Here is a 106644-nt window from a genome sequence, read left to right on the forward strand (position 1 = left end):
GCCGAGCACCGGCACCGGGATCTCGCCGAGCCGCTCCCACGAACCCGTCACGTGGGAGGGCGGCACCACCCCGGGACGGACATGGGTGGCCACGAAGTCCTGCTCCATCTGCTGCACCAGGCTGACGAAGGCCGGATCGACGTCCTCCAGCGGCCGGTCGGGGCCGATGTTGGCCCGGAGCGAGGCGGCGAGCCAGGCCGGAGCGTCCATCTCCCGCTCCGCCCGGTCCCGCTCCGCCAACAGCGCTCCTATCTCCGGGCTGTCCCAGACCGGCTCGTTGGTCCCGGCGCCGCTGATCACCAACGCCCTCACCACGTCGGGGTGCTCGAGCGCCGTATCGAGCGCGGCACTGGCACCCATGCTCACCCCGATCAGCACCGCCGGGCCGGCGCCCAGCTCCCGCACGAGCGCAGCAACGTCGTCGCACTGGCGGAACGGCGTGAAGGGCGTCGACGACTCGCCGTGCGCCCGCGCCTCGGGCACCACGGTCCGGGTCCGCCGCGACAGGTGCGCGAGCTCGCGCGTCCACATCCTGCGGTCCACGTAGCCGGCGTGCAGCAGCACGATCGGCGGTGCACCCGCGCCCGCCTCGACATACGCGATGTGGCCGCCCGGCACGTCCAGGCGCCCGGTCGTGGTCCCGGTCGGGGTCGTCGTGCTCCGGCGCGTCATGATCCATCCTTCTCTGGCTCGGTGACGCCCGCGGCCAGCCCGCGGACGAGGTGGTCGAGGACCCGGACACAAGCCTCGACGTCATCGGGATCGAGGTCGGTGGCCAGGCGGTCCAGCCGCACCAGCTCCGCGGCGTGCACGGACTCGTATGCCGTGTGGCCGGCCTCGGTGAGCACGATCAGGTGGGAGCGGCGATGGCTGGGGTTGGGCCGGGTCTCGACGTATCCGAGCCGCTTGGCCTCGTCGACCAGCGCCTGCACCCCCTGCCGCGTCACACAGAGCGACCGGGCGATCGCCGGCACCGGCTGGGGACCGTCGTCGTGCAGCCGTTCCAGGACGGCACGCATCGGGACGGTGAGGTCGGTGTCAGCGAGCCCGTCGCTCACCGCCCGGGCGGACAGTTCGTGGACGGGCCGGATCCGCCGCAGCACGTCATACAGTCGAACCCCTCGAGACATGACAAGCAGACTGTCATAACGACAAGTTGCTTGTCAAAAGACTTTCGGTGACCTACGCCAGCGCCTTGGCCTTGAGCGTGCTGAACTCCTCGTCGGTGATCGCACCCGAGTCGAGCAACGACTTGGCGGCCGCGATCTCCTGGGCGGGACCGGTGCCGACGACCCCTCGCAGGTAGGCCTCCTGTTGCTCGACGGCACGGGTGACCGCGGCATGCTGGCGCGTGGCCATGCCGTCGCCGCGCACGATCAGGTAGGCCAGTGCAGTGACAAAGGGGACGAACAGCAGGCCCAGCACCCACAGCGCCTTCTTCACCCCCGACAGCTCCCGGTCGCGGCTGATGTCGCCAATGATGTGGAACAGCACGACGATGTAGGCGAAGAAGAGAAAGAGCTCGATGATGAGCCAGAAGAAGTTCCAGACGTTCACGGGTCGTCCTTTGTCCTGGGCGGAAGAGTGGCTCAGATCCGCACTATTCCGACGGTAGACCTCCCCGCCCCTGCTGACCAGAGACCAAAGTCCCGCACCCGCCCTAGTCGGACGCCGAGGCCCGCCACGCACGATGCGTCAGCGGCATCGTCTCGGCGAAGATGCGCTCCATCTCGGCCGCGACCTGCCGGATCTCGTGCAGGGCGTCGGGGGCGCTGCGCAGACCCAGGAAGTGCATCAGGTTGCGCGGGTTGGTGGTGGCCCAGAAGGTCGTCATGGTGCTGACCGGGAGGACGTCGCGCGCCACCTCGCGGGCGACGTCCGCGTCCAGCAGCGTGGCGTATGCCGTGTGCGCGGCCCGCGTCGAGTCCCGCACCGTCTGCTCGACGAGGGCCACCTGCTCGGGCGTGCCCGGGCCGAAGGTGTAGGAGCCGAACTTGCCCGACTGGACGAGCGGCCGATCGGCCGGCGGCAGGTAGTAGCGGTGCGGCAGGACGGTGTAGCGGCCACTGATCTCGTTGTAGGAAAAGGTGCGGTGCCGCATGAACTCCCGGGCCACGAAGATGGGCGTCTCGACCACGAAGGTGAACTGGCCGTGCTCGAACGGCGAGGTGTGCCGGTTGCGCCACAGGAAGTTGATCAGCCCCTCGACCCGCCCCTCCTCGCGCTCCTTCTCGTGGGCGTCGGCGTCCTGGGAGACCCACGCGGCGCGGGCCACGTCGAGGTCGGACGCCGTCGCCCGGTAGAGGGTCACGGTGGACTCGCGGACGAACTCGATCTCCGGGGTTTCCGTCTCCTGGGCCACGACGGTCACTGTAGCCGCGGGTGCGATGAGTTCCTCTGGCGCGGCGGGTCTGTCCCTTCGGGCACGCCCGGCCCCCACACGGCATACCTGAGGAGCACCGATGCACCTGCCGACCGAACCCGTCAACGCCACCGCCTTCCCACCCGTCGTCGACCGCGCGACCTGGGAGCAGGCCCGAGCCGGCTTGCTCGACCGGGAGAAGGCGCACACCCGGGAGGGTGACGCGATCGCCGCCGCCCGGCGCGCCCTGCCGATGACCGAGGTGCCGGCCGGTGCCACCGTCGTCGGTCCGGCTGGCGAGGTCCCGTTCGTGGACGTCTTCGAGGGACGGCGGATGTTGATCGCCTACTTCCACATGTGGCACGACGGCGAGCCGTGGGAGAGGCAGTGCCCGGGCTGCACCTTCAACGCCTCGCAGATCCAGGCCCCGGAGTACCTGCACGCCCGCGACGTGACCCTGGCCGTCCTCGCGGAGGGGACCTACGGGGAGAGCGCCCCGTATGCCGAGTTCCTGGGTTATCGACTGCCCTGGTACTCCGCGCGGGACGCCGACGACCTGGTCATGGGCCGCGGGTTCGGGTTCCTCGCCTGCTACGTGCGGGACGGTGACCGTGCCTACGAGACCTACTGGTGCACCGACCGGGGTGTCGAGCCGACGATGTGGAGCTACCTGCTGCTGGACCTGACGGTGTTCGGCCGGCAGGAGGCCTGGGAGGACTCACCCTCGGGGTGGCCGCGGGTCCCGGCAGGCGTGATGCCGTGGCGCAGCGCAGGCAGGCCGAACGCCCAATGGGCGGTCACCGACGAACGGGTAGAAGGCTGACCTAGCCTGGAGCGATGACGACCTCCGTGCGCCTGCTCGACGTGCCCGGCCTCAGCGACGTCGCGGAGTACGCCTACGCCGCGACGACGACCGGCCGCACCCGGCTGGTCTTCCTGGCCGGCTCCTGCCCGCTCGACGCGGCGGGGCGCACGGTCGCGCCCGGGGACTACGCGGCCCAGACTGCGCAGTGCCTAGACAACATGGAGGTCGCGCTCGCAGCCGCCGGTGCCGGGCTCACCGACGTGATCTCGACCCGGGTCCTGGTGGCCAGCACTGCTCAGGCAGATCTGGTGACCGCCTGGCAGGTGCACCGCGACCGCTTCGGCGACCACGCCGTCCCGAGCACGCTGCTCGGCGTGACGGTGCTCGGCTACCCCGAGCAACTCGTCGAGATCGAGGCCGTCGCCGCGGTCGCCGACGTGGACTGACCGACGCCACGGGTGTCAGTCCGTGCGGTCCTCCCACACGAGGGCCGCGGCGCGAGCCGCGCGGTCGCGGGCACGCGCACTGGAGGCCATGCCGAGCGCGGCCAGGGCACCGAGGGCCACCCCGGTCGCCCCGACGGCGGTCGGCACCCAGCGGTAGGGGTCGGGGTCTGCGTCGCGCAGCGCCTCGGCGACTGCCTTCCGGTATGCGGTCGCCCCGCCCGGCGGCGGTCCGACGAGGACGTCGAGGTCACGTTCGCGCACGACCACCTCGTGCACGAGCGACCCGACGAGGGGCTTGGCGATCCCGGCGTCCAACGGGGTGACGAGACCCACCCAGTGGCTCGCGAGCACGGGTGTGAGGACGGGGACGGTCACCACGAGCCGGCGGTGCAGCCCGGCCACCTGCGCGAACTGCTGCATCATCTCTGCGTAGGTCAACACGTCGGGGCCGCCGACGTCGAACGTGCGGTTGACGCCGGGCTCCAGGTCGGCCGCGGCCGCCAGGTAGTGCAGGACGTCGCCGACCGCGATCGGCTGCACCCGGTTGCGCAACCAGACCGGAGCCACCATCGCCGGCAGCCTGGCGGTGAGGTGGCGCAGCATGTCGAACGAGGCAGAGCCGTCGCCGATCACCACGGCCGCCTGCAGCACCGCCGTGTCGACCCCGGACCCCATCAGGATCCGACCCACCTCGACCCGCGAGGCCAGGTGCGGCGAGAGCTCACCCTCGGGATGCAGGCCGGAGAGATAGACGATGCGCGCCACCCCCGAGGTCCGGGCCGCCTCGGCGAAGCCCTGCGCCATCCGGGCGTCACGGTCACGGAAGTCACCGGCGCCATCCATCGAGTGCAGCAGGTAGTACGCCACGTCCACCCCGTCCAGCGCCCGCCGCAGGCTTGCCCGATCCGTAGCGTCCCCCTCCACGACCTCGACCGCCCCACCCCAGGCCTGCGCTGCCACCGCGTCCGGGTGTCGGCTCAGCACACGCACCCGGTATCCGCGCCCCAGCAGCACCGGCACCAACAGGCCACCGATGTAGCCGGTGGCTCCGGTGACGAGGACGGTGTGGTGGCGGTATGCCGTGGGTTGTGTCATCGGAGGGCCTCCAGGACCGGGGGGAGCAGGAAGAGGATGCCGGTCGACCAGGTCAGGTGGGTGACGACCGGCTCGAGGACTCCTCCGGTGGCGCGGCGTTGCAGACCCGTGACGACTCCGAGGACCGCCGCAGCCAGGCCGAGCAGCAGCAGACCGGTCCCGAGGGTGGTCAGGGTGTACAGGACCGCGGTGCCGGACACGGCATACCGGGAAGGCAGGGTGGCGAACAGGGCACCCCGGAAGAACGCCTCCTCGCAGACTCCGGTGATCACCGTGACCACCCACACCACGGCCAGCGGACCCGACGTCGTGTGCTCCAGCAGGCGTTCGACCGGCACCGCCAGCGCCGGGACGCGGGCGACCAGCACCGCTCCCGCCAGGAACAGCACCACCAGCCCGACGCCCACCAGGAAGGCGGGGACAACCCGACCCCGACCTCGCGGCACGGGTGCGCCCACCAGGGTCGCGCCGGCGATCCAGACCACCGCGACGGCTCCGGTCCAGAGGAAGAACACCGGGTCCCCCGGGTCACTCCGCACCGCGAGCGCCAGGAAGACCGTGCCCACGACCAGACTCACCGCGGCAGCCGCGACGGTGCGTCCACTGGGCTCGACCTGCGCCCCCTGCCCTGTGGTGCTCACAGGGACAGTCTCGTCGGTCGGCGCCCTGCGCGCGTGGTGAAGGGGGACCCTCCGGCGTTCCCGACACCTCGCCGGGCCTGGGAGCTACGGTGGGGTGATGCGGTCAGTGCCCCGCGGACCGGTGTGCCACGAGTGCGGCGCAGCCCTGCCGGACGACGGCCACTGCGGGAGCCGGGTCCACGAATTGCTGGCGATCGAGGCGGGGCTGCTGGCCTCCGTCGAGCCGGAGATCGGCAGGCGCACGCACTTCTTCGCGGTCGCCACCTATCAGCTGCAGCACCCATCGCGGTCGACCGTCGAGGCCCTGGACTGGCTCCGCGGGGCGGTCGCGCGGATGGTGCACGACCGGGTCTCCACCGACGTCCTGCTCCGGGACAACAGGCGTGCCCTGCTGGGCGCCGCGATCTCACCATCGGGCGCTCCGGGTGACCGCCGGCACGTCGACCCGCGGTGGCCGCAGGAATGGTCGGTGACCGCGGTCGAGGTCATCGCAGGTGGCGAGGAGACGTATGTCGAGGGCGTGGCCCGGTGGGCCGGCGCCACGGTGCAGGAGCTCGAGCAGGCAGTCGGGAGCCCCCAGGGCTGACCGCCCACGGCTCAGGACCTCGCGTCCCACTCCTCAGGACTCGGCGTCCAGTTCCTTCACCAGCGTCGCTGGCGCCGTGAGCCGGTAGGAGGTCTCGACCAACTCGGCCACCTCGGTCCAGTCGACGGCCGCGACGCTGCCGGCGGGCCGGAAGTTCAGGCCCAGCCAGCCGTAGGGCCCGTAGTAGGCGGGCAGGAAGAACCGCGGGTCCTCCACAAGCGCAGGCCGCTCCGCCTCCTCGGGCAGGAAGAGCACCGACCGGCCGTACGGCTCGGGGTCGTGATCGCCCTTGACCACCCCGCCGTAGACGGCGAACACCTTCCGCGTGAAGAAGTTCGGGCGGCCGTGCGACACCTTCTCGTCGGCCCCAGGCAGAGCCAGGCACACCTCCCGCAACCGCTGCAGGTAGGGGTCGTCACTGTCGAACATCTCCGGGTGAGCCACGTTCACTCCTCCTGTGCGTCGGTCAGGAACGCATCCATCAACGGGCCGGCCGTGGCCGACCCCCGGTAGCCCTCCTCGACGAACACCGCGACCGCGAGGTCGCCCTGGATCGCCACCATCCACACGTGGGTCTGCGGCGGATCGTCCTGACCGAACTCGGCGGTCCCCGTCTTCGCCAGCACCGGCTCGCCCGGGTTGTCCTCCAGCATGTCTGCGCCGCCCTCGGTCACCACGGCGCGCATCATCTCCTGCAGTGCCTCGGACTCCTCGGCGCTCAGACCTCCCCCTGTCTCACCGTCCCCTTCGGACGGCTCCTGGTCGGCCAGGATCCGGGGCACGACCACCTGCCCCTGGGCAAGGCTGGCCACCACCCCCGCCATCGCGGCCGGGGAGGCCAGGACGTTGCCCTGCCCGATCAACGAGGCGGCGTGCTCGGTCTCCGACCCCGCGCTGTCCGGCACGGACCCGCTGAAGGCGGTGACCGGCATACCCCAGGTCCCACCCAGCCCGAGGTCCGCGGCCGCCACGGCAAACTCGTCCATCGGCACCGCGCCGCGCTGGGCGACGAAGGCGGTGTTGCAGGAGTGCGCGACGGCGCTGACCAGGGGGATCTCCCCGAGCTGGTCGGCGGGGTAGGTGTCGACGTTGGTGAACTCGTAGCCGTCGACCACCAGCGAGTCCGTGCACTCCACCGTGCTGTCCGGGGTCGTCCCCTCGCGGAGCAGTGCGAGGGAGGTGACCAGCTTGAAGGTGGATCCTGGAGCGTACTGCCCCGCGAGGGCGGTGTCGGCCCCCTCGGAGCCCGGGCCGTTGGCGACCACCAGCAGGTCGCCCGTGGTGTGGTCGAGGGCGACGATGGCGCTCGGGGGCTCCACATCGGCCAGGACCTCCTCGGCAAGCCCCTGCAGGCGCGTGTCCAGCGTCAGCCGCACCGCCTCCGCATCGGCCGGGTCCTGCTCCAGCAGCGTCTCGGTAGTCTCGCCGTCCGCGGACTCGCTGACCACCCGGGTGCCCGGCGTGCCGGCCAGCTCGTCCTCGAGGGCTGCGGCCAGGCCCGACGACCCGACGACGTCGCCGGCCGCGTAGCGCTCCGGGTCGGCCTCCATGATCTCCTGCGTCACCGGCCCGACCCGGCCGAGCAGGGGCTGGGCGAAGGTCCGGCTCGGGCCGAGCACCTGCTCCTCCTCGAGGGCGCGGGCACCCGTGATGTCCTCCGCAGCGGCCGCCAGCGCGGCTCCGTCGGGGTCCTCCTCGCGGTAGGTGATGAGGTCGACGAAGGCCTCGGGTCCGGCCGACTCCACTGCCGCCGCGTAGTCGCCGGGCGAAATGCCGGCCGCCTCGGCCAGGGCCTCTGCCGACGCGGCAGCCTCCTCCGACTCGACGAGCGTCTTGTCGATGCCGAATCTGCGGACGGGCCGCTCGGTGAGCAGCGGCTCGCCGTCCCGGTCGACGATGTCGGCCCGCTCCGCAGCCACCGTCTCGAGGCGCAACCGCTGGCCCTCCGGTATGCCGAGCAGGTCCGGCTGCCAGGTCGCGCTCCACGCCCCCTCGACGACGCTCATCGAAAGCGGTGCCTCGAGCACGAGATCCTCCTCCCCGACGTCCCAGGTGAGGGTGAGGTCGGCGGTGGCCGTCTCGTCGACAACCTCGACGTCGCCGACCTGCACCGAGAGTGTCGTCTCGCCCATCCCCTCGTAGGCCACCTCGCGCTGCGCCTGCGCCTCCTCACTCCCGCTGAGGGGCACCCCGGCGAAGTCACCGGACTCCAGCGCCGCGGCCACCTGGTCCGCGAGCTCCTCGGGTGTCCCGTCGGGGTCGTCGGTGCACGAGCTCAGGGCCAGGGCGGCAACGAGTGCGGCAGCGGCTGTCAGGCGGATCCGCATGGTCTGCTCCCCTCCGTCCTTCCTGGTGCCGCCACCCTCGCATACGCCCCTGACAACCTCACTCCAGCGGCACCTCGCGCAGCGGGTCTCCCCCGTCGACGAGCAGCTGCCCGCCGGGCACGAGCGCCGCTGCGATCCGTCGGCGTGCGACCACCCCGGCCTCCGGGTGCCGTCCGTCGAGGGCGCCGACCCGCACGGCGAACGCGAGGTCGAACGGCACCTCGTCCGGTCCGAGCTCGAAGTCCTCCGCGGCCACCTGCCGGGCGCTGAGCACCCCCGCCGCGATCTCTGCCCTGGCGTTGCGCTCGATGAGTGCCACGCCCTTGGCGGAGCGGTCGATGACCAGGACGTGCCCGTCGCCGATCCGGGCCGCCACCTCCTTCGCCGCGGCCCCGGGCGCCCCGCCGACCTCCAGCACCCGCATCCCGGACTCCAGCGGGAGGGCGTCGACGATCGCGGCCAGGCGCGGAGACAGCGTGTTCACGTGTGGTCCTCCTGGTCGTCCTGGCTCGATGTTCGGACGCTCACCGACCGGTCGCTGAGGGCCCGGAAGGGTCCGCTCAGGCGCCGGAACCGGTCACGATCGTGGCGCGCCACCTCCGCGAGGAACTCCCGCGTCAGCACCACCCGGCTGTTCTCCAGCGCCTCGAGCGTCACGTGCTGCGGCCGGGTCTCCAGCAGGATCGCACGGTCCTGCCGTGGAAGACGGTCCACCTCGCGGCCGTGCCAGGGGTTCAGTCCCTCGCGCAGGCACATCAGGGTGATCAGGCTGCCACGCAGGTCATCGAGCATCATGGCCGCCTGCCATAGCCTGCCCCGACCCACCGCGGACCGGGCGTGCACGGCATACAGCCATCCCCGCCCTATCGTCTCCCCGGTGTCCGGCACCCTGGGCTCCGTCGGCGGGTTCGGCGACCCGAACAGGACGCGGAAGGACGGCTCGGTCGCGCGGAACTCGTCGTGCGGCCAGAACGAGACGTCGATCTGCAGGGAGGACCGCAGGAAGTACACCCGGTATCGGACGCTGCCAGCGAAGACGTCCAACGTGTCCGCGACCCCGCCCACCTCATCGACGGTCCGCGTCCAGTCCTCGACGAGGCCCGGCTCGTCCACGCCCTCGTCCAGCTGCAGGACCAGGTCGATGTCGGACCACTCGTCCTCGGCGTCCCGAGCGGCCGAGCCCACCAGGGCAGCACCCGCGATCCGCGGATCCGCCTCTGCCCTGGCCACGAGTGCAGCCCGGATCTCCGACCTCTCCCGTGGCGAGAACAGGACTCTCACCCTCCTCGGCTCGACGACCCGCGGCATACCCTCGGTCCATGGTGCACCAACTCTCCCGCCGGGACGCCCGACGGGTTGCGGTCAGGGCGCAGGCGCTGACGGCGGACCGGCTCCCCGACCTGATGGCGGTGGCCCGACAGCTCACCGTGCTGCAGCTCGACCCGGCCCGCCCCGTCGGGGCACCCAGCGCACAACTGGTGGCGTGGAGCCGGCTCGGCTCGGCATACGACCCGGCGGAGCTGGACGACGCACTCGACCGGCTCGAGCTCATCGACCTGACTGGTTTCGCACGGCCTGCGGAAGATATGGCGCTGTTCTATGCCGAGATGGCGGCATGGCCCGGCGTCGACGCACCCGCCTGGCGGATCGCGCAGGAGGGGTGGATCGCGGCCAACACCGAGTGCCACGCCGACATCCTCGAGCGGCTGCGACAGGACGGCCCCCTGCCCGCCAGCGAGCTGCCCGACTCCTGCGTGGTCCCCTGGCGGTCCTCGGGGTGGAACAACAACCGCAACGTCCGGATGCTCCTGGACCTCATGGTCGAGCGCGGTGAGATCGCCACTGCCGGTCAGGACGGGCGGGAACGGCTGTGGGACCTGGCGTCGCGCATCTACCCGGACCTGCCGGCCGTCCCGCTCGAGGAGGCTCTCCGGGTCCGTCGGGAACGCCGCCTCCGGGCCCTGGGCATCGCCCGCGCGCGCACCACGCAGGCGCCCACCGAGCCCAACGATGTCGGCGAGGTCGGCGAGGAGGCCGTGGTCGACGGCCTGCGCGGCAGGTGGCGGATCGACCCCGAGCTGCTCGACCAACCCTTCGTCGGGCGGGCCGCGATCCTCTCCCCGCTGGACCGATTGCTGATCGACCGCAAGCGGATGGTCGAGCTCTTCGAGTTCGACTACCAGCTCGAGATGTTCAAGCCGGCGGCAAAGCGACGGTGGGGCTACTGGGCCATGCCCGTGCTGTATGCCGATCGCCTGGTGGGCAAGGTCGACGCCACCGCAGACGTGGGCTCGGGGGTGCTTCGGGTGGACGCCGTGCACCGGGACGAGCCGTTCGACGGGGCCATGGCGGAGGCGATCCAGGAGGAGATCGAGGACCTGGCACGGTGGATGGAGCTGGACCTGATGATGTCGGACAAAGTTCGGAAAAATGCTTGACTTCGGACGTTTGTGCGAGTAACGTGTGGTCAAGAGGTCGAGGCGAGGGGTCTTGGCCGGAAGTCTCACCGGGGGGTGGGGTGGATGCGACTGATCGAAGGGTCCGAGAGTGCGGACCGATCGCCGTCCGCGCCGGCACCCCTCCCGGCAGCCCGTGACTCGTTGACCGGCCAGTTGGCCGCGGTCCGTTCCCAATTGCAGCAGACCGCCGCCGACGCGGTGCCCGATCACGAGGTGCTGGACGCGCTGCGCGGGCTGGAGGACCTGACCCGCGCGGCGGCCGCGGTGACTGCCCGTCTCTCCGCCCGCTTCCACGCCGAGCAGGTGGCCGAGCAGGCGCGACGCGGCGTGCCGTCGCGACGCCGGGGGAAGGCCGTCGCCGACGACCTGGCGCTGACCCGCAAGACCTCGCCCTACGTGGCCAGCAGGGAGCTGACGGCCGCGCGGGCGCTGGTCGGAGAGATGCCCCGCATGTTGCAGGCGGTGAGCGATGGCGACATCGATGCGGCGACGGCCCGGATGGTCACCGAGGAGACGGTGTGCCTGGAGCCGCACCACCGGGCCCGGATCGACGAGCTGATCGCGCCCCGGGTGGCCGGGATGTCGTCCACGCAGGTGCGGGCCGAGGTGCGTGCCCTGGCCCAGGAGCTCGACCCGCAGGCCCTCGTGCGGCGTGCCCGCAAGGCCGTCTCCGAGCGCGGCGTGTGGGTGCGGCCCGTGCCCGATGTAATGGCGCTGCTCTCGGCCCGGCTGCCCGCAGCGGCGGCGATCGCGTGCCACAAGGCGCTGGCCGACCATGCGACGGCGCTCAAGGCCTCCGGCGACGAGCGCTCCCGGGGTCAGATCATGGCCGACGAATTGTTTGCCCGGCTCACCGGCCGCAGCGCCGCCGAGGGTGTCGACGTCGAGGTCCAGCTCGTGATGACCGATGCCTCGCTGTTCTCCGGCGACCCGGCTGCGGCGATCCTCAACGGCTACGGCCCGGTCCCCGCGCAGTCCGCCCGCGACCTGCTCTATCCCGACGAGACACCGGACTCGCAGGCCCGAACTCCCGAGGACGGGGAAGCCACATCCCCCAGCGCGTCGCCAAGCGGGGACTCCACGTCCACCGACGAGGCACGAGGCGAGGACGCCCGGGCAAGCACTCGGCATACCGGGGAGGACTCTGCCGCAGCGCACCCCACCAACCCGGAGGCCGCGCTGTGCCCAGACGGGCCACGGTGCATGAAGTTCTCCTGCACCCTGCTGCACGGGACACCCCTGCCCCACCAGCCTCCCGCGCCGACCTCCGACACGCGCCAGGCACCTGACCCGCCGCCACCATCCAGTGGCCCACCACCCAGTGCTCCACCACCCAGTGCTCCTCCACCCAGCGACCCCTACCGCGCCGCGACGGTCTACCTGCGCCGGCTCTACACCGACCCGCAGACCGGCCAGCTCACGTCCCGGGACTCCCGGCGACGGCGCCTCCCCGCGAACCTGCGGGCCACCCTGATCAGCCGCGACCAGTACTGCAGGACCCCGTGGTGCGGGGCACCGATCCGCCACGCCGACCACCCCATCCGGTGGTCCGAGGGCGGGCCGACCGATCTCGAGAGCAACCAGGGCCTCTGCGAGCGCTGCAACCTCGCCCGCGAGCGAGACCGTGCCTGCCACCTGGCCCCCACTGACTACCTGCCGCCCCCACCCATCCTGCCGACGCTCATCCAGCAGCCGCGCGCTGGATGAGCCTTGTTTGACTGGGCATCATGACGGACGTCGACGACCTCTCCACCTGGGCTACCGGCCGGGACCACCGCGCGGTGCAAGCGCAGCTCATCACCAGCGGGTGGAACGTCTGCGGAGTGGGCGACTGGGCCGTCGCCCTGCGTTCCCCCGACGCCCGCCTCGCGGCGCGAGTAGCGCCATTCGACCCTGCCTATCCCGTCTTCGTCGAGCTCTGCCGGCGCCGGAGCGGGTCGCCGTACCTGCCCCATATCGAGGCCGACGTCCGACTCGCGGGCGGCGGTCAGCTCACCATCATGGACTTCCTCCTCGAGGCCCCGACGGGGCTCGGGTCACGTGTCCGGGCATCCTGGGAGGCGGGGGACGATCCGGCGCTCGCCGAGGTCCGGCAGGCTGCGGAGGACTTGGCCACAGAGGCCGCGCGGAGCATCCCCTACTTCGACGGGATCGACCTCAATCCGGGCAACGTCCGGGTCGGTGCGGACGGCCGCCCCCGGCTGCTCGACCTCTTCTGCATCGACGGCGCCGCGATGTATGCGGCACTGACCGAGTCGCCCGGGGAGTTGGCGCGACGCATTCCCGCTGACGAGCGACGCCACATGGCCGAGATCCCCTATATCGCCCGGAGCCAGTCAGCGACGGACGTCACGATGCTCCGCCAGGCCGCGCGCCCAGGCTGACCAGGCCGGCCGCTGCTCGTCACGCGCGGTGGCGCCCCCGTCGCCGTACAGATACCACTGGAGCACCACGGAGGTGACGCCGCCGTACTCCATCGTGACGAACCCTGCGACCCCGGGCGCCGGCGCTTGGGTGCGCACGTAGACCTGGTCCTCATCCACGTACTCCACGACCCCGGCGAGGGGCGGCACCGGCGTTGCGGTGGCGACCTCCCCGCCCACAGCCCCCGTGCGCAGACCCGCGAGTCCGGCGAGGTCCCAGGGTGCGCCGCCCGGGCCCGGTCCGGGCCCGACCTCCTGCTGCACGAGCAGGGTGGTCACGGACTGTCCGGCGAAGTACGTCAGATACAGGTGCAGGATCCGCAGCGCGCCCGTCCAGCCCTCGAGGGTGTGGTCGACGTCGTCGTGCCATTCGTCGCCCCCGGCAAGGAACCCGGAGGACAGCCGGACCACGCAACTGCCGCCGGAGACCGTCTCTACGAGGAGCTCGGTGTTCCAGACGGGGACCGCCACGTCCGGGCCCTGCCAGTCCGCCTCGTCGTAGGCGATCCGTCGCGGTGGCTCGTATGCCGTGACGACCCCCTCCGAGTCGCCGTACGCCCCGTGGTGGGTCACGATTCGGCCCCCTTCCCGGGGCTCGAGGTCCGCCGGCACGAACCACGCCTCGATGCCTGGCCCGGTGGCGATCGCCTCCCACACTTGCTCCGGCGTGCCGGGGACGGTGACCTCCAGCACGGCGCGGTAGCGGCCGTCCTCATCGTCGATGGACGTGCGGATCTCAACCATGGGTCTGCTCCTCGGGTACTGGGTAGGCGCCGACGAGCAGCCGGTGCCGCCGACCGCCTGCCGCGTGCTCGTCGTGGTGCCGCGCGATGACCGCGGTCACCGCCTCGGTCAGGTCGCGGGCGAACGCCGCCCGGGCGTCGGGAGTCGCGAAGGTGACCTCCGCGTCGAGCGCCAGGGTCTGGACCGGGCTGCCCGTCCGGCGCGACCTGCGCAGCAGCGTGCCCACCTCGTGCAACACCCTCCCGGCAAGTGCCGCGAGGTAGGTGCCGGAGAGTCGGTCGGGACGGTCGTCCGGGTCGGGACCGTCGTCGGGGTCGGGATGGTGGCCGGAGTCGGGTCGCGCCGCGGCGGCCCCCAGGACCTCGGGCGAGATCAGGTAGGACCGGGCGGTGGCCACCAGCAGCCGCTCGGTGATGCCGCCCCAGCGCCGTTCGCCCGCACCGGCCACCAGCCCGCGGGCCTCGAGCTGGCGCACGTGGTAGTTGACCCGTTGCCGCGGCAGGTCCAGAGCCCGGGCGAGCTCGGTGGACGAGCGGGGTTCACCCAACTCTGCGAGCAGCCGCGAGCGCACCGGGTCCAGCGCCGCGATGGCCGCCGCGGGGGCATCGATCACATCCACCGAACGGTCGGGCATGTGCCCCATCGTGCTCTTGACAAATATTCTTGTCAAGAGGGGGAGGCGTCGCGGAGGACGGCCAGGAGGCGCCCTACCGTTGCCGCGACACCACCGTCCGCATCGACCGCGACCGCAGCGGGTCGCATGTCTCGGAGCTCGGCCATCGAGGCGACGTAGTCCTCCGCATGGTCGGGCGCCGAGAGCGGTCCGTTGACGAGGTGCTCCGGGCGCTGCGGGTCGGCCCGGCGTGCTGCGAGCCGCTGCCGCAACCGCTCGGCCGAGACGTCGAGGACGACCTCGCACCACCGGGCGCCGACCTCGCCAGCAAGCTCCTCCAACTCCTCGATGTATGGGGTACGGGCGAGGTACTGCCCGACCAGCACGTCGTGTCCATCTGTGAGGTGGGCGCGGGCCAGGGTCAGCGCGAGGCGCCGGGCCGCGAGACCGGACTCCGGCTGGTGCTCGTCCCAGCGGCCTAGGGAGTGCTTCAGCAGGTCCACGTCGAGCGCCAGCGCCATCGGCAGGGAGTCCACTGCCCGCGCCACAACCGTGGACTTGCCGGAGCCGGGGGGCCGTTGACCAGGGTGAGCATCGGCATACTCCAGGTTAGGCACGGGTGCGGGGACGGTCACCCCGTCCGATAACCCGTTGCGCCGCAGGGTCGCGATTGCCTTGGATCGACCCGATGGGCACCCTGCATCCGGACGAAGTCGACATCGACGAGCCGACGCTCCGACGGGTCGTCGACGACCAGTTCCCGCAGTGGCGCGACCTGCCGCTGCGGCCCGCGGGCCACGGGTCGGACAACCGGATGGTGCGCCTCGGCGACGAGTTCGTGTTGCGGTTGCCGAGGACTGCGCGAACCGCCGAGGACGTAGCCAAGGAAGCCCGGTGGTTGCCCCGCCTCGCGCTGCACCTGCCGGTGGAAGTCCCCACTCCGATCGCAGTGGGGTCCCCGGGGCCCGAGTACCCGTTCGCGTGGGCGGTCTACCGGTGGATCGAGGGGGAGCCCGTGGACGCCGACAGGATCCAGGATGCCGACCGGCTCGGCGCCGATCTCGCGCGGTTCGTCCGCGCGCTGCACGGGACCGACCTGATGGGCACCCGCCGCGAGGGCCCGCTCAGCTACTACCGCGGCGGTCGGCTGGGCGATCTCGATGCCTCGGTCCGGGCAGACTTTGCGGCCTGCCGAGGACTACCCGGCCTCGACCTGGATCTCTCGCGGCTGGAGGCGATCTGGACGGATGCGCTGTCTCGGCCGCCGTCCGGGCAGCCGCACACCTGGATGCACGCCGACCTCAGGCCCGCCAACCTGATCGCCCGGGACGGCCGCCTGGTGGGCGTCATCGACTTCGGTGCCCTGTCGGTCGGTGACCCCACGTGCGAGCACGCCGCCGTCTGGGATCTGCCTGCGGCGGCACGACACTCGTATGCCGAGGAGCTGGCGATCCCACACGACACCCGACTGCTGGCCCGGGCCTGGGCGCTGGCTATCTCGCTCGCGGGCGTCCCGTACTACTGGACGACGTGGCCGGAGTTCGTGCAGGAGTGCCTGCGGCGGCTGCGGTTCATCCTGGACGACCCGGACGACGTGTAGCCGCGGTGAGGGGGCTACCCGACCACTCGTCTGTTCAGACCACCTCGAAGGTGGCCATCATCATCATGTCCTCGTGCTCCAGGTTGTGGCAGTGGAAGACGTAGCGCCCCCGGTAGCCGTCGAACCGCAGCAGGATCTCGGCGCGGCCCCCGTTGTCCAGGTTGACGGTGTCCTTCCACCCGGCGTTGAAAGGCCCCGGTTCGTCGTCCCCGTTCGCGGAGAGGACCTGGAACGGCGCCAGGTGGATGTGGAACGGGTGCTCGACGTTGAGACCGCGGATGGTCCACTTCTCCACCGTGCCGAGCCGGGGGCGCGCGACGATCGTGTCGGGGCCGAAGGCCTCGCCGTTGACGGTCCACAGCGTCATCCCGTGGGCCTCCTCGCCGCCGCGCTGCAGGACGAACTCCCGCTCGGCGACGGCGTCCGCCTCGGTCAGCGTCTCCAGGTCGGCAAGCCGGTCCGGCACCGTGCTGTCGTCGGCCTCCTCCCGCGTGACGACGAAGCGCATCACCTCCGCGGTGGAGCCGCGACCGCGGTCGTTGACGAGGGTGATCTCTTCGCCCACGCGGTGCCCGGAGAAGTCCACGACGACGTCGAACCGCTCCGCCTGCGCGATGTCGATCTCCTCGTGCTCGATCGGTGCCGCGAGCAGCCCCAGGTCGCTGCCGATCTGGATGAAGGAGGGGCCGCCGTCCAACCGGAGCCGGTAGCGACGGGCGTTTGAGGCGTTCAGGATCCGGAACCGGTAGCGGACCGCCGCCACCTTGAGCACCGGCCAGGGCGCCCCGTTGACCAGGATGCAGTCGCCGAGCACCCCGCTCATGAAGTCCGAGGTGACCCCCGGCATACCGGTCAGCGAGTCGTCGACCGAGGGGTAGGCGAACGACCCGTCGGCCGCAAAGGCCCGGTCGCAGACCAGCAGCGGGATGTCCCGCTCTCCCGACGGCAGCGCGAGCGACTCCTCGTGCTCGTCGTGGACCAGGTGCAGGCCGGCCAGGCCCCGGTAGACCTGCGGGCCGGTGAAGTCCATCCGGTGGTCGTGGTACCAAAGCGTCGCGGCCGGCTGATCCATCTCGTAGACGTACTCGCGCTCACTGCCCGGCAGCACGAGGTCCGTCGGGAAGCCGTCGTGCTCCGGCGCGGTGACCCCGCCGTGCAGGTGGACGACGGTCGGCACCGGCAGGTCGTTGCGGTGCCGCACGACGGTCCGGCGACCACGGCGAGACACCAGGGTCGGGCCCGGGAAGGTGCCCTCGTAGCCCCAGACCTCGGTCGTCCGGCCAGGCAGGATCTCGGCGGCGCCGACCCGCTGGGTGATCTCGTAGTAGTCGGTCGTGTCGTCGGTGCGCACCGGCGTCAGGACCTCGGGCACCGGCAACGGGGTGCGGAACGGCTCCGGCAGGTCGATCTCGCTCTCCAGCAGGCCCCCGGCGCTGCCCTCGGTGCTGTTGTTGCCGCCACCGCTGGGGAAGATGCCGCTGCAGCCCGTCAGCGCCGGGGCGGCCAGCCCGCCCAGGGCCAGCGCGCCGAGCCGGACCACGGTGCGGCGGGTGGGACCGGTGGCGCAGGGGTGATCCATCACCGCTGGTCACCGCGCACCCGCTGGAGCAGCAGCGCCAGACCCCCGGCGATCACGCCCCAGAGGGCGTTGGTGATCAGCAGTGGGATGATCCCGAACGGGGTGGTCAAGGGTCCCTTCAGTTCACCGCTGAGGATCGGCGACAGGATCGCGCTGACGAGGACGGCCAGCACGGCATACACGATCCCGGCGGCCACCAGGGTGGCGACAGGTCGGTGCACCCGGCTGAGCCCGACGGCCAACACCCAGACGGCGGTGATGACGGCGGACAGGGTGAGGGACGTCCCGGGCTGGCCGAGGACGTCGGTGAGGCCGACGATCGAGAAGAGCGGGCGGATCAGGGCGAAGGCGCCCAGGCCGACGGCAAGGGGCCAGTGGATGCCTTGTGGCGTGGTCGTGGTGTTCATGATTCGACGCTAGGTCCGGCCGCAGACTCGGCCTGTCGGTCCGAAATCGTCACTTCGCGGAACGCGTCTGCGCCTGCCGCAGACACCCGGTGTCGCTTTTCGACGTACCCGGGACACCCCGGTCGGTGCCACGATGGGGGCACTGTGTCCAGCACCGAGACCCGACGGAGCCCCGCCTCCGGGGACCCCGCCGCCCTGTCCGCACGGGAGACCCCGGCGGGGGATGTGCCCGCGTGGATGCTCCACGCCCCTCGGGGCGGCCGTGCAGGCCATCGCGGTGGCCCTCATCATCGCCGTGGGGTCGGCCGACGGACCGACGCCCGGCGTGGGCCCCTACCTGTTCGCCCTGGGCTTCGGCGCGATCCTGCTGCTGCGTTCGGTCGGCGCCGGTGGCGGTGCTGGTGGCGGCGGTGCTGGGCACCTTCGCCTACTACGCGGCCGGGTACCCGCCGATCGGCATGGCCGTCCCGGTGTTCGGAGCGTTCTACAACGCCGCGGACCGGGGACGCGTGGCCATCGCGACGGTGACCGGCTCGGTGCTGCTCGGGGTCTCGCTGTACTTCCGGATCCAGGACGGGGAGTCCAGCGCGGTCCTGGCCTATGACGTCATCACCAACGCCGCGCTCATCGGGTGCGCGGTGGCGCTCGCCCTGATGGTGCGTGGTCGGCGGCGCCTGCGGGAGGAGCAGGCGCGAGCACTGCTGACTGGAGCGGGCGGCCCAGCAGGAACGGGCAGCCCGCCAGCTGGAGGCCCAGCGACTCCAAGCTGGCCCGGGACGTGCACGACTCGATCGGGCACGCGCTGTCGCTGGTCTCCGTGCAGGCCCGGGTCGCGCAGCAGGCACTGGGGCGCGACGAAGCGGGTGTGGCCCGAGCGCTGGACAACATGGTGCAGGCCTCCTCGACATCGCTCGCCGACCTGCGACGCACCCTGACCACGCTGCGCTCGGACCGGGATGACACCGGCCACGCCCCGGTGACCCTCGACGGGATCGCGCGCACGGCGCAGGCGGCCCGCGACGCCGGCCTCGACGTGGACCTGGACGTGGAGACTCGGGGACACGCAGGTGCCGGGGCCGGTCGCGGGCGCCGCGTTCCGGATCGTGCAGGAGTCGGTGACCAACGTGCTGCGGCACGCCCGTGCCGAGCACGTGCACATCGGGGTCCGCGTCGCGGACGGGCAACTGCGCTTGGAGGTCGCCGACGACGGGCGGGGCGCAATCGCCGCGGGACCGGACCGGGGCCGCACCGGGCAGGGGATCACGGGGATGCGCGACCGGGCCGCCCTGCTGGGCGGCACGCTGGAGGTCACGTCCGGGGACGAGGGTCTGCGGGTGCTCGCCGCCCTACCCCTCGACCCAGATGAGGCCGCGAGCGGCACCGAGGTCGACCGATGAGTCGACCGATGATCCGGGTCGTCATCGCCGAGGACGAGCCCCTGCTGCGCAGTGGGTTGACCGCGCTGGCCGAGCACGACGGCGACATCGAGGTCATGGCCGAGGCCGACCAGGGCGGAGCGGCACTGGCCCGGGTGCGGGAGAGTCGGCCCGACGTGGTGCTCATGGACATCCGGATGCCGGGGCTGGACGGCATCGCCGCGACGCAGCTGATCACCGAGGACCCCGACCTGGCGGACGTATCGGTGCTCGTGCTCACCACCTTCGCCGAGGACGAGACGGTCGTCGAGGCGCTGCGGGCCGGCGCCGCGGGCTACCTTCTCAAGGACGTCGCGCCCGAGGACCTGCGGGAGGCGATCCGGGCGGTGGCGGCCGGTCGGCCGGTGCTGTCGCCGGAGGTGACCGCCACCGTGATGCGCGCGGCCGCGAGCTCCCGGACCGGCACCGACCACGACCTGGTCGCCCACCTGGCACCCCGCGAGATCGAGGTCCTCACCGGGGTCGGGGAGGGGCTGAACAACGCCGAGATCGCGGCCCGCCTGTTCATCAGCCCGGCCACGGCACGCACCTACGTGAGTCGTTTGCTAGGCAAACTGGACGCCCGGGACCGGGCGCAGCTCGTAGTGATCGCGCACCGTAGCGGGCTGGTCGACCCACGCGGGTGAGCACACACCGGGGCCCAGGCCGGGTTGGTCAGGGGTCGGGGTTGGGATACCCGGCCTCCCGGGCCCGCACGATCAGGTGGGCCCGGTCGCGGACGTGCAGCTTGGCCAACACGGTCGCGGTGTAGTTGCGCACCGTCTTCTGACTCAACCCGAGGTCGCGGGCGATCTGTCCGGTGGACCGGCCACGCACGATCTCGGCGAGCAGGTCGTGCTCCCGGTCGGTGAGTTCCGGGAACGGACGGGGACCCTGGCGCGGGGCGGCGAGCTGGCGCTGCACCCACGCGGCCGCCTGCGGGGCGAGCACGGACTGGCCGCGGTGGACCGCCTGCACGGCGCGCACCAGGTCGTCCACCCCGGCGTCCTTGAGCAGGTAGCCACGGGCACCGGCCCCTAGAGCGGGGACCACGGTGTCGTCCTCCAGCATGGTGAGCACCAGGACCGCGGCACGCCCGGCGATCTCCCGGGTGGCGGCCAGCCCACCCATACCGGCCATCCGCAGGTCCATCAGGACGACGTCGGGGGACAGCGCATCGGCCTGCTCGATGGCCTCCTCGCCCGACCCCGCCTCGCCGACGACCTCGACCTCCGCGGACCGGGCTGCCAGCAGCGTCTTGATCCCCTCGCGGTAGAAGACGTGGTCGTCGACGACGAGCACCCTGATCGGCTCACCCACGAGGCGCCTCCCGCTCCAATCGGACGCCCGACTGACGAGCGTTCCCGCTCTCGGGCCATGGCAGCAGCGCGGTGAGCCGGGTCCCGCCCCCGGCCTCGCGGTGCACGTCCAGGGTGCCGCCGAGCTCCTCGGCACGTTCCCGCATGGACCGTAGGCCCGTCCCGGGGGTGACCCGCTCCGGCAGGCCGATTCCGTCGTCCTGGACCACGAGACTGAGCCCGTGCGGGCCACCCTCCAACCGCAGCCGGGCGCTGTCCGCGCCGGCATGGCGGGACACGTTGGTCAGTGCCTCCGTCGCTATCCGGTAGGCCGCGATCTCCGCGACCGGGTCCATCCTCGGGAAGTCCGCGATCTCCACCGATACCTGCACGCCGTCGATGCGACCGGCGGCAGCCCGGAGCGACCCGGCCAGGCCCAGTTCGTCCAGCTCAGGAGGCCGCAGGGCCCGCACCAGGGTGCGGATCTCCCCGATCACGGCGCGCGTGCTGATGCCCACGTCTTCCAAGAGCTCCTCGGCCGCGGCCGGATCCCGCCGCACCAGCCCTCGGGCGGCGTCGACCCGCTGGTAGAGGCTGGCCAGGGTCGGGCCGAGCCCGTCGTGCAGGTCGCGCTGGAGCCGGGCCCGCTCGTCCTCGCGGGCCCGCAAGATCCGTTCGCGGGACTCTCGCAGGTCAGCGAGCAGGGCGTGTGGGTCCAGGCTGTGGCCGTAGACGAACCGGTCAACGAGGCGTTGCACCCGCAGCCGGACCGGGTGCAGCAGCACCGCCAGCAGGCAGGTGGCCACCAGCGCCGCGGCCCATCCATTGCCCCGCCAGACGAGCCCCCCGACGGCGACGGCCACGGCATACACCAGGGCGACGAGGGCTGTCAGAGTGCCGTAGACGAGCGCCCTGTTGACCCAGACGTCCACCTCGTAGAGCCGGTGCCGGAGCACCGCGAGCGCGACCGAGGCGCACAGCAGCACGACCGCGGCAAAACTCAGGAGCTGGTAGGCGGCCTGCCCGACGAGGCTGGCGGCGGTGGTCTGGTCCAGCACCCCTGCCAGTGGCAGCCGGACCAGCACGACCCCGAGCCAGAGCACGAGGGCGGCCATCACGCCACGCACCTGCCGGCGCTGGTCCGGGTCCTGCGAGGTCCGGTAGCGGTGGACCGCGGCGTAGGCGCCGGTCCCGGCGATGACCAAGAGGGGCAGCACCGCCGCCAGGCTGTCGACGCCATTGGCGAGGCCGGTGGTCTCCAGGAGCAGCACCCAGGGCAGGTAGAGGGCCAGGGCGAGCACGCACCAGCGGCCCCACCGGGGGACGAAGCGACCGTCCGGGAAGAGGTAGGCCAGGGCGAACGCGCCGCACCACCCGAGCCCGAGGAGCATCTCGGCCAGCAGCGCGGGCGGCCCACCGACGCCGGCGTCGTAGACCGCGACGAGCGCCCCGCCCGTGGTCGTCCACACCGCGAGGATGGAGCCCAGGTACAGCCGGAACCACGAGCGTGCCCCGCGGAGCACCAGCAGCGCGGCCGTGACCCCGGCGACCGCCCAGGTCAGGTCGAGGACCATGAAGTAGGTGGCCAGCACCGGCATCGTCAGGGCCGAGTCGCCGACGACGTCCTCGAGCACGGAGGGGGACCAGGTGTCGGGCAGCAGCCACAACACCGCGGCCTGCTGCGTGGCCGGGCTCCGGGCCCACGCGACCAGACCGACGACAAACAGGAGGACGCAGACCGACACCACGGCATACGCGCCGACCCGGCCGACCCGCCACCGGAGCGGGTCGGCTGCCACGACGGGCACCACGGTCACCCCAGGTCACCCCGGGGCGACCGAGGGCACACACCCCGCGATGGAGTGGTCACTCTGCGGACGGTACGCCGGTGCGCAGCAGCGCACCACCCACCAGGGCCCAGAAGAAGCCGAGCAGGAACGGCGGCAACCCTGCGTCGGCCCCTGTCAGGTCGCCGGGGCCGAGCAGGAGGGGCAGGTAGATCAGCAGTTCCACGGCCACGTACAGGGCGTAGATCACCCCGACGACGATCGCCGTGCGCCGGGCGACCCGGGCCCGGATCAGGGCACCGAGCACCACCAGCGAGGCGGGGTGGACGCCGACCCAGCCGATCAGGAGGCTGAGCACGAAGCCGGCCGCGAACAGCGGACTCTCCCCCCACGTCGGACTCCCGACGCCAAAGCCGAGCAGGTGCACGGCCACGTAGGCCACGGCGAGCACCACCACGAGCCCAGCCAGGTAGGGAACGGCCCGGGTGAGCCGGGTCCTCGGGAGGTGGCGGGCTACCCCGGCCAACCCGCCCGCGGCCAGGACGGGCGGCAGCACCCACAGCACGGCGATCGCGACCCAGCCGGCGCCGAGGTCATCGATCTGGGCGGGCGAGAGCTCGGCGGAGCTCAACTCCACGCGAGGGCGCAGCAAGGTCGCCGACACGACGAGGAAGGCGATGTAGACGGGCAGCGTGGCGACCAGCAGCCAGGCCGGTCGGGTCAGTCGGGTGGACGGTCGGGTCCGGGTGAGCACCATGGCGGGCTCCTCTGTGCGGGACGGGTGGACAGGTCCACGGTCGGCCGCCCGGTGTCCCGGGCACCAGGGTCACCCGTCCCGGCGCACCGGGCGACCTTCCCGGGGGCAGAAAAGACTCGACACCGCATGGTCGGCACGGCACGGTGGAGATCGGGACCGTATGCCGATCCAGCCGACCCCCGCCGAACGGAGCCGTCATGGCGCACCGCCCTGGATACCTCAACCCGTTCGTCCTCGACGTTCCGGAGGTGGCGCGCGAGGCGCTGTCCGACCGCGCCGACCTCTACCTTCCCGAGGGCCCGGGACCGTTCCCGGTCGTGGTCCTCGTGCCGGGGATGCTCCGGGAGCCGCCGGAGGTCGGCCCGCGGGGGTGGCCGGTGTTCCGGGGGTACGCCTCGGCGCTGGCGGAGCGGGGCGTGGCGAGCGTGGTGGTCGAGCACGAGCTGACCCACGGCCCCCACTACGACGAGGCGCTCACTACCGTCCTCGAGTCGTTGGATCAGGCGGCGGCACGGCCCGAGGTCGATGGTGCACGGACAGCGTTCTGGGTCTTCTCGGCCGGCGGCCCGTTGGCCCTGGCGCTGCTCGCGCGCCACGCCGACCGGTTCGGCGTCATGGCGCTGACCTACCCCCTCCTGGAGTCGGCGCACCTGCCCGGCTGGCCCTCGCCGGACGAGGCCGTGGCAGGACTCGCCGGTCACCGACTGGCGCTCACGACCGTGGAGCGGGAGATCGAGGACTTCGTGCCGGGGCAGCAGGCGTTCCTGTCGGCGGCGCGCGCCGCGGACGCCGACATCGAGCACATCGAGGTGCCCGGCGCTTGGCACGGGTTCGACTCCCAGGAGCCGACCGCGGCCGGCCGTCAGGCAGTCGACCGGGCGGTGGGGTCGATGGCGCGCCTACTGGGATCCGCCGGATGACAGGATCGAGCACGCCGTCAGGGCTGCAGCCGCAGTAGCCCCGCGCGGGTCGGCACCAGGCCGCACGAGCGCTCGTAGAACGCCGCGGCTCCTTCCTCGTAGTCGGCGTGCAGCCAGTGGCACCCGAGCCGCTGCCCCTCCCGCGCCGCCGACCGCACCAGGGATCGCCCGACGCCCCGGCCCTGCAGGTCGGGGTGCACCATCGTGTCCAGCAGGATCGCGTGCGCACCCCCGTCACCGACCACGTTGACGAACCCGACGAGGGTCCCGTCGCCCGGGACGCGGGCCGTCACCCAGGTCAGGCTGTGGCCACCGAGCCGGTCGTTCCACGGCACGGAGGTCGGCTCGTGCCCGAAGGCCGCCGCGTGCAGGCCGTTGAGCTCCTCGTCGGTGACCCGCCCGCGCACGGCGAGGTCCGCCGCCGGTCGCCGGTAGGTGTGCCAGGTCTCGGTGATCCGGTAGCCGACCGCACGGTTCATGGCCAGGCTCGCCAGGTTGCTGTCCGCGCCGCCGGTGCCGAACAGGGCCCGGCCCTGCTCGGCATAGGCCAGGACCGAGGTCGCCTTCACCGCCGTGGCCAGCCCCCGCCCACGGTGGTCGGGGTGCACCGCCGTGAAGTCCGTCTCCACCAGGTCCCCCACGACGAAGGCGACGGTGAGCGCGACCAGCTCCTCGGCATACCAGACCCCCCAGGCACGGCCGCGCTCGAGCAGGGCATGGGCAGCCTCGGCGTCGAGCGGCTCGTGGTGCGTCGCCACTCCCCCGGGGTAGTCGGCGGCGGTCCGCGCGTCCAGGCCCAACATCTGCGGTATGTCGTCACGCACCGCCTCGCGCACCAGGTAGCTCTGGTCGGTGGCGGGCGTGGCCAGCCGGCCCAACCGCGCCAGAGCCTCCGGGTCCGCGGGGTCCAGCTCCAGCCGGGCGCCCCAGGACGTGGCGACGACCTCCCACCCGTCCGCCTCGACCTGGCGGCACCGCGGGTCGTCGGACCGGAGCACCAGCTCCGCTTCGGGGGCGGACACGGCTCCAGGGTAGGCGTGCCTGCCGATACGCTGTGCGCACCCGACCGACCGGACCGGACGGCATACCCTCCGCACCCCCTGGAGCACCACATGTCCCGCACCCGACTCTCCGTCCTCGCCAGCTTCGCGGCCGCCGCCGTCCTGCTCTCCGCGTGCGGGGGTGAGGAGGACCCGACGGGCGACGACACCGCTGCCGAGGCGGATGGCGCCGGCGACGACGCGGCCACCGATGACGAGGCCGGAGACGGCGCAGGAGGCGACGAGGAGTCCGGCGACGACGCGGCCGGGGCGTGCACGCCCGACGCCCTGGAGACCGTGACCGCCGGGACGTTGACGCTGAGCACCTCGGAGCCGGCCTTCGAGCCGTGGATGGTCGACGACGACCCCGCCAACGGTGAGGGCTTTGAGTCCGCGGTCGCGTACGCGCTGGCCGAGCAGCTCGGCTACGACGCGGCCGACGTCACCTGGGTGCGCAACCCGTTCGAGGCGACGATCGCGCCCGGCCCGAAGAACTTCGACCTGGCGATCAACCAGTTCTCGATCACCGACGAGCGCCGGCAGGCGGTGGACTTCACCACCGCGCTACTACGACGTGCGCCAGGCCGTCGTCTCCAAGGAGGGGTCGCCCGCCGCCGACGCGACGAGCCTGGCCGACCTGCAGGACAGTCCTGCTCGGGGCCCAGGTGGGCACCACGAGCCTGGCCTCCATCGAGGAGTTCGTCGCCCCGAGCAGCGAGCCGCACGATCTACAACAGCAACGAGGAGGCCAAGCTCGCCCTCGACAACGACCAGGTCGACGCGATCGTGGTCGACCTGCCGACCGCCTTCTACCTGACCGCCGTCGAGATCGAGGGTGGCGTCATCGTCGGACAGCTGCCGCTGACCGGCGACGTCGAGCAGCTCGGCTTCGTGCTCGATCTCGACAGCCCGGTCACCGACTGCGCGACGCAGGCGGTGGACGCGCTGCGGGAGGACGGGACCCTGGAGGACCTGGCGGCCGAGTGGCTCGCCGACGTCGCAGGGGCCCCCGAGCTGCAGTGAGCCTGCCGCAGACCGACCCCGCTGGAGCTGTCCCGCCGCCGGCTGCGGGCCGGTCGCTCCCGCCGGTCGACGCTGACCGCGCTGGTCAGCACCCTGGTCTTCGCGGTCGGTGCTCTACCTCGCCGTCACCAACGCCCCGGGCTGGCCGCGGACCCAGCAGACCTTCCTCAACCCCGAGGTCGCCTGGGAGTCCCTGCCCAAGATCCTCGAGGGGCTCTGGCTGAACGTCCGGGTGCTCGTGGTCGCGGCCATTTCTACCCTGGTGCTGGCCCTGCTCATCGCGGTGCTGCGCACCCTGCGGGGGCCGGTCTTCCTGCCGCTGCGGCTGCTGGCGACCGGCTACGTCGACCTGTTCCGCGGGATGCCGCTGATCGTGCTGCTCTACCTCATCGGCTTCGGGGTGCCGGCGCTGCGGTTCACCGACGCGCGGATCGACCCGGTCGATCCTGGGCACCGTCGCACTGGTGCTGACCTACTCGGCCTACGTCTCCGAGGTGTTCCGCGCGGGGATCGACAGCGTCCACCCCAGCCAGCGGCTCGGCGCCCGGTCCCTCGGCCTGAGCTACGGCCAGTCGATGCGGCTCGTCGTGCTGCCGCAGGCGGTGCGCCGGGTCACCCCGCCGCTGCTCAACGACTTCGTGGCGATGCAGAAGGACGTGGGCCTGATCTCGCTGCTCGGGCCGCTCGATGCGGTGCGCGCCGCGCAGATCGCCTCGCAGAGCAGCTTCAACTTCACGCCGTATGTCGTGGCCGCCCTCCTCTTCGTGTTGCTGTCGGTGCCCACCGCCCGGCTGGCCGACTGGGCGACGGCACGGGCCGCGCGCCGCGAGCAGAGCGGGGCCGCGCTGTGATCGGTGGCGCAGGTCGCCGGCGAGGGCGTATGCCGTGGGCCCTGCCGCGGGACACCTCCTCGACCTGCCGCCGGGTCCACGACGCCGCGAGGAGGTGGTGCTGGACGTCCGGGGCCTGGTCAAGGCCTACGACGACACCGTGGTGCTCGGCGGCATCGACCTGACCGTGGCCGAGCACGAGGTGGTGACCCTGATCGGGTCGTCCGGCTCCGGCAAGTCGACGCTGCTGCGCTGCGCCGGAGTGCTGGAGCCGATCAGCGACGGCCAGATCCTGCTGGACGGCCAGGACATCAGCGACCCGCGGGTCCACGCGGACTCGGTGCGGGCCCGGTTCGGCGTGGTGTTCCAGGCCTACAACCTGTTCCCTCACATGACGGTGCTGGACAACGTCACCCTGGCGCCCCGTGTCGTTCACGGGGTGCCCGCGAAGGAGGCCCGCCAGAAGGCCGAGGCGCTGCTGGCCAGGGTGGGTCTCGGCGGACAAGGCGAACGCCTATCCGGACCGGCTCTCCGGCGGGCAGCAGCAGCGGGCCGCGATCGCGCGGGCCATCGCCGTCGAGCCGCGGGTGCTGCTGCTCGATGAGATCACCTCGGCGCTGGACCCCGAGCTGGTCGGGGAAGTGCTCGGCCTGGTCCGCGAGCTGGCCGCGGGCGGCGCGACGATCCTGATGGCCACCCACGAGATGGGCTTCGCCAAGCAGGTCGCCGACCATGTGGTGTTCCTGGACCAGGGCGTGGTCTGTGAGGAGGGACCTCCGGCCCGGGTGCTCGGTGAGCCCACCCAGCCCCGCACCCAGGAGTTCCTCCGCAGAGTTATCGACGCCGGCCGCCTCTGACACGGGCTAGCAGCAGGTGTCTCCCCGCCAGGCGGCCAGTCCCTCCCGGACGGCGACGCCCGCGATGACCAGCGCCGCGACCGGATCGGCCCACGACCACCCCAGCGTCGAGTTCAGGACGAGCCCTACCAGCAGCACGGCGGACAGGTAGGTGCACAGCAGCGTCTGTTTGGAGTCGGCGACGGCGCTGGCCGACCCGAGCTCGCGCCCGGTGCGCCGCTCAAACCAGGACAGGAAGGGCATCACGACCACGCTCACCGCGGCCAGCACGATGCCGACGGTGGAGTGGTGCGCCTCGGCCCCGCCCAGCAACGACCGCACGGCGTCGACGGTCACGAACAGGGCCAACCCGAGGAAGGAGACGGCGATGAGCCGCATCGCCGCGCGCTCCCGACGGTGCGGCTCCGGGGCGGCGAACTGCCAGGCGACGGCCGCGGCCGAGAGCACCTCGACCAGGGAGTCCAGACCGAAGCCGACGAGCGCCGATGACGAGGCGATCCGGCCCGCGGTGATCGCCACGGCCGCCTCCACGATGTTGTAGCTGATCGTGGCGGCCACGATCCACCGGACGCGGCGCTCCAGCACGCGGCGCCGGGCGGGGGCCGTCGGGGTCGACAGCGGCACCGAGGTCATGCGCAGGTGCACCCCTCGGGAGCACAGCACGTCGGGTCCACCGTCACCACCAGTTGCACGAGGTCCGAGAGCGCGGGTGCCAGGTGCGGATCGGTCAGCCGGTAGAGGCTGCGCCGACCCTCCGGCACCGCCTCCACCAGCCCGCAGCCACGCAGGCAGGCCAGCTGGTTGGACATCACCTGGCGGGAGACTCCCAGGGCCTCGGCGAGGTCGGAGGGGTATGCCGAGCCGTCCCGGAGCGCGAGCAGCACCCGGGCGCGGGTCTCGTCGGAGAGAGCATGGCCGAGCCGGGCGACGGCGGCCGTGTGCGTCAGGGTGACGGTCTGGTCCATGAGGTCGACGCTACAGCGTTTTGTGAATTCAGGAAAGAGTGAATGATCAGTCGATCCCTCCGGTCCTCAGCGGCCCCTCGCCCAGCCGTCCGCCACCGACCGGGATACCGACGCCGGGTCGCCGCCCGCCGACACCAGCAGCCGCTCGAGCCCCGAGACCATCACCGGCTCGACCTGCTCGAGGGACAGCACGCCGGTCACCATCAGCATGCAGCCGCCGTGGCCGAGCAGCCACACCTCGTGAGCAAGGGTCCCGGCATCCACCTCCGGGTCCAGCCCACCGTCACCGACAGCCCGGGCGACGGCCTCGACCAGGTGCTGCAGGCTGGCGTCCGCGCCGTCCGGATCGGGCAACGGCAGGCTGCCGTCGAACATCACGGCATACAGGTCCGGGGACTGCGCGGCCGTGGCGGCGTACGCGGAGCCCGCCGCAGCCACGTCGCTCACCGGGTCGGCGGTGGCCGTCACCGCGGCCAGCCGGGCGGTGAGCCGGTGGAACCCTTCCTGGCGCACCGCGCCGAGCAGGCCCGGCATGCCGTCGAAGTAGGTGTAGACCGCCATCGTCGACAGACCGGTCCCGGCGACGACGCTGCGCAGGCTGACCTGCTCGCGCCGCGCCAATTTGGCGGCCGTGCGCTCGATGAGCAGCGCACGGACCTCGGGGCGGGCGGGGCGGACCACTTGACGATTCTATAGCACTGCTATTCAATAGCACTGTTATCGAATCCCAAGGAGGCACGTCATGTCCGTCGAACTCATCAACCCACCCGACCTCCCCCAGCCCGACGTCTACGCCCAACTGTCCGTCGCACAGGGCTCCCGCATGGTCTTCGTCTCCGGCCAGGTGGCCCGCGACGCCGCCGGGCAGCCGGTCGGCCCCGGGGACCTCGCGGCGCAGACCGAGCAGGCCTACGTCAATGTCAACGCCGCCGTCACGGCGGCGGGCGGCTCGTTCGCCGACATCGCCAAGCTCACGATCTATGTCGTGGACTGGGAGCCGGCCAAGCTCGCGCAGCTCGGCGAGGGGGCCACCCGCGCCGCCCAGCGCCTCGGTCTGGACCTGGTGCGTCCGATCACCCTCCTGGGGGTGTCGGCTCTGGGCGAGCCCGACCTGCTGACCGAGGTGGAGGCCGTGGCCGTGCTGCCGTGACGGCCTGAACCCGCGTCACAGGGGTCCCAGCACCGCGGCCGGATCCGCATCGAGCGCCAACGAGTCCAGCACCGAGAGCAGCTGGCGCTCCTCGTAGCGGAAGTGGGACTCCATGATCGCCGAGATCCCCTCCAGGTGGCGCGCCAACTCGGCCGGAGTGGCCGACCGGTCGACCGCGGCCTGCAGACCCCCGAGCAGGTGGTTGATCATCGAGTGGTCCCGCTCCAGGGAGCGCAACGTGTCCCGCAGCTCCGGGTGCGCCGCCGCGATCGCGGGGAACAGGGTGCGGTCCTCGCCCTCGTGGTGCCCGGTCAGCGCGGCGCAGAAGCCGTGGCAGTACAGGAGCAGATCCCGGCTCGCGCGCTCCACGGCCGCGCCGTCGGCCACGGCGTCCATGGTGAGTTCCAGTGCTCCGCGCAGCCGTTCGTGCACGGCTCGCAACTCTCGACTCCAGGCGACCAGCCTGGTCTGCTCGCCCTCAGTCACGTGAGGGCGAAGGGGTCGACGTCATCATCGTCGTCCTCCTTCGTATCCGGCGCCTCCATGCCTGACACGGTCTGTCACCGGCACGCGACGCTGGGGACAGGCTAGTCGAGACCCTCTGCCAGGATCGACTCATGTCCCCGCGAGCACTTCTTCTCGGCGGCACCGGCACCCTGAGCCGCGCTGCCGAGCACCTCGCCGGGCAGGGCTGGCGGGTCACGGTGACCGCCCGGAATCCCGCCGCCGCTCCCCCGGGCTGGGCAGATCTCGGCATTGCTGTCGCCGCCGCGGACCGGAACGACGAGGGCGCGACCGAGTCACTCGTCGGGGGCGGGGTCGACCTGCTCGTGGACGGACAGTGCTACACCCCCGAGCACGCCCGTTCGCTGGCCCGCTGGTCCCGAGCCTGCGGCTCCACCGTGATGCTGTCCGCCAAGGCGGTGTATGTCGACAGCCGGGGACGGCATCTCAACTCACCGGAGCCGGCGGTCTGGGACGGACCGGTCCGGGAGGACCAGCCCACGATGGAGTTCCACGGCGAGCCGTACGCCTCGGCCGAGGGATACGGCGCGAACAAGGCCGAGGCCGAGCGGGTGCTGCGGGCGGACGGGCAGCGGGTCTCGATCCTGCGCCCGAGTAAGGTCCACGGCGCGTCGGTGCGGCAGTCGCGGCTGTGGGGCGTCGTCCTCCGGGTGCTGGCGGGACGCGACCGGATGCCGGTCCGGCGTGGTGACGTGGTGGAGTCGACGACCTCGACCGAGGCGATCGCACGAGCCGTGTGGGCGGCTGCGCAGCAGCCCGCGGCGCGGGCGCTCAACGTCACCGACAGCGATCCCCGCCCCGCCCGTGAGCTGGTGCAGGAGGTGGCCGCGCTGGCTGGTGGCTCACTGAACCTCGTGGACGTCGGGGGCTGCGGCTGCCCGGAGTCGGTCGGCCGCCTCCCCTGGACGGTCGACATGGTGCTCGACACCGCGGCGCAGCGTGCCCTGGGCGTGCCGGACACGACCTTCTCCGAGACCGCCGGTGCGGAGGTCGGGTGGCTGAAGTCGGTCGCGACCCGGGCCGCCGACGGCGCCTGGAGCCTGCCCGACTGGATCGCCGCCACGACTCCGGACCTCACGGCCGAGGACGCCTGTCTCACGGGGGCCTGCTCCCGGGGCTGACCCGGATCACTCCGCCGCCAGCAGGCGCCACCCCAGGTCCCGGGCCGCGCGACGGTCGAACGTCACGGTCTCGCCCACGCCGAACAGCTCCATCGAGGACGCGATCAGGGCATCGGCGAAGTCGGCGCCGGACTCCGCGGCGGTCAGCGCCTGCACGACCCCCTCACCGTCCTCGAACTCGAGGACGCTGCTGGCGACCAGGTGGGACATCGCGCTCAGACAGGTCTCCCGCGGGTACGCATAGGTCCGGGAGAGAACCCAGTAGAGCTCGACGAGGGTCACCTGCGTCACGAATCCGGGAGCCCCCTGACTCAACTGCGACATCACGCGTGTCGCAGCGGCGAACTGACGCTCGTCATCGCGCACGAGGTAGCGGACGAGCACGCTGGTGTCGAGCCCGATCACGCTCAGGCTCGGCCCGGATCCAGCCGCCCGGCGGCAGCAGCCCCCTCTGCGATGCCCTCGTCCATCTCCTCGAGCCCCCGTGCCCGCTGCCCGGGACGGTGCAGCACGCCAGCCAGGTCGGCGATCGCACCCGTCTGTGCCACGAACCGGTAGTGCCCCGCGCCCAGCCTGACGAACATCACCTGCGACCCGGCCTCCAGGCCGAGCTCGTCCCGCACGTCCTTGGGCACCGTGACCTGACCCTTGCTGGTCATCCTCGCAGTGGACATGGCATCCTCACATCGCGGGCGACATTCCTTACTAGAGCCATCTTAGTAAGGCGTTCGCGCGAACGCGAGCAGTGCCTCGGTCCGCTCGCTCAGCCCGTGCCAGGTGATCAGCGAGACGGCGGAGACCACCGCATTCACCCGACTCCAGGCGAGCAGCCGGTCCAGGTCCATGCCGACGAGCGCAGCGAGCTGACGGGCCCGTCCCACCATCTGCCGGGGACCCCCGTCGGCGACCACGAAGTCGACCATGTCGAAGCACCGATCCCCCACGCAGAGCTTGGGGTCGATGACGACGAGCCCGCGATCCCCGCGCAGCACGTTGCCGAGGTGCAGGTCCCCGTGGATCACGGCATCCTCATGGTCGTCGCGCAGCAACTCCCGGCAGTCCGCGACGGCTTGCCGCCAGAGCGCGTCGGGCACGTGGACGCGCACCCCCGGCCGGGACTGCCGCTCACCGATCCGCTCCACCATCTCCTCGCACCGGTCGGCGAGCACGTCGTCCACGCCGGACGAGGTCGTGCCGTGCAGGTCGCGCAGCAGCGCCGCCCAGGTCTCGGGAGTGGGCGGGGAGCCGCGCGTGCTGTCCAGGGTGTCGCCGGGGACGATCCGCTCGAGCAGGACCGCGCCAGCGACCGGGTCCTCCTCGAGGACGGCGGGGACACGGCCGGTCGGTGCGAGGTGACGCAGCATGCCGACCTGGCGCGCCAGGAACGCCGCGTCCGGACTCACCTTGAGGACCGCCGGCTCCCCGGCTGCGGTCTCGACAGCCAGCACGACCGACGTCGCCCCGGACTCATACAGGGTGCCCCGGCGCAGTCCCCACCGCGCTGTCAGGTCCGCGACGATCGCCGGCAGGGCCTGACCGAAGGCGGCGGCGCGCTCGGCCCCGAACCTGTCGTCCAGCGCCGCGCCCTCCCGGACCAGGTCCTCGTCAGTGATCATCCGCGGACCCTACCCAGGCCGGGCCGGCGGTGCCCCCGCTTTTCCGCACCCCGCGGGCGACTCACGCGTCGCGCAGTCGCGCGGCCTGCCGCGCGAGGTGATCCCGCTCGGCGGTGCTGGCGGCCTCGCGGGAGGCCTCGGCATACAGCTGCCGGGCGACCGGCAGATCCCCCGCCCTCTCGTGCAGGTAGGCCGCGACCGCGGTCCGCCGCGGCACGTCGCCCGGCACCGTCTCGAGCGCCCGCAACCCGACCTGCGGGCCGTCCACCTGGGCGAGCGCGACGACCCGGTTGAGAGCCACGACGGGACTGTCGGTGAGGGCGGTCAGCTCGTCATACCACTCCAGGACCTGGGGCCAGTCGGTCTCCCCGGCGGTCGGGGCGTCGGCGTGCAGGGCCGCGATCGCCGCCTGGCACTGGAACTCCCCCAGCCGGTCCCGGGCCAGGGCGCGCTGGAGGACGGCCACGCCGTCCGCGATGAGGCGGGTGTCCCACAGCGGGCGGTCCTGCTCGGCCAGTGTCACGAGGGCACCGTCGTCCGTGAAGCGCGAGGCGCGGCGGGCGTGGTGCAGCAGCATCAGCGCCAGCAGACCCCCGACCTCGGGCTCGTCGGTGCCGTCCGCCAACTGGCGGGTCAGCCGGATCGCCTCGGCGGCCAGGTCGACGTCGCCGCCGTACCCCTCGTTGAAGATCAGGTAGAGCACCCGCAGCACCCGCCCGAGATCGCCCGGCTCCGCGACGCCCTCCGCCGCGACCGTCCGCTTGGCCCGGCTGATCCGCTGGGCCATCGTGGCCTCGGGGACGAGGTAGGCCGAGGCGATCTGCCGGGTGGTCAGGCCCCCGACGGCGCGCAGCGTCAGGGCGACGGCGGACGAGGGGGTCAGCGCCGGGTGGCAGCACAGGAACAGCAGGAGCAGGGTGTCGTCCTGCTGCTCCGCGGGGCCGGGGTGGGGCTGGACGTGGTCGAGGAACTCCCGGTGCCGGCGGGCGGCCTCGGAGCGGATCACGTCGAGGTGCTTGCGCCACGCGACGGTGACCAACCAGCCGAAAGGGTCGTCCGGCTCCCCGTCCGGCCAGCGGCGAAAGGCCTCGAGGAGAGCCTCCTGGACGGCGTCCTCGGCCGCCGCGAAGTCGACTCCGCGACGGACGAGGACGCCCAGCACCCGGGGGCCCAGGTCCTTGAGCAGGTCATCCATGTCGGCACACCGCCCAGTGGCTGTTCGGGCGTCGCCTCACTCGGTGACGGTCGGCGCCTCGGTGAGGAACGGCCGCACCTCGATCCACTCGTGGATCGGCTTGCCGTCCTTGCCGGGCGCCGAGGACAGGTAGGCCGCGGCCTCGTGGGCCCGCTCGACCGAGTCGACGTCGATCACCATCCACCCGGCGATGAGGTCCTTGGTCTCGGCGAAGGGACCGTCGGTGACCGGCGGCTTGCCCTCGCCGTCGTAGCGCACGAAGGTGCCCTCCGGTGACAGCGCCTGGGCGTCGACGAACTCGCCCCGCTCGCGGAACTCGTCGGCGACCTTGTTCATGAACGCGATGTGGTCGGCGACCTCCTGCTCGGTCCACTCCGCCATCGGCGAGTCGGTGCCCGGCAGCGGCTCCGGGATGCCGCGGTAGTGCTTCAGCAACAGGTACTTGGCCATGATTCTCTCCTTGGTCCGTGACCGCCATCCTGGCCGTCATCACCCCTGGGACGGAACCACCCGGACGTTCTCGACATGGAGCGTCAGGGCAGTTCCTCGCCCCAGGCGGCCAGCGAGTCGAGCACCGGGTCGAGCTCACGCCCCAGCGGGGTCAGTCCATAGCTCGAGGCCGTGCCGGTCGGGGTGCGCTCCACGACGCCGCGGTCGGTCAGCGTCTTCAACCGCTCGGTCAGCAGGTTGCTGGAGATGCCGTCCAGCCGGGCCGCGAGGTCGGTGAACCGCAACGGCCCGTCGGTCAGGGCGTGCACGATGAGCATCGTCCAGGGACGGCCCAGCAGGGTCGCGGCGGCACGGAGGCCGTCCGTCACCGGAGCACCTGGGTGAGGTGGACGATGAAGCCGTCGGGGTCGAGGACCGCGGCGTCGCGCTCCCCCCACGGGCGGTCCGCCGGCTCCTCGACGACCTCCGTGCCGGCGTCCCGCAGCCGTGCGACGGTCGCGTCGACATCCGCCACGGTGAAGTAGACCTCCGTCCGGCCGTGGCGGGCCTGCGCCCGGTCGACCCCGTCGGTCTCGGTGGGATGCAACAGCAGCCGTATGCCGTGCACGTCCAGCTCGACCCGGCCACCGTGGTCACCGGCGACGGGCAACCCGAGGGTGCTCTCGTAGAAGGTGCGCGACCGCTCAGGGTCGTCGACGTAGAGGGCGAGTGTGCGGACTCCGGTGATCATGCCGACTCCTTGCTTCATATTTTGAAGTGTAACTTCAGATTATGAAGCATGTGTTCCCCGCGTCAAGCCCCTGGCCCGTCAGGCCTCCCGAGCTCGGCGAGCAGTCGCCGGACCCGCTGCTCGATGTCGTCCCGGACGACCCGCACGAACTCGAGGGGTTGACCGGCAGGGTCCGCCAGTTCCCAGTCCTCGTAGCGGCGCCCGGGGTAGTAGGGGCAGGCATCCCCGCAGCCCATCGTGACGACGACGTCGGAGGCCCGCACCGAATCGGGGGTGAGCACGCTCGGTCGCTCGGCCGCGATGTCGATCCCCTTCTCGCGCATCGCCTCGACGGCGACCTGATTGATCGCGTCCGCGGGCTCCGAACCCCCGGACAGGACGGTGACCCGGTCGCCCGCCAGGTGACGCACGAATCCGGCGGCCATCTGCGAGCGCCCGGCGTTGTGGACGCAGACGAAGAGCACCGTCGGACGGGCGGTCATGCCTGACCCACCGGCTTGCTGGCCCGCACGATCGCGGCATGCATGCCCGGTGCCACCTCGTGGGTGAACTCGACCTCGGCACCGATGAAGCCAGCACGATCCAACTCCGCGAGGTACTCCCCCCGCGACAGGGCGCCGGCGATGCACCCCACGTAGGAGCCGCGCTCAGCGCGGTCCTGCTCCGTCAGGTGGTCCTCGGCCACCACGTCGGAGATCCCGATCCGCCCACCCGGCGCGAGCACCCGGAACATCTCGGCGACCACGGCTGGCTTGTCGACCGAGAGGTTGATCACGCAGTTGGAGATGACCACGTCGATCGTCCCGTCAGGCAGCGGGACAGCCTCGATGGTGCCCTGGCGGAACTCCACGTTCGAGGCGCCCGCCTCGTCGGCGTTGCGTCGTGCCAGGTCGAGCATCTCGTCAGTCATGTCGACGCCGTAGACGAAGCCGTCGGGACCGACCCGCCGGGCCGACAACAGCGCGTCCAGACCACCACCCGACCCCAGGTCGAGCACCCGCTCGCCGGGAGCGAGCTCCGCCACGGCGGTGGGGTTGCCACAGCCCAGGCTCGATTCGAGGGCCTCCATCGGTAGTTCCACCGACGACCCGTACAGCGCACGGCCGAACCTGGCCCCGGCCTCGGGCTCCCCGTCGCAGCACGCGGCCGAGGTGCCGGCCGGGCCACTCTCGGCAACCAACGAGGAACGAGCGGTCACGGATGCGGCGGCCTCGGCATACCGTTGCCGCACGCGCTCGCGAAGTTCTCGGTGCTCACTCATGTCCTGCTCCGTCCACTCGGGCTGACCGGCGTCTCACATAGAGACTCGTCGATACATCGATATCTGTCAATGCGTCTGCCATACTGGCTCCATGCCAACCGAAGTCCCGTTGCTGGATGCTGTCGCTGCCTGCTGCGCCCCGGTCACGGGCGGCGCCCTCGAGCCGGAGGCCGCTGACCGGCTGGCCGCGGCCTTCAAGGCACTCGGTGACCCGACGCGGGTCCGGCTGCTCTCCCTCATTGCCGCGCAACCGGACGGGGAGGCCTGCATCTGCGACCTGACGGCACCGGTCGGGCTCTCCCAGCCGACGGTGTCGCACCACATGAAGCAGCTGGTCGCCGTCGGGCTGGTGACGAGGGAGCAGCGCGGCAAGTGGGCCTACTACGCCGTGGACCGGGCCGTGCTGTCCTCGCTCAGCGAGGCCCTGCGGCCCCGGTGATCCCCGTGCCGGTCACCCCGTGAACAGCTGGGCGACCGCCTTGGCCGAGTTGTAGAGGCCGTACGCCAGGGGGATCAGCACGACGGTCCAGCTGACGACGAGCCGGCCGGTGTAACTCTGGGCCGGGTGGCTGGTGGCTTCGGTCATGGCAGGTTCCTCTCGCACGCGGTCGGACGTGGCCGGGTCGGCATCATCGGGCGGCCTCCACCATCTCCTGGGCGGCGGACTTCTCGTGCCAGCGCTCGGAGACCGGCCGGATGAGCAGGTTGGCCACGAACCCGACCGCCAGGATCCCGACCATGATGAACAGGGCAGGCCGGTAGTCCGCCGCGACGAGCTCGCCTGGGGTCCCGCGGGAGTCCAGGATCCGGTTGATGATGAGGGGCCCGAGCACGCCGGCCGTGGACCAGGCCGTCAACAGCCGGCCGTGGATTGCCCCGACCTGGAAGGTGCCGAACAGGTCACGGAGGTAGGCGGGGACGGTGGCGAACCCTCCCCCGTAGAAGGAGATGATCACGGCACAGAGCAGCACGAAGATGGCCGTCGAGTTGCTGCCGACCACGGCCAGCAGCAGGCAGAGCCCGATGCCACCCCCCAGGTACATGACATACGTGGGCTTGCGCCCGATGACGTCCGAGGTGGAGGACCACACGAATCGTCCACCCATGTTGGCCACCGACAGCAGCCCGACGAATCCGGCAGCAGCCGCCACGGACACGCTCGACCCGCCGCCGTTGCGGAAGAAGTCCTGCGCCATCGGTCCGGCCTGCTCGAGGATGCCGATGCCAGCCGTGACGTTGCACAGCAGCACCGTCCACAACAGCCAGAACTGCGGGGTCTTGATGGCGTTGGCCGCCGAGACGTTCGCCGTGGTCACCATGGGCTTGGCCCGGATGGTGGCGGGGTCGAAGCCGTCCGGCTTCCAGTCGGGCGCCGGGACCCGCACGGTGAAGACGCCGAGCATCATGACCACGAAGTAGGCCACGCCGAGGGTGAGGAAGAGCTTCATCACGGCGTCCCCGCCGGGGTTGTCCCCGCCGTAGAGCGAGAGCAGTTCGCGGGAGAGCGGCGCCGCCACCATGGCGCCACCGCCGAATCCCATGATGGCCATGCCGGTCGCCAGGCCCGGACGGTCCGGGAACCACTTGATGAGCGTGGAGACCGGCGAGATGTACCCGAGCCCGAGACCGATCCCGCCGATGAAGCCGTAGCCGAGGTAGACGAGCCACAGCTGATTGGTCCCGATCCCGAGCGCCGCGACGAGGAAGCCGGAGGCCCAGCAGCAGGCGGCGGTGAACATGGTGCGCCGTGGACCGACCCGGTCGACCCAGGTGCCGAAGATCGCGGCGGAGACGCCGAGCATCACGATGGCGATGGAGAAGACCGCCCCGATCGCCGTCAGGCTCGTGTCGAAGTGGGCGACCAGCGCCTCCTTGTACACGCTCGTCGCGTAGGCCTGACCGATACACAGGTGGATGGCCAGGGCAGCCGGCGGGATCAACCACCGGCTGTATCCCGGGGGCGCCACCGTGTGCGCCCGGTCCAGGAACGTCAGTGCTGCCAAGGTTGGACCTCCTTGTGCTGGATCCCGGGGATCGTGGATCGGCCGGCTGGTCGGCCCCGCTCGAAACCCTTGTGCGCGAGACGCAACAGGCGAATCTACCCCTCGCAGGGCAACGAAAGTTCTACAGAAACCACCGTTCGGTTAAGAACTCCGGCTGCCCCGGTTCACGGAAGGTACCGTCGGAGGCGTCGCCAAGACGAGGACCGGAGGAGGGATCGCCATGGCCGGTGGGAACGCGCCCGGCACGGTGGCCGCGGCGATGGTCCGTTCCCCGGCGGTGCATGGCCCGGAGGCGACGGTGGACGACCTGGTCAGCTTCTTCACCGACGACCACGTCCACGCTGCCGTCGTGGTCCGCGACTCCACGCTGCTCAGCGTCGTGCTCCGCGACGACCTGGCGGGCCGGGCACCGACGGCGCCGGCCTCGGAGGCCGGGCGCCTGGCCGGACGGACTGTGGCGCCCGATGCGGCGCTCGAGCCCACCCGACGACAGATGCTCGCCAGGGGGATCCGACGCCTCGCGGTCGTGGACGGAGCGGGACACCTGCTGGGCCTGCTGTGCCTGAAACGGAGCGGCCTCGGGTTCTGCACCGATGCCGACGTCGCCGACCGGGCCCGCGAGCGGTCCGACGACCGCGCCGCCCTCGCCCTCTCCCACTTCGCCGGCCGGGCGGGCGACCACAACGACCGGGCCATGCTCGGCTCGCCGGCGCTGGCCGCCGAGTTCGCGCGTCGGCTGGGGCTGGAGCCGACCGCCCTCGGCGCCCCGGAGCCCGCGCTCGGGACCGACTGGGCCGAGGAACTCGCGGTTGCCCGCCCAGCCCTCACCGCGATGCGGGACCGGTATGCGGAGGTGCTGGCTGCCGGCGCACGACCGATCACCGCGTTGAGCCGGTGTGCGGTGGCGCTGGCCACGCTGCCGGTCGTAGCCCGGCACCATCCCGGGGCCGCGGTCGTGTGGTTCGACGCGCACGCCGACCTCAACACCCCCGACACGACCGACACGGGATACCTGGGAGGTCTGGCGCTCTCCGGCCCGCTGGGGCTCTGGGACTCCGGCCTCGGCGCCGGGCTGCGGCTGGAGGACGTCGTGCTCGTCGGGGTCCGGGACATCGACCCGCCGGAGCAGGACCTCATCGACCGCTCAGGCATCACCGTGCTGCCACCCGGACCCGACCTGGCGGGAAGGCTCGCGGATGCGCTCGGCGGGCGCACGGCATACGTGCACATCGACTGCGACGTGCTCGAGCCGGGCACCGTGCCCACCGACTACCGCGTCCCCGGTGGGCTCACGCTGGCCGAACTGCACGCCACCTCGGTGACGATCGCCGCGTCGGGGGTCCTGGGCCTGGAGGTCGGGGAGTTCGAGGCTGCGCAGACCCCGGAGCAGACCGGGCGGGCCGCCGGCGCGGTCGTCGACGGCGTCCAGCCGCTCCTGGACGCGCTCGCCGGCGCACGCTGACGGTCAGGTCCGGACGCCGCGGCGGGGGTCCAGCCGCAGATAGACCCAGGCCGCCGGCGCCTGGATCGCCGCCGCCAGCAGGAGCGCCGCCGGCACGCTGGTCCGGCTCGCCACCGCCCCGAGCGCCGGGCCGCCGGCGACCTGCCCGACCGCATCGGCCTGCCCCATCATCGACAGCGTGGTGGCGCGCGCCTGCGAGGAAACGTGCCGGTTGAGCCAGGCGCGCTGCACCGGGTGCCCGACGGAGATCGCGGCGTCCCGTCCCCACCGACCCGCCAGGGCGACCCAGACGTTCCCGGCCACCGCGAACACCGCCACGCCGAGCACCTGCACCAGGACGAGCAACGCCATCACCCGGGTGGGGTGCTCGGCCTGCAGTGCCCGGGGTGCCAGCCGGTTCGCGGCCAGGCTCGCGACCAGGGCGAGCAGCGAGCTGATCAGCGCGAAGAGGGTGAACCAAAACGCCAGCCCGTCCAGACCCGCGACGTCCGGCAGGTCCAGGTCCCGCACGATGCGGTCCACCCACAGCCGGTCGAAGACCTCGCTGGTGAGCCCGGCGAGCAGGGCGATCAGGAGGAAGGACCGGACCACGCCGGGACGCCGCGCGGCCTTCATCCCATCGCGGGCGGTGCCCGCCATGTGTCCCCAGGTGTCCCGGTCTCCGGCCGGCGTCGGGGTGAACTGTTCCTCCCGCATGGCCACCGCCATCGCCACCGCCAGGAGGACGAAGCCGACACCGCCCACGACGATCGGCACGTGCAGGCCACCGGCGGCGACCGCGAGGACTCCGGCCAGCACGATCCCGACGATGTTCATCGCCAGGCCGACCTGGTGCCCCCGGGTGAAGGAGAACTGGACGCGGTCGGCTCCTACCTCGTCTGCGACCCAGGCCTCGGCGGCCCCGGAGACGAAGGTGTAGCCGAGGCCCCAGACGACCTGGGCGAGCAGAATCGGCCAGAACGCGGGGAACAGTCCCACCACGACCACCCCTGCCCCGATCAGGACCAGCCCGATGACCACGGACCACTTGCGGGAGTGCAGGTCGGCCACGATCCCGGTCGGGATCTCCCCCAGGAAGCAAGTCGCCTCCAGCACGGTGCCGACGAGGACCAGTTCGAGCGGGCTCAGCCCGGCGACGTCGACCTGGTAGACCAGTCCGAGAGTGAAGGCCAGCGCCCACAGCAGCGCCCACGCGCCCTGGAGGGCGACATAGGTGGGGCCGGCGGGACGGGCAGCGGTGCGCCACGACATACGACAAACATCCTCACGAGCAGGGCGGCAGACGGGCCGCGGTGATCAGGCAGAGCGGGTCGCGAAAGACCCGGTGGACCCCGGTGGGTCGACCGTTCGTGACCAGTGCCTACCGCGGGCCCGCACGGCGCGGGTCGCGGCTGCTCGAGAGACACGGAGTGCTCAGGATGTGAAACGCATGGGGCACACCCTAACCCCACGACGTAGGGATACTCATGGCATGGACCAGACCCGCGACTGCCTCCAGGTCCTGTCCCGGGTGCTGGGTGACTCGGTGCTCGGCGCCTACCGCTTCGGGTCCGCCGTCGCGGGCGGACTGCGCCCGGCGAGTGACCTGGACGTGCTGGTCGTCACCCGGCAACCGCTGCGGGTGCACGAGCGGCGCGCCCTGGTCGACGGGCTGCTGGGGGTCTCGGGCCACCGGACGGGTCGCCGGCCGCTGGAGGTGACGGTGGTGGCGCGGGACGACGTCCGTCCGTGGCGCTACCCGCCCACGGCCGACCTGGTGTTCGGCGAGTGGCTATTCGAGGAGATCGAGCGCGACGGACCGCCGGCGCGGCAGCCGTGCCCGGACCTGGCGATCGCCATCACCCAGGTGCGGCAGTCCGGGGTGGCCCTGCTCGGCCCCCCGCCGGAGGACCTGCTGGACCCGGTGCCGCCCGAGGATGTCGTGCGGGCGGCGACGGACGGCATACCGGCCCTGCTGGCAGATCTCGACGGAGACGAGCGCAACGTCGCCCTCACCGTCGCCCGGATCTGGGTCACGGTCGAGACCGGCCGGATCCTGCCCAAGGACGAGGCGGCGGTCTGGGCCGCGGACCGGCTGCCGGACGGATTGCGGCCCGTCATGGAGCACGCCCGACGGCTCTACCTGGACAGTTCGTATGCCGAAGAGACCTGGCCGCAGGGGCTGCGCGAGCAGGTGGGCCCGCTGGCCGAGCACATCATCGACCGGGTCAGTCGCTCGTGCGCAGCAGCCCGTCGCCACTCGGTTGCGGGATCGGCCCCCCGTCGGGAGGCTGGGGCGATGGCGCAGCAGCTCGATGACCCGCCCGCCCTGCCGTGGGTCGCGCAGGACCGGGACCCGACCTGGACCTGTGCGCCCTCCGCCGGGGAGGCCCGCGAGTTCCACGAGACACTGCCGGACTACGCGGCGACCCCGCTCGTCCCACTGGCCGGGCTGGCCGACGAGCTCGGCGTCGGCCAGGTGTTCGCCAAGGACGAGTCGACCCGGCTGGGTCTCCCCGCGTTCAAGGCGCTGGGGGCCTCCTGGGCGGTGCGCCAGGTCTCGGCCGGGCAGCCGGGCCGTGCGCTCACGCTCACCACAGCCACCGACGGCAACCACGGCCGTGCTGTGGCCAGGTTCGCCCGCCTGCTGGGGCACGGCGCCCGCATCTTCGTCCCACCCGGGCTGCACCCCGACGCCGTCACCGCGATCGAGCAGGAAGGGGCAGAGGTGGTGCTCGTCGACGGCTCGTATGACGACGCGGTGGCCGCCGCAGCCCGGGCCGGCCGGGAGCCCGGGGTCGAGCTGGTGCAGGACACCGCGTGGGAGGGGTACGAGCAGGTGCCGCAATGGATCGTCGACGGCTACGGCACCCTCTTTGCCGAGCTGGACGAGCAGGTGGCGGCGGCGGGGTGCCTCGGGCCGGACCTCGTGGCCGTCCCCACGGGGGTCGGCTCGCTCCTGCAGGCGGCCCTGGCCCACTACCGCAGCGCCGACGCCACGCCCGGCACGGCCGTGGTGTCGGTCGAGCCCGACACTGCTGCCTGGGGGCCGGCCAGCCTGCTCGCCGGGAAGGCGGTCAGCGTCCGGACCGGGCGGACCGTGATGCACGGTCTGAACTGTGGCACGCCGTCGAGCGCCGCGTGGCCGTTCGTGGTCGCCGGCCTGGACGGTGCGGTCACGGTCACCGACGAGGCCGCGATCACGGCAGCCCGCGACCTGGCGAGACTCGGCGTCGCGGCCGGCCCGTGCGGCGCCGCTCCCGTCGCAGCCCTGCGCTCGGTCCTGGGCGGACCGGGTGACGCCGAGCGCCGACGTCACCTGTCCCTAGGGCCGGACGCCACGGTCATCGTGCTGGTCACGGAGGGGAGCGCCGCGAACCCGCTGCCCGGTGCGACCGCGTGAGGACCTGATGCTTCCCCGATTCACCCGTCCCGTGTGTCTGGAGTTCGCCGGGACCCGCGGCGCGGCGTCGGTGCTCCCGTTGCTGCAGCTGGAGTCGGCCGAGTTCGAGGCCGTCCTCGGTCAGCCGGTGGTCTTCGCCGAGCCGTCCGGCTGCGACGACCACATGTGGCGGCTCGAGGTCGACCCCGCGGTCGCGGCCCCCGAACTGCAGGCGGACCCCCACCGTCCTGCGCTCCGCAGCGTCGTGCCGTCGGAGGACCCCGAGCACCTGATCGAGTCGATCAACCTGCTGCACAGCCTGGCCCACCACCCGGGCGACTCGCTGGCCGCGACCGAGGCGGGCAGCTACCGGGAGGTTATCGAGCGGATCCGTGCCGAGGTCGCGATGGTCTACCCCTACCTCGGTCTCCGTGGGCTGGACTGGGACCGGATCTGCTCCCGTCACGAGGGGCTGGAGTCGCTGACGGGCGAGGCCTTCTGGGAGGCGGCCCAGGCGTGGGTCGCGGAGCTGGGCGACGCACACACCAGCATCGTCCGCCCGGGCCCCGGGTTCCACCCGTCCTACCGCGCCCGGATGACCGCTGACGGGGCGCTGCTCACGGAGGTCCCCGACGGGAGCGCCGCCCGGGAGGCCGGCGTCCGGCCGGGCTGGGTGATCCCGGTCGACGATCCGGAGCGGTGGTTGCGGACGACGGGGGCCTCGCCGCAGCACCACGCCGAGGTGGCCGCGCGAAGGTTGCTGCGGGTGACGGGCACGTCACGCACGTTCCGGGCCGTCGGAGGGGCGGGGCAGCAGGCGACGTGGGAGGAGACCGAGCGGCCGCTGGCACCATTGGCCGTGACCGGTGGGGTCGTCCGGATCCGCACCTTCGTGCCCGGCGTCGCGGCGCACCTGGCTGCTGCCCTGGATGCTCTGTCGGGCCGGGAGGCGGTGACTATCGACCTGCGCGGCAACGTCGGTGGCCAGTTGGCCGAGGCCGATGCAGCACGGCGCCTGCTGGTGCGGGAGCCGGCGACCTTCGGCACCGTGCAGTTCAGCACCGGGACGGGGTCCGTGGCCCCGGAGTCACCCCTGACCATCGAGCCGGCACGCAACGACTCCACCGGGCAGGTCCGGATCCTCGTCGACGCCATGACCTACTCCGCCGCCGAGGACTTCGTGCACCCGCTGGTCGGTCTGCCGCACGTCAGCATCATCGGCGGGCCCACCGGCGGCGGGTCGGGGCGGCCACACTCCCGTCCCCTGATGGAGGGCTACCGGTTGAACGTCAGCACCGCCATCACGCGCACCCGGCACGGAGATGCGATCGAGTACTTCGGCATCCGGGGCGCGACGGGCGTGGACCGGTAGGGCGGTCTCAGCCGGGCGTCACCTCCAGCAGCCCGCCCGCCCTTCCCACCCGCAACGCGTGGTCGAAGGCGTCCAGCTCGAGGCAGCGGTCCAGGTCGTCCGGGTCGACGCCGGGGTAGGCCGGGTCACTGCCCCGCACCAGGCACTCCCGGCCGGCACCGGACTGACGGACCCTGGCGAGATAGGGCACCGGATCGACCCGGGTGCCCGGACCGGCGTCCAGGAGCACGCTGAGGTAGTCGGCCAGCGCCACGTCCTCATCCCCCTCGGTCGGCACCAGGAGCAGGTCATCCACACCCGACGCAGCGATCGCCCGGGCCGTCGCCCCGGCGGTGACGAACGAGGCGCACCAGAGGATCGGGACCCGCCCCACGGCATACGCGCCCCTGGTGCCGTTGCCGGTCTTCTGGATGACGGTCCGGCCGGTGAGGTCCTCCCGGGCGATCCGCCCCGGCGCGTTCGGCAGGTCGAACCGGGAGTCGGGGGCACCGTCCTTGAGCAGGAGCGCGTCGGCATGCCGCTCCTGCCGCGCCCGGACGGCCGCCTCGAGGCTCGGCGCCAGGAACATTCGGGCCGCGCCGCGCGCGAGACACCAGGGCGCCACGGTGAAGGCCCGGATCACGTCGATCACGACGGCCGCGTCCGGTCGCCCGGGCAGGCACCCGTCGGCGCCGACGCCCGGCAGGTCGTCGACGTGGGTGGTGGTGGACCGCACCACGGCAACCTACCCCGAACCGGCGACCATGGAGAAGACGGTGAACGAGTGGATACCGACCCGCTCGGGCCCTGGCGGTCGCTGCTCGACGGCCCATCGCCCGCCGTGCTCACCACTTACCGCAAGGACGGCTCCGCGGCGACCTCGCCGGTCTGGTTCGGCCTACGGGGCGACACTCTTGAGGTCGTCGTCGCCACGGGTGACGTGAAGCTGCGGCACCTGCGCCGCCAGCCGCTACCTGGGTCCGGACGCGGGCCGTCGGTTCGCCGACCAGCGCGGCGCCGGGACCGTGCTGGTCATGCCGTTGGAGGAAGCACGGGCGTGGGACCTGTTGCCCGTCCTGCCCGGAGACCGGAGATCATCGGGGTCAGTCGATCAGGGTGAACATCCAGCCGATGAGCATGATGGTCCCGACCGTGGCGAGCACGAGGCCGAGCGGGTTGAGGAAGCGCACCCATCAGGCGTACGGGACGTCCGCTCTGGGGTCTAGCTGATTGGCTCGCCGTCGGTAGACCTTCTGGACCTGACCCGACCCGATCCACAGCGCGAAGCCCGCCCCCAAAAAGACCCACCCGATCAGCACCTTCGGCTCCTCTCCCTTTCGACAAGGGGATGCTCCCCGCCGATCCCACCGTAGGACAACTCCGTCCGGCTGGCCGGGAGGTTCAGCGCCAGACGTCGACGGCGATCTCCCGCAACTGTTCGCTGAACACTCCGTCCGGAGCAACCTCCGCCAACATCGCGCGCAGGTGCCGCTCGAAGTCCGCCAGCCGGTCCCCGAACAGGTGCGGTGCGGCATACGACAGAGAGAAGATGCTGGCCACGACCTGGTCCGCGGTGCGGGTGACCACCCGGCCCGGCACCTCCAGCCGGGTCCGGTCGACGAAATCCCGCGCCACGGTAGAGGGCGTCCTCCCGCCGACCGCGCTCCCCCTCGTCCACCATGCTCGCCCGCACGCCCTGACCCGCCCGCGTGCGCGAGCCCAGGAAACGCTCGACGAGCGCATCGATCTCCCGCCTGGGAGGCCGTGGGTGCGGCAGCGGGTCCGACCCCGCCATGCCCTGGTGGGTCGTGGCGTGGACGTGTGCCACCGCCCCACCGGGCTCCCGCAGCCCGTGGACCAGCGTGGCCACCCTCTCCTGCTCCATCCAGTGGAAGGACTGGGCGAGGGTCACCAGGCGGAACGGGCCGAGGCTGGCGGGCAGGTCCTCCGCACGGCTCCGGACCCACTGGATGTTGCCTATCCCGTCCGCGACGGCTCGCCGACGGCCCTCGGCGAGCATGTCCGGATCGGGGTCGACCCCGGTGACGCGTGCGAACCTGTCTGCCAGCAGCAGCGTCAGTGACCCCGGGCCGCACCCCAGGTCGAGGAGGTCGCCCCGGCCGTCCAGGTGCAGCTCCGCAGCCAGGGCCACGGCCAGTTCAGCGGGGTAGGGCACCCGCCCACGGGCATAGTGCGCGGCGCTGCCGGCATACAGCGTCGGGTCCCACTCCCACGTCGGAGACACCACCGGTCCAGTGTTGGGGACGGGGCCGGATCACTCAACACCGGCGCGGACTGCCCTACGATCGCTGCATGCAGGAGGGACGGGCCGAGCTCGAACGGGCGGTGACGGACGAGGATGCCCACACCGCGCGCAGCCTGCTGCGCGAAATCCCGGCGACCGACGAGGACGCCCTGCAGCAGCTTGCCCTGCAGGCCGCCGCCGGGTCCGGGCTGGCGACCGAGCTGCTGATCGAGCGGCTCGACGAGTCCGGGGTCGTGCGGCGGTTCGCCCGCGGCTCACTGTTCGATGAGACAGCCGTCGACGACGTGTGCCAGGACACGCTGATCTCGGTGGCCGGCGGCATCGGCTCGTTCCAGGGCAACGCGAAGGTCACCACCTGGGTACACACGATCGTGCGCAACCGGGTCGTCGACCACCTGCGCCGACAACGGGCGACCTCCCCGCTGCCCGAGGACGACCTCGCCCCCGCCCAGAAGATCAGCTCGATGATCGCCTCGCGCACGACCGTCCGGGACGCCCTGGCCGCGCTGCCCGACCTCTACCGGGAGCCAGTCACCCTGCGCGACATGGAGGGCCTGACCTACGCCGAGATCTCCGAGCGGCTGGACCGCAGCGTCGGCACCGTGAAGTCCCAGGTGTCCCGCGGCCGGGCCCTGGTGGCGGCGGCCCTGCGCGGCACCGGTGAGGGCGGCTTCTGATGGCAGTCCCGGAACGGCTGGGGCGCTACCGGCTCGAGGACGTCATCGGCGTCGGGTCGTTCGCCACGGTGCACCGCGCCGTCGACGACTGGCTGGAGGACACCGTGGCGCTGAAGGTGCTCGCCGAGAACCACAGCCTGAACCCGGAGGTCCGAGAGAGATTCATCGCCGAGGGTCGCAGCCTGCGCCGGATCAGCAGCCCCCACGTGGTGACCGTGCACGACATCGGGGAGAGCGAGCGGCAGCAGCCCTACCTGGTCCTGGAGCTCGCCGACCGCGGAACCCTCGCGGACCGCGTGGCGAGACTGCGCCGCGACGGGTGGACGGCGACGCCGGCCGATGTGCTGGTCCTCGCGCGCGAGGCCGCGGCGGCCATCGAGGCGGTCCACGAGGCCCACCTGGTGCACCGGGACCTGAGCCCCGGCAACCTGTTGCTCACGACCGCCCCGGGTGTCGGGGAGCCCGAGGACATCAGGGCCCGGGCCCGCGTCGTGGGCCCGGACGAGCGGCTGGTTGTGGCCGATCTGGGCATGTGCAAGGACCTGGCGCTGAACTCGGGGCTCACCGTCGCGGCGGGCACCTCTGGCTTCCGACCGCCCGAGCAGAGCGGCGGTGCCGGGATCGTGGACACCCGTGCCGATCTGTGGGCGATGTCCGCCGTGATGGACTGGCTGTGCGAGGGCGCGGACCTGCCCGACGAGCTCACCCGCGTGCTGCGCCGGGGACGGGCGGACGACCCTGACGACCGGCACCCAGACGTCGCCGGGTGGCTCGCCGACATCGAGACGGCCCTGCGACCGCCCGAGCCGGTGCCCGACCCCGCCCCGGGTCCCGCCCCGGCGACGGGTCGCCCGGTGCTGCGCCTGGTCGTCGTCGCGGCTGTGGCGGCGCTGGTCTTCGGCGCGCTCGGCGCCTATCTCGGCCACCGGTGGCAGGACGGTCTCCCGTCGCAGACCTCGTCGGCGACGGTCGCGATCGAGGGGCCGGACGAGGTCGCGGCCGGCGAGGAGGTCACCTTCACGGCGACGACGACGGGGCTGGACAGCTGGGTGTGGACCCTGCCGAGCGGCCGCCACATTCTCGACGAGGAGACGATCACGATGACAGCGCAGACCCCCGGGTGGGGTGAGGTGGTGCTGCGCGGGCGGGACGCCGCGGGCAACCACCTGGAGACCACGCACCGGCTGACCGTCACCGAATGACCGGGCCGCAGAAAGAATTCGGACCGGAGTGCAACCGATCGCGCCTTGGCTGCGACTGACGGGGGACAGCACGCACAGGCATGATGGAGGAGACACGATGCGACGCACACTGACCCTGGTGACGACCCCGGCGACGGCCCTGGTGGCCGCGCTCGTCCTGACCGGCTGCGGCCCGGGCGAGCAGGCGACCTTCCAGGAGCCGGCCCCGGCGGCCCAGCCCCCCGCGGACGATCAGGAGGGCGAGACCGGCCGCACCGACGAGGCCGACATCAGCGCCGAGCCGGCGAGCGTGTCCGGGCAGGACACGGCATACTCCGGCGGCCTGGTCCCGATCGAGTGGCCGGACGCCCCGCGTGAGCTGACCGACGTGGAGTTGGAGTTCCTCTACGAGCCCGGCCCGTTCGCCGGCGACGCCTATGACGAGGACGCGGTGATGGAGGCGGTGCTCGCCATGGATCCCGAGACCGCCGAGGAGTGGCAGGTCGCGATCCAGAGCCAGCTGCAGGGCGACTACGCCGAGGACCTCAAGGCCTTGATCACCTTCGACCCCAACATCGGCGAGGCCTCCGAGGGGCCCACCGAGGGCCAGCCCGCGCAGGAGGTCGCCGTCGGCACCAACCACTTTGCGCTCGTCCTCGATGCCAGCGGCTCGATGGACGAGTCGTCCGAGTCCGGCACGCGGATGGAGGAGGCCAAGGAGGCGCTCACCGGGTTCGTCGAGTCCCTCCCCGAGGGGTCCACGGTCTCGCTGCGGGTCTACGGCCACGAGGGCGACAACACCGACGCCGGCAAGCAGGAGTCCTGCAACGCCAGCGAGCAGGTCTTCAGCGGGACCGTCGGGGACTCCGCGTTCGGCGCGGCCCTGGACTCGGTCGAACCCACCGGCTGGACCCCGCTGGCCACGGCCATCGAGGACGCGGCGCGGGACATCCCGGAGGAGACGACCGACGGGATCGTGTATGTCGTGACGGACGGGATCGAGACGTGCGGCGGTGACCCTGTGGCGGCGGCCGAGGGCCTGGCCGGCTCTGGCATCCAGCCGATCGTCAACGTCATCGGGTTCCAGGCCGGCGACAGCGACCAGGAGGCCCTGCGGGAGATCGCCGAGGCCGGCGGCGGGGAGTACACCCAGGCGGACAGCCGTGCCGACCTGGAGGAGTACTGGGACGACGAGTACTCCCGGATGATGGCTGCCTGGAACGAGTGGAAGTCGGCCGAGTTGGACCGGATCAACGCGGAGGGCAGCGCCAAGTTGGAGACCGCCAGTGAGGTCGGCGATCGGCTGACGGACGAGGTCAACGAGGAGGGGCGTCGCGAACTCGATGTCGCCGACCGACTGCGCGAGGAGGAGCACCTCGACTACGACACCTGGATGGACGTGTGGAACTACTTCTACGGCCGCAAGCTGGACATGTGGAACTACGCCTACGACGTGAAGCTGACCAACTGGAACGCTGCGTACGGCATCAAGACGGACGCGTGGAATGACGTCTACGCCACCGGCACCAGCAAGTGGATGGAGTACTATCAGAAGAAGGTCGGCAACTGACCTCGTCCCAGCGGGTCACGGGAGGTTGCGCTCAAACCGGCGCACCACGGGATGGGGCGGGAACTCCAGCCGGTCGACGACTCCCGTGCGCAACCAGCCGCGACGCTCGTAGAACCGGATCGCTCGCAGGTTCTGCTCCAGGACCCTGAGCGACACCGAGCGATAGCCGTCCACGAGGAAGTGCGCCAGCACCTCCTCGTGGACGGCGTCCGCCAGACCTGTCCCCCACGTGGGGACAGCAGTGCCGAAGTGCAGCAGCTCCGGCCCGCGCATGGCGGCGTAGCGGGCGACCTCGTCGTCGACGACGGCGACGAGGACGTGGGTGCCCGGGTCGGCCAGCTCCTCGACCCAGCGGCCCCGGATCTGCTCGGTGGGGAAGGGGAAGCGCTCCGGGGCGAAGATGTGGGCCAGACCCGCCAGCGATCCCGCGCGCTTGAGGTCGAGCAGCCTGTCCACGTCCGCCGGTCTCGCGGGACGCAGGAGGGACATGCGAGGAGACGCTACTCCGCCCGCGAGGGAGCAGGACCGGCGGCGGGACTGTCAGGCGCCCTCCCGGTGTTGAGCGGACATGAAGCGCATCGGATTCCTCTCCTTCGGGCACTGGACGGCCCACCCGCAGTCCGCGACCCGGTCCGCCTCGGACGTGCTGCTGCAGTCGATCGACCTGGCAGTCGCCGCCGAGGAGGTCGGCGCCGACGGGGCGTACTTCCGGGTGCACCACTTCGCCCGGCAGCTCGCCTCGCCGTTCCCGCTGCTGGCGGCGGTGGGCGCCCGCACCAGCCGGATCGAGATCGGCACCGGCGTCATCGACATGCGCTACTAAGGCCTCGAGGGCATCGCCCGGACGACCGCCTGTGACCGCCGTCATTATCGGAATCGCCCCCTGATGTCCGATGGCGCGAGCCAGGGTCGTGAACGCGAGCAGCTGATCAAGATGACCCTGGTCATACACGCGATACCCAGACAGTGTGCGTCGCGAGGCAGCGATGACCCCCTGCGCCTCGTAGTTGCGCACTGTCTGCGCCGACAGCCCGGCCGCACGGGCGAGATCGACGGGCCTGAAGCCGCGACCAGCGTTTGAGGGGTTTGCGACTGACTCAGTGGGCAACTGGACCACAACCTTTCATCGGTCCTTCAAAGTTACGATGAATGAGTATGACTACCAACCCAAAACCTGTCGGCCGCGTTCAGCGCACCCCAGACTTTGGCCTGTCCATGGAGGACCTGCGCGCGGTGGCGGCGTTCAACCTGGCATGTGCGCTGCAGGTCATCGATCTCTTCGAAGCGGTGCAGCCGCATGACCCGCGCCCACGTGATGCGTTGGCCGCGGCGGAGGGCTTCGTGCGCGGTGGGCCGCGGTCTCGTGCACAGCGCATCGGTGCTCCTGCTGCCCATCGAGCCTCCAAGGAGGTCAGCGGTGCTGCCTCGCATGCAGCGATGGCAGCCGGCGACGCGGCGGCGTCGGCCTATCTTCACCCGCTCGCCGACGCCTCCCAAGTCGGCCACATCCTCCGCGGTCCATCACATTGCGTGCTGGCGCTGGAGGCGCGAGCTGTCGAACCGTTCACGCGTGCGGCCGCCGTTGCCGCAGTTCTGGAACAGTCCACGCCTGCCGTAGTCGAGGTGCTGTGCCGCTACCCGCGTGCGGCGACGAGAGATCGAGCGACCGCTGACGTGATGTCGTTTCTGGATGTCCAGCTTCGGAAGTCGGTGAGCCGATGAGGACGCCTGACGAACAGCGCACGTGCCAGCCCGACATCCCTGTGATCGCAGCTGGGCGGCGGCACTCCGTCGGGGTTCGCCACGACGGCAGAGTGCTCGCCGCCGGGAGGCTTGACGCACCGGAGTGCGCTGTGAGCGATTGGCGCAACCTAGTCGCCGTGGCGGCCGGTAACGTTCACGTCGCAAGAAACACTGGGCGCTCACACACTGTCGGCCTGCGCGCCGACGGGACGGCGGTGGCGACCGGATGGAACGGCGACGGGCAGTGCGACGTAGCCAGTTGGAACACGGTGGTGAACATCGCTGCCGGGTGGCGTCGCACCCTCGGGGTGCTGGCGGACGGGACCGTGAACGCCGTCGGGCGGCGCAGCGAAGGAGCATGCGAGGTCGGCCAGTGGCGCGACATCACCGCCGTGGCTACCGGGGACTGGCACTCCGTCGGTCTTCATGGCGACGGAACCGTGGTGGCGACGGGGAACAACCATCGTGGTCAATGCGACGTCGCGCACTGGCGACACGTTCGAGGCATCGCCGCGGGCTACCTGCACACCACCGCCGTCACTCACGACGGAGAGGTGCTCACCACCGGCGACGTCCGAGGCGGCCTCGCCGAGGCCGCCCACTGGCAGGACATCCTCGCTGTGGCTGCTGGTAGCCGACACACCCTCGGCGTCGACGCGCGCGGCAGAGTCTGGGCTGCGGGAGACAATAGCCAAGGACAGTGCGACGTGTCGTCCTGGTACGACGTAGTCGCCGTCGCCGCTGGAGCTGAACACAGCCTCCGAGAACCCGCTCTACATGGCCGAGGACGCGGGATCCGCCGACCTGATCGCGGGGGGCCGCCTGCAGTTGGGCATCAGCCGCGGGTCGCCCGAGCAGGTGGTCGAGGGCTACCGCTACTTCGACCACCACCCCGCCGACGGTGAGAGCGACGCCGACCTGGCGCGACGGCATACGGCACGGTTCCTCGAGGTGCTGTCGGGCGAGGGGTTCGCCGAGCCGAGCCCCCGGCCGATGTTCCCCAACCCGCCCGGGCTGCTGCGGGTCGAGCCGCACTCCGAGGGCCTACGCGACCGGATCTGGTGGGGCGCCGGCAGTCGCGCCACCGCTGTGTGGACTGCCGAGCAGGGGATGCACCTGATGAGCTCGACACTGCTCACCGAGGACACCGGGGTGCCGTTCCACGAGCTGCAGGCCGAGCAGATTCGGCTGTTCCGCGAGCGCTGGGCCGAGGTCGGGCACGAGCGGGAGCCGCGGGTATCGGTGAGCCGCAGCATCTTCCCGCTTGTCACGGCGCAGGACCATGCGCTCTTCGGGCTCGAGTCGCGCAGCTCCGACCAGGTCGGGGTGATCGACGGGGTCCGGGCCCGGTTCGGCAAGACGTATGCCGCGGAGCCGGACGAGCTGGTGCGCCAACTGAGTGAGGACCAGGCGATCGCCGAGGCCGACACTCTGCTGCTCACCGTGCCCAACCAGCTCGGCGTCGACTACAACGCGCACCTGCTGCGCACGCTCGTGGAGGATGTGGCGCCGGCTCTGGGCTGGAAGCCGAACGCAGCGGGTCCCAGCTGAGAGTCACGGGCCGATGCCAACCGCACCCACCACCCTTGATCTCCGGCACGCACCTGCCCTGTGGTGGTCGCTGCGCTTCTGGTGCGCCTACATGGTCACCGCCGGACTGTTGCTGGCCTTTTGGCCAAGCGGGGTCTCTGCCCTCTTCGGCCTGCCACCCACCGAGGACGCCTGGATCCGTGCCTTCGGGGCGCTGGCGCTGAACATCGGCCTCGTCTACCCGCTCATCCTTCGGACCCCGCTGGTCCCCCTCGGCCAGTGGACGATCCTGGCGCGCTACCTGTTCGCCGCTTTCGCCGTCGTGTTCGTCCTGGCCGGGTGGCTGCCGACCTACCTCCTTGCCATCGGCGCATTCGACTGCGCCAACGCGACGTGGACGTTGGTCGGCCTTCGCCGGGCGCGGTCGAGGACGTAACTCCGGATCCGCAGTGCGCTCCCGCCCAGTACCGTGATGGCATGCGACGGATCCTCGACATCCTGGCGGCGCTCCGGGCCGCAGAGGTCGACTACGTCGTCGTGGGCGGAGTGGCAGTGGTCCTCCGCGGCCACGTGCGGACCACCGTCGACCTGGACCTGGCCGTGGATCTGACCACCACCAACGTGGCCCGCGCGCTGGAGGTGCTGACTGCGCACGGGTTGACCCCTCGGCTACCCGTCCCGGCACTCCAGTTCGCCGACCCGCAGATCCGCCATCGCTGGGTGGAGGAGCGCCACCTGATCGCCTTCACCATGCACGACCCCGACGACGCCTTCACGGAGGTGGATTTGCTGGCCAGCACCCCTGTGCCGTTCGCCGAGCTCGCGGAGGGCTCGGAGTGGCTCACCGTCGGGGAGGTGCCGGTCCGGGTCGCCTCGCTGGCGCACCTCATCGCCATGAAGCGGGACGCGGCCCGACCCCAGGACCTGGCCGATATCGCCGCTTTGTCGCTGCTGGAGGACGCCCCTATCGTGGATCTCGATGACACACACGACGGATGACCAGCTGTGGCGCGGCACGTCCGACGCCCGCAGCACAGCACGGTCCCGCGACGCCAGCACCGCGACCCAGCGGTGGGCATGGCTGGAGGAGAGTATGCAGTTCGCCGCCGCTGCTGGGGCCCTGGACCGGGTGCGGTCGCGGCGTCAGCAGGAGGCCGACGATTGGTGGTCGAGGGGGCCGGGAGCCGACGATCACCCGGCGTAGAGCCGCAGTTCGCGCGCGAACCGATCGCCGATCCGCAGGGCCTCCTCCAGGTCGGGGTGGCGATAGATGATCATCCCGTCGGAGAGCAGCGTCGCCCGCCAGTCGCGCCGCGGTGCCCCGACCGGCAGCAGGTCCAACACACACACGTGGTGCCCCAGGTCGGCCATGAGCAGCTCCAGGCCCTCGACCCGGGTGATCCGGCCCGCGCCCTGGGCCCGTTTGAACATGGTGGCTGCGTTGAACTTGTGGGTCAGCGGAGGTGCGGTGCCGGTGGTGATCGCCTGTGCCCAGGTGCGGAACAGGTCGGCGTCCGTCGCGTAGTTCATGATGTCGACGGTGCGCGCCCCCGGGGGACGGGCGCCGATCTCGCCGAAGACGGCCTCCCCGTCGTCCTTGAGGTACCACTCCATGTGGGTGAACCCCTCGGTGAAGTCGAGGGCCTTGAGCACCTCGCGGCCCATCGCGAGACCGCCGGCGAGCCGCGGGTCCTCCTTGTCCTTCAGCACTAGGGTCACCGGGCTGATCCACTCGTGGCTGCGGGCCTGCAGGGGGCGGGGCAGATACCAACTGACGTTCTCGAACAGCACGTCGCCGTTGCCGCAGACGGTGTCGTAGGTGAACTCCTCGCCGTCGATGAACTCCTCGACGCTGACCAGCGGCACGTGCCGGATCATCGTCTGCACCTCGGCGAGCTCCTCCGCCGTGTCGACCCGGTAGGTGTCGGCGGACCCCGCACCGGCGATCGGCTTGACGATGAGCGGGAAGCCGATGCGCTCCGCGGCCTCCCAGACCTCCGCACCGGCGCGGGCCGACGCATGGCGGGGGGTCCGGATCCCCGCCTCGTCCAGGACCTGCTTCATCTTCTCCTTGTCCCGGAAGAGGGTGGCGTGCTCGACGCTCATCCCGGGCAGGTCCAGGTGCTCCCGGATCCGGGCGGCCAGCACGACATACGGCTCCCAGAGGCACTCCACCCGGTCGATGCGGGCATGCCGGGACAACCCCTTGAGGGCACTGAGCACGGCCCGCTCGTCCGACAGCGAGACGTGCTCGTAGTGGGCCAGGTTGTCCCGCGCCTCCGGCGGGAGCGCGTGCCGCGGCTGGTCACCCACGCCGATGACCTGGGCGCCGGTCTGAGCGAGCGCCCGGGTGAAGTAGGCCTGCTCGTACGGGAAACCCGGGGACAGCATGACGATGTTCACGATCGGCCTCCTAAACGGTCTCGATGAACTCGACGCGCACGACGGAGATGATCCGGTCGAGGGCCTCGCGGACCACGGTCGAGTCGGGATGCCGCACGGTGATGAACCCCTCGCCCTCGTAGGACGTCGCCGCCGGTTGCCCCGGCTGCGGCAGCCGGGCCCCGACGATGAGCTGGCCGAGCTCCTGCTGGACCGTGTCGAGCCCGTGGACGGTGCGGACCTGACCGCGGCCCATCCCGCGCAGGTAGGCGGTGCCGCTGGCATACACCCGGTCCGGCCGGTCGAACTCGTCCTTGAGCACCAGCCGCGCCCAGAGGGTGAAGAAGTCGACGTCGTGGCTGAACCCGATCATCGACGCCAGCTGCGCGCCCGGTGGCCGGGCGCCAACCTCGGAGATCGCCACCGACCCGTCCGGGCGGGCGAACCACTCCATGTGGGAGAACGCGGTCTGCACGCCGAGTGCCTGCAGGGCCGCGGGGCCCACCCGGTCGATCTCGGCATACTCCGGGCCGCTGATGTCCTGCGGGAGCAGCACGGTCCACTGCATCCACGGGTTGCGCAGCACCTCCAGCGGCGGCGGCACGTAGTCGGACACCGAGGACCACAGCGTCTGCCCGCCGAGGGTGACCGAGTCGAACGTGTGCTCCCGACCGGTGAGAAACTCCTCCAGCAGCCAGGCCTCCGACGGGTCACCCTGTGCGGCGCGTAGCCAGGAGTCGAAGTCCTGCGGGGTGTCCAGGCGGAACGTGGCCTTGGCGCCCGCACCATCCGGCGGCTTCGCCACGATGGGGAAGCCGACGAGGTCACGGAACCGGGTGGCCTCCTCGGTGCGGTGCACCAGCTGGTGCCGGGCGCACGGCAGGCCCGCCGCACCCAGCACCTCCTTCATCCGGGACTTCTCCCGGACGTTGCGCGCGGTCGCCTCGTCCATGCCGGGGATGCCGAGGGCGTCACGGACCTGGGCCAGCGGCACCTGGAGCTGCTCGAGGATGCCGATGAGCCGCTCCACCGGGCCGAGCTGGGCGCTGAGCCCCCGCACCGCGTCGGCGATCTGCTGCGGGTCAAGCCCGTCGGTGACCCGCCAGTGCCCCGCGACGGCCTCCCGCAACTCGGGCGACAACTGGTCGTAGGGCGTGGCGGTGATGACCCCCAGCCGGACCCCCGGCACGCGGGCGGCGGCCAGCACGAACTGGCTGGTCGCCTCGAGTAGGTACGGCGCGACGAAGGCAGCGTTGACCATGCGTGAACAGTAGCGGTGACACCGCCGTCCGCGTCAGTGGCCGTGGCGGTCTGCCGGAGGCGGCGGCACCCTGGGATGCTGGCAGGCACCGGACCGGCCGAGGACAGGAGATTGCGATGGGCGAGACGGCGACGCACACGACCCCGACGCTCGACGAGGTGCTGGCCGAGCTCGCTGCGCTGGAGGACCCCAGGGCCCGCGCGGTGAACGAGAAGCACGGAGACGACCACGGGGTGAACCTGGGCTCGCTGCGTGCGGTCGCCACCCGGCTGAAGGCGCAGCCCGAGCTCGCACGACGCCTGTGGGAGACCGACGACACCGCCGCGAAACTGCTGGCCATCCTGCTCAGCCGCCCCACGACATACGACGCGGACGAGCTGGACCGGATGCTGCGGCAGGCACGCACCCCGAAGGTGCACGACTGGCTGGTGAACTACCTGGCCAGGAAGAGCAAGCACGCCGAGGTGCTCCGGCAGGGGTGGCTCGTCGATCCCGACCCGGTGGTGGCGAGCGCCGGGTGGGCGCTCACCGCCGACCGGGTGTGCCGCAACCCCGACGGACTCGACCTGCCCGGACTCCTCGATGTCATCGAGGCGGAGATGAAGGATGCACCCGACCGCCTCCAGTGGGCGATGAACACCTGCCTGGCCCAGATCGGCATCGAGCATCCCGCGCAGCGGACCCGGGCCCTGGCCATCGGCGAACGACTCGGGGTGCTCCGGGACTACCCCACTCCCCCGAACTGCACCTCGCCGTACGCGCCGGAGTGGATCGCCGAGATGGTGCGCCGCCAGCAGCCCTCCTGACGGACTCTATCCGTCAGCGGTCGGCGCGGACTCGTCCAACTGGAGGATCGCGGCGCGCGACGGGAACCGGTGGACCTCCTGCGGCCAGTCGAGCGCGACGGCCAGCCGTCCCGCCCAGTAGCGCGCGGTCTCGTCGTCGGGCACCTCCACGACGGTGAATCCGCCGAGGTGCTCCTTGGTCTCGACGAAGGGACCGTCGGTGAACACCGGCTCCCCGTCCCGCGCCACCACACTGCATACGGTGGTCGACTCGTCGAGACCGCCGTCGCCGAAGACGAAGGCGCCGGCCGCCTGCATCTCGTCGACCACGGCCAGCGATGCCTCGGCCTTCTCGCGCAGCTGCTCCAGCGTGTGGTTCGGCACCCACTCGTCGTTGAAGGCGATCAGATACTGCGGCACTGGTGCTCCTCTCGGGCGCCGGCACGATCGCGCGCGGCGCCACTCCTGGGACGGCCCGGGTGGCCGTCCGTACATCATCTCCACGAACGGGGCCTGCCGGATACGACACCGGACGGCAAGACTCCTGTGGGTGACAGCGACCACACCGTCGTGCCGCTGACCGCAGGACGGATCAGCCCTGTCGTCACGAAATCCGGTTGCCCCCGGCTGCGCCAGGCGTGAACGATCGCGCTGATGACTGACGAGATACGGGCCAACGTGTTCGACCACCCCCTGTCCGCCGCGATCTACGACATCGCGGAGGGCTCGCGCGAAGATCTGGATCACTACGCCGCCATCGTCGAGGAGCTCCGCGCCCGCTCGGTCATCGATGTCGGCTGCGGCACCGGGGTGCTCGCCATCCTGCTGGCGGGCCGCGGGATTGCCGTCACGGGAGTGGACCCGGCCGGCCCCATGCTCGACGTGGCGCGCGCCAAGGCCGGTGCCGAGAGGGTCCGGTGGGTGCACGGGACCGCCGAGGCCCTGCCCGCACTGCTCCCAGGCCCTCACTCGCCGGGCGGCGACGGGTCCGACCGCTGGGACGCCCAGGGGTCCCACCTGCCAGCCGACCTGGCCGTGATGACCGGCAACGTGGCCCAGGTGTTCCTCACCGACGAGGAGTGGCTCGGCTCGCTGCGCGCGGTCCGCGACGTGCTCGTCCCCGGCGGGCACCTCGTCTTCGAGACCCGCATCCCCGAGCGCCGGGCCTGGGAGGAGTGGGCGGAGTGGGGCTCCTCGGTCTACGAAGTCGAGGGCGTCGGGGAGGTGCGGGACACCTTCGAGCTGGTCCGGGTGGAGGAACCCTTTGTCACCTTCCGCTCCGACAACGCGCTGCCCGACGGCACGATCGTGCCCAGCGAGTCCACGCTGATCTTCCGGTCGATGCCCGACCTGGAGCGGACCCTGACCGAGGCCGGCTTCACCATCCGCGAGGTCCGTGACGCCCCCGACCGTCCGGGCCGGGAGTGGGTCGTCATCGCCCAACGGTCGTCTTAGCCCAATGGGTTGTCACGACCGGCGGTCAGCGCCCGTAGCGATCCGGCCGTGCCCACGGCCAGTCGGTCTCGATCCACGCAGCGACGGCGTCGGCGAGCGGACCGTCGAGCTCCGCGCGGTCGGCGGTCACCCAGGACTGGACGGAGACGTCGTGCTCCTCGGTCTCGGGCGGGTAGAGATAGACGCACCCGATGACCCGGTCGTCGACCGGGTCCAGGACCGTGAAGGTGAACCCCTTGCGGGCGGCGAAGTCGGCCTCGTGGCGGGTGAGGTCTGCCAGGTTGGCCTCGGGTGTCAAGCCGTCGTGGGGCGGCCAGGTGCCGTCGGGGTATCCCGGGGTGCCACGGATGTGGTCCACGCTGGACATCCACGCGGCAAGGTCGGCCTCGTTGTGCCGAGGCCCCAGTGGTTCGAGCCGGAACCAGTCGGTGGCCAGGGAGGTCGGCGGGTCAAAGTCGGCCGGGACGAAGCTGTCGGTGGACATGGACCCGACCGTAGCGATCCCCCGGGGGCACAGCATCCGGGTTTCCCGCGGTAGCGTCGGGCCGGTGCGACTGGGTCCGGCGTTCCGTCGCCTCTGGGTGGGGAACTCCTTCGGCAACCTCGCCGACGGTCTCGCGTTCGTCACGATCCCGCTGGTGGCCGCCTCCCTGACCACCAGCCCGACGGTGATCGCCGGCTTGGCCACGGCATACGCCCTGACCCGCCTCTTGGTGGCGCTGCCGGTGGGGGTGCACGTGGACCGGCGGGACCGTCGCACCCTGTTGTGGACCGCGAACCTGCTGCGCGGGCTGGCCCTGGTCGGGCTGGCCGGGCTGCTGATCGCCGGGGCGGCCCCCATCTGGGTGCTGTATGCCGTGTATTGCCTGGTCGGGGTGCTGGAGAACGTCGCCGACAACGCCGCGGTCGCGATCCTGCCCGACCTCGTCACGGACGATCAGCTGGACAGCGCCAACGGCCGGATCGCGGCGGCCCAGCTTGTGGCGGACGAGTTCGCCGGCCCACCGCTGGGAGGTCTGCTGTTCGGCCTCGCGGCCGGTCTCGCGGTGGTCGCGACCGGCTCGCTCTACTGCCTGGCCGCGCTCGTGTTTGTCTTCCTGCCGCGCAGGACGACAGTGGCCACGACGCTGCCCACCACCGAGGCTCCGCACCGTCCGGGGGTGTGGGCCGAGGCCCGCGAGGGCCTCCGGTGGATGCTCGGTCACCGACAGATCCGGACCCTGGTGGGGGTCAGCGCGCTGGCCAACTTCGCCTACATGGTGCCGTTCTCCATCCTGGTGCTGTATGCCCTGCAGCGGCTCGGGCTGACGGCCTCGGGCTATGGCCTCCTCCTGGCGTTCAGCGCCCTCGGTGGCCTCGTCGGCACGGGCATCGCGGCCCGCGTGCGCCGGCGCATCGGCTACCGCGCGACGATGGCCGCCAGCATGTCCCTGGGGTCGGTCACCCTGGTCGCCCTGGCGTTCACGACGAACCCCTACGTCGCCGGGGTGCTCCTGGCGCTGTACATCCTGCACGCCACGGTCTACAGCGTCGCCGCCACCTCGCTGCGGCAGCGTCTGGTGCCTGCCGGGCTGCGCGGACGGGTGTATGCCGGGGCGCGGGTGTTGGCGCTCAGCGGACTGGCCCTCGGCGGGGTGGTCGGCGGTGTCCTCGCCGATGCCGTGTCCCTCACCGCCCCCCTGGTCGCGGGCGGGGCGACCTTTGCCGTCGCCGTCGTCTGGATCACGAGGCTCCGGACGGACCGATAGCGGCTACCCTCGGCGGTGCGATCTCCGCAACGGAAGGGACCCGATGACCGTCGAGATCATGCTGGTGCTCGCCGTCGTCGTGACCGCCCTGGTGCTCTTTGCCACGCAGTGGTTGCCCGTTGACATCACCGCGCTCCTGGTCCTCCTGGTCCTGATGGTCATCCCGTTCATCGGTCAGGCCACCTGGCTCCAGGATCGGGGGATCGATCTCCCGGCGGCGTTCCCCACCGTGGCAGAAGGCTTGTCCGGACTGTCGAACCCCGCGACGGTCACCGTCCTGGCGATGTTCATGTTGTCCGCAGGGGTGCAGGCCTCCGGTCTGATCCATGTCGTCGCCAACCGGCTGGCGCCCCTCATCGGATCCTCAGAGCTGCGGCTGGTCGTCGTGATCGGGGTCGTCGTCGGCGTGCTCTCCGGGTTCATCAACAACACCGCCGCGGTGGCGGTGGCGATGCCCATGGTGATCGACCTGACGCGGCGACTACGCCTGCGAGCAAGTCGGATCCTGATGCCGCTGAGCTTCTTCGCACAGCTCGGCGGCATGCTGACCCTGATCGGCACCTCCACCAGCATCCTGGCCTCGAGCCTGCTGCGCGAGGAGCCGGCCTTCGGCCGCGAGCTGCGGATGTTCGAGTTCAGTGCCCTCGGTGCGCTTGTGCTGGGTGTCGGGTTGCTCTATTTCATGACGGTCGGACGGTTCCTGCTGCCCTCCCGGGACGAGGGTGCCGGCGCCGAGGACGAGGAGCAGACCTTCCTGGTCGAGCTGATGGTGCCGCGAGACAGCGACCTGGTGGGTCAGACGCTGGCCGAGGCGGAGTTCGAGGCGCGTGCCGGCGTCGACGTGGTGCGACTGAGCAGGGACCGCGAACCCGCCCGGGGTGGTGGGCAGGCTGCGCAGCAGGACCCGGGTCGAGCGGACCGGGACCCGGACGAGGTCACGGTCGAGGCCGGTGACGTGCTGCTCGTGCGGGCCACCCCGATCCAGGTCATGGACCTGGCCGACTCGGAGACGGTGCAGGTGATCTCCGACCTCGTGAGCCGCCGACGGATCACCCCCGACGACGACAGCACCCTGGTGCGGGTGCTGCTCAAGGACCGACGGTGGTTCAACGGACTTGCCGCTCGGGACGCGGACCTCGCGGGCCGGGTCGGCGGACGGCTGGTCGGGGTCGAGATGGCCCACCCGCGTGCGGACCGTCTGGCCGAGGAGCAGTTGCACGTCGGTGAGATAGTCCTGGTCCAGGTCCCGACGCGCAGCCTGGAGCGGCTGCGGCGCCGTCCGGAGATCATCCTGCTCGACGAGTTCGACAACGACTTCGGTACCCGGCAGATGTGGATCGCCGGCTCGGTGCTCGCCGGCGTCGTCGGCGCCGCCGCCCTGACACCGTTGCCGATCGTGATCAGCGCCCTGGTCGGCGTCGTCGTGATGGTCCTCACCGGGGTGCTCCGCAAGGAGGACATGTATCCGAGCGTCTCGTGGGATGTCATCTTTCTGCTGGCCGGCATGATCCCGCTGGGCATCGCGCTGACCAAGTCCGGCGCCGCCGATCGGGCCGCCGGCCTGCTCAGCGATGCCGCATCGGGCTGGCACCCGCTGGTGGTCCTCCTCGCCCTCTACCTGGCGACGACGATCCTGACCGAGCTGGTCAGCAACAACGCCACGGTGGTCATCGCGATCCCGGTCGCGGTAGCCATGGCGGACTCCCTCGGCATCGACGTGCTGGCGGTCGCACTGGTCGTGATCTTCGCGGCATCGACCAGTTTCCTGTCGCCGATCGGCTATCAGACCAACACGATGGTCTTCGGCACCGGGCTGTACCGGTTCACCGACTTCGCCAAGGTCGGGGCTCCGTTAAACGTCCTGCTGATGGGCCTCACCTGTGTGGCCGTGTGGTGGTGGCTGCTGACCTGAGCCAGATGGTCGGTGCCACCCAGGGGAGTAGGGCAGCGGCCAAGCGCTAACCGTTAAGCAACGCAAGTTGACAAACTCCTTCCAGTCAACCAAGGTTGCTTACATGTCAGCTCAGAGCGTTGCGGTCATCGCCTCCGACACCACCGACCCGCTGCAGGGGCTGCGGGCCGTGGCCTCGTTGCGTGCCTTGACGGAGTCGCTGGAACTGCGCCAGGTGGAGGCGGCACTGCGCGCCGGGATGAGTTGGCATGAGGTCGCCGAGGGCCTGGGGGTCACCCGGCAGGCCGTGCACAAGAAGTACGCCAAGCGGATCGACCCGAGCATTCCCGTCCCGAGGAGGACTTCCCGATGAGCACCATGGCTGCGATCTTCGACAGCTCGCAACGGCTATCCCTGTCCGCCCGCGAGGAGGCCCTCCGTGCCGGACGGCCCATGATCGGCGTGGAGGACCTCTTCCTCGCGCTCTTCTCGACCGGCGGAGCCTCCAGTCGCCTCCTTGCCTCGGCGGGGGTCGACCTGGACTCCGCACGGTCGGCCATCGGCGCAGCGCGCGCGGAGCGGATCTCCGCGCTGGGGATTCACACCGATCAGTTGCACCCCCACACCCGACCACTGCGGGAGGCCGGGTCCGCGCAGGTGGAGTTCTCCGAGCCCGCCATGCGAGTGCTGGGCGACGTGAGGGAGCACGACGACGACCGGCACATCCTCCTGGCCACCATCAACTCCCCCGACGGCCTCGTGGAGGAGGCGCTGGGCCGGCTCGCGGTCGACGCGACGGCCTGGCGTGAGGACCTGGCGACGATCGACGGCTCCCCCGTCGCCTCGCAGCACACGCCCACACTGGTCTCTGACGAGGCCGGTCGTTGGCTGCGGGTCACGGTGCCGTGGCACCTGCCCGTGGCGCCCACGAGGGTGATGGCCCTCCTGTCCGACCCGGCACAGTGGGGCCGGTGGAACGATCACGAGGGCGTGCGTGCCATCGATGCCGCCGGCACAGTGACCGTGACGGACCCGGCACCCGCCCGCTGGGCAGCGGCGCTCGGAGTCCGGAGGCGACGTTCGTCGCACCGGCTCGCGGCCACCGAAGACCCGGGCAGCGTGACGTGGGAGATCACGACCGAGTCGGTCGGACAACCACTGGGCCGCCGCCGCCCGTCTCGGCAGCGCCTGGGGATCCAGGTTGCGCCCACCGCGTCAGGCACCGCCGTGACCTACGAGTGGGACTGGCTGCTGACCCGCACACCGGGTGGGATCCGCCGCCGAGCCCTCGCCTATGCCCTGAAGAGCCGCGTGATGACCTGCGCTACGGGGATTGCCCGGGAACTCGCGGAAGCCCCGGACGGGCCTGAGTGAGCAGCGGCGGCGCACGACCCGCGGGCCTGCATCATCACTGCGGGGGTGAGGATCCAACGGGGATGCCAGCGCTGGTCTCCAGCATTTCGAAGGCGCTCGCGAGTCTGGTTGCTCCGGCGGGTGAGGTTCGTCCGATTGCCTCTTCAGGAGAGAGCCAGAAAGCGCCGACAATCTCTTCTCGCTGAAGGGACAGGACAGGGTCACGATGCAGGGGGCGGCTGTCAAAGACGAACTGCACCGAACTTGGCCCACCTTCTGAAGTGACCACATGCTGAACGGCCAAGAGCGACCCGATCTCAACGGTGAGGCCCACCTCCTCCTGAACCTCGCGTCGGGCCCCCTCCGTCGGGGACTCGCCCACTTCAATCAGGCCGCCAGGCAGGATGAGGTAGTCCCGATTGTGCGTCTGGACCATCAGTAGCGTCCCGTCGACGCTCCACACGAGAACCCCGGCGGCGAGCACATGAAGCGGCCAGCCATCCTCCATGGCAATCAATCTAACGAAGAGGCCGTCGCTGCCCTGCCCCTGCAAAGCTCGATGGAGTCGACATGAAGAATGGGAGACCCAGCCGAAGCGGCCGGAACGCTTCGACGCAGCAGTGCGGGCCGACTCCTCGGCGGGGGTCATAGTCGCCTCGCACGGCATGGTCCTGACAGCCTGGTTGGTTGCACCCGGGGTAGTGGCGGCTCTCCTTCGACACCGGGTCGAGCGCGGGTCATAGTTGGTCAATGATCTCGAGGTCATGTAGGTCGACAGATCGAACGTCGTAGCCGGTGCGCAGTTGCCGCTGTCGAGCCGCGGACGCCACCACGACCTCGACGCCACCGATGACGCCCACCACTCGATCCCGGGCTGCGTGGACGAAGACGTCCTGACCGAAGCCCTGCTGGATGCCATCACCGTTGACTCTGAGTTCCATGGGATGGACATCGATACGTCCGTCCTCGCTGGCAAGCTCCACCCGGATGGGTAGCCAGTCCTCGACGATGTGATAGCCGCGGGCAGAGAGCCACTGCAGGAAGCTGGGGACCGTCGTCGAGTCGACGAAGAGATCGAGGTCACGGTGCTCTCGGGTCTCGCGGCCGACCAGGGCATCCACGCCCCATCCTCCGTTGATCTGGTAGGTCACACCGCGGGCGATCAACCACTCGACGACCCCCACGACCTCGTCGGCGGGCATGAGTCTGGCAAGAGTCATAGAGACCAATCTTGAGTCCTTTAGCCCCGACGGGTCGAGTGCGGGCCCGCCGGTCCTGGGGCAAAGTGGCGGACACTTCGGCAACCGGCCGGGCGTCGGCATACCCGCTGGGGAGTAACCGCAGTCGCGTCTTTCGTCGCGGACCTCCGTCCGTCTGACTTGTCTGACACAGGTGTAGGATCGGTGTCATGACCACAATCACCGCACGAGAGGCGTCCCGGGGGTTCTCCAGGCTGCTCGACCGCGTTGAGCATGACGGGGAGGAGTACACCGTCGAGCGTGACGGCCGGGTGGTGGCTCGTATCGTGCCGGCGACTACACGCACCGTCGCCGGCTTCCTCGCCCGCCGCGCCGGACGTCTGCCGCTCGACGACGATTTCGCTGCCGAGGCTACGAGCGCAAACCCCCTTCTCATCGTGGACACAGCAGACCCATGGCACGCCTGATCCTCGACACCAACGCCCTGATCCAACTCGGCCGCCACGGGGAGCGCGTCACCGGGATCTCGGAGTCCGACGACATCGCCATCGCTGCGGTCACACTCGCCGAACTGCGGCATGGCGCCCTGGCGGCGCACACTGCCAGGCGGCAGGCGCGTGAGCAATTCATCCAGGACGTCGAGGAGACGATCGAGGTGCTGCCGTACACGAGGTCGACCGCGGCGGAACACGCCGCGCTGCTCGACCACGTTCGTCGCTCAGGGAAACCTCGTGGCGCCCACGACCTCATCATCGCTGCGCACGCACGGCAGACCGGGCGCCAGGTCGTGACTCGCGACGGCAAGGCACGCTTCAGCGACCTGCCCGGCGTCGGCATGCCCGCTGGGCAGTAACCGCCGTCGTCGACCGATCCGGAGTGTGGTCACATCTCCAACAGCGGCACCTAGCGCAGTGCGATCAGCTCGTCGATGACCCGGTCGCCACGCTTGAGCACGCCAGGAATCCTGTCGCGGCGTCCGAGACGGATAGGCCACTCAAGTGCGTGGAAGGTACGCCACGCGCCTACGACACCGTTTGCGACTGTTGAAGACTACCCTTTGCGGACTTGATGTCATACCTTCTGCGACCCTGGTGCAGTTCTTCGCTGGGCGTTGCCCGACCACCATTGTCGAGATGCAGTGAACATTGCGCAGCCGCCCCGGCGAATCCTGCACGATCAGGGTCTCCCCCGGCACAAGCTGAGCAAAGTAGCGCGCCTCGCGGCAAGAGCGGATGTGCGGCTACGTCCCTCGGCGCGGGTGTGCCAGCCGGTCTCCTGGATCTCCGAGGTCGATCTCGTAGAAGTCGAACCCCTCCTGGCCAGACCCCTCAGGCCTGTAGCCCATGGCTTGATATGCAGCGGCGGCCTGTCCCTGGTTGGCGTACCAGAACACGTAGCGCACGGGTTGCGAGCGAGCCCACGCTTCTACGGCATGCATCAGACATCTGGCCACTCCCTGACGTCGTCGAGTGGGGGAGGTGTAGAGATCGTCCAGCTTGACCGTGCGGTGCGTGTTGCCGGACCGCAGGTGCTGTCCCAGATCGTGCAGTGCGGCATAGCCCAGGAGCGTGCCGTCTGTAGCGACGGCCACGAACATCGGATGGTCGGCAGAGACGCAGAACTTGGGAAATCGGTCGCGGAGCGCTGACTCATCATCGACGAACCCCATGTCCAGGAGCATCGGGAGGAGCTGCTTCAGGTCTGCGGGCTCGACGCGGCGGACACAGACGCACTCAGTCTGTGACACCGTCGCTGCCTCTCGACATCTGATGTCGAGATGCAGGGAGGATTGCGCGACGGTTCCAGTGAACCTTGCACGACCAGCCCTTCCCGACGGGGGTCGTGCAAAGTAGGGGCTCCGCAGCAGTTTGCGGTGCAATTCATGCCGGGAGCATCGATGCGGCACCAACTCGGCTTCCGCCGTACGATCGCCTGGACCAAACCCGCGCAGCAGGTAGCCTGGCTGACCGTGCCGCAGCAACCTCCCTCTGCAGAACCTCGCGCTGTCCGCCCGCTCGGGCCGGAGGAATTCCACCGCTGGTACGGCGGCTGGGACCCTCTTGACCCCACCACGATCGCGGCGTTCATGGACGGCTTCGACCGGCCGTGGTGGATCATCGGCGGCTGGAGTATCGAGGCCTTCACAGGCGTCTCCCGGCACCACGAGGACATGGACATCTCGATCCTGTCAAGCGATGCCGAGGCCTTCAGGCTCTTCCTCGGTGACCGCTGGACGCCTTGGAATGTCGACGACAGTTGGTTCCGGCCGTTCGACCACCGCTTCACCAATGTCCGTGCCGACAGCCAGGTGTGGGTGCGCCGCGACGCCCATTCGCCTTGGGTTCTCGACGTTCCGTTTACTCCCGATACCGACGGCCACTGGACCAACAAGCGTCACCTCGCGCACATCGAGGACCTCGAGGACGTCACCTGGGTCGCACCGGATGGATTGCGCTATGCCCGGCCCGAAGTGACGCTCATGTTCAAGGCTGCTCAGGTCCGGGACAAGGACCGTCGCGACGCCGAAGTGGCTCTCCCGCGACTCGACTCCAATGCAAGACGTTGGCTCCGGGACACCATCGCACGCATGGCTCCCGACCACGAGTGGGTGCGGACGCTCTGACGGAGGCTGAAGAGTCGTCGCGCGGGGGATGTTACGTAGGGGATGTCGCTGCGCAAGATTGGCCGCATCTCGACTGTCGAGATGCACCGAAGGTTGCACACCCAGCCTCGACCGACCTTGCATGTTCCGACTCTGCCATCGCACGCGCGCGTTAGGAGGGGCTGACCAGTAGGTACCGCTCATCCTGGATCTCCTTGCCCCAGTACACCGCGTCGAGCATGGGTCGGACGGTGACTTCGGCACGAGCCGTTCGCACAATCCGCTCGGCCTCGACCGCAGTCAGCCCGGCACCAGTACTCCATCTTCCCTCGATGAGCATCAGGAGCCCGCCGGGCTTGAGCAGGTCGACCCACGTGGTGATCGAGGCGAGCGGGTCTGGCAGCGCCCAAAGGACGTGCCGACTCAGCACAACGTCGTACGTGGCCGGCCGGAGCTTTGGACACGAAGCGTCCCTGAGATACGGGCTGTACGCGTCACTGCGCTAGGCCCGCCCCAGGATGTCGAGCATTGGCTGACCTTCGATGCTCGCGCTGGTCGAGACGTCGGTGGACTCTTTGGAGGAGAACCTCCACCCGTTGCACGGTCGCTTCACTGTCATTGAGCGTGGCACGGTCTCGGACGTGCCAGTCGCAGACGACCGAGCCAGGAGGGAACCGCTGCCACGTCAGGTCGACGTGGACCTCGCCCACGGTGGTATCGAGCAGATTCCAGAAATGCTTCTCCTCTGCGATCCCCGTCCACACACGGCCCTCAACGATCTCCAGCACGGGATACAGGAGTTGCAACACCCGGGACGTGGGGTAGCACTGACCCAGGGACGGCACACCCAGCCTGGAGGCCCCACGGAAAGCCGTTGCGGGGCTCCAAGATTCCTGCAGTGCCTCACGGACACGGATCATGCTCGGTGTCATACCGCCATCCTGTCCGGCCATCAACGCTATGCCGCATACAAGCGTCGCTTATGCGAACTTCACTGCATCTCGACATCTGATGTCGAGATACGGCGAAGACTGCATGACGGTCAGCAGCGAACCTTGCACAATCTGGGTTCTTCCGCCTGGTCGTGCAGAGATCGCGAGGGATGGGAGCATCGTTGAGTGCGACCACCCACTCACGAACCCGCCGGGTACGGCTGCCCCTTCTGTCGCCTCCAGGCTGGCATATTCAACGACCGCAACCAGCCCAGCGACGTGGTTACCGTAACCGACCGCGCTTACGCACGCATCGCACCGAAATGGTGGCCAGCCAACGCGGGTGGCGCTCTCGTCATACCCCGACGGCACGTAGAGAACCTCTACGAGATGGACAAGAAGACGGTTACGCGGTCTGGGACCTCACGCAACAGGTCGCCAAGGCCATGCGCTTCTCGTATGACTGCGAGGGGACTTCAACGCGCCAGCACAATGAACCTGCAGGTGGCCAGGATGTCTGGCACCTTCACGTCCACGTGCTCCCGCGGTTCAGTGATGACCGCCTCTACCAGCGGCACCTAGACGCCCGGTGGGTTCACGTTGATGAACGATGCTCCTTCGGGGAGAAGTTGCGGGATGCCCTGCGGTTGCCGACGACGTTCGGGTGAGAGGAGACTCGCACCATGGTCGACTTGGCCGTTCCGCATCACCGCTACCACTCCTCGTTCCTGGAGTCCCATCATGAGTGGGACGGCAAGCAGCATGACGGATCCGGCCTGCCAGCCGGATTGAAACCGAAGACGGGTTCGCGGCTTGGGTGAGGCACCTGCTGGCCTCTGAAACGCACCAGCATTCTCCGGGGCAGCCGACGTGCACCTACCGCTGGATTGTGCACGGGGGAGGAGTACCTGGGGTCGATCCTTCTGCGGCACACGCTGACTCCTGCGTTGACTCACAGGGGCGGGCACATCGGCTATGGCGTCCGTCCTTCAGCGAGGCGGCGGGGGCTTGCATCGTGGGTATTCGCCAGGCCCTTCCGATCGCCCGCAATCACGACCTCGACCGAGTCCTTGCGACCTGCTACGAGGACAACACCGCATCGTGGCGGGTCATCGAGAGCTGCGGTGGCGTGCTTGAAGACGTACGCGCGAATGACTACGGCCGTCAGTACCGTCGCTATTGGATCGAGACTTGGACGGCCGGGACTCTTGCCCCGAACGTGGAGGGCAAGGGTGGCGGTGGTGGTCAGCGTTAAGGTCGCACACATGCTGAACGTCGTTTCGACAACGGCTGCCTACCGGCTGCTTGCTGACGTTCCGGTCGGCCTGGAACGGGAGAGGGCGTGGGTCGATGATTATGAGGCGGCTCCTCCCAGCATCTTCGCCGCGTACTATTCCGGCTTTGGTGATCCAGTCGGGCGCCGGGAGGCATGCGCCGGGGTAGACGTGGTCCTGGCGGGCCTTGATGCACGTGAAGTCAGGGTGCTGCGCGAGCTGGATGCGGCCAGCGCGGACTTCGTGCGACTGGGGCTGATCCCGTATGACACCGATCTGGATGTTGTCCTCATGGTGGGTGTGGGTGACTCGGACGCATGGGTAGATGTTCTTCGTGGTAGTCCGACCCTGTTTGTCGCTCTGGAGATGCTGCGCGAGCCTCCGGCCGATGCCCGTCAGGACGTGCGCTCGGTGGGACGCCTCAGGTCCGCCCTCAGGTGAGCTGGATCGTGGTCAGGCACGTGGGGTCGTCAGTTCCGGTCGAGACCGGAACCTGCCCCGTTCCATCTTCGGCTGAGACGCGCAGTGTTCCCTGGAGGTCACGAGGTAACCACAGGCCCACGAATCCGTTGTCGAAGGTGGTCAGTTCCTCATCGACCACGACCTCGCCGGCATCGTTGGTGACGGTGACTTGGACGTCCTCGTTGCTCAGTTCTCCCAGGCAGGTGGTGAGGCTGTGGTAGTAGCACTCGTGGGTCTGGTTCACGTAGGGCGCGAACGAGAGGTAGAAGCGGTCTTCGGGAAGGTCGAGGCTTATCTCTTCTGTCCCGGCCGAGAGCTGCAGTTCATCGACGCGGACTGATGCCATCAGGTCCGCCGGACGATCCTCGACATCTAGCCGATCCAGGTGCTCGATGATCTCGGTCGCTTCCATCCCCACCAGGTCGTGGGAGCTGAGGATCTGGTTGTCGGCATCCGGGAGCCTGCGAAGAACAGCCGGCAACGACCATCAAACCAACGGCAACAACTGCGAGGACGCGCAAACGGGGCAACAAACAGCCTTTCTGGGAACGCGGGCCCCCGTCCCATGTGGGCGCGAGGGGTGGGGCCGAGACGATCGGCCTGATTCTCACCGGATACGGGCCTGTCACGGGCCCGGGCGGAACGGCCATGAACACGCTAACCCACGCCTTCGGCGTAGCCCGTCACCCGTTCCATGAAGAGTTGATGAAGGTCCGGACGTCAGTGCGGTCGGTGCCTGTCTCGGCCTGTTGACTCGGGAGTGACCCCAACTCGCCGATGAAGAAGGATCCCGTGACGTTTGCACGCCGCGTGACCACCACCGCAGTCGCTGGCCTCCTCACCCTTGGCCTCACCGCATGCGGAGAGAACGCCGAGGACGAAGCCGCATCGCCGACTCCCACCGCTACGGCCCCCACCTCTACTGCTGGGGCCACGACGACCGGACCCGATGCTGCCGTGGACCAGACACACAATCAGGCCGACACCGACTTCGCCCAGATGATGATCGTCCACCACGAAGGGGCCATCGACATGGCCGACCTCGCGGTAGAGAACGCGGACACCGATGCAGGTGCGCACCCTTGCGGAGGACATCTCCGCCGCCCAGGGACCAGAGATCGATGAGATGACCTCCTGGCTCCAGGCCTGGGGCGAGGACGCCGCCCCGGAGCACGGCGGCATGGATCACGGTGGCATGCAGATGGACGGGATGATCGCAGGAGGAGGCCATGACCGAGCTGGGGTCGCTCGTCAGGCCGCGGAGTTCGACCAGCGGTTCCTGGAGCTGATGATCGAACACCACCTGGGCGCCGTGGAGATGGCCCAGTCCGAACTGGAGAACGGCGAGAACCCGCAGGCACTCGAGCTCGCCAAGCAGATCGTCGAGGACCAGCAGGTCCGAGATCTCTGAGATGGAGCAGATGCTCCAAGGGCTCTAGATCCCGGTCAGCCCGCAGGGGCTGCCGGGTGGCACGGCGCGTAGGCTACAAGGCCGGGCTGTGCCTTCCCCACCCGCAACAGAACGGTGCGGACCACCAGTTGTTGCGTGATACCCCATACGGGTATACGGTGCTCAGATTCCACGAGGAAAGGACACCCACGATGAGCACCACTCAGACCTATGCCGTGACCGGGATGACCTGCGGGCACTGCGAGTCCGCTGTCCGCGAGGAGGTCTCCCAGATCCCTGGCATCGAGCAGATCGACGTCAGCGCCTCGACCGGGCACGCTTGCCGATTACCGCAGAGCGGCCCTGTTGACGACGCTGCGGTGATCGCAGCGGTGGACGAGGCCGGGTACCAGGCAGCGCGGAACTGACCATGCGTGCCCCAGCCAGACTCGGCCTGTACGGGCTGACCTTGGTGACCGTGTTCGCCGTGGCGTTCGCCACGGCGGGCGCGGTCGTCCCGGATGGGGTCGTGCAGTCCTGGTCGCGAGCAGACCGGCGATCACGCCGGGGACCACGCAGGAGGTAACGACGCAGGAGGTAGCGACATGGAGACCGCTCACCAAGGCAGCGCGACCACTGCCGGCCGGACTGTCTCTGGCTGCGGGCGGGTACCGGCTGACCGGCGTCACCGCACCAGCCACAGGTGGGCGGAGGAGCAGGAACTCACCCTCACGATCGAAGGTCCGAACGGTCAACCGGTGACCGACTTCGACGTGTCCCACGAGAAGGAGCTGCACCTGATCGTGGTCCGCACCGACGGTGCCGGATTCCGTCATGTGCACCCGAAACGCGATAGCCAGGGCCAGTGGTCCATCCCGTGGCAGTGGGCCGCAGGCGGGCAGTCACCGCGTGTATGCCGAGTTCGTGCCCACCGCGACCGGTGAGGACATCACCCTCTCGACCGTGGTGCAGGTCGGCGGGGACTTCACCCCTCAGTTGGCGGACGACCCGACCAGGACGGCCCGCACCGACGGATACGAGGTCGAGATTGAGGGAGACCTGGCCGCCGGTGCGTCTTCCACGCTGACGGTCCGGGTCACCCGTGACGGTGAGCCGGTGACCACGCTGGAGCCCTACCTGGGTGCCTACGGTCACCTGGTCGCGCTGCGCGAGGGGGACCTGGCGTACCTGCACGTGCACCCGCACGGCGAGGAGCCCGTAGCCCGGCCAGACCTCGGGACCGGAGGTGGCTTTCGAGGTGAGCGCCCCGACACCGGGCCGGTACCTGCTCTACCTGGACTTCCAGGTCGCCGGGGAAGTGCACACTGCCCCGTTCGTGCTGGACACGATGACACCACGGCTGGGTCCGGCGAGGAGGGGCCCACCACCGACGAAGCGCCCACCACCACTGACACGGGCGCCGGGGATGGCACGGGACACGAGGACGGAGACGACCATGACCACGACGGGTGAGCCCACCGACGTCGAGCACTATCGAGCTGCAGATCGGTGGCATGACGTGCGCCTCGTGCGCGATGCGGGTCGAGAAGAAGCTCAACAAGGTCGATGGCGTGACCGCGAGCGTCAACTACGCCACCGAGAAGGCGCGGGTCACCGCACCTGAGGGCTACGACCCCCGCGAGCTGATCGCCGTGGTGGAGAAGACCGGCTACACCGCTGCCCTGCCGGCCCCACCCAAGAACGCCTCGGGCGAGGCGATCGGGGAGGGTGGCTCGGCCGAGGATGCCGAGCTGCGCAGCCTGCGTCAGCGCCTCATCGGCGCAGCGGTCCTGGCGGTGCCGGTGATCGCGATGGCGATGATCCCTGCCCTGCAGTTCGACTACTGGGGGTTCGCCTCGCTTGTGCTCGCCGCCCCGGTGGTCGTGTGGGCCGGCTGGCCGTTCCATCAAGGCCGCCTGGGTCAACCTGCAGGCACGGCGCGGCGACGATGGACACGCTCATCTCGGTGGGCACGACCGCTGCCCTGGCATGGTCGGTCGTGGCGCTGTTCTTCGGCACCGCCGGCCAGCCCGGCGTGGTCCACCCCTTCGAGCTGACCGTCTCCCGATCCGAGGGCCTGGGCAATATCTACCTGGAGGTCGCGGCCGGTGTCATCACCTTCGTGCTGCTGGGCCGGTACTTCGAGAAGCGCTCCAAGCGCCGCGCCGGAGCGGCCCTGCGCGCCCTGCTCGAACTCGGCGCGAAGGAGGTCGCGGTCCTGCGCGACGGCCGGGAGCAGCGCATCCCGGTCGAGGAGCTGAGTGTCGGGGACCAGTTCGTGGTGCGCCCCGGTGAGAAGATCGCGACCGACGGGATCATCATCTCCGGCAGCAGCGCGATCGACGCCTCCATGCTGACCGGTGAGTCGGTGCCGGTCGAGGTCGCCGAAGGGGATGCGGTGACCGGCGCGACGGTCAACGCCGGCGGGCGCCTGGTCGTCGAAGCGACCCGGGTCGGTTCGGACACCCAACTGGCCCAGATGGCCACCCTGGTCGAGGAAGCGCAATCCGGCAAGGCCGAGATCCAACGCCTGGCCGATCGTGTGTCCGGGGTCTTCGTGCCGATCGCGATCGCGATCGCCGTTGCCACGCTCGGGGCGTGGATCGGTGCGGGCTTCCCGCTCAGTGCCGGTTTCACCGCTGCGGTGGCGGTGCTGATCATCGCCTGCCCGTGCGCACTCGGTCTCGCGACCCCGACCGCGCTGCTGGTCGGTACCGGCCGCGGCGCCCAGATGGGCGTGCTCATCAAGGGCCCTGAGGTGTTGGAGTCCACCCGGCGCATCGACACGATCGTGCTGGACAAGACCGGCACCGTCACCACCGGCAAGATGACCCTGCTCGACGCCGTCCCGGCGGCGGGGGTCGACCGGGAGCGAGCTGCTGCGCCTGGCCGGCGCGCTGGAGGATGCCTCCGAGCACCCGATCGCCCAGGCCATCGCCAAGGGCGCCACCGCCGAGGTCGGGGAACTGCCGGTCCCGGAGTCTTTCGAGAACGTCGAAGGGCTGGGCGTGCAAGGGGTCGTCGAGGGCCACGCGGTTCTGGTCGGGCGCGAGTCGCTGCTGCAGGAATGGTCCCAGCACCTCGATGGCCATCTGGCCGGGGCCAAGCGGGAGGCCGAGGCTCAGGGCAGAACCGCCGTCGCGGTCGGCTGGGACGGGGCCGCGCGCGGGGTCCTGGTCGTGGCCGATGAGGTCAAGCCCACCAGCGCAGAAGCAATCGCCCAGTTCAAGGAGCTCGGACTCACCCCGGTGCTGCTCACCGGTGACAACCAGATCGTCGCACAGCAGGTCGCCGCGGAGGTCGGGATCGAGCAGGTGATCGCCGAGGTCCTGCCCAAGGACAAGGTCGACGTCGTCGCCCGCTTGCAGGGCGAGGGCAAGAGCGTCGCGATGGTCGGCGACGGGGTCAACGACGCCCCGGCGCTGGCCCAGGCCAACCTGGGACTGGCGATGGGCACCGGCACCGACGTGGCCATCGAGGCCGCCGACATCACGTTGGTGCGCGGTGACCTGCGGGCGGCCGCCGACGCGATCCGGCTCTCCCGGCGGACGCTGCGGCACGATCAAGACGAACCTGTTCTGGGCGTTTGCCTACAACTCTGCCGCGATTCCGCTGGCCGCCTTCGGGTTGCTCAACCCGATGCTCGCCGGTGCGGCGATGGCCTTCTCCAGCGTCTTCGTCGTCTCCAACAGCCTGCGACTGCGGACCTTCACATCGAAGTCCGCCGTGCCCGCCGGAGCGATCCGCGCCGCCGAGCCCGTCCGCATCACCACATCCGCATGAGAGCGCACACCGCCGAAAGGAACCAGAGATGACCACCCACCACCATGACAACCAGGACACCAACGCAGTTTCCGGCGCAGGAACTTGCGGCGGGCACGCCCGCTCCGAGGACGACCTGGCCCAAGTCGGCCCACAGGACATCGCCGAGTGCCCGGTCATGGTCGGCACCACGGTCATCAAGGCCCAGGCCGAAGAGTCCGGCCTGTACCGCGACTACCAGGGCACCCGCTACTGGCTGTGCTGTGACTCCTGCGGTCCCCTCTTCGACGCCGACCCCGACCGTTACACGGCCGCGTAGTCATCCGCGAGCACAAACCCCCACCGCAGGAGCCCCACACGCGGCACAGACTCACTCCAAGACAGGTAGGCGATAGGAGCATGACCATGCGCGACGACCAGAACCACGGCCCTGACCCCGCCGACGATCACCACAGCGGTCCAAAGACTGATCCAGACGACGAGCATGCTCACCACGCAGAGCAGAGGGTTGATCACCCGGACCACGCGCACAGCGACCATGACGCCAAGGGTGCGCACGGGTCACATGGTGAATCAGGTCATGGCGGTCACGCGGGTCATGGTGATCACGTGGGGCAGTTCCGGCGACTGTTCTGGATCATGCTGGTCCTGGCCGTGCCGGTCGTGGGGTTCAACGACATGTTCGCCGACCTCCTGGGGTATGACCTGCCTGCTGGCGGCGTGGGTCTGGTGGGTCTCTCCCGTGCTGGGCACCGTCATGTACGCCTGGGGCGGTCAGCCGTTCCTGACCGGCGCGGTGGAAGAGATCCGCACCCGCAAGCCCGGCATGATGCTGCTGATCGGCTTGGCGATCACGGTGGCCTTCCTCGCCTCGTGGGGCGCCAGCCTGCGCGTTCTCGATCACGAGCTGAACTTCTGGTGGGAACTGGCGCTGCTGGTGGTCATCATGCTGTTGGGCCACTGGATCGAGATGCGTTCCCTGGCCCAGACCACCTCGGCCCTGGACTCCCTGGCGGCACTCCTGCCCGATGAGGCCGAGAAGGTCTCCGGGGATGAGGTGGTCAAGGTGGCCCCGGGCGATCTGGTGGTCGGTGACGTCGTGCTGGTCCGCCCCGGCGGTTCGGTGCCCGCAGACGGGCGGATCGTCGACGGTTCGGCGAGCATGGATGAGTCCATGGTGACCGGTGAGTCCAAGACCGTCCGGCGCGAGAGCGGTGAGCAGGTGGTCGCCGGGACCGTGGCCACCGACTCCGGGCTGCGGGTCGAGGTCACCGCCATCGGTGAGGACACGGCCCTGGCCGGCATCCAGAAGCTGGTCGCCGACGCCCAGGCGTCCACCTCACGCGCGCAGCGGATCGCCGACAAGGCCGCCGCGTGGCTGTTCTGGTTCGCCCTCGGCGCCGCGGTGGTCACCGCGACCATCTGGTCGCTGATCGGCCTGCCGGACTCGGCGGTCGTGCGCACCATCACCGTCCTGGTGATCGCCTGCCCGCACGCCCTCGGCCTGGCGATCCCGCTGGTCGTGTCCATCGCGACCGAACGTGCCGCCCGAGGCGGCGTCCTGATCAAGGACCGCCTCGCCCTGGAGTCGATGCGCACCGTCGACGCCGTGCTCTTCGACAAGACCGGCACGCTGACCAAGGGCGAACCCACCGTCACCGGCGTCGAACCCGTTGACCGGGCACGAGGAGGAGGAGGTGCTGGCCCTGGCCGCGGCAGCAGAATCCGACAGTGAGCACCCACTGGCCAAGGCGATCCTCGGCGCTGCCCGCGACCGGGAGTTGACGGTGTCGTCCGCCTCAGACTTCTCCTCCTCCCCAGCAGTCGGGGTGAAAGCCAGCGTCAACGGGACGGTCATCGAGGTCGGAGGCCCCTACCTGCTGGAGCAGCACGGTGCCGCCGAGCTGCCGGTCGCCGAGGCCTGGCGGGCCCAGGGCGCGATCATCCTGCACGTCCTGGCCGACGGTGAGGTGATCGGCGCGCTGCGCCTGGCCGATGAGATCCGCCCGGAGTCCCGAGACGCAGTCGACGCGCTCCACGCTGCCGGCGCTCAGGTCGTGATGATCACCGGCGACGCCCAGGCCGTGGCCGACACCGTCGCCAAAGAACTGGGCATCGACCGGGTCTTCGCCGGGGTGCGCCCGCAGGACAAGGCCGCCAAGGTCGCCGAACTCCAGGACGAGGGGCGCAAGGTCGCCATGGTCGGCGACGGGGTCAACGACGCACCCGCCCTGGCCCAGGCCGATGTCGGCATCGCCATCGGCGCCGGCACCGACGTGGCGATCGGCTCGGCCGGGGTGATCCTGGCCTCCTCGGACCCACGCTCGGTCCTGTCGGTCATTGAGCTCTCGCGTGCCAGTTACCGGAAGATGAAGCAGAACCTGTGGTGGGCCGCCGGCTACAACCTCATCTCTGTACCGCTTGGCCGCGGGCGTCCTGGCACCGATCGGGTTCGTGCTGCCGATGAGTGTCGGCGCGATCCTGATGTCCGCCTCCACGGTCGTGGTCGCCCTCAACGCCCAGCTGCTGCGCCGGCTCGACCTCACACCGGCGCACAGCGCCAAGACCTTCCTCGACCAGCACAGCCACCCGATGACCCGCCCACCCGGCCAGGTCGCGACCCCCCCGTCATCAGACAGGAGTATCCAGATGACTACCGAGGCCACACCACTCACGGAGGCCACGCACGGCTACATCAGCGACAAGGCCCGCTACCTGGCCCGTCTCAAGCGCATCGAAGGACAGGCCCGAGGCATCCACCGGATGGTCGATGAGGACACCTACTGCATCGACATCCTCACCCAGATCAGCGCGCTCACCTCGGCCTTGGAGAACGTCGCGCTCGGCCTGCTCGATGACCACCTCAAACACTGCGTCGTCGGCGCCGCGAAAGCCGGTGGACCCGAGGCAGAGCAGAAGATCAACGAGGCCTCACAAGCCATCGCCCGACTGGTCAAGTCCTAAAGCAGCCCATGACAGCCGACCTGCAACCCCCCCAGCCGGGCGCGGACCCGGCCGGGGATTTCGAGTGCTCGTAGTCGATGACGAGAAACCCCTGGCCGAGGTCGTAGCCCGGTACCTACGCAGGGACGGCTACGAAGTCACGGTGGCCCATGACGGCCCGACAGCCCTGCAGCGGTCTCGCCGGTTGGACCCCGACGTCGTCATCCTCGATCTGGGGCTACCCGGCCTAGATGGCCTGGACGTCTGCCGCGGGCTGCGCGAATTCTCGGACTGCTACATCGTCATGCTCACCGCACGAGCCGAGGAGCTGGACACGCTAGCCGGGTTGCGCGCGGGGGCCGATGACTACATGACGAAGCCGTTCAGCCCGCGCGAACTCGTGGCGCGAGTCCAGGTGATGTTGCGGCGGCCGCGACAGGTCGCCAAGGAGCCACCGACCGGCACCCAGCTGAAAGTCATCGGCCCGATGAGCATTGACGGCTCGGCCCGCGAGGTCCACCTGGATGGCGATCGTGTGGTGCTGACCCGCACCGAATTCGACATCCTGCAGGCGTTGGCCGCTCACGCGGGACAGGCCATGACCCGCCGCCAGATCATCGACGGCGTCTGGGGAGAGACCTGGGTCGGGGACGAGCAACTCGTCGACGTCCACGTTGCCCACCTGCGGCGCAAACTGGGCGACCCCGCCAGCAGCCCACGCTTCATCCACACGGTCCGGGGGGTGGGCTACCGACTGGACGTCGAACAGGCCACCTCGCCGGAGGAGGGTCGGCGGTGAGTCTTCGCGAACGTCTGCAGACAACAGGTCTGGTGACCAGGCTCCTGATAGCGCAGGGTCTGGTCGTCCTGGTCGGACTCGCGACGATCCTCCTTGTCACTGAGATCGTGGGTCTCGCCCTGTTTCGGGAGCACATGGTGTTGGCCGGCCACGAGAACCCCGACGAAGAGGCCATCCACGTCGAAGAGGCGTTCCGTTCCGCGATCACGGTCGCCCTCGTGGTGGCCCTGGCTGCTGCACTCGTGGTCGCGCTAGCCGCTAGCTACTACCTCACCCGGCGGGTGGCGCGGCTGGTGCGAGGGGTAGCAGAAGCGGCCTCAACCATCGCAGCCGGTGACTACCAGGCCAGAGTCCGAACCCCGGCACTGGGTCCAGAGTTCAAGGTCCTGGCCGATTCGTTCAACCAGATGGCAGGCCGACTCGCGGACACCGAGACCACCCGCCAGCAGATGCTGGGAGACCTCGCCCATGAGATGCGCACCCCCATCGCCACCCTGGACGCCTACCTGGAGGGCACACAGGACGGGGTGACTCACCTGGACCCGCCGACCGTAGAGATGCTGCGCGGACAAACCCAACGGCTCGCACGGTTGGCCGAAGACATCAGCACCGTCTCGCGCATCGAAGAACACCACCTGAAACTGGCTCGAGAACCGGTACACCTCGGACGCCTCCTCGAGCAGGCCATCACCGCACACGAGGCGGTCTACGCGGCCAAAGGGAGTCCGCTTCGCGAGAATCCGTTGAAGCCGGATTTGCCCGTGGTCGAGCGCGGACCCGGATCGGTTGGGCCAGGTGATGACCAACCTGCTGGACAACGCGCTACGGTACACCCCACGCGGAAGGGAAAGTGACCATATCGCTGCACAGTCCACCAGGCGAGCGGGTCGTGGTAACGCTTGCCGACACCGGCGAAGGCATCCCTGCCGAAGCTCTCGACGCATGTTCTGGAACGGTTCTACCGTGTGGACACGGCCCGCGATCGGCAGCGCGGCGGCTCCGGGGTGGGGTCTGACGATCGCCCGCGGCATCGTCAAGGCTCACGGCGGTGACCTCTCGATCACCAGCCCCGGAGCAGGTCACGGAACAACCGTCACATGGTGGGTCCCGAACCAATAGACGCTTAGACGGCCTGCGCAAGCCACGGGCTGCGTATGGCTGCGTGGCCTTTATGAAGGTTCAATGAAGATCGGCCAGGATTCGGTTCTGATGCGCATCCCCCGGGGTCACCGTGGCCGTTACCGTTTTGTTACCTGCCTGTCCCTGGGTGGGTCTCGGGCGTTCGCCGAATCTTGTCAGCGCTCCGGGTCGAATGAGACGTCCGTATGACAAGAGCGGGGGACCCACCAAGCGGAACGCAAAGCGTTCCTTCGGGGCCAAGGGCTCGACTCACGACCCCTGGGTCAGTTCGCCGGGCAACTCCAGCCCGAGCCCGACAGCTAACCCCGCAGGCGCCGGAGAGGTCATACCCCCGTGATGAAACGACGTTTGCTCCGGGCGCCACCGCGCCGCCGCTGAACCTGCCCCGCCCCCTATCCGGAACCGCCACCGCGGCAGCCTCCGGTTTGCTTGTCGCCGCGACGATCGGCGCCGCAGCTCCGGCTGCACCGGCAAGCCCGATCACTACCGTCGATGCTGTCAGCATCGACCAGTTCCCGGTGCTCCAGGGAGCTCAGGTCGCGAACCTGACCGCTGTTAGTTGGTCGAGCCTGGTTGAGGCACTGAAAGTTGCCTCCGACGACCTTGGAAGAGATCTTCCAGTCAAGGCAGTCCCGGCCCCACCCGCCGACGATGGTCAGCACACCCACTTCGGTGACCTCGGCTTCACCGGGGTCACCCCCGAGCCAGAACCGGAAACTCCGGTCGAGACCGCCACCGACGAAACCTGGGGCGCCAGTGGCGAGTCCCTGGACGGCGCCGGAGTCTCCGCTGGAAGCTCACGCGCTGACGGCCAGTCGGCCAGTCGGTCAGAGGCCAGGTCGGAGGCACCTGCTGAGTCGGTCGTCCCTGAGGCGCCACCGGCGGCAGGTCAGGGAGGCGAGGGAGCCATCGCCTGGGCGCAGGCCAACCTGGGGCTTCCCTACAGTTGGGGCTCCAAGAGCGGCGGTGCTTATGACTGCTCCGGGTTCACCACGGCAGCCTTCAGTGCTGCTGGAATCAGCATCCCGCACGGGAGCGAGGCCCAGTACCATGCCACAAACCGTGTCCCACTCTCGCAGATCCAACGTGGCGACCTGCTGTTCTACAGCGACAACGGCTCCGCATCCGGCATCTTCCACGTGGCGATCTACCTCGGGGACGGGCAGGTCATCCACTCCCTTCGCGACTGGTCCAGCTGGGACGGCTCCAAGATCAGCGGCATCAACTACGCCTCCGGGCTAATGGGCGGCCGGTCGCCCTTGACCGTTGCCCACTGACCGGCCGGGCAGCCTTCCTGTATCTCTCTGACAGTCGCTGCCCGGCCTTGCGTCGGTCAGCCAAGTAGTTGCATTACGGTCGCTAGTGGCCGTTTGGGGTGTTCACCGTCGATGGTGGCTCCGGCCTCTTCCAAGGCTGCGACGGACTCGGGCTTCAGGTGGTCGCCGGGGTGCGTGCCAGCGGACAGGACACGGACGGCGTGGCCGTGGTGGTGTCGCGCCAAGGCGGCGGCCATCTGGGACTTACCGGCGTTCTTCACGCAGACGAACAGAACAGTCGGTGGCTCCAGGGCCGACCCCTGGGCCAGGTCAGGCGCGGTCATCTGCAGGGAGAAGCTCGTGGATGAGTGTCTGGATCCGGTGTCTGATCTCGTCGCGGATGGGTCGCACGGCCTCGATGCCCTGTCCGGCGGGGTCCTCGAGCTGCCCAGTCCTCGTAGCGCTTGCCGGGGTAGATCGGGCAGGCGTCGCCGCAGCCCATGGTGATGACCACGTCGGAGGCCTGCACGGCCTCGGTGGTGAGGACCTTCGGGCTGTTGGCGGAGATGTCGATGCCCTCCTCGGCCATCGCCTCGACTGCGACCGGGTTGATCGACTCGCCCGGGGCTGACCCGGCCGAGCGGACCTCGACGCGGCCGCCGCTGAGGTGGTGCAGGTAGCCGGCCGCCATCTGGGAGCGGCCGGCGTTGTGCACGCAGACGAACAGGACGCTGGGCTGTGTTCACAGGGGAGTCTCCTCGCCGTAGAGCGGTGCTCGGGGTGGTGTGGTTAGAGGTTGAGGTCTCGGAGCAGTTCGCTGACTCGTTGTTGGACATCGTCGCGGATGTCGCGGACGACCTCCAGTGACTGGTCGGCGGGGTCGGCCACGTCCCAGTCGATGTACCGCTTGCCGGGCAGGACCGGGCAGGCGTCGCCGCAGCCCATCGTGATGATGACGTCGGCTGCGCGTACGACGTCTCCGGAAAGGGGTTTGGGGTAGGCGTCGGTGAGGGTGATGCCCCGCTCGGCGAGGACCTCGATCGACAGCGGGGTTGAGCTCCCCAGTTGGTTGCGATCCGGCCGAGCGCACGTGGACCTTCCCCGGCGCGAGGTGCGCGGCGAGGGCTGCGGCGAGCTGGGACCGGCCGGCGTTGTGGACGCAGACGAAGAGCAGTTCCGGCACGGTCTTGACGATCTGTCCCGCGGCCTGCGCTGCCGCAGTCAGGCGTTCGTGGGCGAGCCGGGCCACCAGGACGGGCAGGTAGTCCGGGATCCGGGAGACCGCGGCCAGTTCCGTGTGGGCCGTGGTGACCGCCTGGTGGATCTGCTCCGAGGCTGAACACGCCGTCGAATTTGTAGGCCAGGTCCGTCGACGGTCGGTCCGGACGTAGGCTGGGGAGACTGTCGGCGGCTTGGCTCAGCTGGTGAGCTGAGATGGCGGACACTGGGTTCCTCCTGAGGTGCGAAGCGGTGACGCAGGGCGAGGGACACGTAGACCAGACCGACGAGGACGGGCACCTCGATCAGCGGGCCGACGACGCCGGCCAGGGCCTGACTCGGAGGTGACGCCGAAGGTCGCGATCGCCACGGCGATGGCCAGTTCGAAGTTGTTGCCCGCGGCGGTGAAAGCCAGGGTGGTGGTGCGCGCGTAGGACATGCCCAGGCCCTTGCCGAGGGCGAAGCCCACGCCCCACATGAGGGCGAAGTAGGCCAGCAGCGGCACCGCGATGCGGGCGACATCCCAGCGGTCGGGAGGTGATCTGGTCACCCTGGAGGGCGAACAGCAGGACGATGGTGAACAGCAGACCCCGCAGCGCCCAGGGCCCGATGCGTGGGCAGGAAGGTCTCCTCGTACCAGTCACGGCCCCTGGCCCGCTCGCCCCAGACCCGGGAGGCCCAGCCCGCCAGGAGCGGGATGCCGAGGAAGATCAGCACGGACTTGGCGATCTGCCAGCTGCTGACGTCGAGGGTCGGCCTGGCCCAGCCCGAGCCAGCCGGGCAGGACCGAGAGGTAGAACCAGCCGAGCCCGGCGAAGGCGATGACCTGGAAGAGCGAGTTGATCGCGACCAGCACGGCCGCGGCCTCCCGGTCACCGCAGGCCAGGTCGTTCCAGATGATGACCATGGCGATGCACCGGGCCAGCCCGACGATGATCAGGCCGGTGCGGTACTCGGGTAGGTCGGGCAGGAAGGTCCAGGCCAGGGTGAACATCAATGCCGGGCCGATGACCCAGTTCAGCACCAGCGAGGAGGTCAGCAGGCGCCGGTCCGCAGTGACCGTGCCCAGCACGGTCATAGCGGACTTTGGCCAGCACGGGATACATCATCACCAGCAGACCGAGCGCGATCGGCAGTGAGACACCGTCGATCTCGACCGCGCCCAGCCAGCCGCCCAAGCCCGGAACGAGCCGGCCCAGCAGCAGCCCGACGACCATCGCGATCCCGATCCAGACGGGCAGATACGTGTCCGTCCTGGACAGTCGGGCCGGAGCACCACCGGCAGTCCGGGCAGCCTGGTCGGTCATCGGACCCCTCCGGTCGGGCCGGTCAGCGTCAGCGGCTGCGGGCCGGAGGACGTCCCGCAGCAGCCGCCCTGGCCGGAGGCCTCCTCGTCGAACAGGCCGGCCCCACCGCATACCCCGGTGTCCGGCAGTTTCAGCTCCACCGCCCGGGCCGCCTCCAGATCGCCGGCCAGGGCCGCGGCTATGGAGCGCACCTGCTCATAGCCGGTCATCGCCAGGAACGAGGGTGCCCGGCCGTAGGACTTCATGCCGGCCAGATAGAGGTCGCCCTCGGGCTGGGCGAGCACGTCGTAGCCGTGCGGTTGCACCGACCCGCAGGAGTGCAGGTTGGGGTCGATGCCCGGGGCCAGCTGCGCCGGCGCCTGCAGCCGGGGGTCCAGGTCGAGACGGACCTCGGACAGGAAGGACAGGTCGGGCCGGAACCCGGTGGCACCCACGACCTGCGTCCAACCCCTCGAGGCGGCGTCCGTCGGTGGACTGCAAGCGCCAGGACCCGCGCCCTGGTCCTGCACCTGCGGCGACACGGAAGCCGGTGACCACCTCGATCAGTCCGGCGTCCACCGCGGCCCGCACGCGGGTGCCCAGCGCGCCACGGGCGGGGAGCTCGTCGAGCTCGCCCCCGCCGAAGGCGTTCCGCCGACCGTGCCGCGGCGCACCACCCACACCACGCGGGAGTCCGGGGTGTGCAGCGGCTCCGAGGTCAGCGCGATCAGGGCCGTCAGCGCCGAGGCGCCCGGACCCGACCACCGCGGTAGCCGCAGCCACCGAACCTGGTCCCGGTGCGGCTGTCCGGATCGGGCATGCCGATAGAGGAGTCCGGTCGGCCAGGGCGGACTCACCCCTGCGGCCGGGATATCCCTCCGAGCACCAGTGGGTTGGGCGCTCCCCAGGTGCCCGGAGCAGTCCAGCACGGCGCGCGCCAGGAGCCGCTGCGCCGAGCCGTCCGCACGACTCCTGGACGTGGAGCACGAACGGCTGGGTCATCCCGCCCGGAGTCGACCAGCAGGTCCCGGTCCGCACGCGCCACCCCGCGACACCCGGACGCCCGGTGCGCACGACTCGGTCGCCCAGCAGCGCGCCGCGAGCGGGTCGAGGTAGTCGCGCACCCAGTCCGCGCCCGTGGGGTATGCCGTGCGGGTCGGGGTGGGCTCCAGCCCGGCAGGTCCTCGAGGAGGGCGACGGCGGCAGGCGAGGTCAGCTCGGACCAGGGCGAGAACAACCGCACGTGCCCCCACTGCCGGACCGCCGCCGCAACGGGCTGCCGGCCCTGCTCCACGACGATCACGTCCTGCTCACGGCGGACCAGCTCGGCGGCGGTCGCCAGGCCGATCGGGCCGGCGCCGATGACGACCACGGGCAAGGCTGCTGATGCCACGAGAGAACTCCTCTGTTTCGATGGACGTCGATGTGTCCTATCCTTGCAACCTTTTTCGATAGTTGTCAATATAGGGGCATGACCAGCTGCCGCCCCGGCCACCGACCGCGACGCTCAGCCGCCGCCTGCGCCGCAGGGCTGCGTGCCGGCCGAGGGCATGCCGACAGCCCAGGCCGAGCAGCTTGGCGACCCTGCTCAAGGCACTGGCCGACCCGGTGCGCCTCCGGCTCTACACGCGGATCGCGGCCACGCACCGGGGAGACCTGCGTGTGCGACCTGGGCGACTTCGGCGTCTCCCAGCCCACGGTCTCCCACCACCTGCGCAAACTGCGCGAGGCCGGGACTCATCGACAGCGAACGCCGCGGAACCTGGGTCTACTACAGCGTCGTTCCCGTGGCTCTTGCCCCCTGGCCTCACTCCTAGACGGCAGTCGCGGGAGAGGTCACGCGCCCAAGAGCGCCCGAGTTGCGGCACTCAGGGGTACGGGGCTGGGTCGGTAGTACGCCCGCCGGCCGCGCTGTTCGCGCGGTTCATGAGCCAACCGGCGGATCACGGTGTCTCGCGGCACGCCCTGACAACCGCACTGGTGGCACCAGTCATCCGGGTCCAGGAGCCGGCAGGTCAGCACCGCCTGGTCAGGTTCGAGGCGTTGTCCGGTGACTTCCAGACCAAGGCCACCCAGTCCAGTGAAGGTCGTCAAGTCAGGAGTAGTGAAGGTAGCGTCGTGCACGTCGAGGTCTTCCAGATGGGCGGTGTGAGAACTCCCATCATCGGAAGACCTCGACCCTCATCCCGCACCGACGCGCCGCCCAACCCCCGGCCCCGGCTCAAGCCTCGCCTACACCCTCGATTGCGATGGGCCCGTTAACCCTGCACAACGAGTGCCTGCAGCTGAGCGCTGTGCAGAGTAGTGCCGCTGCAATAGGCGACCCGGTGAAACCTCGCACGAGCGTGTCTTAACTTGGGGGTCAGTCCAAAGTTGATCGCGTGGGGCCGCGATGCTCGACCTGGCCCGTGCTCGTGCCAGGAGAGATTTCGCCCTCCTGATGGACCGGGTCCAGGTCCCCGCGGAAGGACGAGCGCTGAGGGAGCAGTTCGGGCCCGCCTGCGACGAGTACGCGCAGGACGCGCCGCGATGAATGGGCGCTCGCTCGAGGAGGGCGGGCATGCAGTCACCTCGTTGACGCAAGAAGCACAGCCCGCTTGCCGATTAGTCAGCATTCGCTGTATAGTCAGTACATGCTGACTATTGCTTCGCGGCTGGACGTGATGAACCGGCTGGGCCGGGCCATGGCCGACCCGACCCGCTCCCGCATCCTCCTGACGCTGCTGCGAGCGCCCCGGCTACCCGGCCAGTACTCGCCCGCGACCTGGACCTGACCCGCACCGAACGTGTCGAACCACCTCGCCTGCCTGCGGGACTGCGGCATCGTCGTCGCCGAGCCGGAGGGGCGTCAGCACCCGCTACGAGATCGCCGACCCCCACCTGGCGCGCGGCGCTGACCGCGCTGGTGGAGGTCACCCTGGCCGTCGATGAGAACGCCCCGTGCGTGGACGCCGCGTGCACGGTGCCCGGCTGCTGCCACGAGCGGGACCGTGGGCATGCAGCATGACCACCCACGCTGCGGTGTCGACGGAGCCTGCCGACCCGACGCGAGTCGACGAGACGAGCGACGACCCCGTGGTGGCGCTGACCGCGCCGGTCCTGATCCCCGTCGCCTCGGGGGTCGCGTTCGTCGCCGGGCCTGGCCTGTGAGTGGTCCGGCGCCCCGGAGCGGCGGCGCTGGTGCTGTTCTGGGTCGGCGCTGCTGCTCGGGGCCTCCACGTTCGTCCCCGGTGCGCTGCGCGAGCTGCGCCACCGGGCAGGCTGGGCATCGGCGCTGCTCATGACGATCAGCGCCACCGGCGCGGTCATCCTCGGTTACGTCGAGGAGGCCGCGGCCCTGGCGTTCCTCTACTCCATCGCCGAGGCCTTGGAGGACCGGGCGATGGACCGGGCGCGTGCCGGGACTGCGCGCGCTGCTCGAGCCTCGTGCCCCAGACCGCCACCGTCCTCACGCGACGGCCACAGCGCGACGCGTCCCGGCCCGTGACGCTGGCCGTCGGGGACAGGTCATGGCTGGTCCGGCCCGGTGAGCGCATCGCCACCGACGGCATCGTCCGCACCGGGCACAGCAGCCTGGACACCTCGGCGATCACCGGTGAGTCCATCCCCGTCGAGGTCGGCCCCGGTGACGAGGTGTCGGCCGGGGCCGATCAACACCGCCGGGGTCCTGCGAGGTCGAGGCGACCGCGCCCGGCACCGACAACTCCCTGACCACCGATCGTCGAGCCTGGTCGAGCAGGCCCAGGCCGAGAAGGGGCAACGCGCCCGGCTGGCCGACCGCATCGCCCGCCCGCTGGTGCCCGGGGTCCTGGTCCTGGCCGTCGCTGGTCGCGCTCATCGGCTCCCTGGCTCGGTGACCCGCAGACCGTGGATCGACCCGGGCCCTGGTGGTGCTCGTGGCCGCCTCCCCGTGTGCGCTGGCGATCGCGGTGCCGGTCACCGTGGTCTCCGGCGGTCGGCGCGGCCAGCAAGTTCGGCGTCATCATCAAGAGCGGTGCCGTCTTCGAACGCTTCGGCGGCATCGGGCACGTCGCCTTCGACAAGACCGGGACCCTGACCCGCAACCAGCCCACCGTCACCGCCGTCGTCACCGCCGCCGGCGTCACCGAGCGACGAGGTCCTGGCCTGGGCCGCCGCGCTGGAGCAGCACAGCACCCACCCGCTGGCCGCCGCCATCACCGCACGCCGCCCCCGACATCCCCGCGGCCGCGGGCACCACCGAGGAGACGCCGGCCACGGAATCACACGGCACCGTCGACGGCGCCGTAGTCGCGGGTCGGCAGCCCCCGCTGGGTCGACCCCGGCGACCTCACCGACCGGGTCCGTGACCTGGAGACCGCAGGGGATGACCGTCGTCGTCGTCCACCGCGACGGCGCGGTCGCCGGGGCGATCGGGGTGCGTGACGAGCTGCGTCCCGAGGTCCCCGAGGTCATCGACGACCCTCGCGGGCCGAGGGCATCGGCGTCACGATGCTCACCGGCGACAACGAGCGCACCGCCCGCGCCCTGGCGGCCGCAGGCCGGCATCACGCGACGTGCGCGCCGAGCTGCGGCCCGAAGGACAAGTCCGCCGCCGTCGGGCGAGCTCAGCGACCGCCGGCCCACCGCGATGATCGGCGACGGCATCAACGACGCCCCCGCCCTGGCCGCCGCCGACGTCGGGATCGCGATGGGAGCCACCGGCTCTGACGCCGCGATCGAGTCCGCCGACATCGCCTTCACCGGCCAGGACCTGCGCCTGCTGCCCCAGGCCATCGCCCACGCCCGACGCGGACGGCGCATCGTCAACCAGAACATCGTCCTGTCGCTGCTCATCATCGCCGCGCTGCCACCGCTGGCCATCACCGGCGTCCTGGGCCTGGCCGCCGTCGTGCTGATCCACGAGATCGCCGAGGTCATCGTCATCCTCAACGGCATCCGCGCCGCCCGCGCGAAAAGCACCGTAACCCTCCCGCCCATCACGAGTGACGCCGTTGCGTCCTGGACCGACCCTCTAAGAGCAGGCAGCCGATGAGCGGTGACAGCGACCTGCTACTTGCCGACCACAACTATGTGAACCACGCACGTCCAAGACTTAACACATCAGACAGTTCCTGGAATTGATCGCCTTCTTGCAGCCTCGGCTGCAGCTTTGACACCTGGTGAGCATGACCCAGCAGCACACACTCCGCAGCAGGTCACTTGCAGTGCTCTAAACACAGTGACGCGGAAATAGAAAACTCTATAAGGCGAGGTTCATGTTACATAGACCGTCGGTTGTGCGAACTTCACTGCATCTCGACATCTGATCAGAAATTGTTGGCCATGTTCGTGAATCTGCTGTAGTGCCCCTGGAACGCCACCGTGATCGTGTCGGTGGGGCCGTTGCGGTGCTTGGCCACGATCACGTCCGCCTCACCTTCGCGAGGCGACTCCCTCTCATACAGCGACTCGCGGTGAAGCAGGATCACGACGTCAGCATCCTGTTCGATCGAACCACTCTCGCGAAGGTCGCTCATCTGCGGCTTCTTGTCGGTGCGCTGCTCAGGACCGCGGTTCAACTGCGACAGCGCGATGACCGGGACCTCGAGCTCCTTGGCGAGCAGCTTCAGCGCACGGGAGAACTCGGAGACCTCCTGCTGGCGGGACTCCACCCGCTTGCCCGAACTCATCAGCTGCAGGTAGTCGATGATGACCAGCTTGAGGTTGTGCTTCTGCTTGAGCCGGCGGCACTTGGCCCGGATCTCCATCAGCGACATGTTGGGGCTGTCGTCGATGAACAGCGGCGCCCCGTGGATGCGCCCCTGGGTCTCTGCGATGCGCTGCCAGTCCGCGTCCTGCAAGGTGCCCTTGCGCATGTGCTGCAGCGGGATCTTCGCCTCGGCCGACAACAGGCGCATCGTCATCTCGGTGCGCCCCATCTCCAGGTTGAAGACGACGGTGGCCATGTTGTGCTTGATCGAGGCGGACCGGGCGATGTCCAGGGCGAAGGTCGAGTTGTGCGTGGGGATCTGCGCAGTGCCAGCGAGGTAGAGATGGTCCGGGCTGTCTACCTGGACACAACGAACGGGCACCGAGGCGGCCTCGCGGATCGCCTCGATCTTCCACTGGAAGGCACCGAGCCGGCCGTCGGGGCGGTCAACCACGACCGTCGCGCCGCCGCCGAGGAGCGACCGCGCCCGCTCGGTGGTCAGCGTCGCGGGGGCCCGCTGGTCGACCGAGACCTGCCACAGGTGCTCCGCATCGGCGACGATGACCGACCCGTCGGAGAACTCCACCTCGAAGCAGGGCCTTCCGTGCATCACCTCGGTCGCCGCGACGACCGTCGTCGGATGCCCGTCGGCACCCAGCAACTGGTCGCCCACGGCCACCTCGCCCATCGTGGTCCAGCCGGTGGGGGTCGGCAGCCGGGTGTCCAGCGCGAGCGCCTTTCCCACTGCAGGCCTCGCCGCGACGATGATCATCTGCCCGCCGTGCAGACCGTTGGTCAGCTCGTCCAGGTCGGTGAACCCGGTGGGCACTCCGGTCATCTCCCCGGAGCTGCCGGCGGCGTGCTCGATCTCGTCCATCGTCGGCTCGAGCAGCTCGGCCAGGATGGTGTAGTCCTCACCGCCCCGCTTCTCGGCGACCCCGTAGACCTCGGACTGGGCCAGGTTGACGATGTCCTCGACATCGCCGCCGCCCTGGGCGTAGCCCATCTGCACGATGCGGGTGCCCGCCTCGACCAGGCGACGCAGGATGGCCCGCTCGGCGACGATCTCGGCGTAGTAGCTGGCGTTCGCCGCCGTCGGGACGGCGGCGATGAGCTGGTGCAGGTAGGCCGTGCCCCCCACCCGACCCAGGTCGCCGCGCTTGCTCAGCTCGTCGCTGACGGTGATCGCGTCGACCGGCTCGCCCCGGGAGTACAGGTCGACGATCGCCTCGTGGATCGTCTCGTGGTTGGGCCGGTAGAAGTCGGACGGGCTTGACGACCTCGGCGCAGTCGGCGATGGCGTCCTTGGACAGCAGCATGCTGCCCAGCGCGCTCTGCTCGGCCGCCAGGTCCTGGGGCGGCACCCGCTCGTCGGGCGGACCGTCGGGCACGTCGGAGTACATCCCGTGGTCCAGCTCGCTGAGCGACATCCGGCCTCCCTCTCCGCCTGCGTCCACACACAACCATCCCCCACCGACAGAGCGCGCGTCCCGGCTGTCCACAGGCCGGTCGCTCGCACCGGTGAGGGGATTCGCACCACAGTAGGGCCTCGCCCGACAACCCCCAAGCCGTCCTGTGGACCGGCCTGTGGACGGGGTGTGGGCAACTCCGGGACCCTCAGTGCACAGGTTGTGCACATGGGTGTGGATACTCGTGCGTCACCCCGGACACCTGCCTGTTGACCTGCAGGTTTCTCGTCCACCGGGTGTGGAGGCAAGAAAGTTCCGGGCACGTCCTAGGCTCTTCCTCGTGCCCACCGACCACCGCCGCGAGATCCTGCGCCTGGCGTTCCCGGCGTTCCTGGCGCTCGTGGCAGAGCCCTTGTTCCTGCTGGCCGACTCCGCCATCGTCGGCTATCTGGGCACGTCATCGCTGGCCGGGCTGGGTGTCGCCAGCGCCGTGCTCCTCACGGCGGCCAACATCTTCGTGTTCCTCGCCTACGGCACCACCGCGGTCGTCGCCCGCCGGCTCGGCGCGGGGGACGAGCGGGGTGCGCTGGCCGCCGGGATCGACGGCATCTGGCTGGCGCTGATCCTCGGGGCGGGGGCCGCCGCGGTCATCATGCTGTGGGCCGACCCGTTGGTCGGCCTCTTCGGGGCCGGCCCGGGGGCGCGGGGGGAGGCGGTGACCTACCTGCGGATCTCGGCCCTCGGCATACCGCCCATGCTCGTGGTGCTCGCTGCCACGGGGGTGCTCCGCGGCCTGCAGGACACCCGCACCCCGCTGGTGGCCGCCGTGGTCGGCTTCACCGCCAACGCCATCCTGTCCTTCCTCCTGGTCCACCCGGTTGGGATGGGTATCGCGGGGGCCGCGTGGGGCACGGTCATCGCGCAATCCGGTATGGCGATCGGCCTGTGCGCCGTGGTCGTCGCCGGCGCCCGTCGGCTGGGTGCCCCCCTGTCGCTGCACCCGGGCGGGGTGCTGCGGTCGGCGCTGGACGGCATACCCCTGTTGGTGCGCACGCTCGCGCTGCGGGCCGCGCTCCTGGTGACCACTTGGTATGCCGCGGGGCTGGGTGAGGCGGAGCTGGCCGCCCACCAGGTGGCGATGACGGTGTGGACCGCCCTGGCCTTCGCCCTGGACGCGCTGGCCATCGCGGGGCAGGCGATCACCGGCAAGTCGCTGGGCGCCGGCGACGTGGCCGGCACCCGGGAGGCGATGGGCACGATGATCCGGTGGGGTGTCTGGTTCGGGCTCATCCTGGCCGTGCTCATCATCGCCGGGCACCGGATCATCCCCCTCGGCTTCTCGCACGACCCGCAGGTGCACGCGGCGCTGGCGGCCGCGCTGATCGTGGTGGCCCTGGGCCAGCCGGTCGCCGCCGTCGCATTCGTGCTGGACGGCGTGCTGATCGGGGCCGGCGACGCCCGCTGGCTGGCGGTCGCCCAGACCGTGTGCCTGCTCGGCTACCTGCCGATGGTCGGGGTGCTGCTGTGGCTGGACCTGGTCGGCACGACCGGGCTGGTCGGGCTGTGGATCGCGTTCAACGGGTTCATGGCGCTGCGCGCCGTGGGGCTCTGGTGGCGCTCTCGCAGCGACGTGTGGATGATCGTCGGCGCGATCCGCTAACGGCCGGCCTCCCCACGGGGAGCGGGGGGTGTGGACACGACGCCGCCGGCGACGGGGTGCTCCCCGTCACCGGCGGCGTGCCGTGTCTCCTGCTAGCGGCGCGTCACAGGTCGGCGGGGCCGGCGGCCTCCGCGGCCTCCCGTGCCTCACCGACGCGCTGCTCCCGGGCGTCGTCGACGTCGATGCGCGCCTGCTGTGCCGCGCGGTCGCTGTTGGTGCCGAAGCGGGGGGTCTGGGCGGCGGGAGCCTCGGCGAACTGGCCGAGCAGCTCGCCGCGCACCCGGTTGTCGGAGGCGACGGGAGCCGGGTCGTTGCCCTCCCCGCTGAGGTCGCCGCGGATGATGTTGTCCACCACCTGCACGTCACCGGTCGTGCCGGAGACGTCCACGTTGCCGCCCCAGACCGCAGAGCCCAGGTCGCACTCGCCGAGCGGTCCGGTCGCGCCGAGCTGGACGCCGTAGTCGTTGTCGGCGAAGGCGGCGTCGCCGTCGACCTCGCTGCCGCAGACCAGGGAGCCGTACTCGGCGCCGCTCACGCTCACTGTGCCGCCGACCACGGAGTCGAGCAGGTCGGCGTAGTAGGCGTCCGACACCTGCACGGCCCGGCTGACCGTGGAGCTCTCCAGCTGGAACGCCCCACTGGTGGCGGCGACCCGGCCGTTGAACGTGCTGCCGATGGCCGACAGGAAGGTGTCGGGGTTCGCGCCGATGCCGTTGTAGACGTTCACCGAGGAGTCGTCGAGGTAGACCCCGTAGCCCTCACGGTTGGCCACGTTGCCGGCCACCTGGGAGTCGGTGAGGTCCAGGTAGGCGTCACCCTGCACGTTGACGTTGCCGGCGACGGTCACCCCCGAGCCGACCAGGTCGGCGCCCGGCGCTACCCGCACGTTGCCCTCGATGATCGTGCCGTCGAGGGTGCAGGACTGGCCGGCGGGGACCACCAGGTCGCCCGGCACGGTGACGGGGCCACCCTCGCCGATGCACCGGGTGACCAGGTCCGCGTTGGCGGGCATGGCGAGGCCGAAGGTCGCGATGAGGGCGGCACCCGACAGCGCCGTAAGGGTTCGCTTCATGGGGTTCTCTCTCCTTGCGTCAAGGGCAGCACCCGCCGCCCCCTGTTGCCTGACAGTCGTTTCGTGTCGATCCGTACCCCTCGATCCTGCCCAGGATCACGGCACAGTTCGACACCGCGCAGGCATACGTTCGGTGAAGAAGTGGTCAAGTCCACCGGGCCCCGGGTCAGTCCGCAGGGCGCTCCCGGTCGCCCCCGTGGCCCCGGCCCTCGGGGGCATTGTGGTCCTCTGCGGCAGTGTGGTCCCCCGGGGCAGCGTGGTCCTCCGGAGGACCCAGGTGCACGTCGGTCGGCGCCACCTGACCGGTGCGGAATCCGGCCCGGCCGACCATGTGCGCCCCGACCGGGATGGTGAGCAGCTGGAAGAAGCCCACGAGCACGAGCATCCCGACGTCCAGGCCCGACCGGCTGCGCAAGCCCACGGCGAGCAGCACCAGCAACACCCCCAGCACCTGGGGCTTGGTCGCCGCGTGCATCCGGGTCAGCAGGTCAGGGAAGCGCAGCAGACCCACCGAGGCGGACAGGCACAACACGGCACCGGCCAGCAGCAGGATCATCCCGGCCGTGTCGGCGATCTCGGCGAAGCTCATGACGGATCACCGTCCTCGGACTGCTCGAACTCCACCGGGTAGTCCCGGTCGGTGGCGGCGAAGCGGGCCACGGCGACCGACCCCATGAAGCCCACGAGGGACAGCGAGATCAGGATGGGCAGCGCGGTCGAGCCGGGGTTGACGGCCACGTAGACCCCGAGCGAGCAGATCACGATGGAGACCAGCACGTCGGTCGCCACCACGCGGTCCAACACGCTCGGGCCGGTCACCACACGGATCAGGGTGAGCAGCGCCGCGAGCGCGAGCAGGCCGCCGGTGATCCAGGTCATCGCTATCATCGGGCACCTCCTGGCCTGGGCTCCTTGCCCCGTTTGGCGTGGGCCTCGTGGACCGCGCCGGGGTCCCGGTCGAAGGCCCGCAGGACCCGCGCCTCCTGGGCCAGCACGGCCCGTCGGACCCGCTCGGCCTGGGCCCGGGTCGTGATGTCCAGCACGTGCAGGGTGAGCATGCCGGTGCGGCGGTCGAGGTCGATGACCAGCGTGCCGGGCACCAACGCCACCATCTCCGCGGTGATCGTCTGGAGCAGCTCGTTGCGCCCGTGCAGCCGGAGGTCCACCACGACGCCGCGGACCGTCTTGCCCGGGCGGAACGCCAGCCAGGCCACCTGGACCGAGGCGAAGACCATGTCGGAGAAGAAGCGCACCAGCAGGACGATCAGCGGCCAGGGACGCACCACCACGTCGACCGCGAGGCGGGGCAGGGGAAAGATCACGAGGATCGCGACCGACACGATCGCGCCGCCGACGATGTTGCCGACCGTGAGCTCGCCCCACAGCATCACCCACACCAGGGTCATCCACAGGGCGGGGCCCCACTGGACCCGGGAACGACGTGCCATCACAGACCACCCGCCGATCCGAGCACCGCGGTCAGGTAGGGGGTGCGGACCAACAGGTCGAGCGCCGCCCGGCTGGTGATCTGGAAGAGCGGCCCGGCGACGACCGTCAGCGCCAGGCCGACCGCCACCAGGGAGGCGGTGGGCAGCACCAGGCCGGTCTCCAGCGCCTGGTGGTGTCCGCCACGGACCGGGCCGCCTCCGCCGAGGCCCTCGGGAGCCTTGCCCCAGAACGCCCGGCCCCACACCCGCACGATGGCGTAGAGGGTGAGCAGGCTGGTCACGGCCGATCCGGCGACGACCAGCAGCGCCAGCCAGGAGCCGTCGTCCGCGCCGGCCTGCATCAGGCCGACCTTGCCCAGGAACCCGGAGAACGGCGGGATACCGGCCAGGTTCATCGCGGGCACGAAGAAGAGGACCGCCAGCAGCGGGGACACCCGCGCCAGGCCGCCCAGCTTGGAGGCTGCGGAGCTGCCCCCGACGCGTTCGATCAGACCGGTCACCAGGAACAGGGTGGTCTGGATCGTGATGTGGTGCATCACGTAGAAGATGGCGGCGGACAGCCCGGCCTGGGACCCCAGCGCGATCCCGAACAACAGGTAACCGATGTGGCTGACCAGTGTGAAGGACAACATTCGTTTGATGTCGTCCTGCGCGACCGCACCGAGGATGCCGACGAGCATCGTCAGCAACGCCGCCCAGAGCAGCAACTGGTCCAGCTTGCCGTCCGGGAAGAGCAGGGTCTGGGTGCGGATCAGCGCGTACACGCCCACCTTGGTCAGCAACCCGGCGAACACGGCGGTCACCGGGGCCGGGGCCGTCGGGTAGGAGTCGGGCAGCCAGCCCGACATGGGGAACACCGCCGCCTTGATGCAGAACCCGAGGATCAGCAACAGGTGGATCACGATCTGGGTATCGGTCGGGAGCTCGGGCAACCGCTCGGCCAGCAGCGCCAGGTTCACCGTGCCGGTGGCCGCATAGACCATCGTGATCGCGATGAGGAAGACCATCGAGGACAGCAGGCTGACGAACACGTAGGTGACACCCGCGGCCACCCGGGGCCTGGTGCCGCCCAGGGTCAGCAGCACGAAGCTGGCCGCCAGCAGCATTTCGAACCCGACGTAGATGTGGAACAGGTCGCCGGAGATGAAGGTGGTCGACACGCCGGCCGACAGCACCAACAGGGTGGGGTGGAAGATCGGCAGCGGCGCGTGCCCGTCGGACTCGTCGTCGAAGGAGGACCGCCCCTGCCCGATGGAGTAGCGCAGCACGCCCATGGTGCAGATCACCGAGATGATCACCATCAGGGCGGCCAGCCGGTCCACGACCAGGACGATGCCCTCGGTGGGGGCCCAGCCGCCCACCTGCATCACCTGCGGGCCGTTCTGGTCCGCGGCCCACAGCAGCACCCCCGCGGTGAGTAGCACCGCGGAGAGCACCGTCATGCTGGTCAGCCGTTGCACGCGGGTGCGGCCCACGGCGGCCAGGGTGACACCGGCACCGAGCAGCGGGAGCACGACCGGCATCGGGACCAGCCAGGAGAGGTCGTTCACTTCTCCCCCCTCTCCGCGCGGCCCTCGGCGCCGACCTCGGCGTCGAAGTCGGGCTCCAGCTCGGCCTCCTCCGACTCCGACTCCGTGACGTCCGCCGCGATCGCCGCGGCGGCCTCCTCGGCGGAGGGGGAGTCGGACATGTCGTTGCTCTCGGCCTTCTGGTGGATACGGGAGGACTCGGGGTCATCGGAGTAGAGGTCGCTGCGGTCCAACTGCCAGGAGCGGTGCGCCAGGGCCAGCACGAACGCCGTCATCCCGAGCGTGATCACGATCGCCGTGAGGACCATCGCCTGCGGGACGGGGTCCACGATCGCGCCGCCGTCTCCCTCGCCCAGGATCGGCACCTCCCCGGCCGGGCCGGACGCCACCAGGAACAGGATGTTGATCCCGTTGCCCATGAGCACCACACCCACCAGGGCGCGCACGATGGACCGCGCCAGCAACAGGTAGACACCGCAGCCGATCATTCCGGAGGCGAGCAGCACGTAGGTCAGGTTCGGGGTCATACGCGCTCCTCCTCCCGGGCCTCGTCCTCGGCGGTGATCTGGTCGTCCAGGGCCGACCCGAGACTGCGCAGGATGTCGAGCATGAGACCCACGACGACCAGGTAGACACCCACGTCGAAGAAGAGGGTGGTGACCAGGTGGATGCTGCCGAGCAGCGGGATCGGTATGTCGAACACCCAGCTGGTGAGGGCGGCCTCGCCGAAGAGCATGGGGCCCAGCGCGGAGGCGCTAGCCAGGAACAGGCCGCTGCCCAGCAGCAGACCGGGCATGACCGGGGCGGCCACCCGCAGCTCGTAGCCCCGGCCGGCCAGGTAGCGCAGCGCGAGCGCCAGCCCGCAGACCAGGCCCGCGGCGAAGCCGCCGCCGGGGTTGTTGTGCCCGGAGAAGAGCAGGTAGGCCGACCAGATCACGATGGTGTGGAAGATCAGCCGGGTGACCACCTCGAAGATCGTGGAGCGCCGCTCGGGGGCGACGGCCTCACCGTCGGTGGCCAGCCACCGGCGGTGCGTCCCCGGGGCCCCGGCCGGGACCTGCCCCCGTGGCTGGGTGCCGCCGGAGCGGCTGCGCCAGGACGCCCGGATCTGCTTGCGCACCCGGGCCACCGCGTCCCCGCGGAGGAACACCAGGCTGGCGACGCCGGTCGCCGCCGCCAGCACCACGGACAGTTCGCCCATGGTGTCCCAGGCACGGGTGTCGACCAGGATCACGTTGACGATGTTCTTGCCGCCGCCGTACTCGTAGGCGCTCTCCACCAGCCCCTCGCCGCTCGGGGAGTGCATCCGCACCGCCGAGGCGGTGAGCGCCACCCCGGCGACGACCACGCCGACCCCGACACCGAGCAGGGCCCGCATCTGCCGGGTGAGCACGGACGGGTCGTCCGGGAACTTGCCGGACAGACGCCGCAGCACCAGCACGAAGACCACCAGGGTCACCGTCTCGACGAGCACCTGGGTCAGCGCCAGGTCGGGGGCCCCGTGCAGCAGGAACATCATGGCCGTGCCGTAGCCGGTCACGCCGAGCAGGAAGACCGCGCGGTAGCGGCGCCGGGCGCGCGTCGCCGCCAGGGCCGCCAGCAACATCAGCAGCGCGACCGCCGGCTGCGCCAGGTTGTCCCACAGCCGGATCTCCTCGGGCCAGGTGACACCCCGGAGCAGCTGGATGCCGGGCAGCAGCACCAGCATCGCCAGGATGGTGCCCAGCAGGGAGGGCAGCGAGCCACGGGTGAACCCACCGGTGACCTCCAGCGCCAGCCGTTCGATTCCCCGCATCACCAACTGGTAGAGGTTGCCGGCGTCCACCGGGCGCGGCAGTGCCGACTGGAACTTGCCGACCGGCTTGCGGCCGGCAAACAGGGCGGCACCGACCAGCCAGGTGACCACCGTGAGCAGGAACGCCGTGTTGAGCCCGTGCCACAGCCCCAGGTGCACCGGGTGGGCACCCTCCGGCCAGTACTCGGCATACGGGGACAACGCGGGCTCGACGAACGGCTCGGCGAGGGGCCCGAAGACCAGCCCGGCGAAGCCGAGGAGCGCCGGCACGGCGACCAGCAACGGCTCCGGCCGGTGCCAGGTGGCCGGCTCCGTGTCCGGCTTCACCTCGTTGCCGAAGGTGCCCCAGACGAAGCGGGCGCTGTAGGCGAAGGTGAGCATCGATCCGGCGATCACCACGACGAGCTTGATGGTGTCGACGGTGGTCTCACCGTCGAGCAGCGCGGCGTAGGCCGCCTCCTTGCCGACGAAGCCCTCCAGCGGGGGCAGCCCGGCCATGGAGGCCGCGGCCAGCGTCGCGGTGACCGCCAGCCAGGGGGCCTTGCGGGCCAGGCCGGAGAGCCGCCGGATGTCTCGGGTCCCCGTGGCGTGGTCGATGGTGCCGACCACCAGGAACAGTGAGGACTTGAAGAGCGCGTGCGCCATCAACAGGGTCAGCCCCGCGAGCGCCGCCTCGCGCGTGCCGGTGCCCACCATCAGGGTGATGAACCCCAATTGGCTGACCGTGCCGTAGGCCAGGAGCAGCTTCAGGTCGTTCTGCCGCAGGGCACGGTAGGAGCCGATGAGCATGGTGCCGCCACCGAGGACCAGCACCATGCCCTGCCAGGCCGGCAGGTCGGCATACCCGGGGGCGAGCCGGGCCACCAGGTAGACGCCCGCCTTCACCATCGCCGCGGCGTGCAGGTAGGCGCTGACCGGGGTCGGTGCGGCCATTGCCCCCGGCAGCCAGAAGTGGAACGGGATCAGTGCCGACTTGCTGAGCGCGCCGACCAGGACCAGCACGACACCGGCGGTGATCACGGGACCGGACCCGGGGTTCTCCAGCAGCTCGCTGATCCGGTAGGTGCCCTGGCTCTCGCCCAGCAGCACGATCCCCACCAGCATCGCCAGGCCGCCGAAGGTGGTCACGATCAGCGCCTGCTTGGCGGCGCCGCGGCTGGTGGTGCTCTGGCTGTTGAACCCGATCAGCAGGTAGGACAGGACGCTGGTGAGCTCCCAGAAGATGTAGAGCGTGATCAGGTCGTCGGTCGTGACCAGGCCGAGCATGACGCCGGCGAAGGCGGTCAGATAGCCGGCGAAACCCCCCAGGCCCACGCTCTTGTCGTGGAAGTAGTGGGCGCAGTAGATGAGGATCAGCGCGCCGATGACGCTGACGATCATGGTCATCAGCCAGGCGAGGCTGTCCATCCGGAAGGCCAGCTGGATGCCGAGCGAGTCGACCCACCGGAAGATCTCGGTCGGCGGGTCGGTGCCGGCGACCCGGCTGGCCTGCAACCCCGCCCATCCCGCGGTCACGGTGGGGACGACGGCGAGGGCCAGGAAGGCCTTGCTGCCCCATAGCCGCACGAAGGTGGGCGCCAGCAGGGCGGCCACCGCGTGGGCGACTACGAAGGCAATCATGCCGTCCTCCTCGGGTCGGGTCCGGAGCCGGAAGACATCAGGGCAGGACAGTCCTCGGGCCACGATCCGCGGGGGCGGGATAGGGGAACACGCAGCATTCTAGGGCACGCAGACGGCTGGGCCCGACCGGGAACTACCCGGTCGGGCCCAGCACGTGCGTGAGGTCGGTGTCAGGCGCTGGTCACCGACACGGTCACGGTCGCCGTGACGTCCTCGTGCAGCCGCACGTGGGCGGTGTGGTCACCGACGCTGCGGATCGGGGCCGGGACCTCGATGCGGCGACGGTCGACCTGCGGGCCGCCCGCGGAGGCGATCGCCTCGGCGATCTCCGCGGAGGTCACCGCACCGAACAGGCGGCCGCTGGCGCCGGCGCGGGCCGCGACCTGGACGGCGTTGCCCTCCAGGCTGGCCTTGGCCGACTGGGCCTCCTCGGCCGACCGGACCTCGCGCTTGGCGCGGGCCGCGGTGATCGCGTCGACCTGCTTCTGGCCGCCCTTGGTCCAGGGGGTGCCCAGCTTGCGGGGCAGCAGGTAGTTGCGGGCGTAGCCGTCCTTGACCTCGACGACGTCCCCGGCGTTGCCGAGGCCGCTGACGGGCTGGGTCAGAATGAGCTTCATCGACTTCTCCTTCTCGTCAGGGTGCTCAGCGGGCCGAGCTGGAGTAGGGAAGCAGCGCCATCTCGCGGGCGTTCTTGACGGCGGTGGCGATCCGACGCTGCTCCTGGACCGAGACGCCGGTCACGCGGCGGGCGCGGATCTTGCCGCGGTCGGAGATGAACTTGCGCAGCAGCGCGGTGTCCTTGTAGTCGATCGCCTCGATCTTGGCGGCCTTGAGGGGGTTCGCCTTCTTCTTGGGCTTGCGCACAACGGGCTTGGCCATCGTGGTGCTCTCCTTATCGGTGAGAGCCCGAGCTGGTGACTCGGGATGGTGTGGATCAGATGTCTTGTGTGGGGATCAGAACGGCGGCTCGTCGTAGGACGGCGCGCCGCCCCACCCGCCACCCTGCTGACCACCCTGGCCGCCGGCAGCGTTGCCACCGGTCGCCCACGGGTCGGTCGCGGCGGGCTGGCCGCCGCTCTGCTGGCCACCCTGGGGGGCGCCGCCGGCGTTGCCGCCGCCGAAGCCACCCTGCTGGCCGCCGCCCTGGAAGCCGCCTCCGCCGCCACCGCCGCGCTGGGCCTTGGTGACCTTGGCGGTGGCGTAGCGCAGCGACGGGCCGATCTCGTCGACCTGCATCTCCATCACGGTCCGCTTCTCGCCCTCGGGGGTGTCCCAGGAGCGGGAGACGAGACGACCGGTGACGACGACGCGGGCGCCGCGGGTCAGGCTCTCGGCGCAGTTCTCCGCCGCCTCGCGCCAGATGGAGCAGCGCATGAACAGCGTCTCGCCGTCCTTCCAGTCGTTGGCCTGCCGGTCGAACTGCCGGGGCGTGGAGGCCACGGTGAAGTTCGCGACGGCGGCGCCGGACGGGGTGAAGCGCAGCTCCGGGTCCGCAGTGAGGTTGCCGACCAGGGTGATGGGGGTTTCGCCAGCCATGGGGTAGTCCTAACTCGGGATGAGGATCGTGGTCAGGCGCCGAGGCGCATGAGCTTGGTCCGCAGCACCGTCTCGTTCAGACCGAGCTGGCGGTCGAGCTCCTGGGCGGTGGCCGACTCCGCCGTCAGCGTGATGACGGCGTAGATCCCCTCGGAGTTCTTCTTGATGTCGTACGCCAGGCGACGACGTCCCCAGATGTCCATGTTGTCGACGGTCCCGCCGTCCTTGGTGACGACGGCGAGCATCTTCTCCAGCGTGGGCTGGAGGGTCCGCTCATCGGACTCGGGGTCGAGGATGATCATGAGTTCGTACTGACGCATGCGTGAACCCACCTCCTTCGGTCTCAGCGGTCACGGTCTCTCCGTGACAGGAGGGTTGCGATACGTCCCACCGCTTCCTGCTGGCCCCAGCCTGCCAGAGCCGACCGACGCCCGCGGGCGTGATCCACAGGGCAGCCCGAATCCGGGACAGGTCGCGGTGAACCCGTCCACGATACCGACCGCGTCCCCCCGCTGCCTAATCCGCGCCTACCCCGGGGTGAGCAGGGCGCGGTGCTCGGTCCGGGCGAGGAACCCGCGGATCGTGTCGCGGCTCTTGCTCAGGCAGTCGATGCGGGCCTCGATCTCGGTCAGCTCCGTCGCCAGCTGCTCGGCGACGTTGCGGGTGCAGGTGTCGACCAGCTCCGCGGTGGGCAGCGTCTCCAGGTCCAGGATGGCGCGCACCAACCGGGTCGGGACCCCCGCCCGCACCATCCCGGCGACCCTGCCGACCCGCTCGACGTCACCCTCGGCATACTCCCGGTAGCCGTTGCCGGCCCGCTCGGCGCTGAGCAGCCCCTGCTGCTCGTAATAGCGCAACAGCCGCGGGGCCACCCCGGTGCGCTCGGCCAGCTCCCCGATCCTCATCGGTCGTCCCTCCGAAATTACCCTTGACATTGACATTAGTGTCACACTTTACCGTCGATGTCATGAGCCTGCAGACCCTGACTCGACCCGAGACCGATCGCCTCCCGTGGGGCGCCCTGAGCGTGATGTCGTTGACCGTCTTCGTCGTGGTCAGCGGGGAGATGATGCCCACGGCGGTGCTCCCCGCGATGGCCGCCGACCTGGACGTCTCGCTGGGCCGCGCCGGCCTGCTGGTGTCCGCCTGGGCCGCGATGGTGGTGGTCGCGAGCTTCCCGCTGGTCCGGCTGACCGCCCGTCTCCCGCGCCCGACCGTCATCGCCGCCGCCCTGACCGTCTTCGCCCTCGCGACGCTGGTGACCGCCTGGGCACCCACGTATGCCGTGGCGATGGGCTCGCGCCTGGTCGCCGCCGGCGCCACCGGGCTGCTGTGGTCGACGATCAACGCCCACGCGGCCTCGATCGTCCCGGAGCACCAGATCGCGCGCGCGACGGCCGTCGTGCTGTTCGGCGGCACGATGGGGGCGGTCGGCGGGATTCCGGCCGGCAACGCCGTCGCCGGGCTGTTCGGCTGGCGGCCGGCGTTCCTCGGCCTGGCCGTCCTCGCACTCGTCGCGGCGTGGGTGATCGCGGTGCGCCTGCCCCGCCACCCGGTGGTCTCCGACGACACCGGCGGCCCCGAGGGGGTCCGGGCCCGACGACCGCTGCGTCCGTTGCTGCTCACGGCCGCGCTGGGCGGTCTGGTCCTGGTCGCACACTTCGGTGTCTTCACCTTCGTGGCGGAGCTGCTCGCCCCGAGCACCGTCCCGACGCCGCTGCTGCTCGTGGTCTTCGGCGTGGCCGGCGGGCTCGGGGTGGCGTTGGTGGGTCTGACCAGCGACCGGTACCCCTCGGCGGTGCCGACCGTGATGGCGCTGCTCATGGCGGTCAGCCTGGTTGGCCTGGCCGGGCTCGGACGCGACCCGGTGCTGGACCTGGCCCTGGTGTTCGGGTGGGGGACGGTGACCGGCACCGTGGGCCCAGCGGTCCAGGCCAGCCTGATGCGCAGGGCCGGTGTCGAGCACCGCCGCACCGCAGGCACGCTGATGCCGGTGGCGCTCAACCTCGGGATCGCCGTCGGCGCCGCCGCCGGGAGCGGGGTCGTCGAGCGCGTCTCGCTCGGCACCCTGCCCCTTCTCGCCGTGGTGCCGGCGCTGCTCGCCGCCGCGGGGTTCCTCGCCCTCGGGCCCCGGCACGCCGCACCGTGACACGATCACGGCATGGGCGCCCTCCTGCATACCCCTGCCGGACCCGTCTCGTATGCCGTGTCCGGACCGACCGACACCGCTCACCCGGACCTGGTGCTGGTGCACGGGTGGTGCTGCGACCGCTCGGCCATGCAGCCGTTGGTCGAGCACTTCTCCCGCCAGCACCGGGTGGCCGTGCTCGACCTCCGGGGCTACGGCGCCAGCCGGGAGTCCGACGACGACGGCTCCCGGGGGGTCGGGCTGGAGCGACCGGGCGACCGCGACGACCTCGTGCCCGCCGCGCTGCGCGAGGTGACCATCGCCGACTACGCACAGGACGTCCTGGGCGTGTGCCGCCAGGCAGGGTTGCGCTCCCCGGTGGTGATCGGCCACAGCATGGGCGGCCTGATCGCGCTGGAGTCGGTGCGAGGCAGCACCGGGGCGGGGCACCTGCCGCGCGGGGCGGTGCTGCTCGACCCCGCGCCGGTGCTCAACGTCCGGGGCCGGGCGATGTGGGCCGACAGCGCCCCCGAGATCGCCCGCGACCACACCGGTGCGTGGCGCCGCGCGTTCCTCGACGGCCTTTTCCTGCCGACCGACCGGGTCGGGCGCGACCGGGTGCCCGAGCAGGCGGCCGCCGTCCCGGCCGCCATCGCCGCCGCATCGGCCCGTGCGATGGCCGGCTACGACGGGGAACGGGCGCTGCGCGAGCTGGCCGTCCCGCTCCTGGTCGTGCACGCGGCCTCGGTCGAGCGGGGACTGCGGGAGGCAGCCGCGGACCGTTCCCTGGTCACGACGGGCCAGACCGTGGGCGCCGGACACTTCCACCAGTTGGAGGTCCCCGAGCAGGTCAGCGCGATGATCGAGCGCTGGCTGGCGACCACCGTCGAGGCCTGAGCCGCCGCGACCGGACAGCGGTCAGCGCAGCCCGGCCGCGTCCTCCAGCGAGGCGATGAACGCCGGCGCCACCACGTCCCAGTCGAACTCGGCCCTGGCCACGGCGTGGCCCGCCGCACCCATGGTGCGCGCCGTGTCCGGGGCGGCCCACAGCTCCAGGACGGCGGCCGTAGCCGCTGCGGCGTCGCCGAATGGCACCAGCACCCCCGCCCCGCTGCGCCGGATCAGGTCCGCGGCGACCGGGAGCGGGGTGCTGATCGCCGGGACGCCGCGGGCCAGGTACTCCACGACCTTGGTGGGCATCGAGGGGCGGAAGTTCGCCTCGTCGTGCAGCAGCGACAACCCGGCCAGTGCTCCGTCCAGCATCGGCAGTGCCCGGTCGCTCGGGACGAACCCGTGCCAGGTGATCGCACCGTCGCGCTGCGCCCGGGTGAGCACCTGCTCCGCCTCCCCGTGGGCCTGCCCGATGACGTGCACCGCGACCGCCCCGTCCGTCCGGTCGCGCAGCGCCGCCCCGACCTCGACCACCTCGCGGGCCCCGCGTTCCAAGGTGATGCTGCCCAGGTAGAC

121 protein-coding genes, 17 pseudogenes and 1 riboswitch (2 of these 139 cut by a window edge) are annotated in these 106644 nt (G+C 70.6%); of the genes and pseudogenes, 64 read left to right on the forward strand and 74 right to left on the reverse strand.

Annotated elements, in window-relative coordinates; translation table 11 throughout:
• The 4 genes from AC1QRC_RS02360 to thyX form a co-directional block, all read right to left on the reverse strand.
• Positions 1 to 672, reverse strand: partial view of an alpha/beta fold hydrolase gene (locus AC1QRC_RS02360; RefSeq protein ID WP_484205253.1) — the 5' portion only. It extends 177 nt beyond the left edge of the window; 672 of the gene's 849 nt are visible here — the first part of the coding sequence; its start codon is at positions 670 to 672; the stop codon falls past the left edge of the window.
• Complete coding sequence (locus AC1QRC_RS02365; RefSeq protein WP_484205254.1) at positions 669 to 1130, reverse strand: MarR family winged helix-turn-helix transcriptional regulator; 462 nt, start codon at positions 1128 to 1130, stop codon at positions 669 to 671. The genes AC1QRC_RS02360 and AC1QRC_RS02365 overlap by 4 nt, the downstream gene beginning before the upstream one ends.
• A 52-nt stretch (positions 1131 to 1182) precedes the next feature.
• Positions 1183 to 1557, reverse strand: coding sequence for an SHOCT domain-containing protein (locus AC1QRC_RS02370; RefSeq protein WP_484205255.1), 375 nt, complete (start codon positions 1555 to 1557; stop codon positions 1183 to 1185).
• A gap of 103 nt (positions 1558 to 1660) precedes the next feature.
• Entirely contained in the window at positions 1661 to 2362 is a 702-nt protein-coding gene (gene thyX / locus AC1QRC_RS02375) for an FAD-dependent thymidylate synthase (protein ID WP_484205256.1), read from the reverse strand.
• Between the two features lie 100 nt (positions 2363 to 2462).
• Between thyX and AC1QRC_RS02380 the strand changes: the two genes are divergently transcribed.
• On the forward strand, positions 2463 to 3185 hold the full coding sequence (locus AC1QRC_RS02380) for a DUF899 family protein (RefSeq protein ID WP_484205257.1): 723 nt from the start codon (positions 2463 to 2465) through the stop codon (positions 3183 to 3185).
• Between the two features lie 14 nt (positions 3186 to 3199).
• Positions 3200 to 3613, forward strand: a complete 414-nt coding sequence (locus AC1QRC_RS02385; protein WP_484205258.1) for a RidA family protein — start codon at positions 3200 to 3202, stop codon at positions 3611 to 3613.
• A gap of 15 nt (positions 3614 to 3628) precedes the next feature.
• Here the strand turns inward: AC1QRC_RS02385 and AC1QRC_RS02390 are convergent, their stop codons facing one another.
• Together AC1QRC_RS02390 and AC1QRC_RS02395 are read right to left on the reverse strand one after the other, a co-directional pair.
• Entirely contained in the window at positions 3629 to 4708 is a 1080-nt protein-coding gene (locus AC1QRC_RS02390) for an NAD(P)H-binding protein (RefSeq protein WP_484205259.1), read from the reverse strand.
• Positions 4705 to 5349, reverse strand: a complete 645-nt coding sequence (locus AC1QRC_RS02395) for a CPBP family glutamic-type intramembrane protease (protein WP_484205260.1) — start codon at positions 5347 to 5349, stop codon at positions 4705 to 4707. Before AC1QRC_RS02395 ends, AC1QRC_RS02390 begins: the two co-directional genes overlap by 4 nt.
• Positions 5350 to 5446: 97 nt before the next feature.
• Between AC1QRC_RS02395 and AC1QRC_RS02400 the strand changes: the two genes are divergently transcribed.
• Entirely contained in the window at positions 5447 to 5935 is a 489-nt protein-coding gene (locus AC1QRC_RS02400; RefSeq protein ID WP_484205261.1) for a DUF5946 family protein, read from the forward strand.
• 33 nt (positions 5936 to 5968) lie between these two features.
• On the opposite strand, the gene AC1QRC_RS02405 is transcribed toward AC1QRC_RS02400, so the two are convergent.
• From AC1QRC_RS02405 to AC1QRC_RS02420, 4 genes are read right to left on the reverse strand one after another with little or no spacing between them, the layout of a single operon-like run.
• Positions 5969 to 6379 (reverse strand): MmcQ/YjbR family DNA-binding protein, encoded by a 411-nt coding sequence (locus AC1QRC_RS02405; protein ID WP_484205262.1) that lies wholly within the window; start codon positions 6377 to 6379, stop codon positions 5969 to 5971.
• 2 nt (positions 6380 to 6381) lie between these two features.
• Complete coding sequence (locus tag AC1QRC_RS02410; RefSeq protein WP_484205263.1) at positions 6382 to 8262, reverse strand: penicillin-binding transpeptidase domain-containing protein; 1881 nt, start codon at positions 8260 to 8262, stop codon at positions 6382 to 6384.
• A 58-nt stretch (positions 8263 to 8320) separates the two neighbouring features.
• Positions 8321 to 8746, reverse strand: a complete 426-nt coding sequence (locus AC1QRC_RS02415) for an SAM-dependent methyltransferase (protein WP_484205264.1) — start codon at positions 8744 to 8746, stop codon at positions 8321 to 8323.
• Positions 8743 to 9492 carry a nucleotidyltransferase domain-containing protein gene (locus AC1QRC_RS02420; protein ID WP_484205265.1) on the reverse strand — a complete coding sequence of 250 codons (750 nt, stop codon included), beginning with the start codon at positions 9490 to 9492 and terminating at the stop codon, positions 8743 to 8745. Before AC1QRC_RS02420 ends, AC1QRC_RS02415 begins: the two co-directional genes overlap by 4 nt.
• A gap of 89 nt (positions 9493 to 9581) precedes the next feature.
• Here AC1QRC_RS02420 and AC1QRC_RS02425 point away from each other — a divergent pair, with 89 nt between their 5' ends.
• The 3 genes from AC1QRC_RS02425 (at position 9582) to AC1QRC_RS02435 (ending at position 13105) form a co-directional block, all read left to right on the forward strand.
• Entirely contained in the window at positions 9582 to 10700 is a 1119-nt protein-coding gene (locus AC1QRC_RS02425; RefSeq protein WP_484205266.1) for a DNA glycosylase AlkZ-like family protein, read from the forward strand.
• Between the two features lie 84 nt (positions 10701 to 10784).
• Positions 10785 to 12428, forward strand: a complete 1644-nt coding sequence (locus tag AC1QRC_RS02430) for an HNH endonuclease (protein ID WP_484205267.1) — start codon at positions 10785 to 10787, stop codon at positions 12426 to 12428.
• 20 nt (positions 12429 to 12448) lie between these two features.
• Complete coding sequence (locus AC1QRC_RS02435) at positions 12449 to 13105, forward strand: hypothetical protein (protein WP_484205268.1); 657 nt, start codon at positions 12449 to 12451, stop codon at positions 13103 to 13105.
• On the opposite strand, the gene AC1QRC_RS02440 is transcribed toward AC1QRC_RS02435, so the two are convergent.
• From AC1QRC_RS02440 to AC1QRC_RS02450, 3 genes are read right to left on the reverse strand one after another with little or no spacing between them, the layout of a single operon-like run.
• Positions 13058 to 13888, reverse strand: coding sequence for an SRPBCC family protein (locus tag AC1QRC_RS02440; RefSeq protein WP_484205269.1), 831 nt, complete (start codon positions 13886 to 13888; stop codon positions 13058 to 13060). The two genes, AC1QRC_RS02435 and AC1QRC_RS02440, sit on opposite strands and share 48 nt — an antisense overlap.
• Complete coding sequence (locus tag AC1QRC_RS02445) at positions 13881 to 14522, reverse strand: helix-turn-helix domain-containing protein (protein WP_484205270.1); 642 nt, start codon at positions 14520 to 14522, stop codon at positions 13881 to 13883. Before AC1QRC_RS02445 ends, AC1QRC_RS02440 begins: the two co-directional genes overlap by 8 nt.
• Positions 14523 to 14554: 32 nt before the next feature.
• Positions 14555 to 15118, reverse strand: coding sequence for an AAA family ATPase (locus tag AC1QRC_RS02450; protein ID WP_484205271.1), 564 nt, complete (start codon positions 15116 to 15118; stop codon positions 14555 to 14557).
• 71 nt (positions 15119 to 15189) lie between these two features.
• Between AC1QRC_RS02450 and AC1QRC_RS02455 the strand changes: the two genes are divergently transcribed.
• The gene (locus tag AC1QRC_RS02455) at positions 15190 to 16101 is read left to right on the forward strand and encodes an aminoglycoside phosphotransferase family protein (protein WP_484205272.1); all 912 of its coding nucleotides are present in this window, start codon (positions 15190 to 15192) and stop codon (positions 16099 to 16101) included.
• Positions 16102 to 16135: 34 nt separating this feature from the next.
• Here AC1QRC_RS02455 and AC1QRC_RS02460 read toward each other — a convergent pair whose 3' ends face one another.
• Positions 16136 to 17680, reverse strand: coding sequence for a multicopper oxidase family protein (locus AC1QRC_RS02460; RefSeq protein ID WP_484206558.1), 1545 nt, complete (start codon positions 17678 to 17680; stop codon positions 16136 to 16138).
• Positions 17680 to 18087, reverse strand: a complete 408-nt coding sequence (locus AC1QRC_RS02465) for a hypothetical protein (RefSeq protein WP_484205273.1) — start codon at positions 18085 to 18087, stop codon at positions 17680 to 17682. Before AC1QRC_RS02465 ends, AC1QRC_RS02460 begins: the two co-directional genes overlap by 1 nt.
• 817 nt (positions 18088 to 18904) lie before the next feature.
• On the opposite strand from AC1QRC_RS02465, the pseudogene AC1QRC_RS02470 reads away from it, so the two are divergent.
• The 3 genes and pseudogenes from AC1QRC_RS02470 to AC1QRC_RS02480 all read left to right on the forward strand — a co-directional run.
• Positions 18905 to 18979, forward strand: a pseudogene (locus AC1QRC_RS02470) (hypothetical protein); the annotation flags it as partial.
• Between the two features lie 175 nt (positions 18980 to 19154).
• Positions 19155 to 19484 (forward strand): sensor histidine kinase, encoded by a 330-nt coding sequence (locus AC1QRC_RS02475; protein WP_484205274.1) that lies wholly within the window; start codon positions 19155 to 19157, stop codon positions 19482 to 19484.
• Entirely contained in the window at positions 19481 to 20149 is a 669-nt protein-coding gene (locus tag AC1QRC_RS02480) for a response regulator (RefSeq protein ID WP_484205275.1), read from the forward strand. The genes AC1QRC_RS02475 and AC1QRC_RS02480 overlap by 4 nt, the downstream gene beginning before the upstream one ends.
• A gap of 28 nt (positions 20150 to 20177) precedes the next feature.
• On the opposite strand, the gene AC1QRC_RS02485 is transcribed toward AC1QRC_RS02480, so the two are convergent.
• The 3 genes from AC1QRC_RS02485 to AC1QRC_RS02495 are packed head-to-tail and all read right to left on the reverse strand — an operon-like array spanning position 20178 to position 23344.
• Positions 20178 to 20822: a response regulator gene (locus AC1QRC_RS02485; RefSeq protein WP_484205276.1), complete on the reverse strand. Its 645-nt coding sequence runs from the start codon at positions 20820 to 20822 to the stop codon at positions 20178 to 20180.
• Positions 20815 to 22617, reverse strand: coding sequence for a sensor histidine kinase (locus AC1QRC_RS02490; RefSeq protein ID WP_484205277.1), 1803 nt, complete (start codon positions 22615 to 22617; stop codon positions 20815 to 20817). Before AC1QRC_RS02490 ends, AC1QRC_RS02485 begins: the two co-directional genes overlap by 8 nt.
• Before the next feature lie 49 nt (positions 22618 to 22666).
• Complete coding sequence (locus AC1QRC_RS02495; RefSeq protein WP_484205278.1) at positions 22667 to 23344, reverse strand: hypothetical protein; 678 nt, start codon at positions 23342 to 23344, stop codon at positions 22667 to 22669.
• A 197-nt stretch (positions 23345 to 23541) separates the two neighbouring features.
• Between AC1QRC_RS02495 and AC1QRC_RS02500 the strand changes: the two genes are divergently transcribed.
• A complete protein-coding gene (locus AC1QRC_RS02500; RefSeq protein WP_484205279.1) occupies positions 23542 to 24264 on the forward strand; it encodes an alpha/beta hydrolase family protein in 723 nt (240 codons plus the stop codon).
• Between the two features lie 17 nt (positions 24265 to 24281).
• Here the strand turns inward: AC1QRC_RS02500 and AC1QRC_RS02505 are convergent, their stop codons facing one another.
• Entirely contained in the window at positions 24282 to 25286 is a 1005-nt protein-coding gene (locus AC1QRC_RS02505) for a GNAT family N-acetyltransferase (RefSeq protein WP_484205280.1), read from the reverse strand.
• Between the two features lie 90 nt (positions 25287 to 25376).
• Between AC1QRC_RS02505 and AC1QRC_RS02510 the strand changes: the two genes are divergently transcribed.
• The 4 genes and pseudogenes from AC1QRC_RS02510 to AC1QRC_RS02525 all read left to right on the forward strand — a co-directional run bounded on the left by AC1QRC_RS02510 (position 25377) and on the right by AC1QRC_RS02525 (position 28014).
• A complete protein-coding gene (locus tag AC1QRC_RS02510; RefSeq protein ID WP_484205281.1) occupies positions 25377 to 26327 on the forward strand; it encodes a transporter substrate-binding domain-containing protein in 951 nt (316 codons plus the stop codon).
• 238 nt (positions 26328 to 26565) lie between these two features.
• Positions 26566 to 26679 (forward strand): annotated as a pseudogene (locus AC1QRC_RS02515) (amino acid ABC transporter permease); the annotation flags it as partial.
• Between the two features lie 112 nt (positions 26680 to 26791).
• Positions 26792 to 27178 carry an ABC transporter permease subunit gene (locus AC1QRC_RS02520; RefSeq protein ID WP_484205282.1) on the forward strand — a complete coding sequence of 129 codons (387 nt, stop codon included), beginning with the start codon at positions 26792 to 26794 and terminating at the stop codon, positions 27176 to 27178.
• Between the two features lie 94 nt (positions 27179 to 27272).
• A pseudogene (locus AC1QRC_RS02525) lies at positions 27273 to 28014 on the forward strand (amino acid ABC transporter ATP-binding protein).
• Between the two features lie 9 nt (positions 28015 to 28023).
• On the opposite strand, the pseudogene AC1QRC_RS02530 reads toward AC1QRC_RS02525, so the two are convergent.
• The 3 genes and pseudogenes from AC1QRC_RS02530 to AC1QRC_RS02540 form a co-directional block, all read right to left on the reverse strand.
• Positions 28024 to 28647 (reverse strand): annotated as a pseudogene (locus AC1QRC_RS02530) (cation efflux transmembrane domain-containing protein); the annotation flags it as partial.
• On the reverse strand, positions 28644 to 28979 hold the full coding sequence (locus AC1QRC_RS02535) for an ArsR/SmtB family transcription factor (protein WP_484205283.1): 336 nt from the start codon (positions 28977 to 28979) through the stop codon (positions 28644 to 28646). The pseudogene AC1QRC_RS02530 and the gene AC1QRC_RS02535, both read right to left, overlap by 4 nt.
• Positions 28980 to 29045: 66 nt before the next feature.
• Positions 29046 to 29660, reverse strand: a complete 615-nt coding sequence (locus AC1QRC_RS02540; protein WP_484205284.1) for a TetR/AcrR family transcriptional regulator — start codon at positions 29658 to 29660, stop codon at positions 29046 to 29048.
• Between the two features lie 61 nt (positions 29661 to 29721).
• Here AC1QRC_RS02540 and AC1QRC_RS02545 point away from each other — a divergent pair, with 61 nt between their 5' ends.
• Positions 29722 to 30129 carry a RidA family protein gene (locus AC1QRC_RS02545; RefSeq protein ID WP_484205285.1) on the forward strand — a complete coding sequence of 136 codons (408 nt, stop codon included), beginning with the start codon at positions 29722 to 29724 and terminating at the stop codon, positions 30127 to 30129.
• A gap of 15 nt (positions 30130 to 30144) precedes the next feature.
• On the opposite strand, the gene AC1QRC_RS02550 is transcribed toward AC1QRC_RS02545, so the two are convergent.
• Positions 30145 to 30615 carry a hemerythrin domain-containing protein gene (locus AC1QRC_RS02550; RefSeq protein ID WP_484205286.1) on the reverse strand — a complete coding sequence of 157 codons (471 nt, stop codon included), beginning with the start codon at positions 30613 to 30615 and terminating at the stop codon, positions 30145 to 30147.
• A gap of 131 nt (positions 30616 to 30746) precedes the next feature.
• Here AC1QRC_RS02550 and AC1QRC_RS02555 point away from each other — a divergent pair, with 131 nt between their 5' ends.
• The gene (locus AC1QRC_RS02555) at positions 30747 to 31775 is read left to right on the forward strand and encodes an NAD-dependent epimerase/dehydratase family protein (protein WP_484205287.1); all 1029 of its coding nucleotides are present in this window, start codon (positions 30747 to 30749) and stop codon (positions 31773 to 31775) included.
• Positions 31776 to 31781: 6 nt separating this feature from the next.
• Here the strand turns inward: AC1QRC_RS02555 and AC1QRC_RS02560 are convergent, their stop codons facing one another.
• From AC1QRC_RS02560 to arsM, 9 genes are all read right to left on the reverse strand, one after another.
• On the reverse strand, positions 31782 to 32180 hold the full coding sequence (locus AC1QRC_RS02560) for a PIN domain-containing protein (RefSeq protein WP_484205288.1): 399 nt from the start codon (positions 32178 to 32180) through the stop codon (positions 31782 to 31784).
• 2 nt (positions 32181 to 32182) lie between these two features.
• Complete coding sequence (locus AC1QRC_RS02565) at positions 32183 to 32434, reverse strand: AbrB/MazE/SpoVT family DNA-binding domain-containing protein (protein ID WP_484205289.1); 252 nt, start codon at positions 32432 to 32434, stop codon at positions 32183 to 32185.
• A 57-nt stretch (positions 32435 to 32491) separates the two neighbouring features.
• Positions 32492 to 33391, reverse strand: a complete 900-nt coding sequence (locus AC1QRC_RS02570; RefSeq protein ID WP_484205290.1) for an aminoglycoside phosphotransferase family protein — start codon at positions 33389 to 33391, stop codon at positions 32492 to 32494.
• A gap of 61 nt (positions 33392 to 33452) precedes the next feature.
• Entirely contained in the window at positions 33453 to 34586 is a 1134-nt protein-coding gene (locus AC1QRC_RS02575; protein ID WP_484205291.1) for an RNA polymerase sigma factor, read from the reverse strand.
• A gap of 36 nt (positions 34587 to 34622) precedes the next feature.
• Positions 34623 to 35036: a YciI family protein gene (locus AC1QRC_RS02580; RefSeq protein WP_484205292.1), complete on the reverse strand. Its 414-nt coding sequence runs from the start codon at positions 35034 to 35036 to the stop codon at positions 34623 to 34625.
• Between the two features lie 83 nt (positions 35037 to 35119).
• Positions 35120 to 35404, reverse strand: a complete 285-nt coding sequence (locus AC1QRC_RS02585; RefSeq protein ID WP_484205293.1) for a winged helix-turn-helix transcriptional regulator — start codon at positions 35402 to 35404, stop codon at positions 35120 to 35122.
• Positions 35401 to 35766 (reverse strand): VOC family protein, encoded by a 366-nt coding sequence (locus AC1QRC_RS02590; RefSeq protein ID WP_484205294.1) that lies wholly within the window; start codon positions 35764 to 35766, stop codon positions 35401 to 35403. Before AC1QRC_RS02590 ends, AC1QRC_RS02585 begins: the two co-directional genes overlap by 4 nt.
• Positions 35767 to 35828: 62 nt before the next feature.
• Positions 35829 to 36248, reverse strand: coding sequence for an arsenate reductase ArsC (locus AC1QRC_RS02595; protein ID WP_484205295.1), 420 nt, complete (start codon positions 36246 to 36248; stop codon positions 35829 to 35831).
• On the reverse strand, positions 36245 to 37027 hold the full coding sequence (gene arsM, locus AC1QRC_RS02600) for an arsenite methyltransferase (RefSeq protein ID WP_484205296.1): 783 nt from the start codon (positions 37025 to 37027) through the stop codon (positions 36245 to 36247). The genes AC1QRC_RS02595 and arsM overlap by 4 nt, the downstream gene beginning before the upstream one ends.
• 91 nt (positions 37028 to 37118) lie before the next feature.
• Here arsM and AC1QRC_RS02605 point away from each other — a divergent pair, with 91 nt between their 5' ends.
• Positions 37119 to 37466: an ArsR/SmtB family transcription factor gene (locus AC1QRC_RS02605; RefSeq protein WP_484205297.1), complete on the forward strand. Its 348-nt coding sequence runs from the start codon at positions 37119 to 37121 to the stop codon at positions 37464 to 37466.
• A 12-nt stretch (positions 37467 to 37478) separates the two neighbouring features.
• Here the strand turns inward: AC1QRC_RS02605 and AC1QRC_RS02610 are convergent, their stop codons facing one another.
• Positions 37479 to 37613 carry an MFS transporter small subunit gene (locus AC1QRC_RS02610; RefSeq protein WP_484205298.1) on the reverse strand — a complete coding sequence of 45 codons (135 nt, stop codon included), beginning with the start codon at positions 37611 to 37613 and terminating at the stop codon, positions 37479 to 37481.
• Positions 37614 to 37656: 43 nt separating this feature from the next.
• Complete coding sequence (locus AC1QRC_RS02615; protein ID WP_484206559.1) at positions 37657 to 39021, reverse strand: OFA family MFS transporter; 1365 nt, start codon at positions 39019 to 39021, stop codon at positions 37657 to 37659.
• Positions 39022 to 39250: 229 nt separating this feature from the next.
• Between AC1QRC_RS02615 and AC1QRC_RS02620 the strand changes: the two genes are divergently transcribed.
• Positions 39251 to 40492, forward strand: coding sequence for an arginase family protein (locus AC1QRC_RS02620; protein ID WP_484205299.1), 1242 nt, complete (start codon positions 39251 to 39253; stop codon positions 40490 to 40492).
• Between the two features lie 3 nt (positions 40493 to 40495).
• On the opposite strand, the gene AC1QRC_RS02625 is transcribed toward AC1QRC_RS02620, so the two are convergent.
• Complete coding sequence (locus tag AC1QRC_RS02625) at positions 40496 to 41743, reverse strand: MFS transporter (RefSeq protein WP_484205300.1); 1248 nt, start codon at positions 41741 to 41743, stop codon at positions 40496 to 40498.
• 220 nt (positions 41744 to 41963) lie between these two features.
• Between AC1QRC_RS02625 and AC1QRC_RS02630 the strand changes: the two genes are divergently transcribed.
• Positions 41964 to 43874 (forward strand): aminoglycoside adenylyltransferase family protein, encoded by a 1911-nt coding sequence (locus tag AC1QRC_RS02630; protein WP_484205301.1) that lies wholly within the window; start codon positions 41964 to 41966, stop codon positions 43872 to 43874.
• 31 nt (positions 43875 to 43905) lie between these two features.
• Positions 43906 to 45225, forward strand: coding sequence for a S41 family peptidase (locus AC1QRC_RS02635; RefSeq protein WP_484205302.1), 1320 nt, complete (start codon positions 43906 to 43908; stop codon positions 45223 to 45225).
• A 7-nt stretch (positions 45226 to 45232) separates the two neighbouring features.
• Here the strand turns inward: AC1QRC_RS02635 and AC1QRC_RS02640 are convergent, their stop codons facing one another.
• From AC1QRC_RS02640 to AC1QRC_RS02650, 3 genes and pseudogenes are all read right to left on the reverse strand, one after another.
• Entirely contained in the window at positions 45233 to 45940 is a 708-nt protein-coding gene (locus tag AC1QRC_RS02640; protein ID WP_484205303.1) for a 2-phosphosulfolactate phosphatase, read from the reverse strand.
• A gap of 665 nt (positions 45941 to 46605) precedes the next feature.
• A complete protein-coding gene (locus AC1QRC_RS02645) occupies positions 46606 to 46839 on the reverse strand; it encodes a hypothetical protein (RefSeq protein ID WP_484206733.1) in 234 nt (77 codons plus the stop codon).
• Between the two features lie 202 nt (positions 46840 to 47041).
• Positions 47042 to 47452: pseudogene (locus AC1QRC_RS02650) on the reverse strand (class I SAM-dependent methyltransferase); the annotation flags it as partial.
• Between the two features lie 65 nt (positions 47453 to 47517).
• On the opposite strand from AC1QRC_RS02650, the gene AC1QRC_RS02655 reads away from it, so the two are divergent.
• From AC1QRC_RS02655 to AC1QRC_RS02665, 3 genes are all read left to right on the forward strand, one after another.
• Complete coding sequence (locus AC1QRC_RS02655) at positions 47518 to 48147, forward strand: RNA polymerase sigma factor (protein WP_484205304.1); 630 nt, start codon at positions 47518 to 47520, stop codon at positions 48145 to 48147.
• Positions 48147 to 49349, forward strand: a complete 1203-nt coding sequence (locus tag AC1QRC_RS02660) for a serine/threonine-protein kinase (RefSeq protein ID WP_484205305.1) — start codon at positions 48147 to 48149, stop codon at positions 49347 to 49349. Before AC1QRC_RS02655 ends, AC1QRC_RS02660 begins: the two co-directional genes overlap by 1 nt.
• A gap of 97 nt (positions 49350 to 49446) precedes the next feature.
• Positions 49447 to 50898, forward strand: coding sequence for a vWA domain-containing protein (locus tag AC1QRC_RS02665; protein ID WP_484205306.1), 1452 nt, complete (start codon positions 49447 to 49449; stop codon positions 50896 to 50898).
• A gap of 15 nt (positions 50899 to 50913) precedes the next feature.
• Here the strand turns inward: AC1QRC_RS02665 and AC1QRC_RS02670 are convergent, their stop codons facing one another.
• Positions 50914 to 51387, reverse strand: coding sequence for an N-acetyltransferase family protein (locus tag AC1QRC_RS02670; RefSeq protein ID WP_484205307.1), 474 nt, complete (start codon positions 51385 to 51387; stop codon positions 50914 to 50916).
• 79 nt (positions 51388 to 51466) lie between these two features.
• Here AC1QRC_RS02670 and AC1QRC_RS02675 point away from each other — a divergent pair.
• Positions 51467 to 51718: pseudogene (locus AC1QRC_RS02675) on the forward strand (LLM class flavin-dependent oxidoreductase); the annotation flags it as partial.
• A 96-nt stretch (positions 51719 to 51814) separates the two neighbouring features.
• Here the strand turns inward: AC1QRC_RS02675 and AC1QRC_RS02680 are convergent.
• Positions 51815 to 52015 (reverse strand): annotated as a pseudogene (locus tag AC1QRC_RS02680) (MerR family DNA-binding transcriptional regulator); the annotation flags it as partial.
• A gap of 38 nt (positions 52016 to 52053) precedes the next feature.
• Between AC1QRC_RS02680 and AC1QRC_RS02685 the strand changes: the two are divergent.
• From AC1QRC_RS02685 to AC1QRC_RS02710, 6 genes and pseudogenes are all read left to right on the forward strand, one after another.
• A complete protein-coding gene (locus tag AC1QRC_RS02685) occupies positions 52054 to 52620 on the forward strand; it encodes a putative immunity protein (protein ID WP_193096579.1) in 567 nt (188 codons plus the stop codon).
• Positions 52617 to 53303: pseudogene (locus AC1QRC_RS02690) on the forward strand (RCC1 domain-containing protein); the annotation flags it as partial. The gene AC1QRC_RS02685 and the pseudogene AC1QRC_RS02690, both read left to right, overlap by 4 nt.
• Before the next feature lie 100 nt (positions 53304 to 53403).
• Positions 53404 to 54192 (forward strand): annotated as a pseudogene (locus AC1QRC_RS02695) (LLM class flavin-dependent oxidoreductase); the annotation flags it as partial.
• Positions 54193 to 54205: 13 nt separating this feature from the next.
• Positions 54206 to 54607, forward strand: a complete 402-nt coding sequence (locus tag AC1QRC_RS02700; RefSeq protein ID WP_484205308.1) for a hypothetical protein — start codon at positions 54206 to 54208, stop codon at positions 54605 to 54607.
• A gap of 41 nt (positions 54608 to 54648) precedes the next feature.
• Positions 54649 to 55170, forward strand: coding sequence for a nucleotidyltransferase domain-containing protein (locus AC1QRC_RS02705; RefSeq protein ID WP_484205309.1), 522 nt, complete (start codon positions 54649 to 54651; stop codon positions 55168 to 55170).
• The gene (locus tag AC1QRC_RS02710; RefSeq protein ID WP_484205310.1) at positions 55151 to 55375 is read left to right on the forward strand and encodes a hypothetical protein; all 225 of its coding nucleotides are present in this window, start codon (positions 55151 to 55153) and stop codon (positions 55373 to 55375) included. The genes AC1QRC_RS02705 and AC1QRC_RS02710 overlap by 20 nt, the downstream gene beginning before the upstream one ends.
• Here AC1QRC_RS02710 and AC1QRC_RS02715 read toward each other — a convergent pair.
• On the reverse strand, positions 55363 to 56574 hold the full coding sequence (locus AC1QRC_RS02715) for an ATP-grasp domain-containing protein (RefSeq protein WP_484205311.1): 1212 nt from the start codon (positions 56572 to 56574) through the stop codon (positions 55363 to 55365). The two genes, AC1QRC_RS02710 and AC1QRC_RS02715, sit on opposite strands and share 13 nt — an antisense overlap.
• A gap of 10 nt (positions 56575 to 56584) precedes the next feature.
• Positions 56585 to 57814, reverse strand: coding sequence for an ATP-grasp domain-containing protein (locus AC1QRC_RS02720; RefSeq protein WP_484205312.1), 1230 nt, complete (start codon positions 57812 to 57814; stop codon positions 56585 to 56587).
• Between the two features lie 116 nt (positions 57815 to 57930).
• Here AC1QRC_RS02720 and AC1QRC_RS02725 point away from each other — a divergent pair, with 116 nt between their 5' ends.
• A complete protein-coding gene (locus AC1QRC_RS02725) occupies positions 57931 to 58620 on the forward strand; it encodes a DNA alkylation repair protein (protein ID WP_484205313.1) in 690 nt (229 codons plus the stop codon).
• 6 nt (positions 58621 to 58626) lie between these two features.
• Here the strand turns inward: AC1QRC_RS02725 and AC1QRC_RS02730 are convergent, their stop codons facing one another.
• Entirely contained in the window at positions 58627 to 59019 is a 393-nt protein-coding gene (locus AC1QRC_RS02730) for a YciI family protein (protein WP_484205314.1), read from the reverse strand.
• A gap of 234 nt (positions 59020 to 59253) precedes the next feature.
• Here AC1QRC_RS02730 and AC1QRC_RS02735 point away from each other — a divergent pair, with 234 nt between their 5' ends.
• On the forward strand, positions 59254 to 60054 hold the full coding sequence (locus AC1QRC_RS02735) for a class I SAM-dependent methyltransferase (protein WP_484205315.1): 801 nt from the start codon (positions 59254 to 59256) through the stop codon (positions 60052 to 60054).
• A gap of 25 nt (positions 60055 to 60079) precedes the next feature.
• Here AC1QRC_RS02735 and AC1QRC_RS02740 read toward each other — a convergent pair whose 3' ends face one another.
• Complete coding sequence (locus AC1QRC_RS02740) at positions 60080 to 60538, reverse strand: GNAT family N-acetyltransferase (RefSeq protein WP_484205316.1); 459 nt, start codon at positions 60536 to 60538, stop codon at positions 60080 to 60082.
• Positions 60539 to 60602: 64 nt separating this feature from the next.
• On the opposite strand from AC1QRC_RS02740, the gene AC1QRC_RS02745 reads away from it, so the two are divergent.
• From AC1QRC_RS02745 to AC1QRC_RS02760, 4 genes are all read left to right on the forward strand, one after another.
• Positions 60603 to 61802, forward strand: a complete 1200-nt coding sequence (locus AC1QRC_RS02745; protein WP_484205317.1) for an MFS transporter — start codon at positions 60603 to 60605, stop codon at positions 61800 to 61802.
• 43 nt (positions 61803 to 61845) lie between these two features.
• Positions 61846 to 63714 (forward strand): SLC13 family permease, encoded by a 1869-nt coding sequence (locus AC1QRC_RS02750; RefSeq protein ID WP_484205318.1) that lies wholly within the window; start codon positions 61846 to 61848, stop codon positions 63712 to 63714.
• A 103-nt stretch (positions 63715 to 63817) separates the two neighbouring features.
• Positions 63818 to 64066, forward strand: a complete 249-nt coding sequence (locus AC1QRC_RS02755) for a hypothetical protein (RefSeq protein WP_484205319.1) — start codon at positions 63818 to 63820, stop codon at positions 64064 to 64066.
• Entirely contained in the window at positions 64063 to 65067 is a 1005-nt protein-coding gene (locus tag AC1QRC_RS02760; RefSeq protein WP_484205320.1) for an SRPBCC family protein, read from the forward strand. Before AC1QRC_RS02755 ends, AC1QRC_RS02760 begins: the two co-directional genes overlap by 4 nt.
• Before the next feature lie 34 nt (positions 65068 to 65101).
• Here the strand turns inward: AC1QRC_RS02760 and AC1QRC_RS02765 are convergent, their stop codons facing one another.
• Together AC1QRC_RS02765 and AC1QRC_RS02770 are read right to left on the reverse strand one after the other, a co-directional pair.
• Positions 65102 to 65695, reverse strand: coding sequence for an NUDIX domain-containing protein (locus AC1QRC_RS02765; protein WP_484205321.1), 594 nt, complete (start codon positions 65693 to 65695; stop codon positions 65102 to 65104).
• Between the two features lie 88 nt (positions 65696 to 65783).
• On the reverse strand, positions 65784 to 66248 hold the full coding sequence (locus tag AC1QRC_RS02770; RefSeq protein WP_484205322.1) for a nucleotidyltransferase domain-containing protein: 465 nt from the start codon (positions 66246 to 66248) through the stop codon (positions 65784 to 65786).
• 206 nt (positions 66249 to 66454) lie between these two features.
• Here AC1QRC_RS02770 and AC1QRC_RS02775 point away from each other — a divergent pair, with 206 nt between their 5' ends.
• Positions 66455 to 66712: a type II toxin-antitoxin system Phd/YefM family antitoxin gene (locus tag AC1QRC_RS02775; RefSeq protein WP_484205323.1), complete on the forward strand. Its 258-nt coding sequence runs from the start codon at positions 66455 to 66457 to the stop codon at positions 66710 to 66712.
• Positions 66700 to 67098, forward strand: a complete 399-nt coding sequence (locus tag AC1QRC_RS02780; RefSeq protein WP_484205324.1) for a type II toxin-antitoxin system VapC family toxin — start codon at positions 66700 to 66702, stop codon at positions 67096 to 67098. The genes AC1QRC_RS02775 and AC1QRC_RS02780 overlap by 13 nt, the downstream gene beginning before the upstream one ends.
• Before the next feature lie 387 nt (positions 67099 to 67485).
• On the opposite strand, the gene AC1QRC_RS02785 is transcribed toward AC1QRC_RS02780, so the two are convergent.
• Positions 67486 to 67992 (reverse strand): N-acetyltransferase family protein, encoded by a 507-nt coding sequence (locus AC1QRC_RS02785; protein WP_484205325.1) that lies wholly within the window; start codon positions 67990 to 67992, stop codon positions 67486 to 67488.
• 150 nt (positions 67993 to 68142) lie between these two features.
• Between AC1QRC_RS02785 and AC1QRC_RS02790 the strand changes: the two genes are divergently transcribed.
• On the forward strand, positions 68143 to 68868 hold the full coding sequence (locus tag AC1QRC_RS02790) for a nucleotidyltransferase domain-containing protein (RefSeq protein ID WP_484205326.1): 726 nt from the start codon (positions 68143 to 68145) through the stop codon (positions 68866 to 68868).
• A gap of 151 nt (positions 68869 to 69019) precedes the next feature.
• Here AC1QRC_RS02790 and AC1QRC_RS02795 read toward each other — a convergent pair.
• Together AC1QRC_RS02795 and AC1QRC_RS02800 are read right to left on the reverse strand one after the other, a co-directional pair.
• Positions 69020 to 69292 (reverse strand): annotated as a pseudogene (locus AC1QRC_RS02795) (class I SAM-dependent methyltransferase); the annotation flags it as partial.
• 49 nt (positions 69293 to 69341) lie between these two features.
• Complete coding sequence (locus AC1QRC_RS02800) at positions 69342 to 69800, reverse strand: YunG family protein (protein WP_484205327.1); 459 nt, start codon at positions 69798 to 69800, stop codon at positions 69342 to 69344.
• Between the two features lie 425 nt (positions 69801 to 70225).
• Between AC1QRC_RS02800 and AC1QRC_RS02805 the strand changes: the two genes are divergently transcribed.
• Together AC1QRC_RS02805 and AC1QRC_RS02810 are read left to right on the forward strand one after the other, a co-directional pair.
• Complete coding sequence (locus AC1QRC_RS02805) at positions 70226 to 70447, forward strand: HIT family protein (RefSeq protein WP_484205328.1); 222 nt, start codon at positions 70226 to 70228, stop codon at positions 70445 to 70447.
• Between the two features lie 597 nt (positions 70448 to 71044).
• Positions 71045 to 71494, forward strand: coding sequence for a hypothetical protein (locus AC1QRC_RS02810; RefSeq protein WP_484205329.1), 450 nt, complete (start codon positions 71045 to 71047; stop codon positions 71492 to 71494).
• On the opposite strand, the gene AC1QRC_RS02815 is transcribed toward AC1QRC_RS02810, so the two are convergent.
• Complete coding sequence (locus AC1QRC_RS02815; protein ID WP_484205330.1) at positions 71487 to 71927, reverse strand: CueP family metal-binding protein; 441 nt, start codon at positions 71925 to 71927, stop codon at positions 71487 to 71489. The genes AC1QRC_RS02810 and AC1QRC_RS02815 overlap by 8 nt on opposite strands.
• A gap of 365 nt (positions 71928 to 72292) precedes the next feature.
• Between AC1QRC_RS02815 and AC1QRC_RS02820 the strand changes: the two genes are divergently transcribed.
• The 7 genes and pseudogenes from AC1QRC_RS02820 (at position 72293) to AC1QRC_RS02850 (ending at position 76986) form a co-directional block, all read left to right on the forward strand.
• Positions 72293 to 72640: a DUF305 domain-containing protein gene (locus tag AC1QRC_RS02820; protein WP_484205331.1), complete on the forward strand. Its 348-nt coding sequence runs from the start codon at positions 72293 to 72295 to the stop codon at positions 72638 to 72640.
• The gene (locus tag AC1QRC_RS02825; protein WP_484205332.1) at positions 72588 to 72926 is read left to right on the forward strand and encodes a DUF305 domain-containing protein; all 339 of its coding nucleotides are present in this window, start codon (positions 72588 to 72590) and stop codon (positions 72924 to 72926) included. Before AC1QRC_RS02820 ends, AC1QRC_RS02825 begins: the two co-directional genes overlap by 53 nt.
• Before the next feature lie 191 nt (positions 72927 to 73117).
• The gene (locus AC1QRC_RS02830; protein WP_484205333.1) at positions 73118 to 73333 is read left to right on the forward strand and encodes a heavy-metal-associated domain-containing protein; all 216 of its coding nucleotides are present in this window, start codon (positions 73118 to 73120) and stop codon (positions 73331 to 73333) included.
• Positions 73334 to 73663: 330 nt separating this feature from the next.
• Positions 73664 to 73849, forward strand: a complete 186-nt coding sequence (locus AC1QRC_RS02835) for a hypothetical protein (RefSeq protein WP_484205334.1) — start codon at positions 73664 to 73666, stop codon at positions 73847 to 73849.
• Positions 73830 to 74378, forward strand: a complete 549-nt coding sequence (locus AC1QRC_RS02840; protein WP_484205335.1) for a hypothetical protein — start codon at positions 73830 to 73832, stop codon at positions 74376 to 74378. The genes AC1QRC_RS02835 and AC1QRC_RS02840 overlap by 20 nt, the downstream gene beginning before the upstream one ends.
• Positions 74379 to 74419: 41 nt before the next feature.
• Positions 74420 to 76688, forward strand: a pseudogene (locus tag AC1QRC_RS02845) (heavy metal translocating P-type ATPase).
• 28 nt (positions 76689 to 76716) lie between these two features.
• On the forward strand, positions 76717 to 76986 hold the full coding sequence (locus AC1QRC_RS02850; protein ID WP_484205336.1) for a hypothetical protein: 270 nt from the start codon (positions 76717 to 76719) through the stop codon (positions 76984 to 76986).
• Here AC1QRC_RS02850 and AC1QRC_RS02855 read toward each other — a convergent pair.
• Positions 76971 to 77225, reverse strand: coding sequence for a hypothetical protein (locus tag AC1QRC_RS02855; protein ID WP_484205337.1), 255 nt, complete (start codon positions 77223 to 77225; stop codon positions 76971 to 76973). The genes AC1QRC_RS02850 and AC1QRC_RS02855 overlap by 16 nt on opposite strands.
• An 81-nt stretch (positions 77226 to 77306) precedes the next feature.
• On the opposite strand from AC1QRC_RS02855, the pseudogene AC1QRC_RS02860 reads away from it, so the two are divergent.
• The 6 genes and pseudogenes from AC1QRC_RS02860 to AC1QRC_RS02885 all read left to right on the forward strand — a co-directional run.
• Positions 77307 to 79247 (forward strand): annotated as a pseudogene (locus tag AC1QRC_RS02860) (heavy metal translocating P-type ATPase); the annotation flags it as partial.
• Positions 79248 to 79316: 69 nt separating this feature from the next.
• Positions 79317 to 79631, forward strand: coding sequence for a metal-sensitive transcriptional regulator (locus AC1QRC_RS02865; RefSeq protein ID WP_484206560.1), 315 nt, complete (start codon positions 79317 to 79319; stop codon positions 79629 to 79631).
• Between the two features lie 64 nt (positions 79632 to 79695).
• Positions 79696 to 80409 (forward strand): response regulator, encoded by a 714-nt coding sequence (locus AC1QRC_RS02870; protein WP_484205338.1) that lies wholly within the window; start codon positions 79696 to 79698, stop codon positions 80407 to 80409.
• Positions 80406 to 81263 carry a histidine kinase dimerization/phospho-acceptor domain-containing protein gene (locus tag AC1QRC_RS02875; protein ID WP_484205339.1) on the forward strand — a complete coding sequence of 286 codons (858 nt, stop codon included), beginning with the start codon at positions 80406 to 80408 and terminating at the stop codon, positions 81261 to 81263. The genes AC1QRC_RS02870 and AC1QRC_RS02875 overlap by 4 nt, the downstream gene beginning before the upstream one ends.
• On the forward strand, positions 81208 to 81528 hold the full coding sequence (locus tag AC1QRC_RS02880; protein WP_484205340.1) for an ATP-binding protein: 321 nt from the start codon (positions 81208 to 81210) through the stop codon (positions 81526 to 81528). Before AC1QRC_RS02875 ends, AC1QRC_RS02880 begins: the two co-directional genes overlap by 56 nt.
• A gap of 157 nt (positions 81529 to 81685) precedes the next feature.
• Positions 81686 to 81878, forward strand: a riboswitch (cyclic di-AMP (ydaO/yuaA leader).
• Between the two features lie 96 nt (positions 81879 to 81974).
• On the forward strand, positions 81975 to 82826 hold the full coding sequence (locus AC1QRC_RS02885) for a C40 family peptidase (protein ID WP_484205341.1): 852 nt from the start codon (positions 81975 to 81977) through the stop codon (positions 82824 to 82826).
• A gap of 56 nt (positions 82827 to 82882) precedes the next feature.
• Here the strand turns inward: AC1QRC_RS02885 and AC1QRC_RS02890 are convergent, their stop codons facing one another.
• From AC1QRC_RS02890 to AC1QRC_RS02920, 7 genes and pseudogenes are all read right to left on the reverse strand, one after another.
• Positions 82883 to 83149 (reverse strand): arsenate-mycothiol transferase ArsC, encoded by a 267-nt coding sequence (locus tag AC1QRC_RS02890; RefSeq protein WP_484205342.1) that lies wholly within the window; start codon positions 83147 to 83149, stop codon positions 82883 to 82885.
• Positions 83136 to 83496: pseudogene (locus tag AC1QRC_RS02895) on the reverse strand (arsenate reductase ArsC). The gene AC1QRC_RS02890 and the pseudogene AC1QRC_RS02895 overlap by 14 nt, the downstream one beginning before the upstream one ends.
• Positions 83497 to 83594: 98 nt before the next feature.
• Positions 83595 to 83870 (reverse strand): arsenate reductase/protein-tyrosine-phosphatase family protein, encoded by a 276-nt coding sequence (locus AC1QRC_RS02900; RefSeq protein ID WP_484206561.1) that lies wholly within the window; start codon positions 83868 to 83870, stop codon positions 83595 to 83597.
• Between the two features lie 43 nt (positions 83871 to 83913).
• Positions 83914 to 84129, reverse strand: a pseudogene (locus tag AC1QRC_RS02905) (three-helix bundle dimerization domain-containing protein); the annotation flags it as partial.
• 137 nt (positions 84130 to 84266) lie between these two features.
• Positions 84267 to 85330 (reverse strand): annotated as a pseudogene (gene arsB / locus AC1QRC_RS02910) (ACR3 family arsenite efflux transporter); the annotation flags it as partial.
• Entirely contained in the window at positions 85327 to 85764 is a 438-nt protein-coding gene (locus AC1QRC_RS02915; protein ID WP_484205343.1) for a hypothetical protein, read from the reverse strand. The pseudogene arsB and the gene AC1QRC_RS02915, both read right to left, overlap by 4 nt.
• A 398-nt stretch (positions 85765 to 86162) precedes the next feature.
• Positions 86163 to 86804 (reverse strand): FAD-dependent oxidoreductase, encoded by a 642-nt coding sequence (locus AC1QRC_RS02920; protein ID WP_484205344.1) that lies wholly within the window; start codon positions 86802 to 86804, stop codon positions 86163 to 86165.
• Here AC1QRC_RS02920 and AC1QRC_RS02925 point away from each other — a divergent pair.
• Entirely contained in the window at positions 86781 to 87203 is a 423-nt protein-coding gene (locus AC1QRC_RS02925) for a helix-turn-helix domain-containing protein (RefSeq protein ID WP_484205345.1), read from the forward strand. The two genes, AC1QRC_RS02920 and AC1QRC_RS02925, sit on opposite strands and share 24 nt — an antisense overlap.
• 26 nt (positions 87204 to 87229) lie before the next feature.
• Here AC1QRC_RS02925 and AC1QRC_RS02930 read toward each other — a convergent pair.
• Positions 87230 to 87433, reverse strand: a pseudogene (locus AC1QRC_RS02930) (ISL3 family transposase); the annotation flags it as partial.
• Positions 87434 to 87942: 509 nt separating this feature from the next.
• On the opposite strand from AC1QRC_RS02930, the pseudogene cmtR reads away from it, so the two are divergent.
• From cmtR to AC1QRC_RS02950, 4 genes and pseudogenes are all read left to right on the forward strand, one after another.
• A pseudogene (cmtR, locus tag AC1QRC_RS02935) lies at positions 87943 to 88316 on the forward strand (Cd(II)/Pb(II)-sensing metalloregulatory transcriptional regulator CmtR).
• Positions 88313 to 88459 carry a hypothetical protein gene (locus AC1QRC_RS02940; protein WP_484205346.1) on the forward strand — a complete coding sequence of 49 codons (147 nt, stop codon included), beginning with the start codon at positions 88313 to 88315 and terminating at the stop codon, positions 88457 to 88459. Before cmtR ends, AC1QRC_RS02940 begins: the two are co-directional and overlap by 4 nt.
• A 130-nt stretch (positions 88460 to 88589) precedes the next feature.
• Positions 88590 to 88796 carry a hypothetical protein gene (locus AC1QRC_RS02945; protein ID WP_484205347.1) on the forward strand — a complete coding sequence of 69 codons (207 nt, stop codon included), beginning with the start codon at positions 88590 to 88592 and terminating at the stop codon, positions 88794 to 88796.
• Positions 88793 to 89020: a P-type ATPase actuator domain-containing protein gene (locus AC1QRC_RS02950; RefSeq protein WP_484205348.1), complete on the forward strand. Its 228-nt coding sequence runs from the start codon at positions 88793 to 88795 to the stop codon at positions 89018 to 89020. The genes AC1QRC_RS02945 and AC1QRC_RS02950 overlap by 4 nt, the downstream gene beginning before the upstream one ends.
• Before the next feature lie 225 nt (positions 89021 to 89245).
• On the opposite strand, the gene AC1QRC_RS02955 is transcribed toward AC1QRC_RS02950, so the two are convergent.
• A complete protein-coding gene (locus tag AC1QRC_RS02955; protein ID WP_484205349.1) occupies positions 89246 to 89485 on the reverse strand; it encodes a hypothetical protein in 240 nt (79 codons plus the stop codon).
• Positions 89486 to 89654: 169 nt separating this feature from the next.
• On the opposite strand from AC1QRC_RS02955, the gene AC1QRC_RS02960 reads away from it, so the two are divergent.
• The gene (locus AC1QRC_RS02960) at positions 89655 to 90323 is read left to right on the forward strand and encodes a hypothetical protein (protein ID WP_484205350.1); all 669 of its coding nucleotides are present in this window, start codon (positions 89655 to 89657) and stop codon (positions 90321 to 90323) included.
• A gap of 274 nt (positions 90324 to 90597) precedes the next feature.
• Here the strand turns inward: AC1QRC_RS02960 and dnaB are convergent, their stop codons facing one another.
• Positions 90598 to 92619: a replicative DNA helicase gene (gene dnaB, locus AC1QRC_RS02965; RefSeq protein ID WP_484206562.1), complete on the reverse strand. Its 2022-nt coding sequence runs from the start codon at positions 92617 to 92619 to the stop codon at positions 90598 to 90600.
• 68 nt (positions 92620 to 92687) lie between these two features.
• Between dnaB and AC1QRC_RS02970 the strand changes: the two genes are divergently transcribed.
• Positions 92688 to 94049, forward strand: coding sequence for an MATE family efflux transporter (locus AC1QRC_RS02970; protein ID WP_484205351.1), 1362 nt, complete (start codon positions 92688 to 92690; stop codon positions 94047 to 94049).
• 103 nt (positions 94050 to 94152) lie between these two features.
• Here AC1QRC_RS02970 and AC1QRC_RS02975 read toward each other — a convergent pair whose 3' ends face one another.
• The 12 genes from AC1QRC_RS02975 to AC1QRC_RS03030 all read right to left on the reverse strand — a co-directional run bounded on the left by AC1QRC_RS02975 (position 94153) and on the right by AC1QRC_RS03030 (position 103954).
• Positions 94153 to 95121: a hypothetical protein gene (locus AC1QRC_RS02975; protein ID WP_484205352.1), complete on the reverse strand. Its 969-nt coding sequence runs from the start codon at positions 95119 to 95121 to the stop codon at positions 94153 to 94155.
• A 166-nt stretch (positions 95122 to 95287) separates the two neighbouring features.
• Positions 95288 to 95710: a monovalent cation/H(+) antiporter subunit G gene (mnhG, locus tag AC1QRC_RS02980; RefSeq protein WP_484205353.1), complete on the reverse strand. Its 423-nt coding sequence runs from the start codon at positions 95708 to 95710 to the stop codon at positions 95288 to 95290.
• Entirely contained in the window at positions 95707 to 96000 is a 294-nt protein-coding gene (locus AC1QRC_RS02985; RefSeq protein WP_484205354.1) for a monovalent cation/H+ antiporter complex subunit F, read from the reverse strand. Before AC1QRC_RS02985 ends, mnhG begins: the two co-directional genes overlap by 4 nt.
• 5 nt (positions 96001 to 96005) lie before the next feature.
• Entirely contained in the window at positions 96006 to 96569 is a 564-nt protein-coding gene (locus AC1QRC_RS02990; RefSeq protein WP_484205355.1) for a Na+/H+ antiporter subunit E, read from the reverse strand.
• Positions 96569 to 98119 (reverse strand): Na+/H+ antiporter subunit D, encoded by a 1551-nt coding sequence (locus AC1QRC_RS02995; protein WP_484205356.1) that lies wholly within the window; start codon positions 98117 to 98119, stop codon positions 96569 to 96571. The genes AC1QRC_RS02990 and AC1QRC_RS02995 overlap by 1 nt, the downstream gene beginning before the upstream one ends.
• A complete protein-coding gene (locus AC1QRC_RS03000) occupies positions 98116 to 98625 on the reverse strand; it encodes a Na(+)/H(+) antiporter subunit C (RefSeq protein ID WP_484205357.1) in 510 nt (169 codons plus the stop codon). Before AC1QRC_RS03000 ends, AC1QRC_RS02995 begins: the two co-directional genes overlap by 4 nt.
• A complete protein-coding gene (locus AC1QRC_RS03005; protein WP_484205358.1) occupies positions 98622 to 101513 on the reverse strand; it encodes a Na+/H+ antiporter subunit A in 2892 nt (963 codons plus the stop codon). Before AC1QRC_RS03005 ends, AC1QRC_RS03000 begins: the two co-directional genes overlap by 4 nt.
• 170 nt (positions 101514 to 101683) lie before the next feature.
• Positions 101684 to 102130, reverse strand: coding sequence for a 50S ribosomal protein L9 (rplI, locus tag AC1QRC_RS03010; protein ID WP_484205359.1), 447 nt, complete (start codon positions 102128 to 102130; stop codon positions 101684 to 101686).
• Between the two features lie 25 nt (positions 102131 to 102155).
• Positions 102156 to 102392 carry a 30S ribosomal protein S18 gene (rpsR, locus tag AC1QRC_RS03015; protein WP_141783648.1) on the reverse strand — a complete coding sequence of 79 codons (237 nt, stop codon included), beginning with the start codon at positions 102390 to 102392 and terminating at the stop codon, positions 102156 to 102158.
• Positions 102393 to 102467: 75 nt separating this feature from the next.
• Positions 102468 to 103049 (reverse strand): single-stranded DNA-binding protein, encoded by a 582-nt coding sequence (locus tag AC1QRC_RS03020; protein ID WP_484205360.1) that lies wholly within the window; start codon positions 103047 to 103049, stop codon positions 102468 to 102470.
• Positions 103050 to 103081: 32 nt separating this feature from the next.
• A complete protein-coding gene (gene rpsF / locus AC1QRC_RS03025; protein ID WP_484205361.1) occupies positions 103082 to 103369 on the reverse strand; it encodes a 30S ribosomal protein S6 in 288 nt (95 codons plus the stop codon).
• A 207-nt stretch (positions 103370 to 103576) separates the two neighbouring features.
• The gene (locus AC1QRC_RS03030; RefSeq protein WP_484205362.1) at positions 103577 to 103954 is read right to left on the reverse strand and encodes a MerR family transcriptional regulator; all 378 of its coding nucleotides are present in this window, start codon (positions 103952 to 103954) and stop codon (positions 103577 to 103579) included.
• Between the two features lie 62 nt (positions 103955 to 104016).
• On the opposite strand from AC1QRC_RS03030, the gene AC1QRC_RS03035 reads away from it, so the two are divergent.
• The gene (locus AC1QRC_RS03035) at positions 104017 to 105198 is read left to right on the forward strand and encodes an MFS transporter (RefSeq protein WP_484205363.1); all 1182 of its coding nucleotides are present in this window, start codon (positions 104017 to 104019) and stop codon (positions 105196 to 105198) included.
• A gap of 12 nt (positions 105199 to 105210) precedes the next feature.
• Positions 105211 to 106074 carry an alpha/beta fold hydrolase gene (locus tag AC1QRC_RS03040; RefSeq protein WP_484205364.1) on the forward strand — a complete coding sequence of 288 codons (864 nt, stop codon included), beginning with the start codon at positions 105211 to 105213 and terminating at the stop codon, positions 106072 to 106074.
• A gap of 21 nt (positions 106075 to 106095) precedes the next feature.
• Here AC1QRC_RS03040 and AC1QRC_RS03045 read toward each other — a convergent pair whose 3' ends face one another.
• Positions 106096 to 106644, reverse strand: partial view of a glycosyltransferase gene (locus AC1QRC_RS03045; RefSeq protein ID WP_484205365.1) — the 3' end only. It continues 576 nt past the right edge of the window; 549 of the gene's 1125 nt are visible here — the last part of the coding sequence; its start codon lies off the right edge, out of view — the gene reads right to left on this strand; the stop codon is at positions 106096 to 106098.

This window comes from Ornithinicoccus sp. (assembly GCF_057176825.1).

Bases quoted from the DNA above. Each gene is read 5' to 3' on its own strand.
- AC1QRC_RS02985 (WP_484205354.1), bottom strand. From the start codon at position 96,000: ATGACCTGGATCACCGGCGGCCTGCTCGCGCTCGCGGCGCTGCTCACC.
- AC1QRC_RS02820 (WP_484205331.1), top strand. From the start codon at position 72,293: ATGAAGAAGGATCCCGTGACGTTTGCACGCCGCGTGACCACCACCGCA.
- AC1QRC_RS02720 (WP_484205312.1), bottom strand. From the start codon at position 57,814: ATGGTCAACGCTGCCTTCGTCGCGCCGTACCTACTCGAGGCGACCAGC.
- AC1QRC_RS02660 (WP_484205305.1), top strand. From the start codon at position 48,147: ATGGCAGTCCCGGAACGGCTGGGGCGCTACCGGCTCGAGGACGTCATC.
- AC1QRC_RS02575 (WP_484205291.1), bottom strand. From the start codon at position 34,586: ATGGATGACCTGCTCAAGGACCTGGGCCCCCGGGTGCTGGGCGTCCTC.
- AC1QRC_RS02400 (WP_484205261.1), top strand. From the start codon at position 5,447: ATGCGGTCAGTGCCCCGCGGACCGGTGTGCCACGAGTGCGGCGCAGCC.
- AC1QRC_RS03005 (WP_484205358.1), bottom strand. From the start codon at position 101,513: ATGATTGCCTTCGTAGTCGCCCACGCGGTGGCCGCCCTGCTGGCGCCC.
- AC1QRC_RS02740 (WP_484205316.1), bottom strand. From the start codon at position 60,538: ATGTCCACCGACAGCTTCGTCCCGGCCGACTTTGACCCGCCGACCTCC.
- AC1QRC_RS02760 (WP_484205320.1), top strand. From the start codon at position 64,063: ATGAGCACCATGGCTGCGATCTTCGACAGCTCGCAACGGCTATCCCTG.
- AC1QRC_RS02425 (WP_484205266.1), top strand. From the start codon at position 9,582: ATGGTGCACCAACTCTCCCGCCGGGACGCCCGACGGGTTGCGGTCAGG.
- AC1QRC_RS02710 (WP_484205310.1), top strand. From the start codon at position 55,151: ATGACACACACGACGGATGACCAGCTGTGGCGCGGCACGTCCGACGCC.
- AC1QRC_RS02495 (WP_484205278.1), bottom strand. From the start codon at position 23,344: ATGGTGCTCACCCGGACCCGACCGTCCACCCGACTGACCCGACCGGCC.
- AC1QRC_RS02570 (WP_484205290.1), bottom strand. From the start codon at position 33,391: ATGATCACTGACGAGGACCTGGTCCGGGAGGGCGCGGCGCTGGACGAC.
- AC1QRC_RS02700 (WP_484205308.1), top strand. From the start codon at position 54,206: ATGCCAACCGCACCCACCACCCTTGATCTCCGGCACGCACCTGCCCTG.
- AC1QRC_RS02630 (WP_484205301.1), top strand. From the start codon at position 41,964: ATGGACCAGACCCGCGACTGCCTCCAGGTCCTGTCCCGGGTGCTGGGT.
- AC1QRC_RS02815 (WP_484205330.1), bottom strand. From the start codon at position 71,927: ATGGAAGCGACCGAGATCATCGAGCACCTGGATCGGCTAGATGTCGAG.
- AC1QRC_RS02385 (WP_484205258.1), top strand. From the start codon at position 3,200: ATGACGACCTCCGTGCGCCTGCTCGACGTGCCCGGCCTCAGCGACGTC.
- AC1QRC_RS02365 (WP_484205254.1), bottom strand. From the start codon at position 1,130: ATGTCTCGAGGGGTTCGACTGTATGACGTGCTGCGGCGGATCCGGCCC.
- AC1QRC_RS02455 (WP_484205272.1), top strand. From the start codon at position 15,190: ATGGGCACCCTGCATCCGGACGAAGTCGACATCGACGAGCCGACGCTC.
- AC1QRC_RS02850 (WP_484205336.1), top strand. From the start codon at position 76,717: ATGACCACCCACCACCATGACAACCAGGACACCAACGCAGTTTCCGGC.
- AC1QRC_RS02925 (WP_484205345.1), top strand. From the start codon at position 86,781: ATGACCAGCTGCCGCCCCGGCCACCGACCGCGACGCTCAGCCGCCGCC.
- AC1QRC_RS02390 (WP_484205259.1), bottom strand. From the start codon at position 4,708: ATGACACAACCCACGGCATACCGCCACCACACCGTCCTCGTCACCGGA.
- AC1QRC_RS03020 (WP_484205360.1), bottom strand. From the start codon at position 103,049: ATGGCTGGCGAAACCCCCATCACCCTGGTCGGCAACCTCACTGCGGAC.
- AC1QRC_RS02880 (WP_484205340.1), top strand. From the start codon at position 81,208: ATGACCAACCTGCTGGACAACGCGCTACGGTACACCCCACGCGGAAGG.
- AC1QRC_RS03000 (WP_484205357.1), bottom strand. From the start codon at position 98,625: ATGACCCCGAACCTGACCTACGTGCTGCTCGCCTCCGGAATGATCGGC.
- AC1QRC_RS02625 (WP_484205300.1), bottom strand. From the start codon at position 41,743: ATGTCGTGGCGCACCGCTGCCCGTCCCGCCGGCCCCACCTATGTCGCC.
- AC1QRC_RS02755 (WP_484205319.1), top strand. From the start codon at position 63,818: ATGTCAGCTCAGAGCGTTGCGGTCATCGCCTCCGACACCACCGACCCG.
- AC1QRC_RS02670 (WP_484205307.1), bottom strand. From the start codon at position 51,387: ATGTCCCTCCTGCGTCCCGCGAGACCGGCGGACGTGGACAGGCTGCTC.
- AC1QRC_RS02545 (WP_484205285.1), top strand. From the start codon at position 29,722: ATGTCCGTCGAACTCATCAACCCACCCGACCTCCCCCAGCCCGACGTC.
- rpsF (WP_484205361.1), bottom strand. From the start codon at position 103,369: ATGCGTCAGTACGAACTCATGATCATCCTCGACCCCGAGTCCGATGAG.
- AC1QRC_RS02975 (WP_484205352.1), bottom strand. From the start codon at position 95,121: ATGAAGCGAACCCTTACGGCGCTGTCGGGTGCCGCCCTCATCGCGACC.
- AC1QRC_RS03040 (WP_484205364.1), top strand. From the start codon at position 105,211: ATGGGCGCCCTCCTGCATACCCCTGCCGGACCCGTCTCGTATGCCGTG.
- AC1QRC_RS02765 (WP_484205321.1), bottom strand. From the start codon at position 65,695: ATGACCCCCGCCGAGGAGTCGGCCCGCACTGCTGCGTCGAAGCGTTCC.
- AC1QRC_RS02500 (WP_484205279.1), top strand. From the start codon at position 23,542: ATGGCGCACCGCCCTGGATACCTCAACCCGTTCGTCCTCGACGTTCCG.
- AC1QRC_RS02890 (WP_484205342.1), bottom strand. From the start codon at position 83,149: ATGACCGCGCCTGACCTGGCCCAGGGGTCGGCCCTGGAGCCACCGACT.
- AC1QRC_RS02865 (WP_484206560.1), top strand. From the start codon at position 79,317: ATGACTACCGAGGCCACACCACTCACGGAGGCCACGCACGGCTACATC.
- AC1QRC_RS02940 (WP_484205346.1), top strand. From the start codon at position 88,313: ATGACCACCCACGCTGCGGTGTCGACGGAGCCTGCCGACCCGACGCGA.
- AC1QRC_RS02655 (WP_484205304.1), top strand. From the start codon at position 47,518: ATGCAGGAGGGACGGGCCGAGCTCGAACGGGCGGTGACGGACGAGGAT.
- AC1QRC_RS02440 (WP_484205269.1), bottom strand. From the start codon at position 13,888: ATGGTTGAGATCCGCACGTCCATCGACGATGAGGACGGCCGCTACCGC.
- AC1QRC_RS02620 (WP_484205299.1), top strand. From the start codon at position 39,251: ATGGCCGGTGGGAACGCGCCCGGCACGGTGGCCGCGGCGATGGTCCGT.
- AC1QRC_RS02685 (WP_193096579.1), top strand. From the start codon at position 52,054: ATGACTACCAACCCAAAACCTGTCGGCCGCGTTCAGCGCACCCCAGAC.
- AC1QRC_RS02750 (WP_484205318.1), top strand. From the start codon at position 61,846: ATGACCGTCGAGATCATGCTGGTGCTCGCCGTCGTCGTGACCGCCCTG.
- AC1QRC_RS02665 (WP_484205306.1), top strand. From the start codon at position 49,447: ATGCGACGCACACTGACCCTGGTGACGACCCCGGCGACGGCCCTGGTG.
- AC1QRC_RS02410 (WP_484205263.1), bottom strand. From the start codon at position 8,262: ATGCGGATCCGCCTGACAGCCGCTGCCGCACTCGTTGCCGCCCTGGCC.
- AC1QRC_RS02800 (WP_484205327.1), bottom strand. From the start codon at position 69,800: ATGGCCGGACAGGATGGCGGTATGACACCGAGCATGATCCGTGTCCGT.
- AC1QRC_RS02705 (WP_484205309.1), top strand. From the start codon at position 54,649: ATGCGACGGATCCTCGACATCCTGGCGGCGCTCCGGGCCGCAGAGGTC.
- AC1QRC_RS02535 (WP_484205283.1), bottom strand. From the start codon at position 28,979: ATGGACCAGACCGTCACCCTGACGCACACGGCCGCCGTCGCCCGGCTC.
- AC1QRC_RS02430 (WP_484205267.1), top strand. From the start codon at position 10,785: ATGCGACTGATCGAAGGGTCCGAGAGTGCGGACCGATCGCCGTCCGCG.
- AC1QRC_RS02780 (WP_484205324.1), top strand. From the start codon at position 66,700: ATGGCACGCCTGATCCTCGACACCAACGCCCTGATCCAACTCGGCCGC.
- AC1QRC_RS02955 (WP_484205349.1), bottom strand. From the start codon at position 89,485: ATGGCGGCGGCCAGCGGGTGGGTGCTGTGCTGCTCCAGCGCGGCGGCC.
- AC1QRC_RS02435 (WP_484205268.1), top strand. From the start codon at position 12,449: ATGACGGACGTCGACGACCTCTCCACCTGGGCTACCGGCCGGGACCAC.
- AC1QRC_RS02945 (WP_484205347.1), top strand. From the start codon at position 88,590: ATGACGATCAGCGCCACCGGCGCGGTCATCCTCGGTTACGTCGAGGAG.
- AC1QRC_RS02810 (WP_484205329.1), top strand. From the start codon at position 71,045: ATGCTGAACGTCGTTTCGACAACGGCTGCCTACCGGCTGCTTGCTGAC.
- rpsR (WP_141783648.1), bottom strand. From the start codon at position 102,392: ATGGCCAAGCCCGTTGTGCGCAAGCCCAAGAAGAAGGCGAACCCCCTC.
- AC1QRC_RS02580 (WP_484205292.1), bottom strand. From the start codon at position 35,036: ATGGCCAAGTACCTGTTGCTGAAGCACTACCGCGGCATCCCGGAGCCG.
- AC1QRC_RS02565 (WP_484205289.1), bottom strand. From the start codon at position 32,434: ATGACCAGCAAGGGTCAGGTCACGGTGCCCAAGGACGTGCGGGACGAG.
- dnaB (WP_484206562.1), bottom strand. From the start codon at position 92,619: ATGTGCACAACCTGTGCACTGAGGGTCCCGGAGTTGCCCACACCCCGT.
- AC1QRC_RS02790 (WP_484205326.1), top strand. From the start codon at position 68,143: ATGCGGCACCAACTCGGCTTCCGCCGTACGATCGCCTGGACCAAACCC.
- AC1QRC_RS03030 (WP_484205362.1), bottom strand. From the start codon at position 103,954: ATGAGGATCGGGGAGCTGGCCGAGCGCACCGGGGTGGCCCCGCGGCTG.
- AC1QRC_RS02960 (WP_484205350.1), top strand. From the start codon at position 89,655: ATGACCGTCGTCGTCGTCCACCGCGACGGCGCGGTCGCCGGGGCGATC.
- AC1QRC_RS02595 (WP_484205295.1), bottom strand. From the start codon at position 36,248: ATGACCGCCCGTCCGACGGTGCTCTTCGTCTGCGTCCACAACGCCGGG.
- AC1QRC_RS02480 (WP_484205275.1), top strand. From the start codon at position 19,481: ATGAGTCGACCGATGATCCGGGTCGTCATCGCCGAGGACGAGCCCCTG.
- AC1QRC_RS02460 (WP_484206558.1), bottom strand. From the start codon at position 17,680: ATGGATCACCCCTGCGCCACCGGTCCCACCCGCCGCACCGTGGTCCGG.
- AC1QRC_RS02770 (WP_484205322.1), bottom strand. From the start codon at position 66,248: ATGCCCGCCGACGAGGTCGTGGGGGTCGTCGAGTGGTTGATCGCCCGC.
- rplI (WP_484205359.1), bottom strand. From the start codon at position 102,130: ATGAAGCTCATTCTGACCCAGCCCGTCAGCGGCCTCGGCAACGCCGGG.
- AC1QRC_RS02590 (WP_484205294.1), bottom strand. From the start codon at position 35,766: ATGATCACCGGAGTCCGCACACTCGCCCTCTACGTCGACGACCCTGAG.
- AC1QRC_RS02465 (WP_484205273.1), bottom strand. From the start codon at position 18,087: ATGAACACCACGACCACGCCACAAGGCATCCACTGGCCCCTTGCCGTC.
- AC1QRC_RS02380 (WP_484205257.1), top strand. From the start codon at position 2,463: ATGCACCTGCCGACCGAACCCGTCAACGCCACCGCCTTCCCACCCGTC.
- AC1QRC_RS03035 (WP_484205363.1), top strand. From the start codon at position 104,017: ATGAGCCTGCAGACCCTGACTCGACCCGAGACCGATCGCCTCCCGTGG.
- AC1QRC_RS02775 (WP_484205323.1), top strand. From the start codon at position 66,455: ATGACCACAATCACCGCACGAGAGGCGTCCCGGGGGTTCTCCAGGCTG.
- AC1QRC_RS02830 (WP_484205333.1), top strand. From the start codon at position 73,118: ATGAGCACCACTCAGACCTATGCCGTGACCGGGATGACCTGCGGGCAC.
- mnhG (WP_484205353.1), bottom strand. From the start codon at position 95,710: ATGAGCTTCGCCGAGATCGCCGACACGGCCGGGATGATCCTGCTGCTG.
- AC1QRC_RS02725 (WP_484205313.1), top strand. From the start codon at position 57,931: ATGGGCGAGACGGCGACGCACACGACCCCGACGCTCGACGAGGTGCTG.
- AC1QRC_RS02445 (WP_484205270.1), bottom strand. From the start codon at position 14,522: ATGCCCGACCGTTCGGTGGATGTGATCGATGCCCCCGCGGCGGCCATC.
- AC1QRC_RS02805 (WP_484205328.1), top strand. From the start codon at position 70,226: ATGCGCTTCTCGTATGACTGCGAGGGGACTTCAACGCGCCAGCACAAT.
- arsM (WP_484205296.1), bottom strand. From the start codon at position 37,027: ATGAGTGAGCACCGAGAACTTCGCGAGCGCGTGCGGCAACGGTATGCC.
- AC1QRC_RS02735 (WP_484205315.1), top strand. From the start codon at position 59,254: ATGACTGACGAGATACGGGCCAACGTGTTCGACCACCCCCTGTCCGCC.
- AC1QRC_RS02610 (WP_484205298.1), bottom strand. From the start codon at position 37,613: ATGACCGAAGCCACCAGCCACCCGGCCCAGAGTTACACCGGCCGGCTC.
- AC1QRC_RS02555 (WP_484205287.1), top strand. From the start codon at position 30,747: ATGTCCCCGCGAGCACTTCTTCTCGGCGGCACCGGCACCCTGAGCCGC.
- AC1QRC_RS02605 (WP_484205297.1), top strand. From the start codon at position 37,119: ATGCCAACCGAAGTCCCGTTGCTGGATGCTGTCGCTGCCTGCTGCGCC.
- AC1QRC_RS02510 (WP_484205281.1), top strand. From the start codon at position 25,377: ATGTCCCGCACCCGACTCTCCGTCCTCGCCAGCTTCGCGGCCGCCGCC.
- AC1QRC_RS02990 (WP_484205355.1), bottom strand. From the start codon at position 96,569: ATGGCACGTCGTTCCCGGGTCCAGTGGGGCCCCGCCCTGTGGATGACC.